At 69.0% G+C, this 115,343-nt stretch carries 85 protein-coding genes and 3 pseudogenes (1 of these 88 only partly in view); 32 read left to right on the top strand and 56 right to left on the bottom strand.

The features are described 5' to 3' along the window. From CP981_RS02030 to CP981_RS02015, 4 genes are all read right to left on the bottom strand, one after another. Positions 1 to 415: the 5' portion of a class II glutamine amidotransferase gene (locus CP981_RS02030; protein WP_085923111.1), read on the bottom strand. Its footprint begins 356 nt before the window's first position; only the first 415 of its 771 coding nucleotides appear in the window; it begins with the start codon at positions 413 to 415; its stop codon lies off the left edge, out of view. A gap of 6 nt (positions 416 to 421) precedes the next feature. Then, complete coding sequence (locus tag CP981_RS02025; RefSeq protein ID WP_085923112.1) at positions 422 to 1,732, bottom strand: ATP-grasp domain-containing protein; 1,311 nt, start codon at positions 1,730 to 1,732, stop codon at positions 422 to 424. After that, complete coding sequence (locus CP981_RS02020) at positions 1,729 to 3,255, bottom strand: PqqD family protein (protein WP_244329497.1); 1,527 nt, start codon at positions 3,253 to 3,255, stop codon at positions 1,729 to 1,731. Before CP981_RS02020 ends, CP981_RS02025 begins: the two co-directional genes overlap by 4 nt. A gap of 442 nt (positions 3,256 to 3,697) precedes the next feature. Further along, positions 3,698 to 4,627, bottom strand: a complete 930-nt coding sequence (locus CP981_RS02015; RefSeq protein ID WP_085923113.1) for a LysR family transcriptional regulator — start codon at positions 4,625 to 4,627, stop codon at positions 3,698 to 3,700. Positions 4,628 to 4,732: 105 nt separating this feature from the next. On the opposite strand from CP981_RS02015, the gene CP981_RS02010 reads away from it, so the two are divergent. Beyond that, the gene (locus CP981_RS02010) at positions 4,733 to 5,638 is read left to right on the top strand and encodes an EamA family transporter (RefSeq protein WP_085923114.1); all 906 of its coding nucleotides are present in this window, start codon (positions 4,733 to 4,735) and stop codon (positions 5,636 to 5,638) included. A gap of 83 nt (positions 5,639 to 5,721) precedes the next feature. Here the strand turns inward: CP981_RS02010 and CP981_RS02005 are convergent, their stop codons facing one another. The 9 genes from CP981_RS02005 to CP981_RS01965 all read right to left on the bottom strand — a co-directional run bounded on the left by CP981_RS02005 (position 5,722) and on the right by CP981_RS01965 (position 18,581). Next, entirely contained in the window at positions 5,722 to 6,693 is a 972-nt protein-coding gene (locus CP981_RS02005) for a LacI family DNA-binding transcriptional regulator (protein ID WP_085923115.1), read from the bottom strand. Beyond that, complete coding sequence (locus CP981_RS02000; protein ID WP_085923116.1) at positions 6,690 to 9,146, bottom strand: ATP-binding SpoIIE family protein phosphatase; 2,457 nt, start codon at positions 9,144 to 9,146, stop codon at positions 6,690 to 6,692. Before CP981_RS02000 ends, CP981_RS02005 begins: the two co-directional genes overlap by 4 nt. Positions 9,147 to 9,309: 163 nt before the next feature. Beyond that, a complete protein-coding gene (locus tag CP981_RS01995) occupies positions 9,310 to 11,376 on the bottom strand; it encodes a glycoside hydrolase family 31 protein (protein WP_085923117.1) in 2,067 nt (688 codons plus the stop codon). Between the two features lie 77 nt (positions 11,377 to 11,453). Beyond that, a complete protein-coding gene (locus tag CP981_RS01990) occupies positions 11,454 to 12,338 on the bottom strand; it encodes a carbohydrate ABC transporter permease (RefSeq protein WP_085923118.1) in 885 nt (294 codons plus the stop codon). Next, on the bottom strand, positions 12,335 to 13,303 hold the full coding sequence (locus CP981_RS01985) for a carbohydrate ABC transporter permease (RefSeq protein WP_244329495.1): 969 nt from the start codon (positions 13,301 to 13,303) through the stop codon (positions 12,335 to 12,337). Before CP981_RS01985 ends, CP981_RS01990 begins: the two co-directional genes overlap by 4 nt. Before the next feature lie 61 nt (positions 13,304 to 13,364). Next, a complete protein-coding gene (locus tag CP981_RS01980; protein WP_085923119.1) occupies positions 13,365 to 14,612 on the bottom strand; it encodes a sugar ABC transporter substrate-binding protein in 1,248 nt (415 codons plus the stop codon). A gap of 179 nt (positions 14,613 to 14,791) precedes the next feature. After that, positions 14,792 to 15,577 (bottom strand): SDR family NAD(P)-dependent oxidoreductase, encoded by a 786-nt coding sequence (locus tag CP981_RS01975; RefSeq protein ID WP_425282106.1) that lies wholly within the window; start codon positions 15,575 to 15,577, stop codon positions 14,792 to 14,794. Positions 15,578 to 15,628: 51 nt separating this feature from the next. Further along, positions 15,629 to 17,047, bottom strand: coding sequence for a cytochrome P450 (locus CP981_RS01970; RefSeq protein WP_244329494.1), 1,419 nt, complete (start codon positions 17,045 to 17,047; stop codon positions 15,629 to 15,631). A gap of 1 nt (position 17,048) precedes the next feature. After that, on the bottom strand, positions 17,049 to 18,581 hold the full coding sequence (locus tag CP981_RS01965) for a prenyltransferase/squalene oxidase repeat-containing protein (protein ID WP_085923121.1): 1,533 nt from the start codon (positions 18,579 to 18,581) through the stop codon (positions 17,049 to 17,051). A gap of 329 nt (positions 18,582 to 18,910) precedes the next feature. Between CP981_RS01965 and CP981_RS01960 the strand changes: the two genes are divergently transcribed. Then, positions 18,911 to 20,404 (top strand): DUF4334 domain-containing protein, encoded by a 1,494-nt coding sequence (locus CP981_RS01960; RefSeq protein WP_244329493.1) that lies wholly within the window; start codon positions 18,911 to 18,913, stop codon positions 20,402 to 20,404. Between the two features lie 496 nt (positions 20,405 to 20,900). Further along, positions 20,901 to 21,209 (top strand): hypothetical protein, encoded by a 309-nt coding sequence (locus CP981_RS01955; RefSeq protein WP_085923123.1) that lies wholly within the window; start codon positions 20,901 to 20,903, stop codon positions 21,207 to 21,209. 44 nt (positions 21,210 to 21,253) lie between these two features. Here CP981_RS01955 and CP981_RS01950 read toward each other — a convergent pair whose 3' ends face one another. After that, positions 21,254 to 22,159 carry an aminoglycoside phosphotransferase family protein gene (locus CP981_RS01950; RefSeq protein ID WP_085923124.1) on the bottom strand — a complete coding sequence of 302 codons (906 nt, stop codon included), beginning with the start codon at positions 22,157 to 22,159 and terminating at the stop codon, positions 21,254 to 21,256. Between the two features lie 125 nt (positions 22,160 to 22,284). Between CP981_RS01950 and CP981_RS01945 the strand changes: the two genes are divergently transcribed. The 15 genes from CP981_RS01945 (at position 22,285) to CP981_RS01875 (ending at position 37,540) form a co-directional block, all read left to right on the top strand. Next, positions 22,285 to 23,244 (top strand): phosphotransferase family protein, encoded by a 960-nt coding sequence (locus tag CP981_RS01945; protein WP_085923125.1) that lies wholly within the window; start codon positions 22,285 to 22,287, stop codon positions 23,242 to 23,244. A gap of 271 nt (positions 23,245 to 23,515) precedes the next feature. Continuing rightward, the gene (locus tag CP981_RS01940) at positions 23,516 to 23,854 is read left to right on the top strand and encodes a PadR family transcriptional regulator (protein WP_244329492.1); all 339 of its coding nucleotides are present in this window, start codon (positions 23,516 to 23,518) and stop codon (positions 23,852 to 23,854) included. Positions 23,855 to 23,913: 59 nt separating this feature from the next. Then, entirely contained in the window at positions 23,914 to 24,270 is a 357-nt protein-coding gene (locus CP981_RS01935; RefSeq protein WP_158092621.1) for a hypothetical protein, read from the top strand. Then, entirely contained in the window at positions 24,270 to 24,398 is a 129-nt protein-coding gene (locus CP981_RS39110) for a hypothetical protein (protein ID WP_280116687.1), read from the top strand. The genes CP981_RS01935 and CP981_RS39110 overlap by 1 nt, the downstream gene beginning before the upstream one ends. 746 nt (positions 24,399 to 25,144) lie before the next feature. Beyond that, positions 25,145 to 25,891 carry a response regulator transcription factor gene (locus CP981_RS01925; RefSeq protein WP_085923129.1) on the top strand — a complete coding sequence of 249 codons (747 nt, stop codon included), beginning with the start codon at positions 25,145 to 25,147 and terminating at the stop codon, positions 25,889 to 25,891. Positions 25,892 to 26,050: 159 nt separating this feature from the next. Continuing rightward, on the top strand, positions 26,051 to 27,310 hold the full coding sequence (locus CP981_RS01920; RefSeq protein WP_085923130.1) for a hydroxymethylcytosylglucuronate/cytosylglucuronate synthase: 1,260 nt from the start codon (positions 26,051 to 26,053) through the stop codon (positions 27,308 to 27,310). Positions 27,311 to 27,355: 45 nt separating this feature from the next. Beyond that, positions 27,356 to 28,372 carry a cytosylglucuronate decarboxylase gene (gene blsE / locus CP981_RS01915; RefSeq protein WP_085923131.1) on the top strand — a complete coding sequence of 339 codons (1,017 nt, stop codon included), beginning with the start codon at positions 27,356 to 27,358 and terminating at the stop codon, positions 28,370 to 28,372. Further along, complete coding sequence (gene blsF / locus CP981_RS01910; RefSeq protein WP_158092622.1) at positions 28,360 to 29,274, top strand: CGA synthase-related protein; 915 nt, start codon at positions 28,360 to 28,362, stop codon at positions 29,272 to 29,274. Before blsE ends, blsF begins: the two co-directional genes overlap by 13 nt. A 60-nt stretch (positions 29,275 to 29,334) precedes the next feature. Then, positions 29,335 to 30,519, top strand: coding sequence for an arginine 2,3-aminomutase (blsG, locus tag CP981_RS01905; RefSeq protein ID WP_085923133.1), 1,185 nt, complete (start codon positions 29,335 to 29,337; stop codon positions 30,517 to 30,519). Beyond that, positions 30,516 to 31,694: a DegT/DnrJ/EryC1/StrS family aminotransferase gene (locus CP981_RS01900; RefSeq protein WP_085923134.1), complete on the top strand. Its 1,179-nt coding sequence runs from the start codon at positions 30,516 to 30,518 to the stop codon at positions 31,692 to 31,694. The genes blsG and CP981_RS01900 overlap by 4 nt, the downstream gene beginning before the upstream one ends. Continuing rightward, entirely contained in the window at positions 31,691 to 32,923 is a 1,233-nt protein-coding gene (locus CP981_RS01895) for an ATP-grasp domain-containing protein (protein ID WP_085923135.1), read from the top strand. Before CP981_RS01900 ends, CP981_RS01895 begins: the two co-directional genes overlap by 4 nt. Before the next feature lie 144 nt (positions 32,924 to 33,067). After that, on the top strand, positions 33,068 to 34,261 hold the full coding sequence (locus tag CP981_RS01890; RefSeq protein ID WP_244329491.1) for an MFS transporter: 1,194 nt from the start codon (positions 33,068 to 33,070) through the stop codon (positions 34,259 to 34,261). A gap of 78 nt (positions 34,262 to 34,339) precedes the next feature. After that, positions 34,340 to 36,220 carry a hypothetical protein gene (locus CP981_RS01885; protein WP_085923137.1) on the top strand — a complete coding sequence of 627 codons (1,881 nt, stop codon included), beginning with the start codon at positions 34,340 to 34,342 and terminating at the stop codon, positions 36,218 to 36,220. A gap of 35 nt (positions 36,221 to 36,255) precedes the next feature. Then, positions 36,256 to 36,927, top strand: a complete 672-nt coding sequence (locus tag CP981_RS01880; RefSeq protein ID WP_085923138.1) for a class I SAM-dependent methyltransferase — start codon at positions 36,256 to 36,258, stop codon at positions 36,925 to 36,927. Between the two features lie 88 nt (positions 36,928 to 37,015). Then, positions 37,016 to 37,540, top strand: a complete 525-nt coding sequence (locus tag CP981_RS01875) for a nucleoside 2-deoxyribosyltransferase (protein ID WP_085923139.1) — start codon at positions 37,016 to 37,018, stop codon at positions 37,538 to 37,540. A gap of 59 nt (positions 37,541 to 37,599) precedes the next feature. Here the strand turns inward: CP981_RS01875 and CP981_RS01870 are convergent, their stop codons facing one another. Together CP981_RS01870 and CP981_RS01865 are read right to left on the bottom strand one after the other, a co-directional pair. Further along, positions 37,600 to 38,136, bottom strand: coding sequence for a hypothetical protein (locus tag CP981_RS01870; protein ID WP_085923140.1), 537 nt, complete (start codon positions 38,134 to 38,136; stop codon positions 37,600 to 37,602). Positions 38,137 to 38,288: 152 nt separating this feature from the next. Then, a complete protein-coding gene (locus CP981_RS01865; RefSeq protein ID WP_085923204.1) occupies positions 38,289 to 39,452 on the bottom strand; it encodes a Dyp-type peroxidase in 1,164 nt (387 codons plus the stop codon). A gap of 252 nt (positions 39,453 to 39,704) precedes the next feature. Here CP981_RS01865 and CP981_RS01860 point away from each other — a divergent pair, with 252 nt between their 5' ends. Beyond that, positions 39,705 to 40,916: a right-handed parallel beta-helix repeat-containing protein gene (locus CP981_RS01860; RefSeq protein ID WP_085923205.1), complete on the top strand. Its 1,212-nt coding sequence runs from the start codon at positions 39,705 to 39,707 to the stop codon at positions 40,914 to 40,916. Positions 40,917 to 40,923: 7 nt separating this feature from the next. Here the strand turns inward: CP981_RS01860 and CP981_RS01855 are convergent, their stop codons facing one another. The 10 genes from CP981_RS01855 to CP981_RS01810 form a co-directional block, all read right to left on the bottom strand. Continuing rightward, positions 40,924 to 41,604 carry a hypothetical protein gene (locus CP981_RS01855; protein WP_085923141.1) on the bottom strand — a complete coding sequence of 227 codons (681 nt, stop codon included), beginning with the start codon at positions 41,602 to 41,604 and terminating at the stop codon, positions 40,924 to 40,926. Positions 41,605 to 41,906: 302 nt separating this feature from the next. Further along, positions 41,907 to 44,369: an SdrD B-like domain-containing protein gene (locus CP981_RS01850; RefSeq protein WP_085923206.1), complete on the bottom strand. Its 2,463-nt coding sequence runs from the start codon at positions 44,367 to 44,369 to the stop codon at positions 41,907 to 41,909. Between the two features lie 584 nt (positions 44,370 to 44,953). Next, the gene (gene metC / locus CP981_RS01845; protein ID WP_085923142.1) at positions 44,954 to 46,144 is read right to left on the bottom strand and encodes a cystathionine beta-lyase; all 1,191 of its coding nucleotides are present in this window, start codon (positions 46,142 to 46,144) and stop codon (positions 44,954 to 44,956) included. After that, the gene (locus tag CP981_RS01840; protein WP_158092623.1) at positions 46,141 to 47,397 is read right to left on the bottom strand and encodes an MFS transporter; all 1,257 of its coding nucleotides are present in this window, start codon (positions 47,395 to 47,397) and stop codon (positions 46,141 to 46,143) included. The genes metC and CP981_RS01840 overlap by 4 nt, the downstream gene beginning before the upstream one ends. Further along, entirely contained in the window at positions 47,397 to 48,266 is an 870-nt protein-coding gene (locus CP981_RS01835) for a sulfurtransferase (RefSeq protein ID WP_085923207.1), read from the bottom strand. Before CP981_RS01835 ends, CP981_RS01840 begins: the two co-directional genes overlap by 1 nt. Next, on the bottom strand, positions 48,263 to 49,474 hold the full coding sequence (locus CP981_RS01830) for an ATP-grasp domain-containing protein (RefSeq protein WP_085923144.1): 1,212 nt from the start codon (positions 49,472 to 49,474) through the stop codon (positions 48,263 to 48,265). Before CP981_RS01830 ends, CP981_RS01835 begins: the two co-directional genes overlap by 4 nt. Before the next feature lie 14 nt (positions 49,475 to 49,488). Then, entirely contained in the window at positions 49,489 to 50,757 is a 1,269-nt protein-coding gene (locus CP981_RS01825) for a radical SAM protein (RefSeq protein WP_085923145.1), read from the bottom strand. A 120-nt stretch (positions 50,758 to 50,877) separates the two neighbouring features. Further along, a complete protein-coding gene (locus CP981_RS01820) occupies positions 50,878 to 52,155 on the bottom strand; it encodes an ATP-grasp domain-containing protein (protein WP_085923146.1) in 1,278 nt (425 codons plus the stop codon). Positions 52,156 to 52,809: 654 nt separating this feature from the next. Further along, complete coding sequence (locus tag CP981_RS01815) at positions 52,810 to 53,589, bottom strand: SDR family NAD(P)-dependent oxidoreductase (RefSeq protein WP_085923147.1); 780 nt, start codon at positions 53,587 to 53,589, stop codon at positions 52,810 to 52,812. Positions 53,590 to 53,677: 88 nt separating this feature from the next. Beyond that, entirely contained in the window at positions 53,678 to 55,096 is a 1,419-nt protein-coding gene (locus tag CP981_RS01810) for a DEAD/DEAH box helicase (protein ID WP_085923148.1), read from the bottom strand. Positions 55,097 to 55,482: 386 nt separating this feature from the next. On the opposite strand from CP981_RS01810, the gene CP981_RS01805 reads away from it, so the two are divergent. The 3 genes from CP981_RS01805 (at position 55,483) to CP981_RS01795 (ending at position 60,624) form a co-directional block, all read left to right on the top strand. Further along, positions 55,483 to 57,879, top strand: a complete 2,397-nt coding sequence (locus CP981_RS01805; protein ID WP_085923149.1) for an Orn/Lys/Arg family decarboxylase — start codon at positions 55,483 to 55,485, stop codon at positions 57,877 to 57,879. 441 nt (positions 57,880 to 58,320) lie between these two features. Beyond that, a complete protein-coding gene (locus CP981_RS01800) occupies positions 58,321 to 59,472 on the top strand; it encodes an ABC transporter substrate-binding protein (RefSeq protein WP_085923150.1) in 1,152 nt (383 codons plus the stop codon). A 243-nt stretch (positions 59,473 to 59,715) separates the two neighbouring features. Continuing rightward, positions 59,716 to 60,624 carry an IPT/TIG domain-containing protein gene (locus CP981_RS01795; RefSeq protein ID WP_244329490.1) on the top strand — a complete coding sequence of 303 codons (909 nt, stop codon included), beginning with the start codon at positions 59,716 to 59,718 and terminating at the stop codon, positions 60,622 to 60,624. Between the two features lie 277 nt (positions 60,625 to 60,901). Here CP981_RS01795 and CP981_RS01790 read toward each other — a convergent pair whose 3' ends face one another. Next, positions 60,902 to 62,626 (bottom strand): flavin reductase, encoded by a 1,725-nt coding sequence (locus CP981_RS01790; protein ID WP_085923151.1) that lies wholly within the window; start codon positions 62,624 to 62,626, stop codon positions 60,902 to 60,904. A 76-nt stretch (positions 62,627 to 62,702) separates the two neighbouring features. Next, complete coding sequence (locus tag CP981_RS01785; protein WP_085923152.1) at positions 62,703 to 63,923, bottom strand: styrene monooxygenase/indole monooxygenase family protein; 1,221 nt, start codon at positions 63,921 to 63,923, stop codon at positions 62,703 to 62,705. Between the two features lie 390 nt (positions 63,924 to 64,313). Between CP981_RS01785 and CP981_RS01780 the strand changes: the two genes are divergently transcribed. Further along, positions 64,314 to 65,294, top strand: coding sequence for an AraC family transcriptional regulator (locus CP981_RS01780; RefSeq protein WP_085923153.1), 981 nt, complete (start codon positions 64,314 to 64,316; stop codon positions 65,292 to 65,294). A gap of 128 nt (positions 65,295 to 65,422) precedes the next feature. On the opposite strand, the gene CP981_RS01775 is transcribed toward CP981_RS01780, so the two are convergent. Further along, positions 65,423 to 66,604, bottom strand: coding sequence for an acyl-CoA dehydrogenase family protein (locus tag CP981_RS01775; RefSeq protein WP_208852879.1), 1,182 nt, complete (start codon positions 66,602 to 66,604; stop codon positions 65,423 to 65,425). Between the two features lie 214 nt (positions 66,605 to 66,818). On the opposite strand from CP981_RS01775, the gene CP981_RS01770 reads away from it, so the two are divergent. Then, positions 66,819 to 68,141 (top strand): cytochrome P450, encoded by a 1,323-nt coding sequence (locus CP981_RS01770; RefSeq protein WP_085923154.1) that lies wholly within the window; start codon positions 66,819 to 66,821, stop codon positions 68,139 to 68,141. Positions 68,142 to 68,157: 16 nt separating this feature from the next. Here CP981_RS01770 and CP981_RS01765 read toward each other — a convergent pair whose 3' ends face one another. From CP981_RS01765 to CP981_RS01715, 11 genes are all read right to left on the bottom strand, one after another. Continuing rightward, a complete protein-coding gene (locus tag CP981_RS01765) occupies positions 68,158 to 68,943 on the bottom strand; it encodes an alpha/beta hydrolase family protein (RefSeq protein WP_085923155.1) in 786 nt (261 codons plus the stop codon). 123 nt (positions 68,944 to 69,066) lie between these two features. Beyond that, complete coding sequence (locus CP981_RS01760) at positions 69,067 to 70,623, bottom strand: FMN-binding glutamate synthase family protein (RefSeq protein WP_085923156.1); 1,557 nt, start codon at positions 70,621 to 70,623, stop codon at positions 69,067 to 69,069. Positions 70,624 to 70,999: 376 nt separating this feature from the next. Then, positions 71,000 to 71,989: a class I SAM-dependent methyltransferase gene (locus tag CP981_RS01755; RefSeq protein WP_085923157.1), complete on the bottom strand. Its 990-nt coding sequence runs from the start codon at positions 71,987 to 71,989 to the stop codon at positions 71,000 to 71,002. Next, positions 71,986 to 72,204, bottom strand: coding sequence for an MbtH family protein (locus tag CP981_RS01750; RefSeq protein WP_085923158.1), 219 nt, complete (start codon positions 72,202 to 72,204; stop codon positions 71,986 to 71,988). Before CP981_RS01750 ends, CP981_RS01755 begins: the two co-directional genes overlap by 4 nt. Before the next feature lie 52 nt (positions 72,205 to 72,256). Beyond that, positions 72,257 to 73,021, bottom strand: a complete 765-nt coding sequence (locus CP981_RS01745) for a thioesterase II family protein (RefSeq protein ID WP_085923159.1) — start codon at positions 73,019 to 73,021, stop codon at positions 72,257 to 72,259. Positions 73,022 to 73,106: 85 nt separating this feature from the next. Continuing rightward, positions 73,107 to 76,295 (bottom strand): non-ribosomal peptide synthetase, encoded by a 3,189-nt coding sequence (locus tag CP981_RS01740; protein WP_085923160.1) that lies wholly within the window; start codon positions 76,293 to 76,295, stop codon positions 73,107 to 73,109. After that, positions 76,292 to 81,850 carry a type I polyketide synthase gene (locus CP981_RS01735; protein WP_085923161.1) on the bottom strand — a complete coding sequence of 1,853 codons (5,559 nt, stop codon included), beginning with the start codon at positions 81,848 to 81,850 and terminating at the stop codon, positions 76,292 to 76,294. Before CP981_RS01735 ends, CP981_RS01740 begins: the two co-directional genes overlap by 4 nt. Continuing rightward, positions 81,847 to 88,134, bottom strand: a complete 6,288-nt coding sequence (locus CP981_RS01730; RefSeq protein ID WP_085923162.1) for a type I polyketide synthase — start codon at positions 88,132 to 88,134, stop codon at positions 81,847 to 81,849. Before CP981_RS01730 ends, CP981_RS01735 begins: the two co-directional genes overlap by 4 nt. A gap of 1,159 nt (positions 88,135 to 89,293) precedes the next feature. Beyond that, positions 89,294 to 89,611 carry a hypothetical protein gene (locus CP981_RS01725; RefSeq protein ID WP_085923209.1) on the bottom strand — a complete coding sequence of 106 codons (318 nt, stop codon included), beginning with the start codon at positions 89,609 to 89,611 and terminating at the stop codon, positions 89,294 to 89,296. Positions 89,612 to 89,724: 113 nt separating this feature from the next. Then, positions 89,725 to 90,381, bottom strand: coding sequence for an ATP-dependent Clp protease proteolytic subunit (locus CP981_RS01720; RefSeq protein WP_190145266.1), 657 nt, complete (start codon positions 90,379 to 90,381; stop codon positions 89,725 to 89,727). Positions 90,382 to 90,496: 115 nt separating this feature from the next. Further along, on the bottom strand, positions 90,497 to 91,357 hold the full coding sequence (locus CP981_RS01715; RefSeq protein ID WP_158092624.1) for a thioesterase domain-containing protein: 861 nt from the start codon (positions 91,355 to 91,357) through the stop codon (positions 90,497 to 90,499). Positions 91,358 to 91,481: 124 nt separating this feature from the next. Here CP981_RS01715 and CP981_RS01710 point away from each other — a divergent pair, with 124 nt between their 5' ends. From CP981_RS01710 to CP981_RS01700, 3 genes and pseudogenes are all read left to right on the top strand, one after another. After that, positions 91,482 to 91,760, top strand: a complete 279-nt coding sequence (locus CP981_RS01710; protein WP_085923165.1) for a type II toxin-antitoxin system Phd/YefM family antitoxin — start codon at positions 91,482 to 91,484, stop codon at positions 91,758 to 91,760. Between the two features lie 388 nt (positions 91,761 to 92,148). Continuing rightward, positions 92,149 to 93,594 carry an oxygenase MpaB family protein gene (locus CP981_RS01705; RefSeq protein ID WP_085923166.1) on the top strand — a complete coding sequence of 482 codons (1,446 nt, stop codon included), beginning with the start codon at positions 92,149 to 92,151 and terminating at the stop codon, positions 93,592 to 93,594. 117 nt (positions 93,595 to 93,711) lie between these two features. Further along, positions 93,712 to 93,939 (top strand): annotated as a pseudogene (locus tag CP981_RS01700) (transposase family protein); the annotation flags it as partial. Positions 93,940 to 93,959: 20 nt separating this feature from the next. On the opposite strand, the gene CP981_RS01695 reads toward CP981_RS01700, so the two are convergent. Further along, a complete protein-coding gene (locus tag CP981_RS01695; protein WP_085923167.1) occupies positions 93,960 to 94,388 on the bottom strand; it encodes a VOC family protein in 429 nt (142 codons plus the stop codon). Between the two features lie 429 nt (positions 94,389 to 94,817). Here CP981_RS01695 and CP981_RS01690 point away from each other — a divergent pair, with 429 nt between their 5' ends. Beyond that, complete coding sequence (locus CP981_RS01690) at positions 94,818 to 95,720, top strand: FG-GAP repeat domain-containing protein (protein ID WP_244329489.1); 903 nt, start codon at positions 94,818 to 94,820, stop codon at positions 95,718 to 95,720. A 321-nt stretch (positions 95,721 to 96,041) separates the two neighbouring features. Here the strand turns inward: CP981_RS01690 and CP981_RS01685 are convergent, their stop codons facing one another. The 7 genes from CP981_RS01685 to CP981_RS01655 all read right to left on the bottom strand — a co-directional run bounded on the left by CP981_RS01685 (position 96,042) and on the right by CP981_RS01655 (position 103,053). Continuing rightward, a complete protein-coding gene (locus CP981_RS01685) occupies positions 96,042 to 96,953 on the bottom strand; it encodes a 2OG-Fe(II) oxygenase family protein (protein WP_085923169.1) in 912 nt (303 codons plus the stop codon). A 6-nt stretch (positions 96,954 to 96,959) separates the two neighbouring features. Continuing rightward, entirely contained in the window at positions 96,960 to 97,853 is an 894-nt protein-coding gene (locus CP981_RS01680; RefSeq protein WP_085923170.1) for a 2OG-Fe(II) oxygenase family protein, read from the bottom strand. A gap of 65 nt (positions 97,854 to 97,918) precedes the next feature. Continuing rightward, the gene (locus tag CP981_RS01675) at positions 97,919 to 98,872 is read right to left on the bottom strand and encodes a 2OG-Fe(II) oxygenase family protein (protein WP_208852878.1); all 954 of its coding nucleotides are present in this window, start codon (positions 98,870 to 98,872) and stop codon (positions 97,919 to 97,921) included. Beyond that, positions 98,869 to 100,452 (bottom strand): cytochrome P450, encoded by a 1,584-nt coding sequence (locus tag CP981_RS01670; RefSeq protein ID WP_107429505.1) that lies wholly within the window; start codon positions 100,450 to 100,452, stop codon positions 98,869 to 98,871. The genes CP981_RS01675 and CP981_RS01670 overlap by 4 nt, the downstream gene beginning before the upstream one ends. Beyond that, positions 100,449 to 101,318, bottom strand: a complete 870-nt coding sequence (locus tag CP981_RS01665; RefSeq protein ID WP_085923171.1) for a 2OG-Fe(II) oxygenase family protein — start codon at positions 101,316 to 101,318, stop codon at positions 100,449 to 100,451. The genes CP981_RS01670 and CP981_RS01665 overlap by 4 nt, the downstream gene beginning before the upstream one ends. A gap of 11 nt (positions 101,319 to 101,329) precedes the next feature. Continuing rightward, positions 101,330 to 102,301, bottom strand: coding sequence for a 2OG-Fe(II) oxygenase family protein (locus CP981_RS01660; RefSeq protein ID WP_085923172.1), 972 nt, complete (start codon positions 102,299 to 102,301; stop codon positions 101,330 to 101,332). Positions 102,302 to 102,303: 2 nt separating this feature from the next. Next, positions 102,304 to 103,053, bottom strand: coding sequence for a tRNA-dependent cyclodipeptide synthase (locus CP981_RS01655; protein ID WP_085923173.1), 750 nt, complete (start codon positions 103,051 to 103,053; stop codon positions 102,304 to 102,306). A gap of 622 nt (positions 103,054 to 103,675) precedes the next feature. On the opposite strand from CP981_RS01655, the gene CP981_RS01650 reads away from it, so the two are divergent. Together CP981_RS01650 and CP981_RS01645 are read left to right on the top strand one after the other, a co-directional pair. Next, entirely contained in the window at positions 103,676 to 105,088 is a 1,413-nt protein-coding gene (locus CP981_RS01650) for an MFS transporter (RefSeq protein ID WP_244329488.1), read from the top strand. Positions 105,089 to 105,544: 456 nt separating this feature from the next. Then, on the top strand, positions 105,545 to 107,533 hold the full coding sequence (locus tag CP981_RS01645; RefSeq protein WP_143658827.1) for a Kelch repeat-containing protein: 1,989 nt from the start codon (positions 105,545 to 105,547) through the stop codon (positions 107,531 to 107,533). An 11-nt stretch (positions 107,534 to 107,544) separates the two neighbouring features. Here the strand turns inward: CP981_RS01645 and CP981_RS01640 are convergent, their stop codons facing one another. Next, on the bottom strand, positions 107,545 to 107,997 hold the full coding sequence (locus tag CP981_RS01640) for a Rossmann-fold NAD(P)-binding domain-containing protein (protein WP_244329487.1): 453 nt from the start codon (positions 107,995 to 107,997) through the stop codon (positions 107,545 to 107,547). Between the two features lie 63 nt (positions 107,998 to 108,060). Between CP981_RS01640 and CP981_RS01635 the strand changes: the two are divergent. After that, a pseudogene (locus CP981_RS01635) lies at positions 108,061 to 108,363 on the top strand (TetR family transcriptional regulator); the annotation flags it as partial. 382 nt (positions 108,364 to 108,745) lie between these two features. Here the strand turns inward: CP981_RS01635 and CP981_RS01625 are convergent. Further along, positions 108,746 to 109,051, bottom strand: coding sequence for a helix-turn-helix domain-containing protein (locus tag CP981_RS01625; RefSeq protein WP_085923177.1), 306 nt, complete (start codon positions 109,049 to 109,051; stop codon positions 108,746 to 108,748). A gap of 65 nt (positions 109,052 to 109,116) precedes the next feature. Here CP981_RS01625 and map point away from each other — a divergent pair, with 65 nt between their 5' ends. After that, the gene (map, locus tag CP981_RS01620; protein WP_085923178.1) at positions 109,117 to 109,902 is read left to right on the top strand and encodes a type I methionyl aminopeptidase; all 786 of its coding nucleotides are present in this window, start codon (positions 109,117 to 109,119) and stop codon (positions 109,900 to 109,902) included. Positions 109,903 to 109,940: 38 nt separating this feature from the next. Here the strand turns inward: map and CP981_RS01615 are convergent, their stop codons facing one another. From CP981_RS01615 to CP981_RS38400, 6 genes and pseudogenes are all read right to left on the bottom strand, one after another. Continuing rightward, positions 109,941 to 110,795, bottom strand: a complete 855-nt coding sequence (locus CP981_RS01615) for an urease accessory protein UreD (protein WP_085923211.1) — start codon at positions 110,793 to 110,795, stop codon at positions 109,941 to 109,943. Further along, complete coding sequence (ureG, locus tag CP981_RS01610) at positions 110,792 to 111,487, bottom strand: urease accessory protein UreG (protein WP_085923179.1); 696 nt, start codon at positions 111,485 to 111,487, stop codon at positions 110,792 to 110,794. The genes CP981_RS01615 and ureG overlap by 4 nt, the downstream gene beginning before the upstream one ends. 33 nt (positions 111,488 to 111,520) lie before the next feature. Continuing rightward, entirely contained in the window at positions 111,521 to 112,195 is a 675-nt protein-coding gene (locus CP981_RS01605) for an urease accessory protein UreF (RefSeq protein WP_085923180.1), read from the bottom strand. Between the two features lie 116 nt (positions 112,196 to 112,311). Continuing rightward, complete coding sequence (gene ureC, locus CP981_RS01600) at positions 112,312 to 114,303, bottom strand: urease subunit alpha (protein ID WP_085923181.1); 1,992 nt, start codon at positions 114,301 to 114,303, stop codon at positions 112,312 to 112,314. After that, positions 114,300 to 114,629 carry an urease subunit beta gene (locus CP981_RS38405; protein WP_280117065.1) on the bottom strand — a complete coding sequence of 110 codons (330 nt, stop codon included), beginning with the start codon at positions 114,627 to 114,629 and terminating at the stop codon, positions 114,300 to 114,302. Before CP981_RS38405 ends, ureC begins: the two co-directional genes overlap by 4 nt. Positions 114,630 to 114,779: 150 nt before the next feature. Next, positions 114,780 to 115,076, bottom strand: a pseudogene (locus tag CP981_RS38400) (urease subunit gamma); the annotation flags it as partial. Between the last annotated feature and the right edge of the window lie 267 nt (positions 115,077 to 115,343).

The following is a 115,343-nucleotide window of genomic DNA, read 5'->3' as shown; positions in this document are numbered from 1 at the left end:
AGTACTCGCGGGAGTCGAACTCCGATTCCGCCATGCCGAGCAGCTGGTGGACGGTCGGCTGGAAGCCGTTGTGCATGAACAGCCAGGGGACGGAGCCGCCGGAGCGTTCCAGGGGGTGGGTGAAGCGCGGGCCGTGGTTCTTGGCCAGGGTGGCGTGGCGGGCGTGCACGGCCAGGAAATCGGTGGAGAGGCCCGGTACGGGCGACTCGCGGAAGCTCTCGGTGAGCGGGCGTACGTCCCGATGGCGCCCCAGACCGAACGGCGCGTCCGATTGGCGCCAAACCGCGCCCCAGCCATTGGGGTGCACATCGGTGGGGCCGTCGTGGTCGGCGGTACGGCCACAGCTCATCGCCTCGGCGGCGGCCAGGATGTCCGTGGCCCGGAAGTCCCCTGCGGCCACGATGAGTCGGCACATGGCAGGTCAGCCTCGCAATCGGTCGGCAACGAGTGAATGCAGCAGTGCGGGTATCCGGTCGCCGGGGCCGCCGCTGAGGACGACCCGGCCGGCCGCGCCGGTGTGCCGGGCGAGGTCGGAGGCGAGTACGGGCAGGTCGTCGGCGGGAAGCGCGGCGGGGTCCGGCGGGGGAGCGGCGAGCTGGATCTGGACGGTCATGCCCGGCTCCTGGAGGGCCTCGGCGGCCGCCAGCTCCTGTTCCGACACGGCCGAGATCTGGCCGGCGATGCCGCTGCCGCCCGCACCGTCCGGTCGTACCGGCGCGTCGCCGAGGTGGGTACGGAAGGCGAGTTCCGCCCAGTCGGCACCGGTCGCCTTCTCGACGAGCGCCACCAGTCCGCCCCCGGAGAGCCGGAACCCCATCTCGACGAAGACCGGGCCGTCCGGGCCCTGGATGACGTCGACGTGGAAGGGGCCCGCGCGGTAGCCGGTGGCGTCCAGGCATGCCTGCGCCAGTTCCTGAAGCGCGGGCGGGGCACCGTCGCCGGGCCGGGCCACATGGCCCACCTCGCGGAAGCCCGACAGGCCGGGCTCGTCGGGTACCTCTTCGAGGCAGGTGAGCTTCTCGCATACGCTCAGCAGCACGGCGCTGCCCTCGTGGGCGACGCCCTGGAGCGAGAACTCGGGACCCTTGACGAACTCCTCCGCCACGATGCCGGAGAACGCGCCGCCGCCGTAGTTGACCAGGGCGCTGACGCGGTCCAGGGCGCGGTGGCGCTCCGCGGCGCCGTCCACCAGCAGCACGCCGAGCCCACCGCCACCGTCCGCCGGCTTGATGACCTGCGGGAAGCCGAGCCGGTCCGCGGCGTCCCCGCCGTCGAGCCGGCCCGCGGCGTCCGCGCCGTCGGGGCCCAGCGGGACGAAGCGGGGCTGGGCCACCTGCGGAGCGCCGGCCAGCAGGGCCTCGCGCTGCTCGCGCTTGTCCAGCGGCCGGAAGGTGTCGCCCGCGTCCGGCCACGGTGCCACGCGCAACGCGCGGGCCAGGGCGAATCCGGCGTACACATAGCGCTCGAAGCCGGTCAGGACGAGGGCGGGTGCGACGCCGGCGGCGGCGAGCGCCGTACGGACGGCGTCCGGGTCCTGCGGCCGCTCAACGGCCACCTCGACCTCGAACTCCCGCCGTCCGAGCAGCCTGCGCCAGCGCAGATAGGCGGGCGTCTCCACCAGCACCGTCCGCATGCCGCGGCGGTGGGCGGCATCCAGATACGGTTCCAGACCGTCGCGGGTGGCGCCTACCTGTACGAAATCCCCCGGGGGGTTGCCCGCGGTCACGGTCACCGGCCGGAGAGCAGCTCGGGCACGACGGGGCCCTCGGCGCTGTGCCGGGTGTGGACGACCTGCTTGTGCGGGTCACCTTCGAGGATGGCGTCGATCAGCTCGCCGCCGGCGGGAGTCAGGCTCGGCAGGCGGAGGGAGCTGCCGTAGAGCACCCTTAACTGATCCAGCGTCAGGCCGGTGAGGTGCTCCAGGCGTCCGGTGATGCGGAGGGTCTCCTCGTCCGTCGTCGGGGCCGAACCGCCCAGAAGCTGGTGTATGAGCGGGGCGTGGGGGAGGAGGTCCGGCTGCTCGGCGGCCAGGTACGTCTCCAGGTTCGTGCCCTTCTCGGTGAACGGCGCGTGGACCATGGCGACGAGCTGCTCCTCGGTGAAGCCGTATGCCTGGGCGGCGTAGGCGTCCATAGCCGCCCGCATCTGGTCGGCCCGGCCCTCGTAGCGCTCCCGCATGATCTCCATGAGCTGCGGCGGGAACTCCTTCTTCTGCATGAGGGAGAGCGCGAACTCGACGTATCCGGCGAGTCCTTCGGCGTAGGACTGGCCGTAGCGGTGCTCGCACTTGAGGGCGCGCAGATGCGCCATCAGCGCGGGGTTGCCGCAGTCGGACTCGGTGAAACTGAAGGCGATGTCGTCGAAGCGGAAGCCCAGGTATTCGGTGAGCAGCTCCCAGTGGTCGCCGGAGGCGTACGCCGTGTCGTCGTAGATCGAGAAGAACTCCAGACCGGTGCGGACATCGGTGGTGATCGCATGCTCGGCGATGATGTCCGGCGCGTCGGTGCCGTGGATGTCGGCGAAGTACGCCTGCGAGATGTTGTTGAGCGAGGCGAGGAATCCCTGGAAGCCGGCGCGCATGTCGCGCGGGGGCTGGAGTCCGAACTTCCGGGCGAGCCGGGTGACCCACAGGTAGTAGTCCCGCTGCTCCTGCTGGGAGTCGCCGGTGATGATCAGGTCGACACCGCCGTTGTGCCCCGCGGCCAGGCCGAAGGAGTTGACCATGCTCAGGTTGCAGGCGTTGCAGAACGTGGGGCGGGCGTCGGCGGCCGTGCGGTGGCCGGTCATCAGAATGTCGAGTCGGTTGCGTCCCACGACGTCGTCGGTCTGCGGCAGCGCGGCGTCGAAGGTCCGCACCTGCTGCCCGTCGATCAGCAGCAGTTCGCAGTCGGGGTCGTCCAGCAGGTGCAGGGAGCGGTAGGCCCGGTCGATGTTGTCCATCACGGCCTGCGGCATGCCCGCGTGCCGGTTGGTGGCCACCCGCATCCGGAACGTCGCGCCGTGCTCCTGGGAGAGGATGAGCTGCATCGTCCGGACGAAGGCGAGCGTGTACGAGCTGTCCTTGCCGCCGCCGTAGGCCACCAGGACGACGTTGCGGGCGAGTTGATCCTTGTCGGGGAGGGCGTCGTAGAGCCGGCCCGCGCAGCGGACGGCGCCTTCGTAATTTTCCGCGGACAGGACGGTGCGCAGCTCCCGGAGGGCCGAGGCATGGTCGGGTGCCGCTGAGGACGTGGGCGTGGACGCGTCAATTGTCATGAGGACAAGAACCTCTTTCAACCGAACGAGGGGGTGAGCCCGCACCGATGTCAGGCGCGTGGCATGAAGAAACTGGTCTGGTGGGCCGGCAATACGCCAAAGGGAAGTAAAGAAAAGGGACCCGGACAATCGGGATCCGGCTGTCGGCACGCTAAAAGAAGGGAGTTCAGCTCAGTGTGCCGGATATTTGTACCTGAAATACCCGTTGGTGAGCCATCCGCTTTAGTGGTGTCCTTTGGCGATATCTCCATCAGCTGGGCGGGAGAAATAAGAAGCCATCCGGAACTGCTCCGGTCCGGAATCGACAGCGCTAACTCACTTCGCCGTCCGGGCCTACTCTTGATCATCATTCCCGGACTTGTCAATGACCCCGCCGCAGGATGATGCGGCCGTCCCACTATTCGCTAAGACCCGCACATGCGGCGCGGAACTTACCGTGTGTTCACGCGCCTTCTCGGGTCGGCTGGCCGGAATTCGCGCCCGCCCAGTGCCGGCGCAGTGCCGCCAATGCGACGTGAATAGCCGGTCGACGGTCGGCCTGCGAGCGCCAAATGGCCGAAAGTCGACGGGAGGGAGGGGGCTGCATCGGGACGACACGGACGGTGGGCGGCAGGGTGCCGCGACCGAGCCGGGGCAGCATCGCGACGCCCAAACCCGCTGCCAGCAGGGCCACTTGGGATTCGTATTCCTCGATCTGGTAGGCAATGTCCGGTTCGACGCCGAGGCTGGAGAAGGAACGCACCAGCCACTCATGGCACATGGCCCCGGAGCCCTGCCCGATCCACCGCTCTGCCCGCAGGTCGTGCGGGTTCACCACGTCCCGGTCGGCGAGTGGGTGCCCCGCGGGCAGGGCGACATCGGCGATGTCCTCGCCCAGCGCGGCGACCGACAGTGAAGTGGGCAGCGTCAGCGGGGTGTTGTGCCAGTCGTGCACGACCGCGAGATCCGCCTCCCCCCGTACGACAAGGCTGATGGCGCGGTTGGGGTCGGATTCCACCAGCCTGCAATCCAGGGCGTGGTGGCGGGTGGCGACGTCGGCGAGGGCGGCTGTGGCGAAGCCGCGGCAGGCCGTGGGGAACGCGGCGAGCATCAGCCGTCCGGTGGGCTGGTCGCGCTGTTCCTCCAGGCGTGAACGAGTCCGCTCCAGCACCGCCACGACCTCGTCCGTCGCCTCGGCGAGCAGCCAGGCCGCGGGCGTGAGCTCCACCTTGCCGCCCTGCCGGTCGAGCAGTTGCGAGCCGGTCTCGCGCTCCAGCTTGGCGATCTGCTGAGAGACGGCGGACGGCGTATAGCCCAGTGCGGCGGCCGCGCCCGTCACCGAGCCGTGGGTGGCCACGGCACGCAGGGCGCGCAGGCGGTTGAGGTCGAACATGAAGCGATGCTAATACCCCACCTTCAGAAACATTCGCTGGCCCTTACAGGCAGCGGCTGTTGTGATGGAGCATCCCGAAGTAGTGCGTTCCCAGGAGTCATTGGCATGAAGCCCGTACACGTTGCCTTGGCGGTGGTCGTCGCCGCCGTATGGGGCGTGAACTTCGTTGTGATCGACGTCGGGCTGCGCGACTTTCCACCGCTTCTCTTCTCCGCGGTGCGTTTTCTTCTGGCAGCGCTCCCCGCGGTCTTCTTCGTCGGGCGGCCAAGGGTCGCCTGGCGCTGGGTGATTGCGGTCGGCGTCTCGCTCGGCATCATGAAATTCGGGATGCTGTTCATCGGTATGCACGCGGGACTTCCCCCGGGACTGGCCTCCCTGGTGCTCCAGGGCCAGGCGGTGTTCACCGTACTCTTCGCCGCGGTACTGCTGAAGGAACGCGCCAGGCGGGCGCAGATCGTCGGCATGGCCATCGCCTCGGTGGGCATCGTGCTGGCCGGGCTGGACTCGACGGCCGGCACGCTGGCCGGATTCCTGCTGGTCGTGGGCGCGGCGGCATGCTGGGGCCTCTCCAACATCGCGATGCGGAAGGCCGGTCCGCCGGATACCTTCCGCTTCATGGTCTGGGTGAGCGTCGTGCCACCGATCCCGCTGGCGCTCCTCTCCGTGCCCTTCGAAGGCTGGGACGCGGACCTGCGAGCGCTGCAACATCTGAACCTCAGCGGGGTGGGCGCCGCACTCTACGTGGCATGGGGCGCGACGCTGTTCGGCTTCGCCGCCTGGGGATATCTCCTGCGGACGTACAACGCACCGACCGTTGCCCCGTTCTCGCTCCTCGTCCCCATATTCGGCCTCACCGCCGCCTGGATTTTCCAGGGCGAGCGCATGACCGTACTGACCTTCTGTGCCACGGCACTTGTCATTGCTGGTATCGCGGTGGGAATGGTGCGCCGCTCGAAGAAGCCGGTGGCGCCTGAACCCGAGCCGGCGGCCGTAACGGCTGCTGCACCCTGAGGCTGTGAGCCGACGGAACGTCAACAGTCCGGAAAGGCCGCGCTTTTGCGGGTCACATGGTCACAGCCGGGGCGGCGGGCGGGTCAGAAGTCCAGGTCAGGGAATTCGTCCTCCAGGGCAGGCTCCGAATCGAGAACCGGCCGGCAGGGGCCGGTGCTGGCGCGTAGCGTGATCAGCGGTTTCAGCAGGATGTGCCGGGGTGGCGAGGCAGGCGAGGTGAGCCGCTCCACCATCAGGTCGACGCCGATCCGGCTCATCTCCTTGGCCGGTATCTCGGCCGCGGTCAGCGGCGGGCTCACCTCTTCCGCCCAGCGGCTGGCCGCCACGCCGACGACCGAGAAGTCGCGCGGTACGCTGCGGCCGTGCCGGGTCAGCCCGCGGTAAATGCCTTCCAGGGCGGCTTCGTTCATGACGACCAGGGACGTGGTGGCCGGATCGTCCTGCAAGATCCGTTCCACGACGTCCTCCCCGGCGCCGACATCGTCGCCGCTGGGGTACGCCCGCGCGGGCAGGTCCATCTCCGTCATCGCTTCGGTGTAGCCCTCGTTCCCGAGCAGCGCGTATCCGTACCCGCTGTTGACGATCTGCTCCGACTTGTTGACGAAGGCGATGCTGCGGTGGCCCAGTTCGGTCAGGTGCCGAACGCATCCGCTTGCCAGGCCGGCGAAGTCGAGATCGACCCAGCCGACGCCGTCGGTTCCGCTGTTCCGGCCGATGGTGACGAAGGGGAAGGCCGCTTCCGTCAGATGCTGGATACGGTCGTCCTCCCGGCGGACCTCCATCACGATGACGCCGTCCACGCGCCGTTCGCTGACCATCCGCCGGAACGCGGGGTCCTTCCCCGACTTGCAGGGCGTGAGCAGCAGGTCATAGCCGTATGTGGTGGCGGTTTCCGCCACCCCGCCGACGAAGGCGAGTTGCACCGGCGGGTAGTCCCGGTTGGCGCCGGACGGCGGGTAGAGCAGGGCGAGCGTATGTGTCAGGTCGCGGGCCGCAGCACCACTATGGGTCTGGGCGCCGTGTCCTGTTGCCAGGTTGACTGTGCGCTCCGTCATGGTCCGTGGGCCGGGAGACGTTGTTCGGCCCAGATGGTCTTGCCGGTGGGGGTGTGGCGGGTGCCCCAGCCTTGGGTCAGCTGGGTCACCATGTGCAGTCCTCGTCCCCCTTCGTCGTAGGTACGGGCCCGGCGCAGATGGGGGGAGGTACTGCTGGCGTCGGAGACCTCGCAGATCAGGGTCCGGTCCCGGATCAGCCGTAGCCCGATGGGGGCGTCGCCGTAGCGGATGGCGTTGGTGACCAGCTCGCTCACCACCAGTTCGGTGATGGACGCTGCGTCGGTGAGCCCCCAGGTCGCCAGCTGGCGGGAGGCCTGTGCACGGGCATCGGCCACGATGGCGGGATCTGACGGCAGCGACCAGGCGGCGACCTGATCGGTGTGCAGGGCACGGGTGCGCGCCAGGAGCAGCGCCACGTCGTCGGCGGGGCTCTCGGGGAGCAGGGCTCTGAGGATGATGTCGCAGGTGACGTCCAGCGAGGGTTCGGCGGAAGCCAGGGCTCCGCAGAGTCGTTCAAGGCCGACACCGAGATCGTGGCCGCGGGCTTCTATCAGGCCGTCGGTGTAGAGGGAGAGCAGGCTTCCCTCGGGGAGTTCCAGCTCGGTGGGCTCGAAAGGCAGGCCGCCGACTCCCAGAATCGGCCCCGGGGTGAGCTGGACGACTCTGACCGTGCCGTCGGGGAACAGCACGACGGGTGGGACATGGCCGGCGCTGGCCATGGTGCAGAGGCGGGAGACCGGGTCGTAGACCGCGTAGAGGCAGGTCGCGCCGATCTGACCGGGGTCGGGCGCGTTCCGGACGTCATTGTCCGAGGTCAGGTGGGTGACCAGTTCGTCGAGGTGGGTGAGCAGCTCGTCCGGAGGCAGGTCGACTCCGGCCAGCGTGCGCACCGCTGTACGCAGTCGGCCCATGGCGGCCGAGGCATGGATGCCGTGGCCGACCACGTCGCCGACGACCAGAGCGACGCGAGTGCCCGACAGCGGGACCACATCAAACCAGTCACCGCCCACTTCGGCCCCCCTGCCGATCGGCAGATAGCGGTGTGCCACCTCGACGGCCGCCTGCTTGGGGAAGCGACGGGGCAGCAGACTGCGCTGGAGGGTCAGGGCATTGGCGCGTTCCCGGGAGAAACGGCCCGCGTTGTCCACACTGCCGGCCGCCCGGCTTGCGAGCTCCTCGGCGACGAGCAGATCATCCTGCTCGTAGGGCTGCGAGCCTGCTGCGCGGGCGAAGACCACGACTCCGAGGGTCAGGTCCCGCGCTCGCAGCGGGGCAGCCATGATCGAGTGGAATCCGTGCTCCGCCACGGGAGCGGATCCCCCCATGCCGGCGGCGACCCATCGGGTGAAGTCGGGGTCGTCTCTTCCGCACAGCACCGTTCGACCGCTTGTCAGGGCACGTGCGGGGGGTGAGCGCGGAGGAAAGGTGTCGGCCTCGCCGATCTCGGTGTCGGCGTCGGGCACCCCGTCGGCGGTCTGGTGCGCGACCCGGCGCAACACCACGGCGGCGTCGGCCGGACCGGGCGGCGGTTCCTTCCCGCGGGTCACGGAGTCGAGCAGGTCCACAGTGACGGAGTCGGCGAACCGCGGGACGACCAGGTGAGCGAGCTCCTGAACCGTGCGCCGCACACTCAGGGTGGTTCCGATACGGCTGCCCGCTTCGTTCAGCAGGGCCAGGCGCTGCCGTGCTGCGACCTGCTCGGTACTGTCGAACGCCGCAGCGCCGACACCGGCCACCTGACCGGTGTCGGGGCTGCGGACGGGCCATATCTCGATGGTCCAGGCACGACGGTGAGCGGACGGCGCAGCCGGTGCGAGGTGCTGATAGCGGCCGGGCTTGGCCTCCTCGGCGACCCGGCGGACGCAGCGCAAGAACCCCTCGTCGGAGCGGCCTGTGCCCAGCAGGTCCGAGTAGGGCCAGGTGCCTGCTTCAGCCGCCTGCCCCTGCCTGGATTCGACACCTCCGGCGTGCCCTGCGGCGGTCTGCGCCCCGTCGCCGTCAGCGGGCCTGCCCGTCATGCGCCCGGTCGGCGAGGGCTGCTCGCCCCCGTGTGCGACCGCGTTCCACTGCCATGAGCGTGACGTGGTGCTGTAGGTGGAGAGCGCGACGGAGGACTGGGTGAACGCCCACTCCACCATCCGCCGGTCGGGCTCCGCCTCGCCCGCACCCGCGGTGGCGGTCACGACGAACGCCTGGGGCGTGTCGTCGTCACTGAATGTCGGATGAAGGTGCAGGGGAAGATCGACGCGGTGGCCGTCCCGGTGGCGGACTGCCGCTGTGCCACTCCACTCCCGGGCTTCGGTCAGGCAGGCCCCGGCCACCTCGGGGTACTCCCCGTTGATCAGGAAGTCCGAGACGGGGTGTCCGACAACCTCCGGGGGGCGATAGCCCAGCAGTTTCCGAGCCCCTTCACTCCACCCCGTGACCGTGCCCCCCACGCTGATGATGGCCATGGGGACATGGTTCAACCACCCAGAGTGACCAGTTTCCCCCACGGAAGTGGCCATTCCTGCTCATTTCGCCCGAGCGCCATTACTCACAGTCCCATAGTGCCTGCGCGAAAAGAATCGAACAAGCTGCACTGATACGCAGGGATCGAGGCAGAAGCCCCCTGGTTCAGCCCGGAAACCTCACATCCAGGGTGGACCCGCGACGTACGAAGACGGGGAGGCATTCCAGTGGAGCGTCAGCTGTGGTGGTCCGGCCGCCGTCATGGTCATTTCCTGTGGCGGCGGCCCTCCATTCGGCACCGGCCGGCAGGTAGACCTGGCGGCGACGTTCACCGAGTCGGGTCACCGGGGAGATCAGCAGGTCCGGGCCGCACAGGAACTGGTCCTCGACCGTCCACGCGGCCGGATCGTCGGGAAAGTCGAAGAACAGCGGCCGGATGACCGGTGCACCGCAGTCGGCTGCGGAGACCATCTGACGGTGGAGATACGCACGAAGGTCCTGGCGTAGCCGCAGCTGCCGGGTCAGGATCCGGTAGGCCTCCTGCCCGTAGGACCACAGTTCGTTGGGTCCCCCGCTTCGGCCGGCAGGGAAGGCGTCTCGCGGTTCGCGGTGGCCGTGCATCCGCAGCAGCGGGCAGAAGACGGCGAACTGGAACCAGCGGATGAGCAACTCCCGGTAATCGGGGTCGTCCGGGTCGCCACCGTGGAAACCTCCGATGTCGGTGGTCCACCACGGAATGCCACTCAGGCCCGCGCTCAGCCCGGCGCGCACCTGCGCCGCGAGTGCCTCGAAGGTGGCCGGGATGTCACCCGACCACAGAGCCGCCCCGTAGGCCTGGCTGCCGGACCAGGCGGAACGCACCAGACTGACGGGAACGTCTTCGCCCTCGGCCCGCATGTGCTCGAAAAATCCGCGCACATGTTCGCGCGGATACAAGTTGGCCACCGCCCGGCCAGGCCCCGCCGCGTAACGCAGGTTGCCGAATTGCTCGGGATACATCTCTGGTTCGCAGGCGTCCAGCCACCACAGCCGGAAGCCGAGATCGTAGTAATTGCGCTTGATACGGCTCCAGATGTAGTCACGAGCCCGCTCGTCGGTGGGGTCGTAGAACACCACGGGCAGGGGCTTGTCGCCGACCTGGCTGTCGGGGAAGACATGCTGGAAGGGCTGGCCGTGCTCCGTTCCCAGCAGCAGCCGCTCATCCCGCATGGGGCAGTAGTTCTCGCTCACGACGCTGACGGACGGCCACACGGACACCAGCGGCCGTACGCCCATGCTCGCCAATTCCGCCACCATGCCGGCCGGGTCGGGCCAGTCGGCAGCATCGAAGCGCCAGTCGCCCAGATGCGGCCAGTGGAAGAAGTCCACGGCGATGACCGACAGCGGAAGTCCCCGGCGCCGGTGTTCGCGAGCGACGCCCAGCAGTTCCTCCTGTGTCCGGTAACGCAGGCGGGACTGCCACAAGCCCAGGGCCCATTCCGGCAGCACGGGAGCGTGTCCGGTGGCATCGGCGTAGTTGGCCATGATGCCGGCGGGAGTCGGAGCGGTGGTGATCCAGTAGTCGATCTGATCGGCGGCGTCGGCGACCCACCGGGTCTGATTGGCGGCCAGCTCCACACGTCCGACGGCGGGCAGGTTCCACAGCAGACCGTAGCCCCGGGAGGAGAGGGTGAAGGGGATGGTGACCTCCCCATTGCGCTGCACCAGGTCGATCACCATGTGCTTGTGGTCGAGGCGCCCGTGGGAGTGCTGGCCCAGCCCGAAGAACTGCTCCCCGTCATAGGCGGCGAAGCGCTGGTCCAGCTGATAGCGGCCCTCGCCGGCCGGTGTGAACGTGCGGGGACCGGGCCAGGCGAAATGACCGACGGACTCCCGCAGCAGCTCGGTTCCGTCCTGCGTGCGTGCGAAACGCAGGTGGCCCTGGGGAGACAGCTCCACCCGCAGCCGCCCGACGGTGAGGATCCGGCTGCCGTGGGGGCCCACGCCCAACTCCGCGGCCACGGCGGCAGGGGGCGCACTCAAAGCTCCCGGCAGGTCGTCGCGCACCCGATGACGGGCCGAGCGCACCCGGACACTGTCGGCTCCCCAGGGCTCCACCCGCAGTACGTGCTCGGCGTCACCGAACTCAAGGCCGACGGCCGGATCGGAGGAGGCGGGAGGCCGGGAGCCGGTCCCGGCTGCGTCGGACGTGGCGGCGGAGGGTGCGGGACTTGTGCCGTCGGGCGGAGACATGCTGCTCCTTTCTACAGGGCGGGCTGTCGTACGGGTCAGTGGCGGTGCAGGGGCACGAGTGGCGCTTTACGGCGCGGTCAGTCCGTGACCGCTTCATTGATGACTCCGGCGGCGATATGCCGCTGGGCAATGGTCAGAAGCAGCGCGGCGGGCAGGGAAGAGATGACGGCGGTGGCCATCACCGAGTCCCAGGTGGTGATGTTGGTGCCGCCACCGATGTAGTCGTACAGACCCAGCGTGATCGGCTTCCACGTGGTGGTGTTGAGATTGAGCGTGGTGGCGAACAGGAAGTCACCCCATGCGAAGAGGAACGCGAAAAGGCCTGCTGTGATCAGCGCGTTGCGGGATATGGGGAGCACGATCCGCCAAAAGGTGCGTACCGCACCCGCACCGTCCAACGCCGCTGCCTCCAGCAGAGATCGGGGGATGGCCGTCATAAAGGCCCGCAGGATGAGTACGGCAAAGGGGACGGCAAGCGTGGCGTCGGCCAGGATCAACGCCAGGGCCGAGTTGAGGATCTGGACCGAGGCGAAGATTTGGTACAGCGCGTTGGCCATGACGATGCCGGGCACGAGTTGGACGACCAGCAGCACGCTCAGGAGCGTCCTGCCGCCCGGGGAGCGCAGCTGCGCCAGCGCGTAGGCCGCCGGCGCAGCCAGGGTCAGCGTCAGGACCGTGGCGCCCGTGGCGATGATCAGGGATGCCAGTAGATGGCCCCCTTGCTGGGACAGCGCGTCCCGGTAGCCGGTGAGCGTGCCGCCGAGGGGCAGCCAGTGCGGTGACGGCCGGGCCAACTGCTGATTGGTCTGGAAGGATGCGTTCACCATCCAGTACAGCGGGAACAGCATGATGGCGACGACGGCGACACCGAACGCGGATTTCGCCCAGGTGGCGACGGCCGAACGGCTCCGTCCGCCACGGACCGTGGCGGGCCGGCCCCGGGCAGCGCGGGCGGCGGTCATGCACGGGCTCCAGGATCAGCGCGCAGCGCGCGCAGGTACAGCAGGGCGAAGACGGCGGCCACGACGATGAGCAGATCACCCGCGGCTGCGCCGAGCCCGAACTCCGACAGTCCGCCGAAGGACAGCTGGTAGGCGTAGGTGGTGATCGTGTGGGTGGCGTTTGCCGGGCCACCCTTGGTCATCACCCAGATCACGTCGAAGACCTTGAGCGTGTAGATCAGGCCGAGCGTCACGACGATGCCGACCACGGGGCCGATCTGGGGCAGGGTGACATAGCGGAACTGCTGCCAGCGGCCGGCGCCGTCCAGGGAAGCCGCTTCATACAGCTCCGCCGGGATGGCCTGCATTCCGCTGTGGAGGATCACCATGTTGAACGGCACACCGATCCAGATGTTGCAGATCAGCACTGCCGCCATCGCGGTGTGGGGGGTGTTGAGCCACGGCACCGGGTCCTGGACCAGATGGAGGGTGAGCAGGATTTGATTGACGACGCCGTTGCTGGTGTCGAGCAGCCACCGGAACAGCGTGCCGGAGACGACCAGGGGCAAGAGCCAGGGGATCAGCAGGAGCGACCGCAACAGCGGGCTGAGCGGGAACGAGCGGTGAAAGAACTCCGCGAGCCCCAGGCCGATCGTGAACTGGAAGAAGAGCGATCCCGCAACAAAAACCACGGTGTTGACGACGGCAGTGGCAAAGGCGGGAGTGCTCAGCAGCCGGCGGTAGTTGCCGAGGCCGATGAACGGGGCGTTGCCGCTGTAAAGGGAATTGATGTCGTAGTCCTGGAAGGACAGCACCACATTGCGGGCCAGAGGGTAGAGGTAGAAGACCGCGACGAACACGACGACCGGCACGATGAACCCGATCCCGAGCCGTCTGTTGCGAGCCGCCGGAGCCACGGAGCGGTCCGGCGGCGGCCTTCTGCCGCCGACGACCGCCGCCGAGTTCTTGGGCACTTCCGGAACCACGGCTACCTTTCCGGGAGGGTGACCGTCAGCGTGTACCAGACACGGGTCGGCGGCTCGGTGCTCATTGCGTCGCCTGCTTCTGTGCGTCGGCCAGCGCCGCGCTGGGCGACTTACTCCCTGACAATGCTGCCTGCACCGCGGTCCACAGCGCCTGCGAGTACTTCGGATAATCCGGCCCGACTTCCGCCGTGCGGCTCTTGGCGCTTCCGATGGTCTCCACGAAGGTCTTCATCGTGGGAACAGCGGCACTGAATTCCGCGGTCACCTTCGGGTCGGACGGCACGTAATTGGTGAGCTTGGCCCACTCCAGACTGTTTCCCTTCGACACCATGCACTTGATGACCTCGACCGCCTTGCGAGACTTGTCCCCACTGCTGCCGGCCGCCCACACCTCACCGCCGAGCGCACCGGAGGAGGTTCTCCCGGCAGGGGCGGGTACCGGCACGATGCCGAAATCCTTCATGCCTGCCTTTCGTAGCAGGGGAAGCTCCCAGGGGCCATTGATCATCATAGCCAGCGAACCGTTGGTGAATTGCTCCCCGACATTCATCTGATTCCAGCTGAGCACGTCCTTGGGTGCCGAACCGGACGAGACCAGGTCCTTCAGGAGGCGCAGCGCCGACACGGCCTCCGGCGAATCGAGCTTCTTCAGGGAAGCCCCGGCGCTGAAGAAGAAGGACTCGAACTGGAAACTGCCTTCTTCGCTGGCCGGCACGGCAAAGCCGATTCCGTGCACCTTGTCGCCCTGAGTCAGCTTCTTGGCCGCGATGCGCAACTCATCCCACGTCGCAGGCGGCTTGACGCCCGCCTTCGCAAGCATCGAGGTGTTGTAGTAGAGCGCCAACTGGTTCACACCGGGCGCCACACCGTACTGCTTACCCCGGTATTTACCCGCGGCGACGATGTTCGGATACAGTCCGTCGGTCTTCACACCGGCCGCGCCGAGGTCGACAAGCGCTCCCGTGGCGGCGAGCTGCTGGAGGTCAGGATTATCCAGGAGAATCAGGTCCGGTAGCGCCCGACTGTTCGCCAACTGGAGCACTTTTGTGCGCAGGTCCGGCACAATCTGCCGCTTGATGACAACCCCCGCCAGCTTGCCGCACCGGGTGAGCTGCTTGGTCAGCGCACTCCGCCCGGGTTCCGAAATATAATAGTCCATTTCGGTCAGGGTGATCTTGCCGCTGCCTTTTGCAGGCCTGGGCGGCGAGCTGTCGCCACCGCAGGAAGTCAGCAGCAGGCCAGCTGCGGTGACCGTCGCCGTGAAAGCCCCGACTGGCCGGGTGCGACGGCATTTAACGGAGGTGCGCATGGCGGCTCCAACGAGAAATCGGTGCGCAGACACTGCTCCTGGGTATGCCGGGATTGTGACGCAGAGCTCGTGGAGCCATCGGGCAGCGCGCGGGGTGACACCCGGACGGCAGCCCGACTTTTATTACGGGACAGCCAGCCCGAAAGCGACACCGTGGCGGTCGGGAAGCGCGAGGCCGCCTACTTGGCCAGGTAACCACCGTCGACCACATGGTCGCTGCCCGTCACGTACGAGGCGTCGTCGGACACCAGGAACGCGATGAGTGCGGCGACTTCGGCCGGCTGCGCGGTGCGCCTCAGGGGGACGGCGGTGAGGAGACGGTCGGTGGCTCCGGGCGGCAGCGAGGTGACCATGGGGGTGTCGACGACGCCTGGTGACACCGACACGACCCGGATGCCCTGGTCGGCGTATTCGCGCGCCGCGGTCCGGGTCAGGGCGAGGACGCCCTGCTTGGCGGCGGTGTAGGCGGCGTGCCCTCGGAAGGTCGCATGTGCGGCGATGGAGGCGAGGTTGACGATGACGCCGCCCGTGGTGGCCATCGCGGGGAGCTGGCAGCGCATCGCGTGGAAGACGCCGTACAGGTTCACCCTCATGACGGTGTCGAAGTCGGCGGGCGGGAGTTCGGCCAGTGGGCTCAGGGGCCCGTTGATCCCGGCGCTGTTGACCGCGATCCGCAGGCCGTCGCGCAAGGTGGCGGCTTCCGTGACGACGCGGGTGACGCTGTCAGGGTCGGTGACATCGATGCGGCGGGCCAGGGCGGTGCCACCGTCCGCGGTGATCTGCCGGGCCACACGGGTCGCCCCGTCCTCGTCGAGGTCCGCGACCACCACCACAGCACCGTCCGCGGCCAGCCGCCGGGCACACGAGTCGCCGATCCCGGAAGCGCCACCGGTCACCAGGGCGACCCGGTCCCGCAGCCGGCCGGGCTGCGGTCCGCCGTGTGACATCTGTGCGGGCACTGGCATGTGTGACTCCTGGCAAGGGAAGGGCAGGCGGGAGAGGCCGAGCCGTGCGGATCAGGACGGGCGGGCATGCGCCGTGAGCGGCAGCCGGTCCGGGCGCAGGACGGTGCCGACCAGCGCCCGCACGGGGGTGGAGCCGGCAGGTGTCAGGCGCCGGTGAGCGGTGAACGCGACCAGTGCCAGCATCAGTTCGGTCCAGGCGAAGTCTTCCCCGATGCACAGTCGGCTGCCGGCCCCGAAGGGCAGATAGGTGTGACGCGAAGACTTTGCGGCGTCGGCGTGCGACCAGCGCTCAGGCTCGAAGTCGTCCGGGTTCTCGTACAGCTGCGGATCGTGGTGCAGGGCGTACGGGCTGAAGAACACCTCGGCGCCGGGGGAGAGCGACACGCCGCCGAGGGTGACCGGCCGCACCGCACGGCGCATCAGCAGCCACGACGGTGGATGCAGCCGCAGCACTTCGGTCAGCACCCTTCGTGTGTGGACCAGTGCGGGAAGATCCTCGATGCCGGGAGGCCGTCCGGCGAGGACGGTGTCGAGTTCGTCGTGGATCCGCCGCTGCACGTCGGGCCGGCGGGAGATCTCGTACAGCGCCCAGGCCAGGGACGCACTGACGGTGCCGGTACCGGCCAGGAACAGGGTGATCAGTTCGTCGGTCACTTCGGCGTCGGTCAGGGAACCGTCCGGGCCGCCCGTGGCCAGGAGCATCGAGAGCAGATCGCCGCGGTCCCGGCCATCGGCGCGGTAGGTCTCGACGATGCGGTGCTGGACGGCCACCAGCCGGCGCAGCGGGCCGGGCTGCGGCGGCCGCCAGCCGACCGGCAGCGGGAGACGTTCCGCCCAGGCGTGCAGCGGTGAGAGGGCAAGGCGCATCGCGTGGTACTTGACGGACAGCCAGTCCCGGACGGCGGTGCGCAGTTCAGGGTCCTGGGGATCCGCGAAGAGGGTGCGCAGCAGGATGTCGAGCGTCAGGCGGTGGATCTCCGGTACCAGGTCGAGAGTGGTACCGGGCTCCCAGACAGCGGCCCGTGCCAGCGACCTTTCGGACATGATGCGGGCGTAGCCGGCGATCCGTTCGTGGTGGAAGGCGGGTTGCATCAGCCGGCGGTGGTGGAGGTGGCGGTCGCCGGCGGCGGTGATCAGCCCGTCGCCGAGCGGCTCGCGCAGGGCGTCGAACATCGCGCCCTTGTCGAAGGCGCGCGCCTGCACGGTCAGCAACTCCCGGACGATCTCGGGCGAGTTGACGGTGTGTACCTGCCGTGGGCCGATGTAGATCCTCGTCACCGGCCCGTGGCGCCGCAGCTCCCGGACGAAGCGCAGCGCATCACGGTGGATCCAGGGGGCGTGCCCGGCCAGCGGCACGCGGCCGGGGGCGACGGGGGCTCCGGTGGGGGCATCGGCGACGGTGTCTCCCGGGCCGCCGGTGAGCCGTGCACCGCTTCTGCTCCTGCCGGTCCTTGTCGTTCCCGGCCACATGTCAGTCCTCCCTGTGAGCGGAGGCGGTGGGTCCCGCCGCGTGGTGGAGGCGGCGCTGCCCGGCAAGGAGGCCGCCGACGGCAAACGCCTGGGTGTGGGTGGGGTAGTGCGTGAGGAGCGGTCGCGGGCCGTACATCAGAGGTACGCCCGGCCAGGTGCCGTCGTCGCGCTGGTTCTCCACGAGGTAGCCGAGTCCCGGCGCCCAGTGTTCCTCGTGGAGCAGACCGCCGTGTTCCAGGGCCGTGAGCGCCAGTCCCGTTGCGGCGGGAGCGCTCGGGCCGGTCGCTTCGACGGGCCAGCCACCATCGGGGTTACGGCATGCGGCCAGCGTCCGGGCGGCGGGGTGGCCTCCCTCAGGTACGGCCGCAGCGAGGGCGGGAAGGACCTCGGCGGTGGCGTACGGCAGTCCCCGGTACCACCCGGGGTGCCAGCATCCCTGCTCGCGGAGGCGCTCGGTGAGCCAGCCACGCGCCGCGGCCAGTTGCACGCGATGGCGGTCGGAGTGGCGGTCCAGTGCGGTGACGACATGGGCCACCACGTCGTCCACCGGAGGGTCCCCGGCGGACTGCCAGGTCCGCCAGAGACCGTCGGCCGTCTGCTGCCGGGCCAGGTGACGCAGCCCGGCCCGGAGCGTCGTTTCGGGCGCGCCGCTCGCGCCGCCCAGAGCGATCAGGACGGCCGCGGTGGTGTCGTTGTCGGACTCGACACCCAGGCGGTACGGCCAGCCGCCGTCCGGGTTCTGTGCCGCGACCAGGAACGCGACGGCGGACGGCAGCCCGTGGCGGTCGAAGGCCGCCGCGCCGTGAAAGGCACGCATGGTCAGCGCGGTGTCCCAGACGTCGCTGGTGGAAAAGCGCCAGGTTCCGTCGGGGAGTTGGCTGGTGAGAAGGTACTCCGCACAGCGGCGGGCGGCAGCCGTGCCGGGGGCGGCGGCCTGGAGCGCGAGTCCCGCGAGAGCGGTGGTGACCGGATTGGCGAAGAAGTCACCCGACAGGGATTGCTGTTCGGCGACCATACGGGCGGCGTGCCGGGCGGATATCCGGTCGCCGAAGTGGGCCTCCACCAGGGCGTGCGCGGACCAGAGTTCCACCTGGGTCCAGCGTTTGAGCCGCCCCTGGGCCGCGACCGCGGTGGCCAGCTGGGTGCGCAGCGCGGCGGGACCGGTACCGCCGCTGGTCGCTCGGCCGGTGTAGAGGGCGATGGCCTGGAGGAGCCGGGCGCGGGCCGACAGCGCCCGGTCCGCGAAGGAGGGGTGGCTCACGTCGATGGGGCCGCCGGTGTCCAGGGCCAGGGACAGCAGTGCGGTCTCCACGGCATGGGCCACCGGATGGTGGTTCTGCGGGGCGGCGCCGTGGGCGAGCCAGGCCCGGCCCCGCTCGGCGGCTCGGACGGCGCCGGGGTGCGGAGAGCGTGCCAGGGCCAGCGTGCACAGTGCGGTCTCCGTGATGCGAGGGGCGGGGGTGGCCAGCCATGAGCCGTTGTCCCGCTGGGTGGAGAGCGTATGCCGGGTGGCCAGGGCAAGCGCACGGCTCACACGTGTGGCGAGGGTGGGCGAGAGCTGCGCGTCCGGAATGGACGGTAACGCAGGTCCTGTTGACATCTGACCCCTGTCTTCCCTGGTTCCGCTGCCGCTTCGTGGACGTGACTGATGCGTTGGCGTGACTCATGCGTGGACGTGATTTATGCGTGGGCGTGACGCATGCGGCGATCTGACGCACCGCGTGGAGACGGCCCGAGGTGCTATCGACTGGCCGGGCCGGGGAGGCGACGCGGCCGCGGGCAGACGCACCGGACCGGCTGCGGGCGGGCCGAAAAGGCTCGGAGCGCAGGAACCCGCACGAGCGCGGGACGTAGCCTGACGCCGTGAACACTGCGCGGCCGCTCGGCCACCCTCCCCGGGAGATCGTCTCCATAGCGGAGACATGCTCCGCCGCATTGCAGAGCATGCCGCGACTGGAGATCTGGCTTAAAGAGCTCGGGCTGCCCGTGGACCCCGCGCTGGTTCCCCTGATGTGCCTTCAGACGGCGTTCTTCACCCCTTGGCTGCCTCCGGAGACCTGCTACCGGATGGCCCGGCTCACGGTCTGGCTGATGGCGATCGACAACGTCCTGGACGCACCGGACGCACCGGACGCGGCGACTTGCGGCCCGGACGGGACCCCGACCCGCGTCCGGGCCTGGCACCGGGTCCTCGCGGGGCACGACAACGACGGCGACAGCGACGGCGACCGCGCGGGCGTCAGCGACGACCCCATCGCGCGCGCTCTGGCGGAGATCGCCCGGGACCTGGACCGCGAGGGCCGACCCGAACTTACCGCCGTCTGGCGGAAAAGCATGCATCAGACGCTCATCGGCATGCAGTGGGAACGGGAGGCGGCCCGGACAGCGGCCGCCGGTGGTGGCGTCACCGGGCTGACGGACTATCTACGGCACGGCGCCTGGACCATCGGCGTCGAACAACAGGTCACCGCGCTGTGGGCCCTCATGGACGAGCCGGGGCTGTCCCGGCGTCTTCCCCTGCTGCTCGACGCGCTGCGCCAGGCCGCGACCGCCATCCGCCTGCTCAACGATCTGCGCGGCCACCAACGGGAACAGTCCGAGGGGAAGTCCGACGCGCTCGCGTTCGGCCTGACCGAGCAGGAGGTGTACCGGCGCGCCGAGGCAGGGCTCGAAAACTGCCGGCGGGCTCTGGCTCCGCTCACCGCGGCCGGGTACGGTTCCGCGGTGGCACTGGAGCGGGTGGCGCTCTGGCATGCGCGGATGTACCACCACTTCGATCCCGTACGGCCCGGCCAGGAGGTCACCGCACCCCTGCCGGGCGGATCGGGCAGCGCCGCCCCCGTCCGGCACTCACCATTCGTCCCCCAACCGAGGGAGGCCCCGGCCATGAGCATTGAGCAGGAGGTTCTGGACGTCATCGCGTCCGGAGGGCAGTGCGACAACGCGAAGCTGACGGAGCTGTTCGACCGGCTCGAACCGGTCGACACCGATCTCCTCATCGGTACCTGGCAGGGCGGCGCGTTCGAGCACACCAGTGAGAACGCCGCGCTGCTGACGAAGATGCGGTGGTACGGGAAGCGGTTCGTCGACGCCGAGCACGTGGAGCCGCTGCTGTGCCGCGACGAGGACGGGACGGTCTTCTCGTACGAGGAGATGGGCCTCGCCACGTTGCGTGAGGTCGTCCACCGCGGCAAGCAGTCCACGGCGATGGTCTACGACCAGCTGCCCATCATCGACCATTTCCGCCGGCTGACCGACAACGTCCTGCTGTGCGTGATGGACAAGAAGGAATCTCCCACGGATTTCTTCTTCCACCTCACCCGGGTACCCGCATCGCCGCCCCGGCCATCCAGGTAGGTCAGCGTCGCGCGGGCGGCGGCTTCGGCGTCGGCGGCATGCTGACCGGCCGCCACCGGCACAGGTTTGCCGGTGCCGGAGACGAAGGCCTCGGCGAGCAGGAGGCGGGCCTGCCCGGCGGCGAACCGCTCAGGCCGGGTGGTCGCGCTCGCTTCCGGGGCGAGGATATGCAGACGGGAGAGCATCCATGCGGTCTGGGCGACCCCGGTGGCCAGCGCTCCGGCACCCGCAGCGGCCGACCACGGCCGGTTGCCCTCCCCGCTGCGGGCACGGCCCAGCACACGCCACGCGTCGCCGTGCGGAGCGGGGACAGCGATGGCCATGGGTGCTTCCACGGCCAGGACTGCGCGTCCCTCGTGGGCGCAGCTCACCGGCCGGCCGGGCGACAGCCAGTGGCCGGGGTGACGCGGTTCTTACCGTGTCCTTCGTTTAGTGATCGTTTATTGCGGCTCGGCAGGATGTGAAGTGTCGAGAAGGATCCTTCACAGGGGACGGTATGGCCAAGCTTTATCTGGAGAAGCTCAAGTGCGTCACGACTGAGGGCTGGAGCGGCTTCGACGAGCCGAGGCTTGTGGTCCAGAACCGTGGCACCGTGTGGAATGGGACGGTGCTGGGAGACCGGATGTACACCGTCAAGTACGACTGCGACTTCACGGGAACGATCGCCGTCTCTCTCGGGGAGGCCGGCGGAACAGCCGGGGATGGCAGGCTCGGGGAGCAGTGGATCACGGATACGCCTGGTGAGCGCAGTCTGCGCTTCAGGGCGGATGGCGCTGAGTACAACCTGCTGTATGCGGTGGAGTAAGGATTTCGCTCGTAGCTGCTGGTCACCGATGAGACGATCTTGTGTCATTCGAAGCCTTCGTCGTGCAGAACACGATCAAGCGCTGCCCGGCCCGCGGGTCCCCATGTCGGCTTGCCGCCAGGAAGGCCCCGGTCTCCGTTCTGGCCCATCAGCATGAGGAACAGGCTTTTCAGCGCAGCCAGCCCGCGGGCGCGCCGGATCGTCGCCTCGTCCGCACGCGCGTACACGTCGAAGAACCGTGCGGCGCCGCCGGCGGGAAGGATCACCCACGCGGCCGCGAGGTCCCACGCGGGATCGCCGGCGCACATGTCACCGAAGTCGATCACGCCCGAGAGTGTCCCGTCCGAGACGACGACGTTGGCGGGATGAAGGTCACCGTGCACCCATACCGGCGGGCCGTCCCACTCGGGGGCCGCAACGGCGTCATCCCAGACGGCCCGGACCTCGTCGGCGATGCCGTCGGGTGCAACGGATTGAAGGAAGTGGTCGAAGCCGTCCGTGTACTTTTTGGGGTGGGCGCCGCGGTCCGAACTGATCGGCGCGTCAGCGGGCGCCTCCACGTGGAGCGCGGTAAGGAAGCCCGCCAGGGTATCGGCCGCGTGGTCACTGCGGCTGATCGAGGTGAAGTCCAGTGGTTCGCCGGGAACCCACGTCATGATGGTCCAGGGCTTGGGGAAGCGCGCGGACGGTTCACCGATCCGTACAGGGTTCGGGACCGGGAGCGGCAGGCGCGGGGCCAGGACGGGCAGCCACCGGCACTCCTTGCGCTGGAGGTCCGGGGCACGTTCTGAACGCGGCATGCGCACAGCCAACTCGTCCCCAAGACGCCACTGCTGGTTGTCCCAACCGCCCGCTACTTCACGGATGGCCAGCCCTGCAAGGTCCGGATGCTGCTCCCGCAGCAGGTTATGGACCAGGTCTGCGGTGATCTCGCTCTCGGAGTCGGTCATGCGAAGCCACAATACTGGGGCAGGCGGTAACTCCGGCTTCGCTCGTGATCCGCGACTGGCCAGCTGCCTGAGCCGGTAGCCGACGGCGGTACCTCGTGCCGCTGTCCGGATGATGAGGTGGCACGGTGACCAACCACGATGAGGCGGCGGCTGTCCGACCGCTGACACTGGCATGGGTGAGCCGGCACCTGGAGGTCGGCGAACGGATCGTCAGGACCGAGGCGCTGCACGGCGGCATCACTGCCGAAATGTGGCGACTGACCATCGGCACGCGGGACGGAGGCACCCGTGATCTGGTGCTGCGGAGCTTCGTCGACCCGTTCTCCGTGGGGCACGCCGAGGACTGGCTGACCAGGGAGGCCGGAGCCCTGGCCCTGCTCACGGGGACCGGCGTGCCGGCTCCTGGACTGGTCGCGGTTGATCCGACCGCCGCGCATTGCGCGTATCCATCGCTCCTGATGACACATCTGGCGGGTCGGACGGTCCTCGACGATGAGGGTTTGGAGACGCGCGTTCCTCTGCTGGCCCGTCAACTCGTGGCGATCCACGCGTTGCGACCCGCCGAGCGGCCCCGGGAGTATGTGGCGTTGACGACCGCCGACACCGTCGTGGTTCCGAAGGGGGCCGACGCGACGGCGTGGGCTGCGGCGATCGACGTGATCCGCAGGCCCGCGCCGCCCTATGAAGGGCGATTCCTGCACCGGGACTTCCAGCCCGGCAACGTGCTGTTCGACGTGCCCCCAAGGCCGGCAGGTGCCCGGATCACCGGCGTCGTCGACTGGGCGGCGGCCTCCTGGGGTCCGGCGGATCTCGATGTGGCGCACTGCTCCACCAATCTCGCGCTGCTGCACGGCCCGGCGTGGGGTCTGCGGTTCGCTGAGGCGTATGAGGAGGCCGGCGGGGTGCTGGCCGCGGCCGCGAGCGAGCGGCTGTACTGGCAGGTGCGGGACGGGCTGGCGTGCTCAGAAGAAGTGCAGCGGGTGGCGCAGCCATGGCGTGAGGCAGGGAGAACAGAGCTGACGACGCGAGCCGTGGAGGCGCGGCTGGATGCCTATGTCACCGCCCTGATGGACGCGCTGGGCTGAGCCAAGGCGGCCCGGGGCGCGGCCCCGGCGGGCGGTGCCAGGAGTGACCACCCAGGAAGCGCCGACCGCAGCTCTGCCCGCAGTCGTCCCCGCACTCCAACACGCAGAGCAGCACGCTCAGTTATCTGCAGGTTGGATCGCTGTGCGTTGACGGCGCCCCCACCCGCACCGACTGAAGTGGCCGGTACTGGACGCAGGGCTGGAAGGTCACTACTCTGAAATCGAACTAGTCGAGATTTGAGTAGAGGGTTGGCGTGACTACGGGATGCCTGTGAAGGAACCCTCATCGGGCTGGCTGCGGGGTGTGCTGCCGCTGGCGCTCGCCGCTGTGCTGGCGCAGGGGGATCAGCACGGCTATGCGCTGGTGCAGCAGTTGGCCGCCCACGGATTCGGCACCATCCGCGGGGGAGCGCTGTACCCGGTGCTCGGTCGGATGGAGATCGAAGGGCTGGTGGAAGCCCGCTGGGAGCCCGGGGAAGGCGGGCCGGGTCGCAAGGTGTACCGGCTCAGCGATGCCGGACGGGCTCGACTGCTCGAGGAGGCCGCGACGTGGCAGCGGTTCTCCGACTTGATGGACCGGCTGCTGGAGCAGGTAACGAAGGAGGAGTAGTGACGGACTTGACTTCCCGGTGGGAAGCTCGGGCGAGGCTGGCGCCGGCGGGGCAGTCGGTGGACAGGGCCACCGCCGGCATGGTGCTCGATGAGGTGGACCTGCGCTGCGCGCAGAGCGGTGAGACGCCCGAGGACGCCTTCGGTGCGCCGGAGTGGTACGCGGCCGTCGTGGCTCGCGACCGCATACCGCTGCTTGAGGAACGGCACGGACTGTCCCGCTCCCGGGCCGCCGAACTCACCAGGGAGGCCACCCATCACCTCACCGCCACGGGGTGTTCTCCCCAGGAGGAGTTCGGCCCCGTCGAGCTGTATGCGTTACAGCTCGACGAGCGGCAGAGCGTCCCCGCACGCGGTGGTGGATGCGTCATGACGTTCAGGCGGCGGCACTCGCTGTCATCCTCGTGGGCTACCTGATGACCAACCTGGCCTCAGCCGTTCCGGTCTGGCAGACCGTGCCGACCGTGGTCGCCCTGGCAACGGAGCTGGCGCTTCTCACCGTCAGTCTGCTGCGCAAGCGGCCCGCCGCGTCCACCCCACGGTAGCCAGAAAAGCCGGTGCGTTGACCTCCGAGCCGTCGCTGACCGCCTGGCGATCCAGCACAACTCCGTGCGGTGGCACGTCGGCAACAAGCAGGGACTTCTTGCGCGGCTCGCCGAGCGCATCATCGGCCCCTTGGCCGGTGCCGGCGCGCACCTGCCGACCGAGCCCTATGCGCGGCTGACCGTGCTCCGGGGCGCCTGCCGCCAGGCCCTGCCCGGCGCATCGCGATGGCGCCCGCCTCGTCAAACGGTCTCGTCACCACGGGGCCGCATACGCCGGCCTTCGCCGACACCTCCATCGGCGCCGTGAAAGAACGTGGCAGGGACCCGAAGAAGGCTGTCTGGCTGTACCACTGGTCCATCTTTCGCTTTCGTTCTCGGTCTGACTATTGAGCAGCAGGCTCACGAGCCCGTCCGGGCAGACTTCTTACGGGCTGCCGTCACCTCAGGCCGAGCGACCGGTTGCGGACCCGCCTCACGGCGGCCCTGACCGCACTCGGAGTCGACCACATCCACCACCTCATCGCGGACCGGCACCACGCGGCCGTGGTGGGCACTGCTTGTACACGGCACCCAGCGTTCGCCGTGGAATTCACCGATGTTCTCTCCCGGTTCAGCGACGCACTCATCCTGCGGCGCTAGCGGCGCGTCAAGGAACACAGCATCACCTCATGGAGAGAAACAGGCCGATGAGCCACCGGCTCCCGGACCCCCCAATGAAGAACCCACGCAGAAGGAAGCAGAACTCCATGCACCTGACTTCCCGTGAGAAGTTCCCTCCGGCCGGCGGCGATCGGCAAGCGTCCTTACTCGTCCTCGGCCCGGCGGCAACATCCGAAAAGGTCCTGGAGAGTCTGGAGCTGGCGGGGTATCAGGTCGCCGGGGCCGGCACCAGGGCCGGGGCGCTGGTGCTGCTGGCCGCCCAGCGGTTCGACCTGCTGATCATCGACACCCTGATGCCTGACGCGCACGAACTGGCGGGGTATCAGCGCCTGGCCGACGGCAGCGCCCCGGTGCTGTTCCTGACCGAGTCCACGTCACTGGACGGTCTGTGTCCATGGCTCAGTCTCGGCGTCGCCGACTATGTCCTCAAGCCGCTGCGCATGCCGGAAATTTTGGCCAGAGTGCAGGTGCTGCTGCACGACCGGGGTGCCGGACGGCCGGAACGCGCGCCGCGCCATGCCGGCCTCATCCTGGGCGACCTCGTCCTGAACGACGCAACGTGCCAGGTGTGGCGCGGACCGCGAGAGCTCAGTCTGTCACCCACGGAGTACCGGCTGCTGCGCTGCCTCTTGCTCCACTCGGGGCAGGTCCTGTCCAAGGAGCAGATCAGTCGGAATGTGTGGGGTGAGGACGGGGCCCGCACCGAGAACACCATCGAGTCGCTCATCTCCCGCCTCCGGCGCAAGGTCGACCGGGAGGCTCCCCCCTTGATCCACACCCGTAAGGGATTCGGCTACTGGCTCGGCCCGGGGGAGGGGGTCGGGAGCCAGTAGGGCACGGGAGCCGCCTCGCTCTGTGACCTACGCCACATCAGGTCGTTGGCAGGTGCCTGCCAGGGAGATGCCAGGTTCGCGTGATGAGTTGTGCTCGTCGAGATCTTCAGCCCCGTCCCGGATCTCCTTCGGGACGGGACCCCACACCTGAGGAGACCCATGGCCGATGTACTCGCAGCGGTGAACTCTTCCCTCGGCCTACGGAATTCAGGACTGACGATCGCCGTCGCCGGGGCCGAATTCGGGTGGGGAAGCACCGGAAAACTGTGTGCGGTGATAGCCGAGCTCCATCGATCCGCGCCCGTGCCCCTGCGTTTCGTCGGGCTTGCTTCCCGGCTCAGCCGTACCTTGCTCGCCGCACACGGGGTCGACCAGTGGTACGACGTGGCAACCGACGACCGCGAGGCCGTCGCGGAGGTCGTGCGTCAGGAGAATGTCTGCGCCGGGCTCGTGGTCCTGGAGGGTCCCGCGGCGTCGTCGCTGGAGGCGGCCGGCGTCCCGACGGTGTTCGTGGACAGCCTGCCGTTCCTGTGGACCCGAAGCGATCTCCCGTCGCTTCCGCTCGATGTCTCCGTCTACTGCGCGCAGCGTTGTATCGAACTGGAGCCGCACAGCCGGGACCTCCTCGCCGCCGTCAGCAATCTGCAATGGGTGGAAGCCGTCGTCCTGGAGAACACCGGAACGCAGGGCGCGAACACCGGCAATGCGTCGCCCACCGCAGTCCCTTTCCAGCGGGCACTGGTCAGCTTCGGCGGACTGCGGTCTCCGACGCTCACGGACTGGACCAGCTATCCACGCGTCGTCCTGCCCGCGGCGCTGACCGCTCTGGAAAAGGCAGGATTCAGCGAGGTCCATGTGGCCGGCAATCTTCCGCAGGAATTCCCCCGGGATTCGGTGCGTGCATCGCATCCGATCGACGGGGCGTCGATGAAAGTCACCTACGGGGCACTGCCCCACGCGGAATTCCTCCGCCAGGTGTCGGACGCGGACGTGTTGCTCGCCTCGCCCGGTCTCACCACACTCCTGGAGGCGGGCGCACGGTCCACACCGGTGGTGTGTCTGCCGCCGCAGAACCTGAGCCAGATCTTCAACGGCCGCTTCCACAGCACAGCCGTCGGGGCCGACACCAGGGTCCGCTGGCCGGACGACGTCTTCTGTGAGGAGGCGGTGCTGCGGGACCGAACCTCCTCCGAGGAGGCGGTGCTACGCCAGATCTACGGCGGTATCTCCGCCGCGGCCAAGAGTCCGGACCGAGCGGAGACCGCGGTGGGGGCCGGTGTGCTGGCGGCCCTGGAGCGGGCGCGGGCCGGCGCCGACTGGTCGGGCCTGGCCCGCCGCGTCGGCAGCGGCGGAGCCCGCCAGGTCGCCGGCCATGTGCTGGCGCTCGCACGGCCGACATCTGGTGCGGTCTCCGGCTGATCACACACCGCACTGCCCAACTACTCGTCACAGGAAGGCTTGCGCATGGCTGGACCGACAGGTGCGGGGCACCGCACGCGCGCACGTCAGAGGTATCTGTTCGTCCGCATTCTCGAAGCCTGCAACGCCGACTGCTTCATGTGTGAGTTCGCGCTGTCCCGCGACACCTACCGGTTCTCGCTGGACGACTTCGACGAGCTGCTGCCGCGGGCAGCCGAGGCAGGAGTGGGCTATGTCCGCTTCACCGGCGGCGAACCGCTGATGCACCCGGACGTCGCCGAGTTGGTGCGCCGGGGCACCGCCGCCGGGATGCGGATGTCGCTCATCACCAACGGGATGATGCTGCCCCGGCGCATCGAGGAGCTCGCCGACGCGGGGCTCGCCCAGGTCATCGTGAGTCTCGACGGCGGCTCGGCGACGACACACGATGTCTACCGCCGCTCGCCCGGCATGTTCGACAACGGGCTGACCGGCCTGCGCACAGCTGCCGAACTCGGTGTGCTCCCACGGGTGAACACCGTGGTGGGACCGCACAACTACGCCGAGATGCCGCAGCTCCAGAAGACCCTCACGGAAGCGGGCGTGCGCCAGTGGGAGCTGTCCGCCATCAAGCTGGACCGCAGCATCCGCTACCCGGACCCGGAGCATGTACGGTCCGTCTGCGATCCGGTCTACGAGGCCGACCCGCACACCCACCTGGTCCCGCTCGGCAAACGCTTCTACGGCGACACCCCCGAGGAGCGGGACCGCTACTTCGCCGACTCGACCACACCGCGGGCGAGCGAGCCGCTGTGCCATGTCGTGGACGACGTGATCTACCTGGACGGCAAGTACGAGCGGGCCTATGCGTGCAGTTGCCTGCCGCACCGCGAAGGTTCGGACCCCCACGCCGCGTCCTGGCGCCAGGACGGGGTGATCCAGCTCGACACACCGGCCTTCCGGTCCCAGGCGGACTTCTTCCGTGAGCAGGGACCACGGATCTGCAACGGCTGTTCCACCACGGCCGCTGGGTACAGCGACGATGTGGCCCGACTGGGGAGCGTACCGCCGTGGCAGTACTGAGCCGGTGTACCGAGGACCCGGGCGCCCCGGCCCGGGGCCAGGTCCTGCTGGTGGACGAGCCGCGACTGCTCGACGCCTCGACCGCACGGCGGCGCATCGCCGGCCATCTGACGGAACTGGACGTGTCGTACCCGACGGCCCCGTCCACTCCTGATGTGGCGCTCGTCTGTGACGCGCCCGAGGCCGCGGCGCGGCTCTCCGGACAAGGCGTACCGGTGGTGTATCTGCACTGCCGCCACCGGGCGACGGAGTTACCGGCCGTACCCGCCGTCACCCGCCTTGTGCAACGGCCCGATTGGCTCTCCGCACTGCCGACGAGGAGTCAGAAAGCCCTGAACGCAGTGCAGTTGCTCGCGCCTCGTCGACTGACGCGCAACCGGTCGCGGTCCGGGTGTCTGGTGCTCGTCTCGGCGTACGAGGCCGACGACGCGGAACGTGCTGATTTCACCGATACCTTTCTGCGGCCGGCCGCAGCGGAGGCGGTGCGCCGCACCGGCCATTGCGACGTGGTGTGCGACACCGGGTTCACGGCCGTCCGGAAGGCACTCGGCCCGGTCGCCGGTGTCCGCGTGCACCGGGCCGCGGACGTGGATTTCGACGCACTGCACGCCGCCGCGGAGACCTTCCTCGCCTCCCCGACGCTGACCGCCGTATCACTGGCGTGGGCACGCAACGCCCCCTTGACCCTGTTGCCCCCGCTCGGCCCGGACCAGCGCGATCTGGCCGACCGGCTGCGACGGCTGGTGCCGATCGAGGTGGCGGAGGACGCCCGGCGACCCGCCGTGTGGACTCCGCACCCAGGCCCCTGGGCGCCCCTGAAACCCGATGACGACGCCCGACGCGAAGCACAGCGCATTGCCCGCCGCGTCCGCCAACTCGCGCTCATACCCACCGCGTTCTGACGTAGCAAGGCCCTTCCCTGTCGGCACGACCCCGGCTATCCGCCGGATGGGAGATTTCTGATGCCCCCCATACCCTCAGAGACCCACCCCGCCGCCCTTCCCCTCACCACTGCCGCCGATGTCCCCGAGGATCAGTGGAACGACTGGCGGTGGCACATGCGCAAGCGCATCAACACCGTCGAGAAGGCCCAGAAGTGGATTCGCACGACTCCCGCCGAGGAGAAGGCGATAGCCGAATCGGCCGGCAAGTACCGCTGGTCACTGACGCCTTACTACGCCTCGCTGATGGATCCCGACGATCCGCTGTGCCCGGTACGGCAGCAGGCCGTGCCGTCGCTCGGTGAGCTGATGGAGTACCACGGTACGGACGTCGATCCGGTGGGCGACATGTTCTACCGGAAGACCAACCGCGTCGTGCACAAGTACCCGGACCGGGTGATCATGCTGATCACCGAGGCATGTCCGGTCTACTGCCGGCACTGCACCCGCAAGTTCCACACCACCGACGTGGACGGCACGTACTTCGAGAAGAACGAGGGCGAGGACTTCACCGCAGATCTCCAGTACATCGCCGACCACCCCGAGATCCGCGATGTACTGCTGACCGGCGGCGACCCGCTCTCCTACATGGACGGCAAACTGGAAGAGATCATCTCCGGCCTGCGCGCCATCCCGAGCGTGGAGATCATCCGTATCGGCAGCCGGTTCCCGGTGCTGCTGCCACAGCGCATCACCACGGAGCTGTGCGAGATGCTCGCCCGCTACCACCCGGTGTGGCTGAACACCCACTTCAACCACCCCAAGGAAATCACCCCGGAGTCCGAGCAGGCCATCGACCGCCTGCTGCGCCACGGTATCCCGGTGGGCAACCAGACGGTGCTGCTGCGCGGCGTCAACGACGAGGTGGACACCATGCGCAAGCTCATGACGGAGCTGCTGCGCATTCGCGTACGCCCCTACTACCTCTACCACTGCGACAACGTGACCGGCGTCGCGCACTTCATGACCTCCGTCGAAAAGGGCTGGGAGATCATGGAGGGCCTCCAGGGACACATCACCGGCTTCGGCGTACCGCAGTACGTGCTCACCACCCGGCTCGGCAAGATCCCCATGGCCCAGCCCTCCTACAAGCAGGTCCCCGAAGGGCTGCTGCTGCGTAACTACAAGGGCCAGGAAATGGTCGTGAGCCAGGATGTGTATCCGGTCACGGAGCCGTCGGCCGACCACGGGGACGGCGGCCGATGACCCTCCAGAAACGACAGGGCCAGCGCTTTCTGCCCTACGGCGCCAACTACCTCAACTGGTCCGACATGCACGAGTTGCAGCAGGTCATCGAGCAGAGCGTGCTGTTCCGCTATCAGACCGAGTCGGAGAGCATGGCGAGCCGGCTGGAGCGCACGGTGGGTGAGCGACTGGGCGCCGAGCACGTGCTGGCGGTCCACAACTGCACCGAGGCGCTGCGGCTCGCCCTGGTCTCCACCCGGCCGGCAGTGGGTGACGTCGTCTACATTCCCGCGGTCACCTTCGTCGCGGTGGCCGGGGCCGTGCTGTCCACGGGACTGATCCCGGTGCCGGTCGACGTCGACGAGACGCTGGCCCTGGACACCTCGCTGCTGCCCGCCGACGCGCGCCGGGTGATCGTCGCCCACATGGAGGGCGCCGTCGCACCTCTGCCGGCCACGGTGCCCTTCGTCATCGAGGACGCCGCCCAGGCGCTGGGAGCGCGCTTCCCGGACGGCAGGCACGTCGGCACCCGTGGGTACGCGGGCGCCTTCAGCTTCCACCACAACAAGGTCCTCACCTCCGGCGAGGGCGGGCTGCTGGTCACCAACGACCGGGCGGCGTGGGAGGAGATGCGCTGCTACCACGATCACGGCTCGGCCCGTAAGCCCGGCCGCTACCCCACCTGGAACGAGGACGCCTACTACGGCGAGAACCTGGTCACCAGCGAAGAGGTCGCCGCCATCCAGCTCCAGCAGTTCCGCCACCTCGACGAGGTCCTCGCCGGGCTGGAGCGGCACTACCGGATCGCGTCGCAGGAGCTGCCCGACCGGTCCGACATCGCGCTGGTTCCGCGGTCGCCCGGCGACGTCAAGATCAGCCTGCGGCTGCGCCTCGCGAACCGGGAACTGCGCGACACCGCGGTCGAGCGGCTCACCGCGCAGGGCATCGCCAACTGGACGCTCGGCAAGTACTTCCTGCCCGAACACCCGGTCCTCGCGGGGCGGCGCTCGCTGTACGCGGACGGCTTCCCCTGGAACCTCGCCGGCGCCGTGCCCCGCGCCCTCACCCGCGACGGCTTCGCCCGCACCCGCTCCCTCCTGGACCGCACCCTCTGCGTTCCGCTGTCTCCGGAGCTGAGCGAGCAGCAGCAGGCCACGGCGGCCAAGCTGCTGCGCCGGACGCTGGAGACGATGTGAGCGGCTTGCTGCTGGTGGACGACAGGCCCAACTCGTTCACCCGGTACGCGCTGCGGCACCGGCCCGAGGAGCTGGTCCTGCTGCGCTTCGAGGAGGCGCGCGACGACCTGCCGGCCGGGTACCTGCGCGACACGGCTCAGCTGCCCGCATTCTGGGTCCGCAGCGATGTGCCGCTCACCGAGGAGGCGCGCCGCTACCACGACTGGATCGCACGACAGCCGGTGCGCCCGGTGCACTTCTGCAACCCCTCCGAGCCTCGTCAGCACATCGCCCAGCGCTTCGCGGGCCTGGTGGGACTGCCGCATCTGACGAGCGAGCAGGTGCAGTGGGTGCGGGACAAGGCCGCGATGAAGGACAAGTTCCGCGCACTGGGCCTGCGTACGGCCGCGTACCAGCGGGTCTCCGCCGCCGAGGACGTCACGGGCTTCGCCGCGGAACACGGCTGGCCGGTCGTCCTCAAACCGGTCGACTCCTTCGCCTGCCTCGACACCCATCTGCTGCGCGGACCCGCGGATCTGCGGCAGGTGGATCTCGCCGCGCGCCGCTTCATGGTGGAGGAGCATCTGGGCGGCACGGAGTGGGAGGCCTGCGCCCTGATCCACCGGGGCGAGGTGCTGGACGTGTGGCCGAGCGCCATGCCCTGCCGGCCGCTGGACATCGTCGAGGGCGCGATGAACGCCAACATCAGCCTCGGCTCGGGGCCGGGACCGCGCTGTGATGTGGCCGACCTGGTGCGGCGGGTGGTGACCGGGATGGCCATCGACCACGGCTATCTGCACATGGAGTTCTTCGAGACCGACGACACCGTCCATATGGGTGAGGCCGGTGTCCGGCTGGCGGGCTGCGAGATCACCGCGAACCACGGGCACGCCTACGGCTTCGACGTCTTCGGCGCCACCCTCGATGTCTACACCGGCCGCCGGCCCCGGCTGGACTACGGCGTCCGGCGGTGCGTGGGCGATCTGCTGCTGCCGCTGCCGGACTCCGGCCGGGTGCTCGCGGTCACCTCGCCCGAGGAACTGCTGCGCCTGCCCGGCGTCATCGAAGCCGTCGTACGGATGGCGCCCGGCGACCTGGTCACCGCCCGGCGCGCCTCGCACAACGCGTCCGGATTCGTACACGTCGAAGGCGCCACGGCGGCGGAGGTCGAGAAACGTATGGCGAACGTACTGGAGCACTTCCGCATCGACATCGCAGCGGCGCCCGTGCCCTCGACGGCGTCCCCGTGACCATGCCGATCGTGCGGTATGCCAGACGAGTTGCAGAGCAAGCGTGGGACGAACGGAGAGCCGGATTCGATGGTCGCTACGGTCAGCAAGTTCCTCCGCCTTCTCCAACGGCCTTACGTGGCCGGGGCCGCCGGATGGAGCGTGGTGTGCCGACTGCCCGTCTACCTGATGTCGCTGGCCCTGGTGCTGGTGGTGCGGGAGCAGGGCGGCAGCTACGCCCAGGCGGGGCTGGTCTCGGCGCTCTACGCCGTGGGCATGGCGGTGGGCGGTCCGTTCGTCGCCCGCCGGATGGACCGCACCAACCCCCGCAACGCACTGCTGCTCACGGGTCTGGTGTATCCGTCGTCGCTCACCGCGCTGGTGTGGTGGACGGAGCCGGCCACACCCGGGCAGCTCGTGCTGGCACTGGCGGCGGGAGTCGCCCTGCCCCCGGGCAATGCGTGCATGCGCTCCCTGTGGGCCCGGATCCCGCTGGCGGAGGAGGAGCGGGAGACGGCCTACCTGTGGGAGGCCCTGCTCGCTGAACTGCTCATCACCAGCGCGCCGTTGCTCTTCGCCGTGCTGATGGTCACCGGGTCGGCGCGTACGGCGCTCACCACGGTGGCGGTCGTGGGCGGCGTCGGAGCCGTGGGCCTGGGAACGACGCGGCTGCTGCGGACCCGGACAGCGGGGGAGGACGCAACCCCGCCGGGCACGACGGAGGACAGTACCCCGCCGGAGAGCACCGGGAAGCAGGCCGCACGCGGCGTCCTGGGGCCGATCCGCAACACCGGAATGCCGGCCCTCCTCCTGGTGATGGCCGCCGCTTCGGTACCGGTCGGGCTGATGACGCTGGCCATTCCGGCCTTCGTCGACGAGCAGGGCTCTCTCGGACACACCGGAGTGGTGTACGCCTGCTGGGGCATCGGCAGCGCCGTAGGTGCCCTCCTGCTGGGGCGATCCCAGTCGGAGCGGCCGGTGCACCGTCGCTTCCCCTGGCTTCTGCTCGCCTACGCGGGCGGAACCGCGCTGCCGCTGCTGGCCACCTCCGAGCTCACCCTCGCTCTGGCGCTGGCCGTGGGGAGCGCTCCGATCGCACTCGTGTCGGCCAGTGAGATGTCCCTGGTGAGCAGGCTGGCCGACAGCGACAAGGCGGCGGAGGCGTTCACCTGGGCGTCCCTGGCCACGGTCATCGGCGACGCCCTGGGCCAGCAGATCGGCGGCCTGCTGGTCGAACCGCTGGCGGCGCGCGGGGTGTTCGCGGTCGCGGCGATCGTGTCGCTGGCCGCCTCGGCGGGGGCGTTCGCCTTCCGCGGACTGTTCGCCGGTGAGCCCAGGCCGGCACCTGCTCCCGCCTGACCCGCTCTCCGCGCATCCCACGGCTCGCGCAACAACTGCTCCAGGCACAGCACTGAAGAAGGAACACGAGGTCATCTCATGCAGTCCACCCCATCCACCGCTGCGCAAGGGCGCGTCGGGCACCCTCCACGCCCCACGCCACCCTTCCACCCGGTCGCAGAAGAGGAACTCCCCGCGGCTGTCGCGGACTTCCTGGGCAGCCCCGGGGCAGGCGGAATTCCCGTGGTCGTGGAGGGCCGCTCCGACCTGTCCGACAGCGTCGAACTGGCCTCCACGCTGTATTCCGGCACGGCACTGCCCACACCGTTGGATCACGGCGTACTGCTCGACGATATCGACGAACTTCCCTCCGGACTCATGGAGTTGACCCGGCCCCTGGCCAGGAGCTGGCTGACCGCGGACTCCCTCGACCGGCTGCGCCAAGAGGCAGACGGCACCCTGCTCGTCCTGGGCACCTACGACCGCCTCCGGCTCGATCCGGTCAGGGAGCTGCTGAACAGCACCTACCGGGCCCAGGGCTTCCGTGTCACGTTCCTCAGCGGTCGCGACTCCCGGTCACTGCTGTGGAACGTGGCCAAGCAGTACGCCCGGCCGGACGACTCCCTGACCGAGCTCGGACTGTTCACCGACACCGACCGGCCGACGCCCCTCGACACCGTCCGGGTCTATGACGACCGTGACTTCGAACGCGTCGACATCCAGGCCGAGATCCTCGGCGAACGCTGGCGGCAGGTCGTCTTCCAGGGGCACGGCAAGGACGACAGCATCAACCTGGGCGAGTTCACCATCTGCGGACTCAACCCGGTGGTCCCGCGCGACGAGGAACTCCTCGGCCCGCGCTGCGCCTATGGCTTTGCCTGCTACAAGCCCGAGGACAAACTCGTCCCGCTGAACCGGGTCGCGGCAGCCGAAGTGGTCCTCAGCGCCTGCAACAGCGGACCCCTCGCCGACCTGGTCCTCTACGACCCCCGCTACCAGATCCTGCTCAACGCGCTCGACGGACCGGCCCGTACCGTCGTGTCGGCGGTCTCCGTGCACGACTCGGACCGGCCGGAGAACGCCGCCTGGATGCGCGCGGCGACCACCGGCGAGGATTCGGTGGACGTACTCAACGCGAGCCTGGCGGGGTCACACCCCTACCCCGCCTTCATGCGGTTCGGTCTGCCCGCCGGCCCCGCCGACGCGGTACCCGAACCGTCCGACCACTGCCCCGACGACCTCCTCCTGACGGTCGGCACCCGCCTCACCGCGCTCCTCACCGGTGAACTGCTGCCCCACAACCATTCCTTGCGGCCCCGGCTGGCCAAGCTCGCCCGCAAGGTGGACCAGTGGGTGGCACGCCCCACGCACCTGGCCGAGCAGTCCCCCGAGGCACTCCGCACCTCGCTCACGGCGGACCTCCAGTCACTCGACCACGTCCTGGCCCAGGAGATCGGCAAGAACCCCGAAACCGAGGTGATGAACTACCCCGCCCACTTCGGCGACCGCAGCCGGCTGGACCCGCACGTCAAGGAAGTGATCTGCCACTGCGGCCGCCCGGCCCAGCGATTCGTCCGCCGCGGCCTGCTGCCCCATGTCCTGGACACCGTCTGCGTGGTGTGTCTGCGCTGCGGTGACGTCACCTTCCAGGTGCCGGACGCACCGCAGCTGCTGGCGTTCGCACCGGACGAGGTGCCGGCGGGCGGGGTCCTGGAGATCCGGGCACGCCTGAACGCCGCCCGGCCCGGACCGGTGCGTCTGGGGCTGTTCGTGCCCGCGTATCTGCGCGAGGACACCGTCGTGGAGCCGGCCACCACCAAGGTCAGGGGTTCCGGCACACACGCTCAGGACGTGTCCTTCCGCGTACGCGTCGCCGACAACACCCCACCACAGGCTTACTACTTCACCGTTTTCGCGGTCCAGGACCTCGCGGTGTCCACCGCCAGACGGCACTTCGGAGTAGTACCCCGTCGGGGCTGACCCCACGTCGGCCCCACCCCCCAGAAAGGATGACCATGACCGGTTCCCTGCACCCCGGCAAGGACAGCGCCGGCGGCGAGCGCACGGCCGAAGAACGAGCGAAGACCCCCGAGATCGAGCTGATCGAGACCGACGGCGAGGTCACGCTGAGCATCGGCGGTGAACAGGCCATGCAGGCCTGGGAGCGCGACCTGATGTGGGCCAGCGCCGACCTGCTGTGCCAACACGGTAAGGACTTCTACGAGGTCGGCCTGGGACTCGGCCTCTCCGCACTGCGGATCGCCGCCAACCCGGCGACCCGCAGCCACACCGTCCTCGAACTCTTCGACGAGGTGGAGGAGTTGTTCCGGGACCGGCACCCCGAGCTGCCGCCCACGCTCTCCATCGAGCGAGGGGACTTCTTCCAGCGGATCCGCGAACTTCCCTCCGAGAGCATCGATGGCATGTTCTTCGACCCGGCCCTGGACATGGAGATCTGGAAGGACGCCGATCTGTGGTCCGCGTCCATGACCGAGGTGGTACGGGTACTGCGGCCCGGGGGCGTGTTCATCCCCTTCTTCAGCACCAGGCCGGAGCTGCGCTGGCAGTACGTCGACCACTTCCGCAGGGTCCATGTCGAGCGGCACACCTACCAGGCGTACGACACCACCGAGTACGCCTACGGCACCACCGGCAACGCCTACATCCAGTGCTTCTTCAAGGACTGAGGGCCCGGCGCCGGAACGCCGCACCCTTCCCCGACCGCAGTTCACCGCTCCTGTCCCGCTCGTCCCGCTCCCTCCAGGAGGTCATGCCATGACAACAACTGCTCCGCGCGGCGGCACCCCCGACTCCGCCTTCCAGGGCGTGTCGAGTGTGTTCCTCGGCGGGCCCTTCATGGGGCTCGTCGACGCCGAGTCCGGCCGGATGCCGGACCGCGACTGTCAGCCGTTCACCGTGCTCATCGAGCACTTCGAGCGACAGGGTCTGCACGTCTACAACGCCCACCGCCGGGAGGCCTGGGGCGCGGAGGTGATGCCGCCGGACCAGTGCACGGCGCTCGACCAGGAGGAGATCGAGAAAGCGGATGTGTTCGTCGCGATTCCCGGTATCCCACCGTCACCCGGAACCCACATCGAAATGGGCTGGGCAAGCGCGTTCGGCAAACCGATAGTCCTGCTGCTGGAAGAGGGCAGGGACGAGGATTACGGGTTCCTCGTACGGGGCCTGCGCGCGGTCGCCACCGTCGAATACGTCCGCTGCACGGACATCGCCACCGCGCTGCCGCAGGTCGACGCGGCCATTCGCCGAGCGCTGGAACGGCTGCATACAGCCGCCTGACGGGCACGGCCGCCTGACGGGCACGGCCGGTTGCGGGACCATCCGCAGCCGGCCGCACGTCAGCCTTGGTCCGTGCTGGACAGGGCGTCGGTGATCAAGCGGGTGGCGAAGTCGTGGTCGTCGGCGATCCGGTTGATGTGCTCCGCGAGCAGGACGGCCGTAGCTTCCAGGGGATTCATCTCTGCCTCGGTCCAGCGTCCGTACTGCGCACGCCACAAGTTGGGGCTCAGTCCGGTGCCTGCGGCGACGAGCAGGCCGGCCATGGTGGGGATGACCTCGGGACGGAAGGTCCTGGGCATCATGCGCATCGTGGCCACAAGGGCGGGCACCGAGTACTCGATGACGTCCTTGTCGTGATCCTCGCAGGCCGTCCGCAGCCACTTCATGAGCATGTAGATGAGCGTGCACACGCCGTCCAGCAGCGCATCGACCCCCGTAGGCCCCAGGGACGCGGCGAACTGGTCGATCATTTGCTGCTGTTCGGGGTCGGTATCGGTCTTGTGGTCGTAGACGGCTTTGAGCCGAGAGTCGATGACCATGAGCGCTGTGCCCACATCGCCGGCGGGAGCGTACTTGGGGTCACAGGGCGATGACACAGGACTCCTCCTCAGGTACCCACAGCAAAAAGCGAAGTATGTCCGTACGGTAGCCCTCCGAGCGGCCCGGGGCCGGCGAATCCCGATAAAGGGCTTTGGCGGCTGCACCACTCATGGGGAGTCGGACGGCGTGGCACCGCTCGTGAGGTCGGTCAACGGCTTCGGGGGAACATCTTGGCGCCGAGCGGGTGCTGCTGGTCGAAGCCGGGGAGGATGAGGAATGTTGCGCCGGCGGTGGTGGTGGTGAAGCGCAGCAGTGCGTCGGAATCATCCATTCGGGCAAGGGTGTTGGTGAAGGTGCGTAGGTCGTTCTGGAAGCTGATGAAGAGCAGGCCGGGGGTGGGCTCGTCGGTGCTGTAGGAGCGGCGGAGCATGAGGCCGACGCCGACCACGTTGGGGTTGGCCCGGCGGACGTGGGCGTCGGCCGGGACGAGGTAGCGCCCGTCCGGTGTTTTGGCGCCGAGGTTCGGGTCCCAGGCTGCGGTCCCGCCGGAGAGGGGCGCGCCGGTGGCTCGGCGTCGGCCGAAGACCGCCTCCTGCTCGGCGACGGAGAGCGCGGTGAACCGCGGCAGGTCGAGTTCCATGCGCCGGACCACGGCGATGGTGCCGCCGGCGACGGGAGCCGGCCCGGTCAGCCACAGATGGCGTTGGTGTTCGGCCGCCGTGTGCGGGCCCACGATGCCGTCGATGAAGCCGAGCAGGTTGCGTGGCGCGGAGATGTCCTTGGCCACGGGGATGTTCGGACCGCGGCGTCCGGACTGCCGCCAGCGTTCACGTATCCGCTGGCCGGCCTGCTCCAGAAGCGCGGCGGCGACGACCGGTAACAGCAAGGGGTCGCTGGCGCAGATCTGTAGCAACAGGTCCCCGCCGCGCGCCTGCGGGGCGATCCGCTCGCGGGAGAACCGGGGGAGGTCTGCCGCGCCGGGCAGGGAGGGATCAGCCCTACGCACCAGCCGTGGGCCGACCCCGATCGTCACGGTGAGATCGCCCGGCGGCAGGCCCAGCAGTCGTGGATCGGTCCCCGCGGTGCACGTGTGAACGGCCTGGCCGAGTTCGGCCAACAGCGGGCCGACGGCCACGGCGTCCCCGAGGTCGGCCACCACCGCCAGGAGGTTCGGCTGGGCCGGTTGCGGGAGCGTGACGCCTGCCTGATGGCGGCCGGTTGCCGACACCTGTTGTGGAGTTGAGGCGGGGGAAGGGGGCCGGTTCGGCTTTGGTGCCGGCGATTCGCATCCGGCGGTGAGCCCGGTGGCCGCCACGGCCCCGGTGGCACCGAGGAACGCGCGGCGTGATGGGTGGGAGTCAGCTCGGCTCACGGTCTGGAGGATGCCATATCCCTTCCGACGGAGGGCGAGTTCGCCGAATGCCATATCCGTTCTGGCGAAGGCGAGTTGGTTGGCCTCCGCGCAGGAGGACTTCATGCCAGGATGCGGGCCATGCCTCGTCTCCGTCTCCGCGTGATGGCCGCGTTACTGAGCACACTGACCTGCGTACTGGCGGGCTGCGGGCCCGGCGATGACGGGTCGAACCACGGCCGGCGGCCACCCGGGGCGCATGTGACGATCAGAGTGCCGGCTGATGCCCCGACGATCTCGGCTGCGGTGTCTCTCGCGCACGCCGGTGACCTGGTGCTGGTCGCGTCGGGCGAGTACCACGAGTCGGTGCAGGTCTCCACGCCTCGTGTCACTCTTCGTGGTGAGTCCCGGGACAAGGTCGTCATCGACGGGCGGTTGCAGCAACCGAACGGCATCGTCGTCACCGCGCCCGGGGTGGCCGTGGAGAACCTGACCGTAAAGAACAACACGCAGAACGGGGTCCTGGTCACCGGTTCGGCGAAAGCGGCCGCCGGCCTACCGGGGCAATCCGGGGGCTACGACACCGGCGATGAGCCTGTCACCTTCCTGAAGTCGTTCCTGGTCTCCCACGTGACCGCGACCCGCAACGGTCTGTACGGCATCTACGCGTTCTCCGCGCAGAACGGCGTCATCGAGGATTCGTACACCTCGGGCGCTTCCGACTCGGGGATCTACGTCGGACAGTGCAAGCCCTGTCACATCGTGGTGCGGGACAACATCGCCGAACTCAACGCGATCGGTTACGAAGGCACCAACGCCAGTGGCGCCATATACGTGGTCGGCAACCGCCTGGTCGGCAACCGGGTCGGCCTGACCACCAACTCCGACCACCAGGAGAAGCTGCTCCCGCAGCAGGGCGCCACCATCGCGGGCAATCTGATCGCTGCCAACCAGCAGACGGCCACCCCGGAGCAGGCCGACGGCGGGTGGGGCACCGGAATCGGCATCGACGGCGGCAGCGACAACCAGTTCCTTCGCAACCGCATCGCCGACAACCGCAACGCCGGGCTGGTGATCAGCGCAACCGCCGACGTACCTCCGGTCGGCAACCGGATCGTGGACAACACGTTCACCGGCAACGGCATCGACGTCGGCTGGACGTTCCCCACCGCCACGCGGGGACGGGGAAACTGCCTCCGTGACAACGAGCTGCGGACCACGGTGCCCGCCCGGCTCGCGACAACAGCGTCCTGCCCGCTTCCGGACCGGTCGCCCTCCCCGGCCGGCAGGTGGGCGACGCCGAAGGCGCCCGGCGGCATCCCGTTCACCGAGGTCGCGGCGCCGGGTCCACAGCCGCAGTTCCCCCACGCCACCACTACGGGCGCCACCGCTGTCCCGGCCGTTCCGGCCCTGCCGAAGACGGCAGATGTACCGCTGCCGTCAGCGTCCCTGCTCGCCGCGAGGGCGCGGGTGCAGACGTCCTGAACAGCGGCTACCGGGTCGGGGTGACTCCGGGTACCGGCTTGACCGGAACGTACTTCTGGGTGTCGAAACGGATGACCACCGGCTGCGACTCGGAACCCACGCTGACGCGCACCCGGTACATGCTGCCGTCCGAGCCGACCCAGTAGCGCACATTGCCCGCCGTACCGGAGCGGCCGGGGGAGGACGGCCCGGTCATGACATCTACCCGATGTCCGTCCACCTGGTCTTTTCCCCACCAGGCGGCGCCGTTCTGCGGCAGCAGTTCGGCGTTGTCCGGCCGGTCGCTGCCGAGCTTGAGCGCGATGGCCAGCGAACTGTCCAGCGCGCTGCCGGACGACTTCAGCGGACGGCTGTACCAGGCCGAGCGGGGCGGCGACGCGGGCGCGTGCGCCGGGGCGTTCGCCATCGGGTGGACGAGCACCGAGGTGGCTGTCCACTCGATCAGCCCATCGCTGGATGTGTCGCGCCCGGTGCCGTGCACCACGCCGTAGCCGAGCTTGCCGTGGTAGTCGACGGACCCGGTGACGACCAGCCCGCCGGCGGTGCCCGGCACACTGATCGTCACGGCGCGGCCGTGCGCCTCGTAGTTACGGAACCGCGTGATCGCCAGTCGGTTCGCCTCATCCGAAGTCAGTGCGCGCGGACCGCTGGGGCCAGAACCGCCGCCGACTACCAGGAGTGCGGCCATCGCAACGGCCGCTGTGCCGATGACGGCCGCCGCCCAGCGGGGCCGCAGCCATCGGCGCCGGGCAGCCGCACGGCCCGGTAGAGCTTGCCGGCTTCTCACGGTCCGCACGCGGCTCGACGCTGACATTCTTCTGATTCACCCTCTCAACCACCACACTGCTCGGCCGCCGTGCGGTCACGACGACACTCGGCAGTCCAGTGGCAGACGACGCCAAGGCCGGCCCTCTTGGACCGGCCGAGACGTGATCTGCCTGCCCGCGCCCTCCGGACCGCGGGCAGGCAGATCACTGTTCTCCGGTTCGTTCAGTGTTTCCGGGCGCGGAGCTTCCGGCTCAGGAACGTGATGACCAGGCCCGCACCCACCAGCAGGCCGACCAGAGCGATCCTCCCTGGCAGCCCGGACATACCGGTGTGTGCCAGTGAGCCCGTGCCCCCACCGGGCGGGGCCGGGTTGGCAGGCGGCGCGGGTGGCGTCGGCGGAGAGGCCGGCGGCGAGGCCGGGTTCGGCGGCGAGGTCGGACTCGGCGTCGTGCTCGGGGTCGTGCTAGGCGTTGGCGTCGGCGTCTGGGACGACGTCGGGCTCGGCGTCGGGGTCGGTGTTGCCTTGGGGATGTACACCCCGGCGTCGATCGTGTGGTTGACCCCGCCCGGCTTGTCCGGGGCCGTGACAGGCGCGTAACCGTTGCACAACCTCCCAGTGGTCGGCGGGGTCACATTGGAGTCATGGGCACGGTGGGCACCGGCGCGCGGGAGCGTGAACCGCAGCTCGCTTGCCGGGGGCTGTTCAGGCACCTTGCCGGTGTCCGCGGTACACACGTCGAACTGCACTGTGTACTTCGCACCCGGCGTGAGCTCGTACTCGGCGCCGACACCGCCGAAGTAGTACTCGCCGGCGGGATCGGTCCTGGTCGTGGCGACCTGCTTGCCGTCCGCGTCCAGCAGGTTGACCGTGGCTCCCGGCAGCAGCACGTCCGCCGGGTCCTGGATCCCGTTGTGGTCGCCGTCGAACCACACGAGGTTGCCGATCTGGATCGGCGCGTTCGCCGCCGCGTACGCGATGTCACCGAGCCCGCCGGCCTTGCCGAACCCGCCTTGCGCCCCGCTGACGAACTGGAACCCGTTGGCGGTCGGGTTGTTGCCCGGGCCCTGACCGGTCGTGATGTCGTGGTACCCGGTCCCTGAGGTCGCGACGTTGACGACCGGGTCGAACTCCGTGCTGACGACCCACTGCTGCTGCGGGATATAGGCCACCGACCCCAGCGCGGTCTCCTGGTGCGCGTTGGCGTAGAAGTCGCCCGGGAAGTATTCGACGACATCGGCGGCCTGGCCGCCACTGTTCGCGGGGGTGGCGTGGTTGGGGCAGCTCCCGGTGCCTTCCCACTGGTATTCACCGGTGGGAGTGGCGCACACCATGGTGATGTCACCACCGGACATGCCGCTTTCCGCCGTGTCGTTCCCCGGGCGGGGGTCCAGTCCTCCCCAACTGAGCACGTCCATGAACCGGTCGCGGAAGCCCAGGATCATCGAGCCGTCGCGGGCGAAGGCAAGTGAGGACAGCTCCGGCTGCGGATCGATGAAGACGCCGCCCGCCTTCCGGTCGTCCCACGTGTCCAGGCTGGTGTTCCACGGGTTCCAGTGGGTGGCCTTGTCGCCGGAACCGAAGACGCTGCCGCGTTTGTCCGTCAGCGGGTGACTCAGCACCGTGCTGAACCGCTTGCCGTCGTAGGCGTAGACGACGGCTTTCAGGTCAGCGCGCTGCTGTGTGCTCTCCGCGCTGCACACGCCGCCGACGTACAGCGTGTTGTTGTGGACCTGGAGACCGAACGGCCGCCAGTCGTCGGGGCTCGCGCACCCCGGGTCCGGGATCGGGACCGTCGGCTCGGGCGCCGCGGCGGTGGCCCCTGTCGCGTCGAAGCTCACCAGGCTGCGGGTCCGCAGGTTCACCGCGTACAGCGTGGAGCCGTCCTCCGACAGGGCCAGGCCACCGATGCTCTCCTTGCCCGGCGCGTCGGTGAACCCGGGATCCTTGATCACGTTGGTGGTGTCGTGCGGCGTCACCGCGGCGTCCGGTACCCGCGCGAACAGCTCCGGCGCACCCGAGCCGTTGACCGGAACCGTGTAGATCGCGCCCCCGCCCTGCGGCCCGTACGGGGTGTACCGGCGGGCGAACGCGCTCTGGAACAGCCGGCCGCGGTACTTGTCGTACGCCAACCCGAACGTCGTGCCCACCTGAGCCTGCGTGGCCAGCGTGTCCGGGCACGACACATCGGCAGGACACGTGCCTCGGATCTTCGTTCCGAACGCCACCAATGCCCGGGTGTCGGTTCCGTTGGCGCCATTGTGGACCGGTACGAAATACCGCGAGTCCGGGAGCGTGTAGTCGGCCGGATCCCACACCCCCGTCACCACCGAGGCGTTCTTTCCGTCCGACACATCCACGAACGACGTGAAGCTGTCGAAGTGGTTCTCAGCCGTCGACGCAGGCGCCGCGCGCAGATAGTCGCTGTACGGTGCCGGGACGCTGACGTCGACGCGGTATTGGCCGCCGCTCAGCGCGGGCGACTCCGACACCACGACCTTTCCGGTGGCATCCGTGACGCCGGTGACATCGTGCCCGGCGGGGTCGGAGATTTTCACCTTCATGCCACGCTGTGGGACGTCCATCGTCGCGTTGATCACGCCGGTGCCGAAGAAGTCGCGCAGCACCTCGACCGTCAGCGTGCCGTCGGCGGTCGAAGCGGCGGCCGGTCCAGCCGTCACTCCCACGGCACCGCCTGCCAGCAAAAGAACGGATAACCCCACGCGCGCCAGCGGCTCCACAAGCCTCGGAGCCGACCGGCGAGACTCTCTGCCGACTCGGTTCATGGCATCACACTCCACACTTCTCTTGTCAGGAAAGCGAAGCACCCGCTTCTCGCTGCACGTCAACTTCGTGGCCCCGGACGCGGACGCCAGTGCGAATGCCGCGAAATCGAAAAACGGCCCACGCTGTTGCGTGGACCGCTTTGTGGTGATCGCTGGAGGATATTCCGGACGAGGGGTAAGCGCCGCAGGCCAGGAAAAACGAACGTGCGTTCAGGGCCTGGGGTAAGTCGACCGTGGGTTGTGTGTTCTCGTAACTCCACCACGATGCCCTCGCCCCCCATCGCCGACCGCCATCGCGAGCAGCGCGCGATATTCTAGCCGCTGAATTCTCACCGTCACCAGCAGAATCCTGGAATCCATCGGGATCCGCGATAATCCCCAAGTACCCAGAGAATGGTGACCGGAAGAATGTGCGACAGCGGCGTGATATCCGAATCCGAGGCCGGCGATGGTGCCCGCAGGAGGGTCAGGCCCGGGTAGGAGCGTCAGGACCGGGTGTGGGCGGACAGGGTGGCCAGGCCGCGGGCCAGGTCCTCCTTGAGATCGTTGAGGGCTTCGAAGCCGGCGTGCACGCGCAGCAGGGGGCCGCGGCCCGTCCAGGTGCCCGGGAGCCGGTGGGTGACCGGATCGGCCGGCACGATCAGGCTCTCGTAGCCGCCGTAGCTGTGGCCGAGGCCGAACAGCCGCAGCTCTCCGAGCAGCGCGTCCACGGCGGGCTTGCCGGGCCCGGGTTCGAGTTCGAGGCCGAACAGGCCCGCGGCGCCGGTGAAGTCCCGGCACCACAGTTCGTGCCCCGGGTCGCCCGGCAGCGCCGGGTGCAGCACGCCGCGCACCCCCTCCTGTTCGCGCAACCAGGAGGCGAGGCCGACAGCTTGGTGATGGTGCTCACGCATCCGGACGCCCAGCGTGCGGAGCCCGCGCAGCCCCAGATAGACATCGTCCGCGCCGGCGCACTGGCCGAGCCGGATCGCCGTGGCGCGCACCGCGGGGTAGGTGTCCTCGGAGCACACGATGGCCCCGAGGATGCTGTCGGCGTGACCGGTGAGGTACTTCGTCGCCGAGTGCACGACGACATCGGCGCCCAGCTCCAGGGGGCGGTGAAAGGCGGGGGTGGCCCAGGTGTTGTCGATGAGGGTGACCACGTCGTGGGTACGGCACACGCTCGTGACGGCAGGGACGTCCTGTACCTCGAAGGTCGTGGAGCCGGGTGACTCCAGGCAGACGAGGCGCGTGGTGGGGCGGATCAGTTCCTCGATGGACTTGTCCGCACAGGGATCGTAGTACTCCGTCTCCACGCCCAGATCGGCCAGCGAGTTGCAGAACTTGCGGGTGGGCAGATAGACGGAGTCGCTCACGAGGATGTGGTCGCCGGCCCGGACGAACGACAGGATCGCCGTGGTGATCGCCGCGAGACCCGAGCAGGTGGCGACGGCGGCGTGCCCGCCCTCCAGTTCGGTCAGTGCCGTTTCGAAGGCGCGTCCGGTGGGTGTGCCGAAGCGGCCGTAGACCGGCATCCGGCGTTTGAGGGGGTCGGCCTGCGAGGCGTCCATCGCGGCCACGTTCTCGTAGAGCACCGTCGAGGCGCGGTGGATGGGCGGGTTGACGTAGCCGTGCTGTTGCCGCGGGTCGGAGCCGGCGTGCACGAACCGGGTGTCCATCGAAGGTTCGCCGGTCATGACACCACTTCCAGATCCGCCTGCTCGTCGTGTGGTGCGACCGCCGCCCTCCGGCTGCGGCCGCCGAGTACCAGGGCGATGGCCGCCGCGACGGCGCACTGCACGGCGACGGCGGTCCAGAACATGCCCAGGTCGTGTGCGCTTTCGTAGTGGGCGAAGAGAAAGCCGCCCACGACGCCGGCGAGGAGGCCGCCGACACCCGCCGTCAGCCGCTGGACGCCGAAGGCGAAGGTCGGATTGCTCGGTATGCGGTCGACCATTTCCAGGTCACAGCGCAGGAAGAGGAAGACCTCGCCGAGACTGAAGAGCACGGTGCCGCCCAGCAGGGCAGCGGTGTGCCCTAGCGACATCACGCCCGTCCCGGCAGCCATCAAGGCGAATGATCCGGCCACCAGGCGGCGGTAGTCGGCCCGCGCGATCCAGCCCGACAGCGGCGGCTGGAGCGCCACCATCATGGCGCAGTTGACGAGCATGGCCCAGCCGAGCACCTGGATGTTGTGCACGCCCGCGGCATACAGACCGAGGAAGCTCTGGAAGAAGAAATAGAGGTAGAAAGCTAGGGCCGTGAAGAGCACCGGCCGCAGCGCGCCGCGCAGGGTCCGGAGCTTCCCGGCGGGGGCGGGCCCGTCGACGGTGACGCCGCCCCGCGCGGCGTCCCGGCGGCGGGCGAGGGGCTGCATGGTGAGCTGGTGGGCCAGGGTGATCAGACCGAACAGCGCCGCGGCGCCGAGCAGCAGCACCACCGGATCGGCGTCGATCAGGACGGCGGCCAGCAGCGGCCCGAGCCCCATCCCGGCGTTGAGGGCCGCGCTGCTGACCCCGAGGAACAGCGGCCGCAGCTCGTCGGAGACGCAGGTGACGATGTACGCCTTGTTCGCCGGGAGATAGAGGGCCGGCCCGGCGGCGACGAGAACCACCGCCGGGTAGGCGACCCAGGGGACCTTCACGGCCAGCCCCAGCAGGAGCAGACCCGTGGTCCGTACGGCGAGGGAGCCGACCATCGTCCGCTTGAGGCCGAGCCGGTCCACGACCAGGCCCCCGAGGATGCTGCCGCCGAACTGGATGAACGTGGCAACGGCCACCAGTACACCGGCCAGGCGGACGTCCAGGCCCACCGCCTGGACCATCAGAACGCCGATGAACGGGGTGACCATGTAGCTGCCGAGGGCGACCACGAAGGACAGCACGATCAGCGACTTGAGGCTCGACGACAGCCCCCTGAACGTGTGCCACTTGGCCGAGAGTGCGGACATCACGCTTGCGGACCTCCGCTCTGCGGACCGGTGACGACCGGCCGGTCCGCGCGCGGCAGACCCCATTCGCTCCAGGACCCGTCGTACACGGCCAGGTCGTCGTATCCGGCCAGCTCGGCCCCCAGCGCCAGGATGCAGGCGGTGACGCCGGATCCGCAGCTGAAGACCAGGCGCCGGCGCTCTCCGGCGAGCGGGGCGAACGCGTCGCGCAGCTGCGACGCGGGACGCATCCGGCCGTCCCGCTGGAGCTCGCCGAACGGCAGGTTGAGCGCTCCGGGCATATGGCCGGGACGCAGCCCCGGGCGGGGCTCGGCCACCGCGCCGGCGAAGCGGTCGCGGCTGCGGGCGTCGAGGACCGCCGAGGCCGGATCGGCCAGGGCCGCGGCGACCTCGTCGCTGCCGACGATCAGGCCGGGGCGCGGCCGTGCGGTGAAGTCGCCGGGGCGCGCGGCGGCCACGGGTGCGCCGGCTTCGCAGGGCAGCCCGGCGGCGCGCCAGGCGGGCAGGCCGCCGTCGAGCACGGCCACCCGCTCCAGGCCCATGGCCCGCAGCATCCACCATGCGCGGGCACTGGAGTAGAGGCCCGCGCCGTCGTAGACAACGACGGTGTCGCCGTCGTTCACGCCGAGCGCCCGCAGTTCCCGGGTGAAGCGGTCGGCACCGGGCATGGTGTGCGGCAGCGGACCGGAGTGGTCCGAGAGCGCGCCGTCGATGTCGAAGGGTCGTGCCGCCGGGATCCGTTCGCCGGCGTCGCGGTGCTCGCCGATCGAGGCATCGAGCACCACCAGCCCGGGGGCGCCCAGCCGCGGCGCCACCCAGTCCGTACCGACCAGCGGGCCCGGCAGGGCGCCGAGCGCCCGCCCGCTCATCGCGTGCCTCTCGCGGGCGCGGGGGACCACTGGGCGTGGTCGGCGAACCAGGTCGCCACGTTCTCCAGGTTGGCCGCCACGTCCTCCTCGGTGTCGCCGCCGACGACGTAACCGGCCAGGAAGAGACCGGACTTGACCCCGCCGTGGAACTCCTGACCGACCGTGCCGGTGAGCGCGACCTCCTTGACGCACGCCGGCTCGTGACCGGAGGGCAGATGGGTCAGCACGCCGTCCGAGGGCGGGATGCACAGGGCGCCGGTGGGCCGGTAGGCGGGGGTGCCCAGGGTGCTGGGGAGGCCGCATTCGGCATACAGCCACTCCTTGTCGAGATCGATGCCGAAGGCGTGCCGGACCATGGCGCTGATCATCCCGCCGCCGGTCCGGCTGGCGATCTCGCAGAACACCGTCCGGTCGTCGGGGGTGATCCACAGCTCCGCGTGGAAGGCGGTGTGCGGTGGTGTGGGCAGCTCCGCCAGCACCGCCCTGGCGGCCTTGAGCAGCCGGTCGTGGACGGGGTCCTGGGGTGTCAGCGGGAGGTTGGCCACCCAGTCGTTCGCCCGGAAGGACAGGCAGTCGTTGAGGTAGCGGAAAGGGTGTGCGAACACCACCTCGCCGTTCACGACCAGCCCGTCCACGTGGTACATCTGCCCGGGTACGAACACCTCGATCTCGCTCGCGCCACGCCACGGGCAGGCGAGGTAGGCGTCCAGCTCCGCCTCGTCACGGATGATGGCCGCGCCCAGAGAGCCGGACTCCGAGAGCGGTTTGATGACCACGGGATAGCCGTGCTCGGCGACGAATTCCAGGGCGGTGTAGGCCGAATCCAGCGGCCGGTAAGCGGGAATCTCCACCGGGCCGCCGACGAGGTGGTCCTTCATGACCACCTTGTCGCGGAAGGCCAGGGCGCTCGCGGTCCGCTGTCCCGGCAGGTCCAGCAGGTCGCGCAGCTGGGCGGCGCGTACCACGTCCGCCTCGGCGCGGGCGAAGACGGCCGTGACGGCGTGCTCGCGGGCCAGGCGCAGTGCCGTCTTCTCGACGAGCTGATTGGTGTCGTAGTCGTCGAAGGCGTGTACATGAGGCAAGTGGCCGTATCCGGCGGCGAATTCGGTGGTGGTGAGGATGACCGGCACGACGCCGGAGCCGGCCAGCCAGCGGTCGTACGGGGTCTTGGCGTAGGGCGTCTTGGCGAAGACGAGGACGTGCGGCATGTGCGTGTTCTCCTTCAGCCCGTCGTCTCGACGAGAGGGAGCCGGCGGCGCGCGGGGACCCGGGAGACCAGCTGCTGCTCCTGGGCGAGTTCGCGGGCGAAGCAGCCGTCCTTGTAGGCGCCGGAGAGGCGCTTGTCGGTGAACGCCTGGATGGCCGCGTGGTCGAACTCCAGGTCGTAGCGGACGTCTTCGCCCCCACCGGCGACCGTGCGGACGAGGATGCCCAGGTGCGGTTCGAAGGTGTTGACGCAGCCGACGATGTCACCGATCTTCTCGCGGCGCCCGTCGGCGGACTCCGACAGCACGCTCTCCTGAGTGGGGATGGCGGCGAACAGCTGGCGGCCGGCCCGGCACCAGCCGACATGCCCGGGGAACCCCATCGCCTTGATCCCGAAGGTCCCGAAGTCCTCACTCACGCCGAGCTGGAAGCCCAGCTCGATGTTCTCGTGCAGCCACTTGAAGTCGCGGTAGGCCTGCTCGATCTCCTCGTAGCTGAGCTGGAGTTCGGGGTGCCGGCCGCCGTGGTCGGAGAAGTTGTTGAAGCGGACCGTGTCGACGCCCAGCTTGTTGAAGTAGTGGGCGTAGCGCTCCAGGGACCGGCGGCCGTGGTTGTGCCGGCCGATGGTGACACCGATGTTGACCCGGAAGGCGTCCGACCGGTCGGCGTCCGCGGGAAGCGTGCTGCGGTAGTGGTCGTTGTAGTGGTCGATCCGGCGCAGCACCTCCTCGGTGTTCGCCCCGCTGAAGACGCCCTTGATCGGGTAGCTGCCGTCGTCGATGACGGCCAGGTTCTCGTCGATGACGCCGTGGTAGGTGATGGAGATGGTGCCGTAGCCGTTGACCCGGGCGAGGTCGAGCAGCTCCAGGTAGTTGTCGGCGAGCAGCGGGCGGCCGCTGGTCCAGGCGTCGCCCTTCTCCATGGTCTCGGTGGGCTTGTGGTCGGATTCCTGTCTGAACTCACGGTTGTTGGCGGGTCCGTAGATGCGCATGAACTCACCGTCGTACGCGAAGCTGTCCACGTACCGCGGGTAGACGTGGTAGCCGTGCGACTGGAGGCCGGAGAGGATCCGGGGGCCTTCCTCCATGGCGAACGACTTGTCGTAGACCTTCTCGTAGTTGACGAACCAACAGTGCGTACATTTCTGTCCGCAGGTGTTCTTTCCGACCTTGGTGTCCAGGTCGAGGTAGATGTGGATCTCCTCGGGCTTGATCTCCTGGAACGGCGTGGTGAACGGCGCATCTCCATGGAAATCGTAGGAAATCGGCGCGTTGTCGACAGGCATGGTCCCCCCAGGGTGTGGTCGAGTCGTGTGACGAGCGATGAGAGAGGTACGGCTGTGATCGGCCCGGGGTGCCCTGTGGCAGGGCGCCGCCGGGCCGAAGTGCGTGAGTGGTGGTGCGTGTTACGCGACGGGCGCGGGCTGTGTGACGGTGCTCGGCGGGGCCGTGCTGTCAGGCGAAGCGGCGTCGGGCTGTGCGGTGGAGCGGGCGTCCGTGAGGGTGCGCACGGGGACGTCGGGTTGCGTGGTGACGATGGGCAACGCCGTCAGCTCGGCCACCGCCGCTACGCACGCCGCCGCGTCCGCGGCGGTGACGACGGCCGTGCCCAGGCGGTCGGTGGAGGACCTGAGCGGGCGGACCGGGTCGCCGGGCTCCACGGTGACCTCCCACTCCACAATCGTTCCGTGGGCCAGTGACGGTGGTGGGGCGACGGCGGTGACGGTGCCGGGCGGTGCGGTGAAGAAGACGGTCGCGGCCGTGGCGGCCGCGGCCTGCCCGCGCGGCACTCCCGCGCCGACCGCCCATCCGAGGGCGGCGACCCGCCAGTCGATGCCCGTGGTGAGCCGCACCAGGTCGGCGATGCCGTCGCCACCGAGGCGGTTGTGCGTCTCGATCACGATGATCCGGTCGCCGTCCACCTTGACCTCGGTGTGGCTCGGACCGTCCGCCAGCCCGAGGGCGTCGAGCAGCTGTCCGACCGCCTCCTCGACCCGGGCCCGCCCGCGGGCGTCCAGGGCCGGCGGCGGCATCATATGGCTGACCTCGACGAAGCTGCCCGTCGTCCCCTTCTGGGCGATGCCGACGACGGTGTGCCGGCCGCCGGCGGACAGCGTCTCCACGCTGAACTCCAGCCCGCCGACGAAGGCTTCCAGCAGGGTTCCGGCGGTCCGGCGGTCCGGCGTCAGGTCCGCCGCACGGTCCAGCAGGGCCACGGCATTGCTGCCGACGCCGTTGACGGGCTTGGCCACGACGGGGGTGTGCCCGGCGAACAGCCGGGCCACCGCGTCCGGGTCGCCGCCGGAGGCGAAGGCCGGGTTCAGATGTGGCGCTTTCCGTTCGAGGACCCGCCGCATCTCCAGTTTGTCGCGGGTGTGCCGGACGACTGCGGGGGTGACCCCCCGTACGCCGAGCCGCTCCGCCGCCGCGGCCGCCGGCTCCAGACCGAGCTCGGTGAGCGAGACAACGGCACTGGGCGACAACGGCTTGAGCACCTCGTCGACGAACGCGAGGAAGGCCGGGCCGTCGTGGAAGTCGACGGTGTGCACCTGCTGTGTGCCCGGCGTCCCGCTGCTCCGGTCCAGGGCCGGGGCCCCGGGCAGCTGTACATGAAGGAGATCACCGGGGAGAGCCTCGGCCGCTCGCGCGACCGTCGGATTGGCACCGATGACCACCAGGGTCACGACAAAGTCTTTCTGGTTTGCATGCTGCGATACACGTCTTGCCCCCCGTTTTCTTCAGGTCCGGGAACACGTCCGCCGACGGCACCGGGACCACATGAACCGAGCCAACGCCAAACGGGGGCCGCAGCGCGACGACCGAACCGTTCGAGTGGCGAGGCGATGACAAGGTCGCAGCGGTACTCCGCCCCTGTCAACAGACTTGCGCAAAGCTTGACTTGCCGGGAATTCTGCTCTGACCTGCATCAAGTCCCAGAGGTCACAGAATTGACGGAAACTATGCGATGCCCGTCCTATATCCGCCCCTGACGACTTCCAGTCGATTCCACCCCCACTCCACACCGCCCGGAATCGAACGGCAGCATCTGGCACAAGGCCCGTTGCACCAGGTCAGCACGCTGGGTGTAAGCGGTGCCCAGGGCCCCTTCCAAGCGGCTGCTTTCAGACAGGGCACGACAGTCTTCCTTGACGGTAGCCATCCGTCTCCTCCCTGTAGGGGCACGGCCTCAGGAACCGGAGAAGCTACGCACAAGCGCATGCCTCCGGTTCGCGAGGAGACGCAGTTTCCGTACGGCGAACGAGTGGCGGCGCCCCCGTTGTGGACGGCGGGTGCGTGGACCTTCGCGAGCCGGGGACGGAGTTCGTGCGGTGCTGGGCTCAGTGAACGGAGAGCCCGCCGTCGACGAAGATCGCTTGCCCGGTGACGTAGCCGGAGCCGCGGCCGGCCAGGAACACCGCTGCTCCGGCGAAGTCCTCGGCCAGGCCGTTGCGACCGACCATCGTGCGCGCGGCCAGCGCCGCCACCTTCTCCGGGGCGGAGGAGAACCGCGCATTGAGCGGGGTCATGACGAAGCCGGGCACCAGCGTGTTGCAGGTGACGCCGTGTGGCGACCACGCCTCGGCCTGAGAGCGGGCCAGCGACTCCAGCGCCCCTTTGGAGACCCCGTAGGCGCCGCTCTGGACGAACGCCCGGTGCGCCTGCTGGGAGGAGACGTGGATGATCCGCCCGAAGCCCCGCTCGGCCATGCCGGGCCCGAACCGCTGGCCCAGCAAGTAGGGCGCCTCCAGGTTCACCGCCATGGTGGCGTCCCACACCTCCTCGCCCAGCTCGCCCATCGGCGGTCGCAGGTTGATGCCGGCACTGTTGACGAGGATGTCGGGCTCGCCGAACACCTCAGCCGCCTGCTCAGCCGCCGCGCGCACCCGGTCGCGACTGCTCAGGTCGGCGCTCACCCAGGCCGCCCGACAGCCGTCCGTCGCCAACTCGTCGACCGTGGCGGTCAGTTCCGGCTCCTTGCGCGCCACGATCACCACACGTGCCCCCGCTCGCGCGAGAGCCCCGGCGATGGCCCGGCCGATGCCGGAACTGCCGCCGGTCACCACAGCGACCCGGTCGTCCAGGGAGAACAGTTCGGAGAGGTAGCTATGAGACGTCATGCCCGCACCCTAGACGGCGCTTCCACGGCGACAGCGGCCGAGACGGCATGGGTCACCTGGAGGTGGGGGCGAGGTGCGGGTCCAAGCCTCAGTTGCCGCGGCGCACCCGGGCCGCCTTGCGGGCCTCGGCGAGCTTACGGGCCTCGTTGGCCTTGCGGGACTTGCCGCCGGCGCCGCGGGAGGCGTCCTTGCTGGTGCCCAGGCCGCGGAACGGGGCGTTGGTGTTCTTGGCCCGGGGCGCGGCGGGCCCACCATCGAGCGGGGTGCCGGAGGGGGCCTTGGCCCCGGTGATCCGGCTGAGCTCCGCCTCACCCGAGCGCACCTTGGTGATCGTCGGCTCGATGCCGGCCCCGGCTATCAGCCGGCTCATCTCGCGGCGCTGGCCCGACAGCACCAGCGTGACGACGCTGCCGGACTCACCGGCCCGGGCAGTGCGGCCCGCGCGGTGCAGATAGTCCTTGGGGTCGGTGGGCGGGTCGACGTTGACCACGAGATCGAGGTCGTCGACGTGCAGACCACGGGCTGCGACATTGGTCGCCACCAGGACGGTGAGCTGGCCGGTCTTGAACTGGGCGAGGGTCCGTGTGCGCTGCGGCTGGGATTTGCCGCTGTGCAGGGCCGCGGCGTGCACTCCGCTGGCCCGCAGATGCCGGGTGAGCTGGTCGACCGCGTGCTTGGTGTCCAGGAACAGCAGTACGCGGCCGTCGCGGGCGGCGATCTCCGTCGTGACGGCGTACCGGTCGGGGCCGTGGACGACCAGCACATGGTGGTCCATCGTCGTGACCGCGCCCGCGGACGGGTCGACCGAGTGGACGACGGGGTCGTGGAGGTAGCGGCGGACCAGCTGATCCACGTCGTGGTCCAGGGTGGCCGAGAACAGCATCCGCTGGCCGTCGCGGTGCACCTGGTCGAGCGCCTCGGTGACCTGCGGCAAGAAGCCCATGTCACACATCTGATCGGCCTCGTCGAGGACGGTGATCCGTACCCGTCCCAGGTGGCAGGCCCTGCGCTCGATCAGGTCGTGCAGGCGGCCAGGGGTGGCGACGACGACCTCGGCCCCGTCGCGCAGCGCAGCGGTCTGCCGGCCGATCGACGTGCCGCCGACGACCGTGGCCATCCGCAGCCGGAGTGCGTCGGCATACGGGGCGAGCGCCTCGGCTACCTGTTGAGCCAGCTCCCGGGTAGGCACCAGGATCAGGGCGAGGGGCTGCTTCGGCTCCGCGCGCCGCCCGGCCGTCCGTGCGAGCAGCGGCAGGCCGAAGGCGAGCGTCTTGCCCGATCCCGTGCGCCCGCGCCCCAGGACGTCGCGTCCCGCGAGGGCGTTGGGCAGCGTGGCCGCCTGGATCGGGAAGGGCTCGCGCACGCCGAGCTCGGTGAGCGTTCGCAGCACCTCGGCCGGCAGTTCCAGGTCGGCGAAGGAGGCGACGGGGGACACCGTCGGGGTGAGGGCAGCCTCTGGCCGGGCGAGGTTGCCGTGCGAGGTGCCGAGGCGGTCCGGGTGGTTCATGAAGAGCCTTCCGCATGGGGAACGTACCGAGGAAGGCCCGGCAGGAATAGGCAGCCGACGAAATGATGGGATCCGCACGGACGGAATCGCCGACCGTCACGGCCGCCCGAACATGTGAGGGTAACACGAAGTGACTGCTCGGCCCGGCGCTGTGGTGCTGATCTCGGCGAGGAAGCCGGGCACCCAGCCGCGCGGGGAGAGTGCGCCGTGCCCGTAACGATGCCAGGAGCGTGCCTACAGCACGGTCGGATGCGGCGTTTCCCTCATCGGAGTGGTTTCGCCCGGTCGCCGGACCGCTGCCGGTGATCTTCCGGTTGCCTCTCGGACAGCACGCATGGCGCGCACAGCAGACCATGCACCGATACGCGCGGAGCAGAGGGGCCACTATGACCGACGGGACGGTACTGTTCGCGGTACGCGAGTCCTCACAGAGCGGAGGCATCGCCGACGAGCAACTGCGCAGAATCCGCAATGAGTTGGAGACCCGAGGTCTCGACGTGCGTTGGGCCAGCACAGCTGACGACGCCCAGGCGGTGTTGCGCACCGAGGCAGGCCTGGCCGCCGCCGTGGTCGACTGGGACCTTCCTCAGGCCGCCACAGACGGCGGCGAAACAGGCGGCGCCGCGGTACTGCGCCACGCCGGCCGGCGCTTCCAGAACCTCCCCGTCTTCCTGGTCACGGCCGGCGAAGACCTGGAACACCTGCCCCTGTGGGTGGCCGAAACCGTGATCGGCTATATCTGGCCGCTGGAGGACACCGCACCGTTCATCGCCGGACGCATCGCCGGCGCCGCCCGCGGCTACCAGGGCGATCTGCTGCCGCCCTTCTTCAAGGCACTGCGCCGCTTCGACCACGCGCACGAGTACTCCTGGCACACCCCTGCGCACTCCGGCGGTGTCGCCTTCCTCAAGTCCCCCGTCGGCCGGGCCTTCCACGACTACTTCGGAGAACGGCTGCTGCGCAGCGACCTGTCGATCTCCGTCGAGGAACTCGGTTCCCTCTTCGAACACACCGGCCCGGTCGGAGCGGCGGAACGCAACGCCGCCCGCGTCTTCGGTGCCGACCGCACCTACTTCGTGCTCCACGGCGACTCCACCTGCGACCGGATGGTCGGTCACTTCAGCGTCACCCAGGACGAGATCGCACTGGTGGACCGCAACTGCCACAAGTCGGTGCTGCATGGCCTGGTCCTCTCCGGAGCCCGGCCGGTCTACCTGGTCCCCACCCGCAACGGCTACGGACTGGCAGGACCCCTGGCGCCTGCCGAAATCCAGGCACAGTCGGTCGCCGCCAGGACCAGCCGCAACCTACTGACTCAGGGCGCCGTCTCGCCCGAGGCCCAGTACGCGGTGCTGACCAACTCCACGTATGACGGCCTGTGTTACGACACCCTCCAGGTCGCAAAGGCACTCGCCCCCAGCACTCCCCGGCTCCACTTCGACGAAGCCTGGTTCGCCTACGCCCGCTTCCACCCCCTCTACGCCGGCCGTTACGGCATGGCGGTGGGCCCCGACACCTTCCCCGGCCCCGAACGCCCCACTGTCTTCTCCACCCAATCCACCCACAAGATGCTGGCCGCCCTGTCTCAGAGCGCCATGGTGCACATCAAACCCGCACCCCGGGCGCCGGTGGAGCACGAACGGTTCAACGAGGCGTTCATGATGCACGGCACCACCTCACCGCTGTATCCGATGATCGCCTCCCTCGACGTGGCCACCGCGATGATGGACGGCCCCCAGGGCCGCTGCCTCATCGACGAAGCGGTGACCGAAGCCATCCGCTTCCGCCAGACCGTCGTACGCGTCGGCCGGCGCATCGCAGCCGCCGACGACCGGCCCGACTGGTTCTTCGGCGTCTGGCAACCCGAGACCGTGACCGACCCCGCCACCGGTGAACGTCTGCCCTTCGCCGACGCACCGGCCGAACTGCTGCGCAGCGAACCGTCCTGCTGGCAGCTGGAGCCCGACGCGGGCTGGCACGGCTTCACCGGCCTGACCGAGGGCTACTGCCTGCTCGACCCCATCAAGGTCACCCTCACCTGCCCCGGCATCGACGCCACCGGGCAGATGTCCGAGTGGGGCATCCCCGCCCGCGTCCTCACCGCCTACCTGGCCACCAGGAACATCGTGGTGGAGAAGACCGACAGCTACACCACACTCCTCCTCTTCTCCATGGGGATCACCAAGGGCAAGTGGGGAACCCTGATGGACGCCCTGATGGACTTCAAAACGCTCTACGACCGCAACGCACCCCTGGACAGCCTGCTGCCCGAGTTGGTCGCCGCCCACCCCCACCGCTACACCGGCCAGACCCTGCGCGAACTGTGCCAGGAGATGCACCACCACCTGCGCGACGCCCGCCTGGTCGAGCTGCTCGACACCGCCTTCCAGGACCTGCCCGAGCCCGTCACCCCGCCCCAGCACTGCTACCAGCGCCTCATCCGGGGCGGCACCGAGCGCGTAAGACTGACCGACGCGGCCGACCGGGTGGCCGCCGCCATGGTCACCGTCACCCCGCCGGGCATCCCCGTCCTGATGCCCGGCGAAAATACCGGCGCGCTCGACGGCCCGCTGCTGCGCTACCTGACCGCCCTGGAATCCTTCGACCGGCGCTTCCCCGGCTTCCGCAGCGAGACCCACGGCGTCACCCTCGCCCCGGAGACCGGCGACTACCTCATCGAGTGCGTACGCCAGATCCCCGCCCAGCAGACCGGCTGCACAGCCAGCGAGCATCACAAGACACCGACGCCGAACCCGCTCAGCTCTCAACTACCCCCAGGCTGAACTCAAGGCACCAGGTACGCCCCCTGCCGACCCGGCCGGACGGGGGGCCAGCCGGAAAACGGGGACGGCGCAGGCCCGGCTCCGGGATGAGGGCGGGCGGCGAGGGGAAACTCCCGCCGACCGCCGCAGCTTCTCAGTGAGCTTCCCCGTGCCGTTTCTCGGCGAGCTTCCCGTGCCGTGCCGACACCCCTCGCTCGCTCAGAGTGGTGCGCTGTGTGCACATCGTGACCAGCGTGGAGGAAGCGCCGTGGCGCATCCATCCTTGCGTGTCACAGATGTGCAGGAATGGTAGCTAAGAGTTTTGAAGATGTTACGGACCAGGCATCGGCAGCGTGCCTACTATGGCCAACTTGTTCAGACAGGCTATTCGCGCAAGTTGTCACCCCCCACGCGAAGGCCCGTCTGTCCCCTGTGCCCCCTGTGTACCCCTCTGGAGAGACCGTGCCCGAGTTCCTGCCGAGATCCGTCGTCATTGCCGGCGGCCTCGTCGCCACCACACTCGTCCTCAGCGCCTGTGGCGCGGGCCCCGACGCGTCGACCAACGCTGACGGAGAGAGCGCGGCCACCGCGATCACGGCCGAGGACTTCGGGGGCATGGATGCGCTCGTCAAGGCAGCCAAAGCGGAAGGCACGCTGAACGCCATCGCGCTTCCCCGCGACTGGGCCAATTACGGCGCGCTGATCGACGGCTTCGAGAAGAAGTACGGCATCAAGGTCAAGGTGGAGAACCCGGACGGCGCCAGCCAGGACGAGCTCAACGCCGTCACCTCCCGTAAGGGCAAGGACACGGCGCCCGACGTCCTCGACCTCGGCAGCTCCTTCGCGTACACCGCCGCCCAGAAGAATCTGCTCGCGCAGTACATGGTCACCGATTTCATTGACATCCCCGATGGCCAGAAGGACACGATGAGCCGCTGGTACCACGGCTACGGCGGCTACATCTCGATCGGCTGCGATGCCCATCGCGTGAAGACCTGTCCGACCACCTTCAAGGATCTGCTCAAGCCGGAGTACAAGGGGCAGGTCGCGCTCAACGGCGACCCCAACAAGTCGGGTTCGGCCTTCGGGAGTGTGTACGCGGCCGCCCTCGCCAACGGTGGCTCCTTCGACTACATCCAGCCCGGCATCGACTTCTTCACCAAGCTCAGAAAGAACGGTAACTACACGCCCGTCCAGTCCACCGGGGCCACCATCGTGAAGGGTCGGACGCCGATCGTCCTCGACTGGGACTACCTCAACGCCAGGTACACCGACAAGCTCAAGAGCAGGGGAGTCGACTGGCAGGTCGCGGTCCCGGAGGACGGCAAGTTCTCGGAGTTCTACTCGCAGGCCATCAATGAGAACGCCCCGCACCCGGCGGCCGCCCGACTGTGGCAGGAGTACCTCTACAGCGCCGAGGGCCAGAACCTCTGGCTCAAGGGGTACGCCCGCCCGGCTCTGATGGCCGCCATGGAGAAGGACGGCACGATCGACAAGACCGCGGCCGCCAAGCTGCCGAAGGTCTCCGGCACGCCGAGCTTCCCGAGCGAGGCGCAGCTGGGCCATGCCAAGGATGACATCGCCCAGGGCTGGGGCAAGCCCGTCTCCAGGTAGCCGCGACTCTCACCAGGGCCAAGGCGGTGCCCGCCGTTTCTTCGGAACGGCGGGCACCGCGCGTTCGGCTGGTGCTCGTGCATCTCGGCGGCGCGGAAAGCCTCAGCATCACGTGGCTCGGCTCACCACACACAGGGATGGCGAAGGGCCAACAAGGTGAACCTGGTCCACCTGAAGGCAGGAAAGACACCGGACACCGCAGAGGGGAGGTCTGATGGTGCGCGATCCCATCGGACGGTCGCGGTGATCACCTATGCCGCTCCCACCGCCGGCGGACAGAGCTTCGTCGACTACGTCAACTCCGTGCCGTGGGTCATCGACGAGCGCCAGAACAACGCCTACGACCTGGTACCGCACGCGTGGGCCGATCTCGACACCACCACCGGCTGGTACCCGAGCCCGGGACCGCAGGCGACCGACGAAGTGAAGGTGCTCATCGGGACCATCTCCAAGCGCACCAAGGGCAACGTCTACGTCCAGCCCGGCACGCTCTGCCTGATGAACACCGGATACACGAGCCTTGCCAAGAACCTGGTCAACAAGACCACCCAGGACTTCCTCGGCCAGGTCGCCTTCCAGCACGCCAACTCCACCTACCTGGACCTGGTGGGGGCGCCTCCCGTCCCTTCGCCGCCGGTGGTGACCGACATGACCCCCACCTTCGGCGCACCAGGCGCCACGGTGACCATCAACGGCACCGGTTTCAGTCCGGACAGCATGGTCGACTTCGGTCACTTCGCCTGCACCAAGCCCACCGTGGACCCTTCCGGCAGAAAGATCACCGTCCGGGCCCCCGACGGAACCGGCGTCGTCCACGTCCGCGTCACCAACACCCTCGGCACCTCCCCGGCCGTCGCGATGTCGCAGTTCGCCTATGGCGGACCCGCACCTGTGGTGGTCAGTGCGGTCAGCCCGACCAGCGGAAAGGTCGGAACCCCGGTCACCATCAACGGCTCGGGCTTCGCCAATGGCGCCACCGTGCACTTCAAGGACAAGGCATCCGGCTCGGTCAAGTTCATCTCCACCGGCCAGCTCACCGCAACAGCGCCCGATCTGTTCGACGTCCAGCAGACGGTGAACATCACCGTGACGATCGGCAAGGCCACCTCTCCCACCAGCCCGGACGACGAGTTCACCTACACCGGACGGTAGCGTCCGCACGCCCCGTTCCAGGGTGGCCCTTCGAGCAGCCCGGGCCCTGGCCGCCGACCGGTGGAAGCGTGCCCGGGCGAGGGATCGCTACAGGGCGGTCATGGCCCTGTAGCCCGGCAACTCATGCTAACTGCCCATATACCACAGGAAAGTTACTGACGGGCGGCACCTGGCAAGTCGTCGTTCAGCTCCTCTGCCGGCCGACCCTGCCCGCCCAGAGAGGTCCGACCCGCCCTCTCCGGTGGGAAGGTAAGTGGTGTCGGCCCGGAGGACGTTTTCACATATCCGGATGCTTCGTCGCCACCTGGTAGTACCCCGAGTGGAACACCAGAGGGGTGCCGCCGTCGGCCTCGTACTGTTCGACCTCGCCGAGGAAGATGATGTGGTCGCCGGCGTCGAGGCGTTGGACGGTGCGGCATTGGAAGCGGGCGACCGCGCCGTCCAGGAGGGGTGTGCCGGCGATGCCGGGGGTGGTGGGGGTCCCGCGGAACTTGTCGTCGGCCGGGGTGGCGAACTGGCGGGAGAGGTGGTGCTGGTCGGCGGCCAGTATGTGGACGGCGAAGTGCGAGGCGTCGGTGAAGTCCGGGAGGCTCGGGCTGTTTTTGCCCGGGCACCACAGCACGAGGGGCGGGTTCAACGAGACGGAGGTGAAGGAGTTCGCGGTCATGCCGACGTTGCGGCCGTCGGGGGCGCGGGCCGTCACCACCGTCACGCCGGTGGCGTACTGGCCCAGCGCGCGGCGAAGTTCGCGGCCGTCGAAGCGGGCGGCGTGCTGGGCGCGCTTCTCGGCGAGGAAGCGGTGTGCTTCGGCTTCCTCGAACCACCAGCGGTAGAGGGTGCGCGGGTCGTCGAATCCGGCGGCGAGGGCGTCGGCGACAGAGGGGGTTTCGGCCGCCGCTGTCAGAAGGTCACGGTGGTGGGGACTCAGGTCGGTCAGGAGGGAGTTGGTCCAGCCGACGGCCCATTGGGCCCAGCCGCGCCAGAAGTGGTCGAAGGTGCGCTGCATCCACTGCGGGGTGAATTCGGCGGTGCCGTGGCGGAGGATGCTGTCGAGGTAGTGGGTCGCGGCCTGGGCCGCGTTGTTCGCGCCCTGGCCGGTGATCGGATCGTTGAGGACGACGGCGTCGGCCATGCCGAGGACATGCCGGCCGGAGGCCAGGCGGGCGACGGGGTGCCGGACGGTCGGAGTGAGCCTGCCGCGCAACACGCCGCCGCTGTCGGTGAGCCGGGCGTGCCGATGGCGCTCGTATTCGTCGGGGAAGAACCGGTGCAGGATCTCCAGTGAGCGGGTGAGGTGGCCTTCAGGCGTGCGGATGTCGTCCCAGCAGTCCATCGGGCCGCCGGGGACGCCTTCGAAGACCATGATGTCGCAGGGTCCGGTGGTGGTGAGGGCCGGGAAGGAGAAGTATTCGCCGACGCCGGGGACCATGCGGTAGTGGAGGGCGCCCGCCTCCTCCCGCGGTGCCGCTCCCGTGACATACGTCAGAGCCAGCGCACGGCGCGGCCGGTCGTACGGGGAGAGTTCGGAGTTGCATGGGAAGAGTTGGCTCAGCTCGCCCTTGCCCGTGGAGACCACGACGAGATCGTGCGTACGGGCGTACCATTCGAGGTCGTTGACACCCGCCTCGTGCAGCACGACCTCGCCGCGACCGCCATCCGCGAACTGCTCGATCCAGGCGGCACACTTGACCCGCTGGTCGACGGAGTGGGCAGGGCCCTCCAACGTCGCGCGCCAGGAGACGTCCGGAGTGCCGTGCGGACCGATGAGAGAGAACGCGATGCCGGAGATGTCCGGGGCCTGGTCCTCCCAGTGGTGCAGGCCGAGTTCGCGCTCGCTCTGGAGCGCGGTGTCGAACATGCACTGACTGGACATGACCGGCCCGCGACGTATCTCGTCGGGTTCACGGTCGGCGACCAAGGTGACGTCATAGCCGTGCGCCTGGAGTCCCAGGGCGAGTTGGGCACCCGCCTGCCCGGCTCCGACCACCGCGATCCTTCTCATGTCCTGCTGTCCTGCTCTCGATTCGTATCTATCACTGACGTCATATCAGTAGTGGTGAGCCCGCCTTGCCGGTCGTTCAGGCGCCGACCTCGGTCAGATAGTTCTTCGCGGCGACCGGGTCCATGAACCAGCGGAACAAGTCGCGCGGGTCATCGAAGCCGTTGACGAAGCGGGCGGCGATACGGGAGTTGGCGCTCGCCGCGCCGAAGAGCTCCAGGACGTGCTGGGGCGGGGCGCCGAGCATCGCGTTGGTCCAGGTCGTGGCAGCCTCCGCGGTGTCCCAGAAGCGGCCGAAGGCCAGCTCCATGAACGCGGCGTCGTACGGGCGCTCGCCGTGGTCCAGGATGGTGGAGAGGTAGGAGGCCGCGCACTTCGAGGCGTTGTTGGACCCCTGGCCGGTGATCGGGTCGTTGAGGACGACGACGTCGGCGAGGCCGAGCACCTGCGCGCCGGAGGGCAGCGTGGCGACGGGCTTGCGGACGGTCGGCGCGAAGCGGCCCGCGAGGGTGCCGTTCCCGTCGGTGAGCGTGACATCGGTGCAGCGCTCGGCCTCCCACGGAACGTACGTCCGCAGCAGCTCCTGGAACTTCGCCAGCTGCTCGTGGGGGGTGAGCCCGTCGAAGCAGTCGAGCGGGCCACCCGGGATGCCCTCGAAGAACATGATGTCGCAGGGGCCGCTGGTGGTGAGGCTGGGCATGGTGAAGTACTCACCCACACCGGGGATGACGTTGAAGCTGACGCCGGGGCGGTCGGGCAGCGCTGCCATGCCGGTGACGTACGCCAGGGCCAGCGCGCGCTGCGGAGCGTCGTACGGGGAACGCATGGCGTCCCGCTCGAACAGCCCCGCGATCTCGCCCTTGCCGGCCGCGACGATCACCAGGTCGGACTCGGCGGCGTAGCGCTCCAGGTCCTCGATGCCGGCCTCGCAGAGTTCCAGACGGCCGCCGCGGCGCGCGAACTCACCCATCCAGAGTGGCATTTTGACGCGCTGGTCGATGGAGCGGGCGGTGGCATCGAGGCGGGCGTCGAAGGAGAGCGCCCGGCCGCCCTGGCCGTCGGCGATGCTCGCGCCGAGACCGGCAATCGACGGGCAGGCGTCGCCCCAGAAGTCGAGGCCGAGGTTGCGCTCGTGGGCGAGCGCGGTGCCGAACATGGCCTGGCTCGACATGACCCGCCCCTCGCGGATCTGGTCTCCGGTGCGGTTGGACACGATGGTGACGTCAAAACCGTGGTCGATCAGGCCGATGCCGAGCTGGAGACCTGCCTGGCCGGCTCCGACGATGGTGATCTTGCGCATGAGGGGGTTCTCCGGGGGTTGGGGTGTGCGTTTTTGAGCGGTGCCGTGCAGTGCCGTGCGGTGTCGTGCTCTGTGGAAGCGTTTCGGCACGTGGCGGCGCTAACGGATGGGTGTGGCGGTTGTGTGGAATGCGGCTGCCCGCCGGAGGGGGGTCTGGCGGGCAGCCGCGGGAGGCCGGGTCACCCGTAGGGCCGGGGGATGGGCCCGGGGTAACCCGGCCGGCTAGAGGGGCCCGGCCGAATCGGCCCGGCACTCCCTGCATTGTTGATTCCCAGGATTCTCTCGGGTCCGCGGCGGTCAGGGGGCAATCTTGGTATGGCAAGATCACCTTCGCTATCCGGATCACGCGGATTGCTGTCCCGATCGCGCATCTCGGCGGTGGAGGTTTACATGCCCGCTGAAAAGTCCCCCCTCGCAAATCACCAGCTGTTCCATACAGCGGACATTTGGGAGGCGCGGGCCGAGGTCGGCCGTGCCTTCTGTCCGCATGACCTGCGCATCACGCGGCGCTCGGCGACGCTCGACGCCCGGCTGCACGGCGCACCCTTCGATCGGACAGGTCTCTATTACCTCGATTACGGAACGGAAGTCCGGATTACACCGGGCGATCTGGAGAGCTTTTTCCTCGTCCAGATACCGCTCGCCGGTTACGCCGAAATCGCCTGCGGCCGCGAGGAGATCATTTCCTCCCCGGAACTTGCTTCTGTCCCCTCGCCGACCGGAAAGTTGGACATGCGCTGGGGTGACGGCAATCCGCAGCTGATCGTGTGGTTCGACCGATCATCGCTGGAATCGCACCTGGGCAGTCTGCTCGGCCGCACCGTGCGCCGCCCGATCTTCTTCTCGCTCGGCATGAACCTCACGACACCGGGCTCCCGCTCCTGGCTCAACATCGTCGACCTCATGCGCCGGGAGGCGGAGGGACCTGGTGGGATGACAAGCCAGCCCCTGGTGACAAAACAGCTTGAATCACTCCTCATGACCCAGCTGTTGATGGCCCAGCCCAACAACTACACGTCGGCCCTGCTCGGCGAGCAGCCGCGCGTCGCACCGCCCGCGGTCCGCCGCGCCATGGAGGTCATCGAGGGACACGCCGCCGAGCCGCTCACGGTCGCGGAGATCGCGGAATGCGTGGGCGTCGGCGTACGGGCCCTTCAGGAGGGATTCCGCCGGCACCTCGACACCACACCGCTCGCGTACCTGCGCGAGGTCCGCCTGGACCGCGTACGCAAGGAACTCCTGGCCTCCGACCCGGGTGCCGCGACCGTCACCGCCGTCGCCTCCCGCTGGGGCTTCCTGCACCCGGGCCGTTTCTCCGTCGCGTACCGCCAACAGTTCGGGGAATCGCCTTCGGAGACGTTGCGGTCATAGGAGAAAATCGGGCTTTCGACCGTCCTGTCGATCAGCGGGGGCGGCGGGCAGGACCCCAGGCAGCATGAAATCCGGGAGCCGGGCGAACGCCGACTCCTTTCGTTCCGGCGCACTCGCTGACCTGGTGGTCACGGCGTCAAGTCGAGAAATTCCCAATGCGCTCGGGGTTGTGCGCCGCTGAGCCATTTCCCGCAGTTCTGCAGGACCGTGGGGCTTGAGGTGATGTGCTGGGTACCTGTGCCGAGATCACGCAGAAACCGGTCGATCGGCCCACGCCGGATCGCCGCCGTCCCCGCCCACCGGTGCACCGTCTGACCCACGTCCTGCACCGTCCACGTCGCGTGGTTGAGCGCCAGCCTGAGCAGAGTGTTCTGCTCGGTACTCGTCAACTCGCCCGCATTGAGGGTGCCTTCGATACCTCGCCATACCTCCATCGCCCACGCCCGTGCCGAACGAAGCTTGGCTTCGGCGGTCGCGTACTCCGCGTGGAACTGCGCGGTGTCGACGGCGGCGTTACGTGTGCCGGATTTTGCCGCGGCGACCAACTTCAGCTCATCGAGCAGCCGCCGCCCGACACCGAATGCCCAACCGGTGTGTCCGATAGCGGACATGTTGACCAATCCGAGGTGGTAGATCGCGCCGCCGTTGGCGGGGTGCGTCGTCGTGGCGACATACGTGTGCGTCGCGGGGACAAACTCATGGGCGCAGTGGTAATCAATACTGTGCGTCGCACGCAGCCCGAGCACATCCCAGTTGTCGACGAGTTCCACCTGCGACTTCGGCATCGCCAGCACCCTGAGCTCCCCGGTGCCCTCGACCTGGATCGCACTGTGGATATGGGTGGCGTGCGCCATGCCGGAGGCGAACTGCCAACTGCCGCTCACCAGATAGCCACCCTCCACCGGGACGGCCCGACCGGGACGGGTGCCGTGACCGGCCAGCAACGCGTGGTCCCCACCCGCGACATCCGGGAACAAGTCGGCCGCCGCAACGGCATCGAGATAGGCCGCAGTGGTGCCGGTCATCAATTGCAGCGCCATCATCGTCCAACCGGCCGCGGAATCGTGGTAACTGATCCGCTCGACTGTCTCTATCAGTTGGCGTGGGGAGAACTCGTAGCCGCCGAGGCTCTGCGGCAGTGCGGCCCCCACGACCCCAGCACCCAGCAATGCCCGCGCGACGTCCTCGGTGAGTCTGCCGAGCTCCTCGGCCGCGTCCGCGTCCGCCTCAAGCACCCCGCCAAGTGCGTCAATCCGCTCCAGCATCGCGGGAAATTCCGGGCTGACATGCAATCCGATCGAGACCGCCATGAATGGTTGCTCCTCGCTGTCAGTATTGAGCCAGCGTCACCATAAGGGAGGAACCGCACCGTTCCTCGACCTGGCCAAGGGAACGGAACGGGCACCGGACCCGCCGTGGGATAGGGAAGCAGGAACGGGTGGAAACTGGTTGATGCAAGGGCGAGTTGACGGGCGGCCCCTCGGAACGGACTCGAGGCCAGGGCGTGGCACAGGAGGCACCGTTATGCGTATCCCCGGCCCCGAGCACCAGGAGGACGGCGGGCTGAGCGCCGTTGCGGCCGCGGGTGGGCTGCACCGGTACCAGTTACGCCTGCACGAGGCGTACGGGCCCGTCGTGCGCTTCCAACTGCCAGGCGCGGCAACGGCCGTGTCGGTCGCCGATCCCGTGCTTCTGGAGGCCACGGCGCACCTCGACACGCGGCCCGAGAAGCTGTTCGCGTTCCTGGACCCGCTGTGTGAGGCAGGAAACCTGCAAGTGCTACCCGCCGACGAGCACACCCCCTGGCGCCGACTACTGCTCTCGGTGCTCGCCGGGCGGCCGGCTCACGAGCGGCACTTCGCGCGCTTCACCGAGCTGGCGCGGGAGCTCGCGGACCGCTGGGCGGGGCAGACCGACGGCGAACCCGTTGAGCTGCAACAGGAGTTGACCGCGCTGTCGCTCCGTATGATCTGCGGGTTCGCGCTCGGCGGCGCGGAAACCGACACGGACCGTGTCGTCGCCGCGTTCGAGGAGGTGCTCACCGAGCACCTCGGGCGGCTCTACCAGGTGCCGCGGGCCGACCCGCGCTCGGCGGAGCGGGCCGAGGTGGCTCTTGCCTATCTGCGCGGGACGGTCGACCGCGTGGTGGCGGCGCACCGCTCGGGCGGCCGCACCGACCGCAGCGACCTGATCGGGGCGCTCGTCGAGGCCGGTCAGAGCCCGGCGCGGGTCCGGGACACCGTGATGGTGACGCTGCTCGCCGCCCACCACACCACCGGCGTCGCCATCTCGTGGACGCTGCACGTGCTGGGCCGCCATCCCGACGCGGCCGATCGCGTCGCCGCCGAACTGGACCAGGTGCTGGGCGAGCGCGCCGCGCCCGATTACGGTGATCTGCGGCGGCTCACATATTTGGACATGGTGCTCAAGGAGTCGATGCGCCTGTTCCCGCCCGGCCCGTACGGCGCACGCGAGACGACCGAGGACCTGGTTCTGGGCCCGTACGAGATCCCGGCCGGGACGACGGTGTTCTATCCGTTCTGGGCGGTGCACCTGAACCCGGAACACTGGCCCGAGCCGGAGCGGTTCGACCCCGAACGGTTCACGCCGCAGGAGGTGGCCAAGCGGCCGAGGCTCGCGTACGTCCCCTTCGGGATCGGGCCACGCAACTGCGAGGGCGCCGCTCTGGCCACGGTCGAGGCCCAGCTCGTCCTGGCCGTCCTCCTCAAGCGCCTGCGCTTTCGGCCCGCGCCGGGGCATGAAGTGACGCCGGTGGAACGGTTCGTGCTCTGGGCACGGGACGGGATCCGGATGATGGTGCGGCCACGGGACCTCTCTGGCGCCTGAGGCACCTGCCCGGTCATCACCGGACATCCTTCCTGCGGGCCCCTGCCCCGTGGATGTACTGGTCGGCCCAGGCGCTGATGATGCGGGCGGCTCGCTGTGCTTGTCCTCGGGCGGTCAGAAAATGGTCCGCTCCTTCGAGTGAGACGAAGCTTCGCGGGTGTCGTGCCTCGCGGAAGATCTCTCCGGCGTTGTCGATGTCGACGGTGTTGTCGGTCGGCGAATGCAGGACGAGCAGCGGCAGGTCCAACTCGCCGATCCGGTCCCGCAGATGAGCACGGCGGACGTCCTCGACGAAGGCACGCTTGAGGACCAGGGTCCTCCCGCCGACGAACCACTCGTGCGACCCGTCACTGAGCACGCGGTCCACGACCGCGTCGTACTGTCGCTCGACGTGGCTGGGATCGACCGGCGCCCCGATCGTGGCGACCGCGCGGACACCGGTGGCCTCGGCCGCCGCGGCGAGGACGGCGGCGCCTCCCCATGAGTGCCCCACCAGCAGGTCTGCCGGAGTTCCTCGCTCCGCCATCATGGCTGCGGCACGGATCGTGTCCTGCACCTTGACGGTGAAGGAACCGTCCCCCCAGTCGCCGTCGGAGTCCCCGATCCCGAGGTTGTCGAAGCGCAGCATGCCGATCCCCTCGCGTGCCAGCTGCTTGCTGACACGCGACGCGGCCGGCGAGCCCTTGCCGAGGGTGAATCCGTGCACGAAGATCCCCCAGCCGCGGATCTCGCCCTCCGGCAGGTCGATCGCACCGGCCAGCTCGGGGCCGACGACGCTGGGGAATCTCACTTTTTCGCTCATGCTGTGATCACCTAGGCAGGGGGCTGTTCGTGGAGCAGGGAAGACAAGAGTGCCACCGGCCGGCGCCACGCGCGCGCTCCGGGCAGGGGAGCGGCGAGCGTGGTGCCGGCCGTGATCGGCACGTCAGGCGGTCGGCTTGTGGTCGGAGGACTGCTCGGAGGACCGATCGGCGGTGAGCAGTGCGGTGATCTCCTCGGCGAGGTGCGGGCCCAGCTCGCCCCAGCCGTCCTTGTAGCCGTAGACGCCGGCCAGGGTGCGGGCCTCGTAGTCGCCGTTCATGATCTCGATGTCCGTGGCCGTGATGAGCGCCGGGTGGGCGACACCGACGGCCGCCGAGACCTTCAGCAGCTCCTTGCGGAGGGTGCGCAGGTAGACGGCGGCCCGGGTGGCCTTCGAGGCCGGGTCGAGGCCGCGGGCCAGCCACGGGCTCTGGGTGGCGATGCCGGTGGGGCACTTGTCGGTGTGGCACTTCTGCGCCTGGATGCAGCCGATCGACAGCATCGCCTCACGGGCCACGTTGATCATGTCGGCACCCAGAGCGAAGGCGACCGCGGCGTTCTCGGGCAGGCCGAGCTTGCCGGAGGCGATGAAGGTCAGGTCGTCGGTCAGCCCCCGCTCGGCGAAGACGCCGTAGACCCGGGAGAAGCCCATCCGGAAGGGCAGCGACACCGAGTCGGAGAAGGTGAGCGGCGCCGCCCCGGTGCCGCCCTCGCCGCCGTCGATGGTCACGAAGTCGACACCACGGTCACCACGCGCCATCAGCGTGGCCAGCTCCTGCCAGAATTCCATCTCTCCCACCGCGCTCTTGATCCCGACCGGCAGGCCGGTCTCGGCGGCGAGCAGTTCGACGAAGTCGAGCATCGAGTCGACGTCGCCGAACGCGGTGTGCCGCGACGGGGAAGCGCAGTCCTCGCCGCGCGGGATGCCGCGGATCTCGGCGATTTCCGGGGTCACCTTCGCGCCCGGCAGCATTCCGCCCAGCCCGGGCTTGGCGCCCTGGGAGAGCTTGATCTCTATCGCCTTGACCGGGGCACCGGCGACCACGTCCTTGAGCTTGTCGATGTTGAAGCTGCCGTCCTCGTTGCGGCAGCCGAAGTAGGACGTACCGATCTGAAGGACGAGATCGCCGCCGTTGCGGTGGTACGGCGAGAGACCGCCCTCGCCCGTGTTGTGCAGGGTGCCCGCCAGCGCCGCGCCCTTGTTGAGCGCCGTGATCGCCGCGCCGGAGAGCGATCCGAAGCTCATCGCCGAGATGTTCACCACGCTCGCCGGCCGGAAGGCCTTGGCGCGCCCGCGCGGCCCGCCCAGCACCTTGGCTGACGGCAGTGGGGCCTGCGGGTCGTGCACGTCGGGCAGCGTGCCGGCGAACGTGCGCTGCTTCAGGTAGGCGTGCCCCTGCGTGTGCTCGACGTCGTTGTCGGTTCCGAACCCGAAGTAGTTGTTCTCCCCCTTCGACGACGCGTAGATCCAGGTGCGCTGGTCGCGGCTGAACGGGCGCTCCTCGTCGTTGGAGGTGACTATGTACTGCCGCAGCTCCGGCCCGATCGTCTCCAGCAGGTACCGGGCGTGCCCGAGCACGGGGAAGTTCCGGAGCAGTGCGTGTTTCTTCTGGACAAGGTCACGAGCGGCCACCAGTGCCAATGCTGTTGCGGTGGCCGTGGCGATGCTCCGGGCGCGCATGAACGTTCCTCTCCTCGATACTCGACTCCATTGCCGTGCAGTGGAGTCGTCGTGCCGGGCGTCGGGCGGCAGGCACGACCCAGCGGGCGTCAGCGTCCGTCAGAGAACGCCAGATGATATTAGGGCCTCGCCCGGCCAGAGGGGCGCGGGTGGGGTGGTCTTCCCAGCGGCGGGTGGTTCAGGCGCGTCGGAACAGGCTGTGCACGGTGACGCTCGCGTACGAACGGGACGGACGAAAGGTGCCCGCCAGGCAAAAGCCCAGCGCAGGCCGGGTCGCAGAAGTAGCCCGGGTCGTCGATGGCGGCGCTGAGCAACCGTTGCGGGAGTGCGGGCGCCCCCGTGCCTCGGGGTGAGGCACGGGGGCGGCCGCTGTCTGTCAGCTGGCGGGGACCAGGTGGAACATCACGCTGTCCGCCGGTACGGAGATGGGGTGCTGGCCCGCAAGGCGCCAGCCGGCCTCTTCGAAGACCGGTCCCCACTCCTCCAGCGTGGGGAGGTAGTCGCCCATCACGGCATGGGCGAATTCGAAGGCCATGCTGAAGACGGGCATCTCGCTGTCCGCGTACGTCGTGGTCCGCGTCGCGTCCGCGAGCAGGAAGTGCTTCAGGTCGGGGAAGACCTCGCGGATGCGCCGCAGGGAGGCGACGGCTTCGGCCCGCGGCCAGAAGTCGTGTCCCATCATGAACGAGGTCAGCAGGTCGACTCCCGCGTACTCGGCGCGCGGTTCGAGCTTTGTGGCGTCGCCCTGGGTGATGCTGATGCGGTCCGAAAGGCCCTCTTCCGCCACCGCGTGGGTGGCGACCTTGATGGCCCCGTCGGCGGCGTCGATGCCGAGCCCGCGCACGCCCGGCCTGGACTTGGCCAGCCGGATCAGCCGCTCGCCGCTGCCGCAGCCCAGGTCGGCGACGTAGGTGAAGTCCAGCCCGTTCACCACCGGCCGGAAGACGGGGTCCCACCACTCGGCGTTGATCTCGCGGCAGGCGACGCTGATCGCCGCCGCGTCACGCCGGTAGAAGGAACCCTCGCGGTTCTCCACCCGGATCAGGTCCGGAAGAGTGTTGAACAGCTCGCCGCAGCCTCGTGTCATCCAGTGAAACAGCGACTTGGACCGGTCCGCCTCGTCGAAGTTCGGGCCGGGGCGGACCTTGACGCCCTCCCGGGTGACGACATCCGCCGCGGCCAGAGCGCGGAACAGCTCGTGCATCGAGGCGACGTCCAGGCCCCGTTCGGCTGCGAACTCCTCGGCGTCCAGGGGACCGGACTCCCGCAGCGCGTCGAAGGCGCCGACCTCCCATGCCGCACTGATCGCCGAAGCTGCCAGGGCGTGGTTGTACACCTCGGATATCGTCGCACCAACCTTGTTCATGCCGCACCCCTTGTCATGTCGTTCACCAAGCTCTTCGGACGCATATCCGTCCATTGCTGTTCGATGTAATCCAGGCAGGTCTGCCGGTCGCTCTTCGGAAGTGCGACCGTCCACCCGTCGGGAATCTCTGCGAATTCCGGCCACAGTGAGTACTGTGCCTCGTGATTCATCAACACCAGGAATGAGCCGTCCGGCTCGTCCAAGGAATTGCTCATATTCGGTTTCCGGTTTCCTGTGTGGGCAGTGGGAGCGGGTGAATTCCTCGCATCACGTGAGTTCCTCGTGCAGCGCATCGGTGATATGCGTGAATACGGCCTGCTCGTGACGGTGGATGAAGAAGTGGTCGTCGTCGACGAGGTGCAGCCGGAAGTCGCCGGTCGTGTGCGCGCGCCAGGTCTCCACCGACCACGTGGGCACCTGCGGATCACGGGTTCCGCACAGCGCCGTGACGGGAACGGCCAGCGGTGTGCGCTGCCGGTTCCGGTAGCTCGCCAGTACGGAGAAGTCGGCGCGGATGCGCGGCAGGCACAGGTCGAGGAGGTCCTCGTCCTCGAACACCTCCTGCGGGGTGCCGTTGAGCCGCCGCACTTCCGCGACGAATTCCTCTCTCGGCAGGTCGTGGATGCGCCAGGCGGGGCGTTCCACATCAGGGGCCGCACAGGCGGACACGGCGAGCAGGTCGGCGGGCCGCCCGGTCAGCTCGTGCAGCCGGTGAGCGAGTTCGTGGGCGAGCAGGCCGCCCATGCTGTGTCCGAAGAGGGCGTAGCGCCCGCCCGTCCACGGAGCCATCGCACGCGCCAGGCGCTCGACGAGGGTGTCGAAGTCGCGCTCCGGCGGCTCGTGGAGCCGGTTCTCCCGCCCCGGCAGCTGCACCGGGACGAACTCCACGCCCGGTACGGCACGCCGACTCCAGGCACGGTAGAGGCCGGCGCCACCGCCCGCGTACGGCAGGCAGAAGACTCGGACGGGCGCTTCGGGATCGGGGACACCGAAGGGGAACAGCACACCCGGTTCATCAACCGTGATGCTCATGTGGTCCTTTCAAGAGTGAACGGCGCTCATTTTCGGCGCGCTCGCCGGGAATACGATCGGCGGTTTTCGAGGGAGGCGGACGGGCTCAGGTCGCCGGCGGCTCGTGCACAGAATGCGCCGGGGGTTCGCCAAGTGCGGCTGCGCAGCCGGCGACGGTTCCGCTCTCCAGCACCGTGCGCACGGAGAACTCCACCTGCCATTCCTGGCGTATGCGGGAGGCGATCCGGGTGGCCTTGATGGAGTTGCCGCCCAGGGCGAAGAAGTCCTCGTGCGCGCCGACGCTGTCCAGCCCGAGCGTCTGGGCCCACAGCTCGGCCATCCGGCTCTCCAAGGGGGTGAGCGGCGCCGTCTGTCCGTCGGTCGGCACGCTCCGTCCGGGCTCCGGCAGGGCCGCGTAGTCCAGCTTGCCGTTGGACGTCAGGGGAAGGGAGTCCAGCGTGACGAAGGAGTTGGGCACCATGTAGTCCGGAAGTGTCGTGCGCAGGAAGAGGCGCCAGTCCTCTGCCGGGCGCTCGTCACCGGGCCGGAGCAACAGGTAGGCCACCAGCCTCTGGTCGGTGCCCTCTCCGCCGAGCCCGGCGCGCACCATGACGGCGGCGTCCTTCACGGTCGGGTGCTCGCGCAGGGCGCTCTCGATCTCGCCCGTCTCGATGCGCAGGCCCCGGATCTTGGCCTGTCCGTCCACCCTGCCCACGAAGTCGAGCCGGCCGTCGGCACGCCTCCGCAGCAGGTCACCGCTCCGGTAGAGACGGGAGCCGGGGACGTCGGAGAAAGGATTCGCCGGAAAGCGCTCGGCAGTGAGCCGGGGCCGGTTCAGGTAGCCACGGCCGACTCCGACACCACCGAGGTAGAGCTCACCCGCGACTCCGTCCGGGACCGGCTGCCCACTGCTGTCGAGCAGGTGCACCTGGATGCCCCGGACCGGCCGGCCGACCGACGGGGGACGCCCGTCCGCCGCGCACTCCTCCACCGTGGCCCAGATGCTGGTCTCCGTGTGCCCGTAGACGTTGAAGATCCGTCGGCCGGTACACCAGCGGTCGAGCAGCGTGGTGGACACCGATTCGCCTCCGAGCACGATGGTGCGCAGCCCGGGCAGCCGTGCGGGCGCCTCCAGCGGGAGGGCGGCGAGCGCGGAGGGGGCCATCACCAGGCAGCTGATGCTCTCGCGGGCCAGCAGGTCGACCAGCCCGGGGCCGGGAATGACCTCCTCCTGGGGGGCCAGACACAGGGCCGCGCCCGCGCCCAGCGCCAGGAAGACCTCGAAGACCGAGGCGTCGAAACTCGGGGAGGCCCACTGCAACACCCGGTCCTCGGGGCCGGTGCCGAACGCGTCCTGCTGTGCGAGGCAGCTGTTCACCAGGCCGTCGTGGGTGATGAGCGCTCCCTTGGGACGCCCGGTGGACCCTGAGGTGTAGATGACGTACGCGAGGTTGTCCGGCCGGACGCCGCTGGAGACGGGTTCGGTGCTGTGCCGGTCGAGCGCCTCGGTCTGTTCGTCCAGCAGGATGCTGCGGACGGCGAGCCGGGGCAGTTGCCGCTGTGCCGTGCTGCTGGTCAGCAGCAGGGACAGCTCGGCATCCCGGCTCATGAAGTCGAGGCGGTCCGCGGGGTAGGCGGGGTCCAGCGGTACGAACGCGCCGCCGGCCTTGAGGACGCCCAGCATCGCGACCACGAGGTCGACCGAGCGGTCCAGGCAGAGCCCGACCCGCGACTCCGGCCCGATGCCGTGCTCCGCCAGAAGATGTGCCAACTGGTTCGCCCGCGCATCGAGTTGACCGTATGCCAGGGACGTGCCCCGGAAGGTCACCGCCGTCGCGTCCGGTGTGCGTTCCGCACGCTCCTCGAACAGCTGCTGGGCGCACAGGCCGGGTGGCGCCACCGCCTCGCCGGCGCCCGACGCATCGATCATCCGCCGCTCCTCGCGGGTCAGCAGGGAGATCCGGCCGGCCGGGAGCGTGAAATCGGTGGCCACTGTTTCCAGGATCGTGGCGAAATGACCCAGCATGCGCTCGACGGCAGCCGCGTCGAAGCGGCTCCTGTCGTAGCCGATGCGCAGGGTGATCTCTTCGTCCGGGATGACGAGAACGGCCAGCGGATAGTTGGTGTGGTAACGGTATTCGCCACCCCGGACGTCGAGTTCGCCGGTACGGCGTCCCAGGTTGCCGATCCGCGGCACGTTGAGGATGGTCATGATGCTGTCGAACAGCGGCTCACCCGGTTCGGCGTCGCTCCACTGCTGCACCTCCGCCAGGGGGCTGGACAGGAATCCCCTCATCCTCGTCTGCGCGGCCTGGACCTGGGCGCACGACGCGGCGAACGGGCGGTGCGGGGCAGGCTGCACCCGCAACGGCAGCGTGTTGATGAACAGCCCGAGGGTGTCCTCGATCCCGTCCAGCTCGGCCGGCCGGTGCGTCATGGTCATCCCGAACACGACGTCCTGCTGGTCGGTGTACCGGCTGAGCAGCAGGCCCCACGCGGTCTGTAGCACCGTGCCGAGAGTGAGCCGGTGCTCGCGGGCGAGCCGGCGCAGGGCCTCCCCGGTCTCCCGCGCGAGCACCAGCGACACCTCGGGGTTCTCCCGGCCGGTGTCCGCGCCGGTCTCCGCCCGTGCGCCGTCGTCGCCCTCCGTGCCGGTCACGGCCAGCGGGGCCGGCCGGAAGCCCGCCAGTTCGGTGCGCCAGAACTCCTCGGCCCGGCTCATGTCCTGGCGGCGTATCCAATCGACGTAGTCGTGGTACGGCCGCACCGGCCGGGAGGGCAGCTGCCGGCCCCGCACCAAGTCGTCGTAGGAGGACAGCACCTCCTCCAGCAGCATCAGGGCCGACCAGGCGTCGAGCAGGATGTGGTGATAGCGGAAGACGAAGAGGTGCCGCTGCTCGGCGACGCGGAGGAGGTGCAGCCGGAACAGGGGCGGGCGGTCCAGCTGGAACCCCCGGCGCCGGTCGGTGCGCAGGAAGTCCTCCAGCCGCTCCTGGACGGCGTCGTCAGAGCCGGTGTCCCGCCAGTCGTGCCGCTCGATGTGCGCGGTGCCGGAGGCACGCACGACCTGCGCGGGCTCGTCGATCTCTTCCCAGTGGTACGAGGACCGCAGAATGGTGTGCCGGTCGACGGCCCGCTGCCACGCCTGTTCCAGGGCTTCGGGGTCCAGATCGCCGTCGAGCGTCTGGATCACCTGGTCGACGTAGAAGGACGTCCCCGGGTCGAGAATGGTGTGGTACAGGAGGCCCTGTTGCAGGGGGGAGAGGGGATGTACACCCTCAATGCGCGTGGTCATCGGCTCCGCCTTTCTGTGTTGCTGTCGTGGGCCGCATCGACGTGTCGTGTCACGGCGTCGGGTGCCTCGGCCTCGACGGACCCGATGCGGGACAGCAGCCGCGCCAGGTCGCCCTCGGCCAGGTGCGTGGTGCGAGCGGCGCCGCCTTGCGGCCCGTTCGTGGCCGGATCGCTCTGGCCCGGTCCGCTGTCGTCCGGTGTGGGTACGGTCTGCACCGTGGCCGCCAGCTCCGCCACCGTCGGGTGGGCGAAGAGGTCGGCCTCGGTGAGCCGGATGCCCGCCTGCTTGGCCCGGCTGATGATCCGCAGGCTCGTGATGGAGTCGCCTCCCAGGTGGAAGTAGTCGTCCTCGACACCGATGGGGTGGATGCCGAGCAGCGCTTCCCAGATGGCCACGAGCCTGGCCTCGGTCTCGTTCCTCGGCGCGAGCGCGGGCCCGAAGCCGGCGGGGCGCTCGTAGACGGACTGCCCGGCCGGGGACGAGCTCTCCCCACGCGGACCGCCGCTGCGTCCCGTACCTGCCGCTCGGGCACCGGCCGACTCACCGGCGTAGACATACGCGTGCGGGACACCGGCCCGCAGCACGTCCTCCAGCGCCCGGAGCGCGGGGCCCGGTTCCAGCATGCCGAAACCGCTCTCCCGCACCCGGCGTTCGGCGTGTGCGTCAAGGGTCGCGACCATTCCGTCGCCGCTCCACGGCCCCCATGCGACGCTGGTCCCGGGCAGCCCGAGGGACTGCCGGTGGTGGGCGAGGGCATCGACGAAGGCGTTGCCGGCGGCGTAGCCGCTCTGGCCACGGGAGCCCATGAGGGCGGCCACGGAGGAGTAGAGGACGAAGAAGTCCAGCTTCGCGTCCTGTGTCAGCAGGTGCAGGTTCCACGCACCGCGTGTCTTGGGAGCCATCACCGAGCGCAGCCGCTGAGCGTTCTGCCTCGGGATGCTGCCGTCGTCCAGCACACCGGCCGCGTGGACCACTCCGCGCAGCGGTGGCATGGCGCGGGCCACTTCGGCCAGCACCTGCTGCACGGCCTCGAAGTCCGTGACATCGGCCTGGTGCACGGCGACCTGGACCCCGGCCCGTTCCCATTGGCCGATGGTGCGGCCGGCGGCCTCCGAGGGAGCCCGGCGCCCCATCAGTACGAGATGCCGGGCACCGCCTCGCACCAGCCAGTCGGCCGTGTGCAGACCGAGCGCGCCGAGCCCGCCGGTGACCAGATAGGTGCCGTCCGACCGCACCAGTTCCTCGGCTGCGGTGGGGCGTTCCGGGAGTGCCGTTCCCGTTGCCCCGGCGACATGCCGTCGGCCGCTGCGGAAGGCGATCCGGTCGTCGCCGTCGGCCGCGAGCGCTTCGGCGCAGAGCGCTTCGGCCTCGTTCCGCACTGCCGGTCTGTCCGGGTCGAGGTCGACGAGTACGCAGCGTACGTCGGGGTTCTCGGCGCCGGCGATGGCCGCCAGGCCCCACAGCGGGGCGTGCACGACGCGGACGGGATGTGCGGAGAGCGACTGCGTTCCGCGGGTCACCACAAGGACCCGTGCGGCACGCCCGGCGCTGTTGAGCTCTTGGAGGACGGTCAGCAGGGCGGCGGAGGCCGTTCCCTGGGCCCGCTCAAGGGACTTGGCGGTCGGTTCGTCGTCGGGCTCGTCGAGGCCCGGGAGGAAGGCCACGTTCAACGGGCTGCCGCCGGCCGTGCGTTCCCGTACCAACGTCCGCAGGTCCGCGTCCTCATGGGCACCGGCCTCGACGACGGTGGCCTCATGCCCGCTCGCCCGGAGCTGTGCGGCCAGCGCGGAGCCGACGCCGCGACGGTCGGCCAGCACCAGCCACGGGACGTCGAGCGCGGTTTTGCCGCCGGGGGCCGGCGCGTCCGTGGCTTCCCAGGAGGGACGCCGGATGACGGCGGTGTCCCGGCGCAGCAGTGCGTCGGCCGGTACGCGGCGCAGCCAGAGACCGTCCATCTCCAGAATTGCGGTGCCCTCTTCGTCGCACAGCAGCAGGTCCGCCACGACCGTGTCGCCGTCCGGGCTCTGGTCCGGGCGCTCTTGAACGTGGCACCACAGGGGCGCGGTGGGCGGCGCCGTGTGGAACCTCAGGGCGTCCAGCCGGATGGGGACCCGTACGCCGAGCTCCTCGTCCGGCCGGGTGGCCCAGACCAGGGCGACCACGGCCTGGACGCATGAGTCGACCAGCCCGGGGGGCAGCAGGAACCGACCGTCCCGGTCGTCCTGCTCCGGCGGGAGCATCCGGATCAGGACCTCGCCGGGGTGGCGCGTGACCTCGCTTATGTAGCGGAAGCCGGGCCCGAGGTCGGCGCCGTTCTCCCGCATCGCGGCGTAGAAACCGGCACCGTCGAGGCGCTCGCCCGGCCGCCCCAGCAGCTCGTGGTGCGTGGGTGTCCGGACTGCCGTCCCCGGCGCCGGCGAGACACGCAGCGTTCCCGTGGCATGGGTCGTCCACGCCCGCTGATCCGTCGTGCCCGCAGGGGCGCTGACCACGCGGAAGGCCCGGGGGTCCGCACCGTCGTCACCCTCGATGAGCAGCTGTACGTCCCGCTCGGCGTCGTCCACGGTCAAGGCCTGGGGGAAGGAGACCCCGTCCAGCAGCGCGCCGGAGCCCGCCCGCCCCTGCACGGCGGCGGAGAGCGTCATGGCCAGGTGGGACGCCGCGGGAACCACCACTGCGCCGAAGAGCACGTGATCGGCCAGGAAGGCCGGGGAGTCGGCCGTGAACCGGGTCTGGAACACTGTGTCGCGCAGCGCCGGTGAGCTCAGCCGGGTGCCCGGGAAGACGGACGTGCCCGCCGGACGGGTGCCGCGAGTGGCCCGGGTGTCCTTCCAGTAACGCTTCCGTTCGAACGGGTAGCTGGGCAGCGGTACCCGGCTTCTGGTGAACCCGGCGTCCACGGCGTGCCAGTTGACGTCGGCGCCGGCCGAGTACAGGCTCCCCAGGGTCTGGAGGATCTGCTGCCAGTCGCCGGTGTGCCGGGACAGGGAGGGCAGCCAGAGCCGGTCCGCCCGGGGGTCCAGGCCCTGCTTGGCGACCAGGCGGGTCAGGACGGGGTCCGGGCCGATCTCGATGGCCGCGTCGAACCGCCGCTCCAGCAGCGTCCGGACGGCGGGGAGGAAGCGGACCGTCTCGCGGGCGTTGCGGTTCCAGTACCCGCCGCGGGCCATGTCGTCGCCGTGGACCTGCTCACCGGTGACGGTGGAGATGACCGGAACGGTGCCCTTCCGGTGCGCCACGCCGTCCGCCAGGGCGCCGAACGGCTCCAGCATCGGGTCCATGAGCGCGCAGTGGAAGGCGTGCGAGGTGTTGAGCAGACGGGCTCCGACACCGTCCTTGCCCAGCCCATCGAGCAGTTCGGCCACGCTGTCGGCGGGCCCCGACACCACGGTCTGCACCGGGCCGTTCACCGCCGCGACGCTCAGCCTCGCGTGGGGCTTGATCAGCGCCGACACGGTCGGCTCGTCCGCGGTGACGACGGCCATCGCGCCGTCGCCCGGCAGCTTCGCCATGAGCAGACCGCGTTCGGCGACCAGCGGCAGCGCGTCCTCCAGCCGCAGGATGCCGGCGGCGCAGGCGGCTGCGAGCTCGCCGACGCTGTGGCCCAGGACGACGGAGGGGGTGATGCCCCACGCCTTCCACAGGGACACCAGCGCATAGGCCACGGCGAAGAGGGCCGGCTGCGCGTACTCGGTGCGGTCGATGAGCGACCGGTCGCCGTCCTGTGCGTAGAGGACCTCGGTCAGCGACCAGTTGTACCGGTCCCGCAGCAGCTCGGCGCAGGTGTCGATCGCCTGCCGGAACACCGGCTGACCGGCGTACAGCCCGGCGCCCATACCGAAGTACTGCGACGCCTGCCCGGTGAAGAGGAAGGCGGTACGGAAGTCGCGGCCCGGGGTGCGGGACGCGGCGGGCGCTCCCGGCGCTTGCCAGGAGGAGAGCTGCGCGGTCAGATCCGCGGTGTCCGATGCGACGAAGAAGGCACGGTGGGCGAAGTGGGCGCGCCCCGTGTTCGCCGAGTGCGCCACGTCCGCGCAGACCGCGTCCGGGTGCCCTTCGAGGTGGAGCCGGTAGCGCTCGACCATGTGCCGCAGGGCGGGCGCGGTCCGGGCCGAAAGCGCGACGGGGTGATGTGACCGCTCCTGAGGAGCGGCCGGCGGCGCGGCGACGGCCGGAGCCTCCTCCACGATCACATGCGCGTTGGTGCCGCCGATCCCGAAGGAGCTGACGCCGGCTGCCCGGGGCCGGTCACGCCGAGGCCACGGCGTGGCCTCGGTGGGGACGTCGAGCAGGAGATCGTCCCAGGCGATCTGCGGATTGCGGTCCCGCAGGTGGAGATGGGCCGGGATCTCCTCGTGGCGCAGCGACAGCACCACCTTCATCAGTCCGGCGATGCCCGCCGCGGCCTCCAGGTGGCCGACGTTCGTCTTCACCGTGCCCATCAGAAGCGGACGGTCGGTGGTCCGTCCTCGCTTGTAGACGGCGCCGAGCGCGTTCGCCTCGATGGGGTCGCCGATCGGCGTGCCGGTGCCGTGGGTTTCGACGTAGTCGACGTCGGCCGGCTCCATCCGCCCCGCCTTCAGGGCGCTGCTGATCAGGTCCTGCTGGGCGCTGCCGTTGGGAACCGTCAGCCCGCTGCCGCGTCCCCCGTGGTTGACGGCGGATCCCCGGAGCACCGCGAGCACCGTGTCCCCGGCGGCCCGGGCATCGGCGAGCCGCTTGAGGACGACGATCCCGGCCCCTTCGCCGCGGGCGTAGCCGTCGGCCGAGGCGTCGAAGGCGCGGCTGCGGCCCTCCGGCGACAGTACTCCGGCCTGGGAGAGGTAGACCGTCATGTCCGGGGCGACCATGAGGTGGACGCCCCCGGCGAGCGCGAGATCGCATTCGCCCGAGCGCAGGCTCTGCATCGCCAGATGGACCGTCACCAGGGACGAGGAGCATCCGGTGTCGACGGCGAGGGACGGTCCGCGCACGCCCAGCAGATAGGACAGGCGCCCGGCGGCCGCGCAGAAGAGGTTCCCGGTCCCCATGTGCCCGTCGATCCGTGACAGGTCGGCCGTCTGCAGGAGCTTGTAGTCATCGATCCCGATGCCGACGAACACGCCCGTCTGCGTGCCCTGAAGCGCCGTGGGCGCCTGCCCCATGTGTTCGAGGGCTTCCCAGGCGACCTCCAGCAGCAGCCGGTGCTGGGGGTCGAGGGTCTCCGCCTCCCGAGGGGGGATGCCGAAGAACTCGGCGTCGAAGGTGTCGATGCGGTCGAGGAAACCGCCGCGCTTGGACCGTACGGTGCCCGGCCGGGCAGCTTCGGGGTCGTGCAGCCGCTCGGCGTCCCACCGGCCGGCGGGCACGGTGGACGTGGCGTCCGTCCGGGATGTGAGCAGGTTCCAGAAGGTCTCGGGATCGCTTGCCCCGCCGGGGAAACGGCATCCCATGCCCACTACGGCGATCGGTTCGGGAGCCGGGGTGGTGGGGCGTTGCTGCTGTCGCAACCGCTCTTCCAGCAGGGCCCGTTGGGATGCGGGAAGTGCCGCGATCCGGTCGGCGATGCTACTCATGCGTTCTGGCCCCCTTCGGGCTGGTTCTCCGTGGTGAGCTGGTCCAGATAGCGGGCCGCCTCGTCGGCGGTGAGCCGTTCCACCTCGGCCATCAGGTCTTCGACACCGTCCTCGTCGGGCTGTGCCGCGTGGCCCGGGGCGAGCGCCAGCGCGTCGAGCAGGTGGGCGGCGAGCGACGCGCAGGTGGGGTGGTCGAAGGGCAGCGTTCCGGGCAGGGTCAGCCGGTCACCCAGCTCCTCCCGCAGACGCGTCACCAGCTTCAGCTTCATGAGCGAGTCCATGCCGAGCTGGAAGAAGCCGGTTTCGGGGTCCACGGCGTGGTCCGCGGCGAAGCCCGCGATGTCGGCCACCTTGGCGGCCAGGTGAGCGACCAGGTGCTCCATCCGGTCACCCGGGTCGAGCGCGGCCAGCCGGTCGGGCAGGGAGGAAACGGCGTCCTCGTCGTCCCCGGCGCTCTGCGCCCCGGCGGCCGCGGTGTGGACCAGAGCGAGCAGGTCGCGGTTGGCCGTGGGGTGCAGCCAGTCGTGGTAGACGCCCCAGTCGACCGAGAACACACCTACCTGGGGCGTGGACCGGTCCAGCACCCGGTCGAGCAGGCGGGGGCCCTCGTCACGGCGGATGGTCCGGGCTCCGCGCTCGCTCCAGCGGTACCGTGCGGCGGCCGCCGAGTCGGTCATGCCGACGCCTTCCCACGGCCCCCAGTTGACGCTCGTCGCGGGGAGCCCCAGCGCACTGCGGTGGTGGGCCAGGCTGTCCAGGGCGGCGTTCGCCGCCGCGTAGTTGGCCTGCCCCGGGGAGCCGAGGACAGCGACGAACGAGGAGAACAGCACGAAGAGGTCGAGCGGCAGACCCCGGGTGCAGCGGTCCAGGTGGTGCGCACCGATCACCTTGGGAGCCAGGACGGCCCGGTAACGGTCCCAGTCCTGCTGGAGCAGGGTCCCGTCGTCGAGCACGCCGGCGACGTGGAAGACACCACGCAGCGGGGGCCGTTGCCGCCCGAACCCGGCGATCACGCGCTCCACGTCTTCGGCCCGGGTGACGTCGGCCTGCACTACGTCCACGGTGGCACCGAGGGAGGTCAGTTCGGCGACGGTGGCGGCAGCGTCCGCGTCCGGTGCGCGACGGCCCAGCAGCACCAGGTGCCGGGCTCCCTCCGCGACAAGCCACCGGGCGACCACAAGACCCAGCCCCCCGAGCCCGCCGGTGACCAGATAGCCGCCGTCCGGGCGGATCGCGGTCCGCTGCGCGGCCCCGGAGTCCTTCGGGGCGGGTGCCACCCGCGCCACATGGCGGCTGCCGTCGCGGAACGCCACCTGGTCCTCACCGTCACCGGCGAGGAGCTCCTTCACCAGCGCGTCGGCCGCTGCCGCCGAGCCGGCCTGCTCGGGGGCGAGGTCCACCAGGCCGCCCCACAGCTCGGGGTGCTCCAGCGCGACGACCCGGCCGAAGCCCCACAGCGCGCCGTGGGCCACGTCCGCCCCGGTGGGCCCCTCGCCCACGGGCTGCGCGCCCGAGGTGACGAGCCACATTTTCGGTACGGACCGCCCTTGCCAGGCAGCCAGCCCCTGGACGGTGGCCAGGGCCGGACGGAGGCCGTGTGTCACGGCTTCCTCCGGGCCCGCCTCCGCATCCCGGCCGGCGAGCAGGAGCACTCCGCGGCACGGAGCGGCCGCTTCCGCAGCGGCCCGCCGCAGTGCCGCCGACAGCTCCTCGGGCTCCGACACGGTGCGGATGAGCGCACACTCCTGCCCGGCCGAGCGAAGGGCCCGCGACACGGAGGCGGCGAGCGGTCCCTCCGGGTCGTCGGCCAGCACGATCCAACTGCCGGAGCCGGCGGACTTCGCCGGGGTCCCGAGCGGCTTCGCGCGCCAGACGACGTGGTGCAGCCACTCGTGCGGGGTCCCGGTGCCGGCCGGCGCGAGCCGTTGGAGGAGCTTGGGCAGCAAACCGAGTTCCCCGTCCGTCAGGTCGCCCTGACGGGTGATCTCGTCGGTGACCTGGGACACGTCGCCGCGCGCCAGCAGCTCCAGCAGGCTTCCGGTGGCGGCGTCGCGCCGGGTCAGCGGCGCCGGCGTGAGCCAGTGTCGCTCGCGCTGCCATGGATAGTCCGGGGTGGTCACCAGCCGGCCGGGGCGGGAATGCACCGCCTTCCAGTCGGTGGCATACCCGTGGGCCCACAGGGTGCCGGCCGCCTCACGAACGGCCTGCTGTTCGCCGGCTTCCCGGCGCATGGTGGGAACGACGAGGCCCTCTTGGCCGGTCTGCTCCAGGCACTGGGACGCCGGCGCCACGAGAACGGGGTGCGGCCCGAGCTCCACGAACGACCGGTGTCCTTCGGCGGCGAGCGTCTCGACAGCCGCCGAGAACCGCACGGGCTCGGCGATGGTCCGGACCCAGTAGGCGGCGTCGAAGTGCGTCCCCGGGCGGAAATCGGCGTCGATGGTGGAGAACAGCGGGATGTCGCCCGCCGTTGGCCGGATGTCAGCCAACAGGCGGCCCAGCTCCTCCTGGTACACGCGCATTTGGGGGCTGTGTGAGGGGTAGCCGACGCGGAGCATCCGCCGGAAGACGGCGGGGTCGAGGTCGTCGAGCAGTTCCTGGAGGGCATGGGTCTCGCCGCTGAGCAGCGTGGTGCGGGGGCCGTTGACGGCGGCGATGGACACCGTGCCCGCCCGACTGGCCAGCAGGCCCGCGACGTCCCGTTCGCCCAGGCCCACCGCGGCCATCCGGCCCCTGCCGGTGGCCCGCTGGAGTATGCGGCCCCGGTGGAGCGCGACGAGGAGCGCGTCCTCGAATGTGAGAGCCCCGGAGCAGTAGGCGGCCGCGATCTCGCCGGCGCTGTGCCCGATGACCGCGGCGGGCGTGATGCCCCAGGACCGCAGCAGTGCGGCCAGTCCGGCCTGGAGGGCGAACAGGGCGGGCTGAGTGATCTCCGTCTCGTCGATCCGGGACGAGCCCTCCGGCTCCTGGAGCTCGGCGATCAGCGACCAGCCCGCCTTCTCGGCCAGCCAGCGGTCGCACCGTTCGATGACGTCACGGAACACCGGCTCGTGGGTGAACAGCTCACAGCCCATACGGGCGGTGTGCCCGCCCTGGCCCGAGAAGAGGAACACCGGACCGTTCGTCCTGCGCAGGGCGCTGCCGGCCACCAATCCTTCCGCCGCACGGTTCGCGGCGAACTCCCTCAGCTGCGCGGCGAGTTGCCCGGACGAGGTGAACGATGCTGCCGCACGGTGTTCATGGTGGTCGCGCCGGAGTGCCGCGGTGTGGCACAGGTCGTCGAGGTCGATATGCGCCGGCCCGGCGAGGCGGGTCTCCGTATCGCGGGCCAGCTGACGCAGCGCCGGGAGGGAGTGGGCGCTCAGCGGGAGGGTACGGACCCGCCGGTCCTCAGCCATAGGGACGGCGAGCCGGTCCGCCGCCGCGGGGAGCTCGACGAGACGTAGGTCCGCCGAGTAGACGGGGCGCCAGTTGATGTCGCGGCCGGCGCCGTACAGTTCGCCGAGAGTGCTCAGCAGGACCTCGCGGGGATCCCGTCCGCGAAGCTGTGAGGCCAGCGACCGGGCCGGCACGCCGCGCTCCTCGACGATGGCCTCCACCGAGCTGGTGAGCACGGCGTGCGGGCTGACCTCGAGGAAGTGGTCGTACCCCGCATCGAGCAGCCGCTCGACCGCCGGGGCGAACAGCACCGGTTCCCGCAGGTTGCGCACCCAGTAGGAGGCGTCGAGCGCGCGCCCGTCAACGAAGTCCGCCGACACCGAGGACATGACAGGAACCGCGGCCGGTGATGCCTGCACATCGGACAGCGCCGCACGCAGTTCGGGCAGGAGCGGGTCGCACTGCCCGCTGTGCGAGGCGACTCCCATGTTCACGCGCCGACACCGGACACCGCGCTCGCTCAGCTCCGCCAGGCACGCGTCGAGCGCGATGGCGTCTCCGGAAACGACGGAGCTCCGGGTGCTGTTGGCGCCGGCGGCGTAGAGGCCGGGGCGGTCGGCGAGCAGGCTGTCCACTTCGGCGAAGGGGAGGTCGACCACCGCCACGGCGCCCATACCCTCGATCCGGCTCATCAGCCGGCTGCGCTCGCAGACGACCCGTACCGCGTCCTCCAGGCACAGGGCGCCCGCCACATGGGCCGCGGCCACCTCACCCAGGCTGTGCCCCACCACGGCGTCCGGCTGTACGCCCCACGAGCGCCACAGCGCCGCGAGGGCGACCTGGACGGCGAACACGGTCGGCTGCATCACCGTCGTCCCGTCCAGTCGGGACTCGCCGGCATCGCGGCGCAGCTCTTCGACAGCGGAAATCCCGGTGCGGGCGTGTATCAGACGGTCACATTCCAGCAGTGCCTCGCGGAAGACGGGCTCGGTGTGCAGCAGGTCCCGCCCCATGCCGCACCACTGCGAGCCCTGCCCGGAGAACACGAAGGCGAGACGGGGCGGCTTCCCGGCTGCGGAGCCGACGCCGCCGGAGGCGATGCCGGCCAAGGCGTCCCGCAGTTCGTCCCTGGTGCGGACGGTCGCCGCCGCCCGGTACGGGTGTGAGCTCAGGCGCAGGGCGGCGGTCGCGCACCAGTCCGCGACGGAGTCCGACGGATCGTTCGCCACCGCGTCGAGCATCGCGCCCGCGGCCTCCCGCAGTGCTTCCGGCGTCCCGGCGGACAGCGGCAGAATCTGTGCGCTGCCGGTGGGTGGCCCTTCCACGATCACATGGCAGTTGGTGCCGCCGAACCCGAAGGAGCTGATCCCCGCCATGGGCCTGGCGTCGCCGGCCGGCCAGTCGGTGAGAGCGGTCGGGACGGCCAGCCGCAACTCGTCGAAGGCGATGTCGGGATTCGGCCGGTCGTGGTGGAGAGTCGGCGGGATGGCGCGGTGGCGCATCGACAGGGCAACCTTGATCAGGCCGGCGATGCCGGCCGCCGCTTCGAGATGACCGATGTTGGTCTTCAGCGATCCGACCAGCAGCGGCGCCCCGGCGGGCCGGCCCGCGCCCAGCACCTTGCCGAGCGCGTGCGCCTCGATCGGGTCGCCCAGCCGTGTTCCGGTCCCATGCGCTTCCACGTACTGGATGCCGTGCGGGTCGACGCCGGCCCGTGCACAGGCCGCGCGGAGCATGGCTTCCTGCGCCGACGGGTTGGGCGCGGTGAGGCCGTTGCTGGCACCGTCGTTGTTGACTGCGCTGCCACGGATCAGACAGTGGATCCGGTCCCCGTCGGCCAGCGCCGCGGAGAGCGGCTTGAGCACCACGATGCCGCCGCCCTCGCCCCGCACATATCCGTCGGCGGAGGCGTCGAACGCCGCAGACCGGCCGTGCGGGCTCATCGCGCCGAGCTTCGACATCGCCGCGCTGCTCTCCGGCGCGAGCACCAGGTTGACACCACCGGCGAGCGCCAGGGCGCTCTCACCGGAACGCAGGCTCTGACAGGCCAGGTGCACAGCGACGAGGGACGACGAACAGGCGGTGTTGACACCGATGCTGGGCCCCTGGAGGCCCAGGGTGTACGACACCCGGGCCGGCACGATGCTCGGCTCCTGGCCGGTGGCCGTGTGCTGCTGGATCTCCTCCAGATCGCGCCCGGCGAGCCGTGCGTAGTCGCTCCACAAGGTCCCCAGGAACACACCCGTGCTGCCGGCCCGCAGTGCCGCGGGCGGGATGCCGGCGTCCTGGAGGGAACTCCAGGCGAGCTCAAGGGCGATCCGCTGCTGGGGGTCCATCTGGGCGGCTTCGCGCGGAGAGATCCCGAAGAACTGCGGGTCAAAGGTGTCCACGCCGGACAGGAATCCGCCACGGCGGGTGCTCATCTTCCCCGGCATGGACGGGTCCGGGTCGTACAGCGCTTCGGAGTCCCAGCGCTCCGGCGGTACTTCGGTCACCGCGTCGGTCCCGGACCGCAGCAGATCCCAGTACGCCTCCGCATTCGGCGCGCCCGGGAACCGGCATGCGAGCCCCACCACGGCTATGGGCTCGTCGGACGGTACCGCGCCGCCCTCAGCAGGCCTTCCCGCAGTCGTCTGCACAGCCGTTCCCGCCGGCCGCCCCGACGCATCCTGCTCGCCGGCAAGGGCCTCAGCCAGGTCGGAGATGGTCGGGAAGTGCCAGGCGACAGTGGGCGAGAGCGGCTTGCCCAGCTGCACCGACAGCTGCGCGGTCAGGGCGGTCATACCGGCGGAGTCGATGCCCAGATCCCGGAACTGAGTGGCCGTGTCGACCTCACGGACCGCCACCCCCAGCTCTTCTCCGATTTTTTGCCGCAGCCAGCCCGCGATATCACCGGCGGTCTTCATTTCCGCATCCCCAATTTCATGAAGTGAGACAGCAGCTCTCGATGAATGCGACCCGAGATGAAACGGTCGCCCTGTCCTGAAGAACCCGAATTGCGGGCATACAAAGCCCGAATTGGAAAAAGATCACCTTCACGCCGGCGTATGCATCGAGGCCGCCAACGAAGATCGAATAATTTCTAACCCGTGGAGTGGAATTTAGTCAACCTTGGCTGGATGGCAATCCATCCGAAGGATCTGATTCCTGGTCAGAATTTTGGGCAGGCAAAAGCGCACGAAGCCCGAACGCCGCCGCAACAAAGGAACATGGACCGATCGTCGGCGTCATGGGCCATGAATGATGGAGTCTCTTGCGCACCACGTCGCGTCGCACCGCATTTCACTGCGGGACACGGGACTGCACGGCATGGCAGGGCGTGGCGACAGTGAGGAATGGATGACGATGATGAATGGAGGCGCCGGGCAAGCAAGGCCGACAGAAGCCGACTTGCTGCTTCATGCCACGTTCGGCAGTGGGCGCGTGCGTGAGTGCGAGCGCGGGCGGTCGTCAGCCTCAGCGCTACGTCATCAACCGGCGGGCTTCCCGCCCCTGGGCGGGCCGAGCGCCGCAGGGTCTTCCCGCAAAGCGCGCCTCGGCCGTTTCGTCATCACACCGACGGTGTTCATTCCTGTATCCCCCGTTCATGGCGACAGGTGGCACCCATCGCCGATTGCGACCGCACGCGAAGTCGGTCGCCCTCTCTCAAAGCACCCGTATTACGGGGCCCAAAGCACCCGCATTGCGGGAACGACAAAAAGTCGAACCACTAATGCCGGTGCTGGATCAGTTCGCCTGGTGCAGCCTCAGAGACTGCCAACGAAGATCATCTTCTTTCTAACCCGAAGAGCGAGAAGCAGTCAACCCTGAACGAGTCAAAACTCCGACACGCCCTGCGGTCGCGCCTCGGGCGGCTATGCGCACAGAGTAATCCCGTGAACTCCGTCCACGACGAATGCCGCGCACTACGTACCCCATAACGCCCTAACTCCCCACGCAGGACGAGCCCGGCACGGGACGAGCCCCGACGCAGGGCGAATCCGGCACATGCCGAGTACGGTGCAGGACGACTCCGACCGCCGCGTCGCGCACGCCGGCAGTCACGGCCCTCTCGCCCCACAGTCCTCACTCGCCGTCGGCCGACGCCTCTCCCGAGGACGGCCCGAGCCGGGGTTGGAAGCGGTCCCCATCGAGAGAGCGCAACGCCGTCTCCATGGTCCGCACGTGAATCTCCTTCTCCTGCCGCTCGAACATCAACGACAGGGCGTCCCGCAGCGCCCGTGACTCGGTCACGAGCGCCTGCGCTGCTCTGAGCGCCGTGTAAGTCCCCGTCGTCTGCGTGGGATTAACGCCGCTGAGCCGTTTCAGGACAGCCAGATAGGCATCAACGACCTGGCTCTCGGCTTCGGTGAGAGCTGGAATCTTGGGACCCTCGGGGAACATCACGGACGCAACCGCCTGCCTGCACTCGTCTTCTGACCATGCCGCCGCGCCGACCCCTCCGGCGCCGGGTGTCGCCGGTGCCGGAGGAGCCGGCCGATTAACCAGTGGGAGACTCAGCTCATGTGAATGTTGCGTGGCACCACAACCTGGTCCACGATCCCGTACTCAAGGGCTTGATCAGCCGTGAGAATCTTGTCGCGCTCGATGTCCTCACGAATCTTCTCGATCGGCGTGCTGGAGTGCTTGGCGAGCATTTCCTCCATCTGCGCCCGCATACGCAGGATTTCGTTCGCCTTGATCTCGAGGTCGGACACCTGGCCACGGCCGGTCTCGGTGTACGGCTGATGGATCAGCACACGAGCGCTCGGCAGCGCCATCCGCTTTCCGGGAGCTCCCGCCGCCAGCAGAACGGCCGCAGCCGAGGCCGCCTGCCCAAGACAGACTGTCTGGATGTCGGGCTTGATGTACTGCATGGTGTCGTAAATTGCGGTCAGCGCGGTGAAGGAGCCGCCAGGGCTGTTGATGTAGAGGGAGATGTCCCGGTCCGGGTCCATCGACTCCAGGCATACCAACTGCGCCATGATGTCGTTGGCCGAAGCGTCATCAATCTGCACGCCCAGGAAGATGATGCGTTCCTCGAAGAGCTTGGCGTACGGGTCGTACTCACGGACCCCCTGCGAGGTGCGCTCCACAAAACGCGGAATCACATATCGCGCCTCAGCCTCGGGCAGTCGCGCATAAGAGTCTGTAAAATTCCTCGTCGAGTTCACGATACCGTCCTGTTGATGAGAATGGATTCCACGGAATCAAGAATAAGAAACAGCGAATCGGGACGAGCGCTTCCGGCGCAGCACCCAAATCGGCGGTCGGTTGAAGGACCGGAGCTCACACCTTGCCGACAGGGGAAACCCCATCGTGTGGTGCATTGCGAGGTAGACCAGGGGCCACGTCGGGGGAGCCTGGTTCGGCACCCCACTCATCGCTGGCCTGCTCGATGATGCGTGCAATGTCCGCCAGCCTGCTGTCATCCATCATCGTGTAGTGCGTACCTCCGGCCCAGGCTACGGACACAGGGCAACCGACCACCTCGGACCACCCAAGGCATTCCGATGCCGAATTCCAGCCGGTCTCGTCACGCGCCCGGATGACCAGAAGCGGCGCTCGACACGGACTGGCCCGCCAGCCTTCGTCGAATATCCCTTGATGCCAGCTGTAGACGTCCCAGAAGGGGCGCAGATCCTGGCCCGTCAGCCCCGGCGTGTCACTCGCAACGGCGATCAGGGCCGCCGCGTGGTCAAGGAGTTCGTCGACTGTCGGAGCGTGAGCCTGGGACATGTCGACCCCGAAGAGTCCGCCAACCTCCGTGGCGAGATCAGTCGTTCGCTCTCCCAGGACCTCGTGCGTCGCGCTGTCCAGGAGGATGACGCCGGCCGGACTGATCCCCGCGTCCTCAGCAAGACGCGCCATCTCCACCGCGACCGGGCCGCTGAAGGACCATCCAACAAAAACGGGCGTGGAGCGGGAGTCCGCGCTCAGGAACTCCGCCAGGTAGGCCCGCGCAATACCTTCGATGGACCGAGGACGGTCAGGGTCGATGCCCGGCGAGTGGAAGGCATAGACGGAGCAGTCCGACCTCAAGTGCGGCAACAGCGCGCGGAACGATGCGGCCGACCCGCTCGCGGGATGGATGAAAACCAAAGCGCGCCGCCCACCAGACGCCCTCAAGCAGACCAGGCTACCGCCCACTTCACAAGCTCCTTGTCGATCACGTGCATAGCCGGCCGATGGGGAGCACGACGTGCCTGTGCGTCCCCCAGCGCGAGCGTTCAACATCAACTGTACAGGATGTACAGACTCTAAGATGACTTCCATGGCTTATGAGATTCCGGTGACGCAAGCCCGGGCCGAACTCGCAGAACTGATCAACCGCGTCGTCTACGGCGGCGAGCGAGTGGTCGTGACCCGCCACGGCAAGCCGCTCGTCGCCCTCGTGTCGGCCGCAGAGCTGGAACAGCTGGACTCCGCGGCACAAGAAGCATCGGAACGGGTTATCGGCACGGTGTCCTTCATGTCCGAGGTACCGGCCTCCAGCAGCGAACAGAGCCAGTTCGGCCTCATCGCCAGGTACGACAGTCCCTACGGGTCCTAGACGAGCCCTTCTCCGGCTGCGGGTTACTGCGCCTGGCCACGGCACCGGGGACGGGTACCGCCGGCCGGCGGCCTGAGGCCAGGTGCAGTCCATGTGCCCGACGACGGTGTGCTGAACGAACCCGCCTACGGCCATCAGGTCATCGAACTACCGGGCCGCCTGGCTGTCGCGCCGAGACGGAGCGTCCTTCGCCCGCGGTGGCGTCATGGAGGCCGTGGCGACAACCCGGCCTCTTCAGCTCCGTCTCCGGCGTGTCTCGGATGGGTGAATTCGGGAACCTGGCCGCTCCCGGATTCCGATAGGACCGTTGGGTTGGGCGGATAGCCGGATGATCGCTCTTCGGGCGTCCCTTGCTCATTCCTGTACACGTGCTTGAGGAGACGCCCCCTTGGTTACCGCTGATCTTCCTGGTCCTGATTCGCTGCTGCGCCGCACGCTGGGGGAGTGGCGGATCGGGTTGGTGGCGTGGCGGCTGCTGGTTCTGCAGACCGCGGATCCGGCGGTCGCCGCCGGCATGGCCAACTTCTCCACCTACCGCGCGCACCCGTGGCGGCGGATCGAGCACACCATGGACAGTGGGAAGCGGCTGTTCTTCTCCGACCGTGAAGGGCTACGCCGTGAGGTCGCCCGTCTGGAGCGTACGCACCGCCGTCTGGCCGGGACCGACGAGCAGGGCAGACCGTTCACCGCGTTGGACCCGGCGGTGCGGGTGTGGGTGCTGGTCACCTTGTACGAGTGCATGACGGCGATGCGGGAACTGTCCGGACGCCCTCTGGCACCGCCCGAACTGGATCAGATGTACGGAGAATTCCGTGCGGTGTGTACCGAGTTCGGTCTCTCCGACGACCTGCTCCCGGCCACGGCCGCGGACGTGCCCGCGTATATGGACCGCACGATCCGCGAGCGCCTCGAATACAGCGAACCCGTGCACTACCTGCTCTTCGACATGCTCCGTGAAGCACCCGCACCCCGCCGCCTCGGCCACCTGAAGCCGGCCTGGCCGCTTGTGCGCACGGTGGCCGCCCACGTGATCGGTGCGCTGACCATCGCGGACCTGCCGGAAGCCTTCCGTGAGCGCTTCAACTTGCCCCGCACCCGCCGCGCGGCCCTCCTGTCCTTCATCCTGCACCGCGGCATGCGCGTGCTGATGAATGCGCTGCCCGAGCACCGCCGCTACCGCACCCCACTGGCCGGCAACTCCTCAACTTCGCAGCCCTCCACCGCCCCCACCGACTGTCCTTCCCCGCCGGAGGCAAGCCCTGTCCGGCTTCCCGCACCACGCCGCCGCAAGAGTGCCGATTCCCGCCCGGCGCGTCTGCGGACCTTCTTCCGCCAGGTCCTCGACCAGACCGGCGACGGCCGCATCAGCTCGGTCGACTTGCAGGCCATGGCGCACAACGTGTGCTGGCCGCTCGAACTCACCCCTGAGCGCGAAGCCCGCGTCTATGCCGCCTTCGAGACCTGGTGGCAGCATCTGCGGACCGGCATGGATGCTGACGACGACGGACAGGTGACCTGCGAGGAGTTCGTCACCGCCATGCTCACCGGGATCGACGCCGGGCCGGGCTATCTCGAGCAGGGGTTGCATGTCGCGGTGCGGGCGATCTTCCACGCTGCGGACCGCGACGGCAGCGGACACCTGTGCGCCGATGAGTACCGCACGATCTTCGGCGGCTCCCGGGTCCACCCCGCCGAGCTCAACCACGGCTTCCGCCAGCTCGATCACGATGGCGACGGCCGCATCACCGAAGACGAATTCGTCCAGGCCTTCACCGACTACTTCACCGCCCGCACCGACAACACGGCCGGCAGCCAACTCCTCGGACGCCCGTAACGGCCGAGGCGGGCGAAGCGGCGGGAAGAGTGCGACGTCGCGCCCGCGGTCTCTGCCCCGATGGTGGCCGCCGAGGTGATACGCATCGCGTCGACAGTCCAGGCTGGGTGCTAACGGGGTACCGGCCTGCTCATCCCGCACCGCCGTCAACGCGGCCGGACCGAACTGCCGGCTTGGAACGAGAAGTGCAACTCGTCCCACCGCAAGGTCCGGGCCCGCGTCGAGCACGTCTTCGCGCGGATGAAGTCCTGGAAGATCCTTCGCGATTGCCGCCTGAAAGGCAACGGTGTTCACACCGTCATGCTCGGCATCGCCCGGCTGCACGACCTCGCCCTCACGGGATGACTCCCGCCCCCCCCATGAGCTCAGTCGATACAGAACTCGTTGCCCTCGATGTCCAGCATCGGGATGCACGAATCATTGCCGTCATACAGCGTTTGTACGTGTACTGCGCCGAGCGGGATCAGCCGTGCGCATTCGGCCTCAAGTACGGCGAGGCGTTCTTTACCCACGAGTCCGGTGCCGACCCGCACATCAAGATGCACCCGGTTCTTGACGGCCTTCCCTTCCGGGACGCGCTGGAAGTACAGTCGCGGGCCCACACCTGAGGGATCTATGCAGGCGAACCACGAATCCCGCTGCTCAGGCGGCTGCGAACGCTTGAAATCATCCCAAGTGGCAAACCCCTCCGGTGGCGGCGGTACGACGTACCCCAACACCTCGCACCAGAAACGAGCGAGACGCTCAGGTTCTGCGCAGTCAAAGGTGACTTGGACCTTCTTGATCGCTGCCATCGGTGCACCGTACCAAGGGACTTGAGACTCTGCCGCTCATTTTCCCAGGGGTCCGCCCGCGACCCCGTCGGGCCCTGAGCCACCTTGGACACCAAGTGATCAAACCGGACAGTCAAGGACTGGCGGTGCGCCTGCCGTCGGCCCTGCTGTGTAATCAAAGGGAATATCAGCGGGATCAGGTCGTCCGCTGCGGGTGTGGGTTGCCGGTGTGGTGAAGTGACAGTGATCCGGTCCGGGTCATCACCAAGGGCGGCTATCTCCAACGCGGTTGGCGTCCTTCTGCGTTGCTCTCCGGGCGGAATTCAGCATTCCACACCCCATCGCAAAAACCACTGGGACGGACGTGCAAAGATCCGGACAATGATGCGGGCGCTCCCCACACCCATGCGGAGCGCACCGCTTAATTCCGCATACCTGATGGAGTCATACGTGACCCAGTCTTCCCGGCGTGCACGCGCCCTGTCGCGTCTCGTCACCACGGCGATCACCGTCGTCCTGGTCGGGGCCACCACCGATGCCGCTCTGGCCGACGCTCCTGCGACCACCGGTCCGGCGAAGAATGTCGCCCGGAGTTCCGCCGCGGCCGGGCAGCACAAGCCCACCCCGGCCGCGCCGTCCTTCCTCCTCTCCGGGATCCTGCCGTCGGGCCAGATGTACGTCTACATGGCCGACGGGAAGGGCGGCTTCGACGACCGGTCGGGCGCCTACGTGTGGCCGCACTTCAGGTACGGGGTGTCGATCGACCCCGATCTGACGGGCTACCAGGACGGTGCGTACCACGTCATGGACGACGGCGCGCTGAATCTCTGGCGCAACGGGCGCCTGAAGAAGGTGGCCACCGGCTGGGGTCAGTACAACGTCGTCTTCTCTCCCGGGACCCTGGGCGGCGCCAAGCACCCCGACCTGCTGGCCCGCGACAAGCAGGGCGTCCTGTGGCGCTTTCAGACCAAGGCGGACGGCTCGCTGGCACCGCGCGTCAAGGTCGGCCCCGGCTGGAACCAGTTCACCCAGATCGCCGGTCAGGGCGACCTCACCGGCGACGGCAAGCCGGACATCGTCGCCCGCGACAAGCAAGGCGTCCTCTGGCTGTACAAGGGCACGGGCGATCTGCGGAAGCCGTTCGCGTCCCGCATGAAGGTGGGTACCGGCTGGAACCAGTTCAACAAGCTGGTGGCCACGGGTGACGTCGACGGCGACGGCCGCAGCGACCTCCTCGCCCGCGATCCCAAGGGCAACCTGTGGCTGTACAACGGCACGGGCAAGGCGTCGTCGCCGTTCAGGTCCCGGGTGAAGGTCGGATCTGGCTTCAACCAGTACCGCGATCTGTTCTAACCATCCTTACGGGGCGAGGTGTTCGTGCCAAGCGCAGTAGCGTGACACCGGACCTCTACGCGGCCCGTTCCCCGGCAAGTCGTCTCAGCCTTTTTTGCCGGTTGGCCAGGAGATGAGGAACCCCCGCCGGAGCCATCCGACGGGGGTTCTGCTTTCGGGGGTGGGCAGGGTGCGTGGCGTGCCACGCGGTCTGGCTGTGCTCCGGCTCGCCGTTCTCGACGGCGTTGGGAGGGCGGCGGTGGCGACGCGGGTGCGGTGGCCCCGGTGGGGGAGCGTGCGGGGCCACCGGTCGGGCCGGGAAGGCGGTGCGGGGATTCGGTTTCAGTACAGGCCGGTGGTGTGCTGCTGGTAGGTGTTATGGAGGATGTCGTTGAGGAAGGTGTCGAACTTCGCTTCCAGTTCCAGGCCGGTTCCCGGTTCGTAGCGGAAGAGGCCGGGAACCACGGTCTCGTCGAGGCTGCTGTCGACGAAGAGTGCGTACGAGAAGCGGTCGTGCTGGTCCGGCCTGGCTTTACGCTGTTCGACCACGCGGTGGGCCACGGCCGCAACCGGGGTGGCCGTGTTCCGCGTGAGGATTTCCATCGCGCAGCCGAAGTTGACGATGAACTCGCCTGGTGCCGGGTCGATCGGTCGCCACTCGCCGTTACTTTCAACCTCCAGGCCGGGCTCGATTGAGCGCAGGACGGTCACCCAGCCGGAGTCCTTGTGAATGTTCAGGCCGCGGGATTTCACCTCGGGCCGGAAGTGGTTGAAGGTCAGGGTGTGCGTGCCTTGTCGGGTGAGGGCGCGGCCGGTTGCCTGGTCCCAGAGCCCGGGGGGTAGGTCGAGGTAGTTGAGCACTCCGCGCAGGATGGCCAGGGCGAAGTCCCGCATGGCGGCGGCCTGTTGTGCAAGTTCCTTGGGGTAGACCGTGTCCCACCAGGTGCTTTCCAGGAAGAACTGCTCGGTCTGGTCGGCCTGGCGTCGGAAATAGCCCTGGTGTGGGCCCAGTTGTTCGGCCGTCCAGAGGGTGAAGCCGCGGTAGGGGTCGTTGTCACCGCCGGGTGTGGTGGGCAGGTAGAAGCTGCGGGCGAAGCGGTCGCCGGCCGTCATTTCCATGTCTGGAGGCTGCTGGACGTAGAAGAATCCGTCCTTCAGCGCCCGTTCGATTCCGTTCTCCTGGTCGAAGACGAGTGTTCCGTCCCGTGGCCTCAGGTGTGCCTTCTGCCATGCGTGTCCGTTTGTATTCGTCATGGCGGATCAGATCCGGGAGTGGAATTCGTATCCGAGCTTCTTTGACTTCTCCACGGAGTAGTCCCGGAAGCCCTGGTACTCGCCGAGTACGCCGTTGGTCCCGTACTGGTACAGCATCATGTCCATGCGTGGGCCCATATAGACCGTGAACGAGGAGCGGTCGCCGTTCGCCACCGGGGCTGGGCGGGGCGGGACCCGGTGAATGACCGCGCCCGCTGCACGGGGCAAGTGTTTGGTGAGGATCTCGGCGGCGTCGCCGAGGTTCACCACGAAGTGCCGCGGTGGCACTTCCACCGGCCGCCAGCGCTCGCCGTCCAGGATTTCGTAGCCCTGCTGGTCGGCGTAGATCACAGTGATGAAGCCGCTGTCGGTGTGCTCGACGATGCCGTGGTCGCGGCTGAGGCCGGCCCGGTAGTGGTTGACGGTGGTGTAGCACCAGCCGGTGTCCTGGCGCGCGCCGCCAGTGACCCTGTCCCAGTCCCGCTCCGGTACGCCTGAGGCCGCAAGGCAGCTGTTAAGGGCGTTGAGGGTGAGTTCACGCATCCGCTGGAGCAGGCCGGTCACGTCCTCGGGGAAGTACTTGTCCCAGTGGATGCTTTCGATCTGGAGCTGTTCGACCTGGTCGGGCCTGTCTTCGTAGCCGAGCTTGGACGCGGCGTGTCCCCGGGTCCGGTGCCCTCGGTAGCGGTCGTCGGGGCCCCCGTCGGGGTCCAGGTAGAAGTTGCGGCAGAGGCGGAGCCCCGGCTCGACGTCGAGGTCGGCGGGGACGGGGAGGAGGAAAGCGCCCAGGCGGAGGGCCTGCTCCCAGCCGTCGGGAGCTGCGAAGTCCACGGCGCTATCGGTGAGCTGGGCGATGGGAAGGGTCAGGGGTGGGCCCTGGACGGCAGTGGTGGTCGTCATGCGGGACCTTTCGTATGCCTAATTCGTATGGCCAAGGGGTGTACCGGGGTGGGACGGTGGCCGGATCAGAGGTGGGAATCGTCGTCGTAGGTGCGGTTGACCTCCTGCATCGCGAACTCGGAGTGCGGCTGGAGGGGGCGCGGCACACCGTTCTCGTAGCGGTACACGGTGCTGTCGAGGCTGGAGTCGAGGAACGTCACGTAGGAGGTGCGGTGGGCCTGCCCGGGTGCGCGTTCGGTGGATGCCACGCCGTGGACATTGGCTCGTACAGGGTGTGGCAGGCGCTCGGTGAGCACTTCGAGCGAGCTGCCGAAGTTGACGATGAAGTGGCCCGGCTCCGGATTGACCGCCCAGAGTGTGCCGTCGATGAGGGCGAGCAGTCCCGGGTCGGTCGAGCGCAGTACCGTCACCCATCCCGAGTCACGGTGGAACTTCGAGCCGCGCACCGCCTTCTCGGGCCGGAAGTGGTTGAAGGCGAGCAGGTGGTGGCCGCGGTAGTCGCTCAGTCCGCCGGTCACCTCCGCCCAGTCGCGCTCGGGAAGGTCCAGGTGGGCGAGCAGGCTGTGCAGCACCGTGATGCCCAGGTCGGTCATCTGGTGGCCCAGCTGAGCGACGGCGTCCGGGAGGAGCCCCCAGTTGGCCTGTTCGATGTAGAAGTTTTCCCACTGGTCGTGTTCGCGGTCGAAGTGGCCCTGATACGTGCCGGGTACGTCGGTGTCGCGGTAGCCGCGGAAGGGGTCCAGGGGGTCGCCGTCGCCTTGGCGGCGTTCGTGGAAGTGGGCCGCGAAGAGGTCCCCCGCGGTGGTGTCGAGCTCCTCGGGGATGGCCACGAGGAAGAAGCCTTGGGCCAGTGCTCGGTCGAAGCCGTCGGGCCGGTCGAAGACCAGGCGTTCGCTGGCGACTCGGGCGCGTTCCAGCTCGACCGGTGGGTAGGTCGTCGAGGCTTCGTGCTCGGTGGGCATGGCCGGGAGGACGACCGGCGCCCGGAGCGTCGCGGAGTCGGGACGTGGTGCGGTCACGGGGTCTTCTCCTTCGGTGTCTCGTGCGCCGTACGCGCCGGGCCGGCGGGCGAGGTCGGGGTGAGCAGGACCGTCCCGGGGTGCGCGGGGCGTGGCATGGACGAGTGGTCCTTCAGCCTCAGGTCGATGCCGTCCGCCGTGACCTCGTACTGTGCGTACAGCTCGGCCAGGAGCATGGACTGCATCCGCACGGAGAAGAGGCGCCCGGGGCACTTCCGGGGGTTGCGCCGGGAGTTGACCATGCTGAAGGAGTTGATCTCGTAACGGTTGCGGGAGAGCACCGACGACACCGTTTCGCGTCCGGACTTGAAGATCGCGCGGATGTTGTCGGGGTCGAAGCGGCCGGGAGCCGGGAAGATCCGCGGGTCCTGGTTCGCCTGCCGGCGGTCGAGCCAGAGCATGGTGCTCGCCGGTATGGTCACCGACCGGCCGCGGTGCTCCAGTGTGAACGGCCGGGTCGTACGCCGCCACAGTGCGGCCGGGTTGCTGCCGCCCAGCCGTACGGCCTCCAGGACCGCCAGGTCGATCACCGAGGGCCCGGGGCCTCCGCCGTCGCGTGCCGCGGCGATGACGCTGTGCCTGTGCTCCGGTGAGGTCTCCAGGTACGCCAGTGCCCATTGGAGGCTGAGGGCGGTGGTGTCGTAGGTCGCCACGATGATGGTGCCCAGTTCCTTGAGCTGGGCGGTGGTCAGGCGGGCGAAGCCTGCGGGCGAGACGGGAAGCTCCCAGACCGCGAAGTGCCGGCGGATCATGTTGGTTTCGGGGGCGTGGGCCAGGGCCTCGGCGTTACTGTCGAGCAGGTCGCGAACGAAGGGGGCGACCATGTCGACCTCCCGCATCGCCTCCCGGTTGATCTTGCTGATCACGTCGGAGGCCAGCTCGAAGAGGTCGCGCATCACTCGCCCGTAGCGCGTCGAGGAGAGATACTCCGACAGCGGTTTCTGCGTGAGGTCGAGGACCCCGGGCAGAAAGCTGTCCACGTGGGTCACCAGCCCCAGGGCGAAGTCGTCGAGAGGCAATTCCCGCCCGGCCACGCTGCGGAAGTACTCCGCCGCGTACTTCCTTACCGCGGGCTCCAGTTGACCGATGAATGTCGCATTCCCCAGGGTGCGTTCCACCGCCGCACGCTTGACCGGGCGGCAGGGGTGGTCGTTGGGCTGGGAGCCGATGAAGTCGCCGAACAGCTCACGGTTGGCGTCGGTGGAGGGCGCCAGCGCGTCGTCGTCCGTCAGCGGGGAATTGGTGATCTGGTAGAGGGCGGTGCGCCGCCCCATACGGAATGTGCAGATTCCGCCGTTGGTTTCGGCGCAGGCGCTGATGCCCGAGGCGCGGAAGTAGGCCGAGGCGCTCTGGCCGTGGACGACCGTCGCCCGGTGGAAGGCTTTGGCGTGCCCGGCGAACAGGTTCGGGCCGCGGTGGTGCGCGAGAACTCCGGGAAACGGTGCCGCGATGTGGCGTGGCAGCCAGTAGCGGCCGAGCGTGCGCAGACCCCAGGCATGGAATCGTGCGGGGAATGACTGGCGGCGGGTGGTGGGCGGTGCGTCGCTCCCGGCGCGCGGTGGGACGGGGCAGCGGGTCATGCGGTCGCTCCCGAGATACCGAAGTCCTCGTACTGGTCCGACCAGGTCTTCTCGTTGAATTCGCGCAGGAATTCCTCGGAGCTGCGGGCTGCGGCCGCCGTGCCGTCAGCGTGCACTTGGTAGAGCAATCCGTCGGCGGGCGGGTTGACGAAGGCGGCGAAGGAGAACCGGTCGGCGTCGCCGGAGGGAGCGCAGTGCTGCACCCGGTGCAGGATTGCCTGGACTGGGGTGGCCAGTGGCCGGGTGAGCAGTTCGAAGGCCGCGCCGAAGTTCACGACGAAGTAGCCAGGGACCGGCTCGATCGGGGCCCAGCCGCCGTCCACACGCACCTCAAGCCCCTCCTGTTCGATGTAGAGGACGGTGACGAAGCCGGTGTCCCTGTGCGGGGCGCAGCCGAGTTGGGCGCGCTCGGGGCGGTAGTGGTTGGCGGCGAACCACTGGATTCCGCCGCCTTCGACAGCGTTGCCGGTGATGGTGGGCCACAGGTGGCCGGGGACGCCGAGGTGGGTGAGGACGGTGCGCAGGACGTGGACGGCCAGGCCGTGCATGCGCTCGGTCATGGCCATGACGTCGGGAGGAAAATGCTGCCGGCGGGCCGGGCCGTCGATGAGAAGGTGTTCGGTCTGGAAGTGCTCCCGGTCGAAATAGATACCCTCCAGGTCGCGGAACCCTCGGTAGGGCCGGGTTTCCTCAGGGCCGTCCTGCAACGGCCGGTAGAATTGCCGGCAGAGTTCGATTCCCGGGGTGAGGTCGATGCCCGGGGGAATCTCCAGCAGAAAGCACCCATCGCGTAGTGCCCGCGGAAGGCCGTAGGCCCTTTCGAAGGCAATCCCCTCCGCGGTTGCCTGGGCGCGCTCAAGAGCCATGGGTCGTTGAGTCACGGGGTGCGCCCTTCCGGGTTCACGGTGCCTTCGTATATTTCGGAGTCGTTCTCGTCGATGAGTTCACGGGAGCCACAGACGCGGTCCAGGCCGATACCCGGAAGATAGCGGTAGATTCCCTCATCCGATCCAGGTGCGCAGTTGCTGGAGCTGAAGTGCCCGAACGTGGAGCGGTCCGTGGTCTGTCGCGTCACCCGGTGCATGATCGCCCTCACCGGAGCAGCGCAGTGCGCGGTCAGGATCTCCATCGAGAGACCGAAGTTGATGATGAAGTAACCGGGTTCGGGCACCACCGCTTCCCACCGGTCGGCGCGGCTGACTTCCAGCCCGGGAGCAGTGGCCCGCAGGAGGGTGATGAATCCGTCGTCCTTGTGGGAGTTGAGGCCGGTGGCGTCGTGGGCGGGCCGGTAATGGTTGAAGGTGAGGTGATACGAGCCGGCCGCCTCGGTGCAGCCGCCCGTAGCCTGTTCCCAGTCCTTCTCAGGGATGCCGGCATAGCAGAGAACCGAGCGGATAACCTTGCGCGACAGATAGGTGAGTCCCTCGCCGAGTTCGGCGATCTCGGGGGGATAGTAACGATCCCAGAATCGCCGCTCCAGCAGGAACTGTTCGATCTGATTGGTCCGTTGATGGAACCCCAGTAATGCGTCACCGAAATGTTCCGAGGTCAGCTCACGGTAACGCCCGTAGGGTGGGGCGGAAGCACCCTGGTAGAACTGGGCGGAGAATGCGTCGCCGACCCGGACATCCAGCTCCGGTGGAATGGCCAGGAGGAACAGCCCATCACCCAGGGCCCGTTTCCATGCCTGGTCGTCCCCCTCGAAGATGAGGGAGTCGCCCTCGATACGGGCGCGCTCCAGCGCAGCCGTGGAAGTCACCAGCTGGGTGTCGACGCGCTTGCGGTAGACGTCCTGGTAGATCCGGCCGCGCCGGATCTCGGGCACGTCGGCAGAGCGTGCTGCGGACACGGTCACCGTCCTTGGAGTTTAAGGGACACCACGATCAGGTCGCGTAGTTCTTTTGGTGCTCCCTCGTGCTCGCCCGCGGCGATTTCGGAGAGCGTGCTGAACGATCCTGGATAGAGCATGACTGGCAGGCCGCGTTCTTTGAGGCAGCAGAATATGGCGAACTCTTCGAGGAAGTAGTCCGAGGACATCTGGATACGCCGTTCCAGTTCCGCTTCCGAGGCGCCGTTGGAGTGCTTGCTGTGGTAGCGGCGACCGAACGCCTCTACGGAGGTGTAAAAATTGGCATCCTGGCTGAAGTAATCCCGCAGGGCCCGGTGATAGCTCTGGTAAGCGTCCGAGGTCTGGACCTCGCTACAGTTGATGAAGGTGAAGTCCGTCCGGTCCCGGAAATCATCGAAAATATGGGCCTGTTCGTCGATGAATTCACGCCCCAGGCGCAGCGCCTCGGTCAGGGCTTCCGGAGGACATAGGCCGCGGGTGGACTCCAGGGTGATGCGATGAATGCTGTCACCGACGAGTACGGTACACCGTGAGAATCTTCGGGATATCCACTCGACCATGCTGCGTACCTTGATCGGGCGGAAGTTGCTGTTCTCCAGGCTGATACCCAGGAAACAGTTGCTGTGCTCTTCGAAGGTATGGCGGTCGGAGACCGGCGAGACAAACGCTATCTCGGTTTTGTAACGCCTTCTGCGCGAAGGCGGTGAAGTCGTCTTCGGAATGGTGAGAGAGGATGTCACTTCGGACGGCATGGCACCAACCAGGTATGGGGTGGGCAGGCGGCGGAAGCTGCATCGTGGTCACGCTGTAGCGAGTCCCACGATGTCCGCACAGACGTTCCTTTGGCGACTTGCAGAACCACCGTACGGATTGCCGAGCAGCTCGATAAAGCAGGTTTTGAGTCAGTCGATCACATGGCGATTAACGGTTCGCCCCGGAGCCCTGCCCGACCGCGGGAGCCCCGCCGAATCACCGGTTCCGAACGGAACGCTAAGTGCCGGAATCGGGCCGTATTCGCTCTTCCGCCGCCAGTCGTTGGTGGCTGAATCCTTCCGGACGGCGGTGGGTCGTGACACCGCACAGGGTCTGGTGTACGGTGAAATCACCTCGCTGAGCCGGGAGGTTGGCGACTGGGGCATTCACTGCCCGAGGCCACCCCCGCTTTCGTGTTCTGGCGTCTTGAGCGTCTTCGGCGCCCCGAGCTTCGGTGAGTTTCCGCGCAGGCTCCGCGCACGGCTTGCAGCCCTTGTTCCTTCTTGGGCCGGCCCTCCTGAGCGCAGCCCCTTCCGGCGCAAGCAATCCCCCAACCCCCTGCAACCAGAGACGTTCGTGAGATGACGCCGCCGCCAGGCGAGGCGGCGGAGAGGGAGTGCTGTGACTGTGTTGGAAGTCGAGGGGCGAAGCGGAGCCCGCTGGGCGCTGGTCTCGGTCGCGTTGGGTGTCTTCTGTATCCAGCTCGACTCGTTCGCCTTGAACCTGGCCCTGCCGCACATCAAGGATGAACTCGACGTATCCACCGGCCAGTTGCAGTGGGCCGTCAGCGCATACCTCCTGTCGTGCGGCACACTCATGTTGGGCGCGGGCCGGATGAGCGACCTGTTCGGCCGGCGCCGCCTGCTGATCGCGGGACTGGCGCTGTTCGGACTGGCGTCGCTGTGGTGCGCACTGGCGCCCTCGCTGCCGGTGTTGGTGGCGGCCCGCGTGGTCCAGGGTGCTGGCGGCGCGTTGATCATGCCGGCCGGACTGGCGCTCCTGACGAACGTCTTTCCGCCCGCCGTGCGCGGCCGGGCCACAGGGTGGGCGCTGGGCATCGGCGGACTGGCCACCGCCTGCGGCCCCTTCGTCGGGGGCGCCCTGACCCAAATGGTGTCGTGGCGGGCAGTGTTCTGGCTCAACGTGCCGCTGGGTGTGGTGGCTGCGATCTGCGCCCGCCGGGCCCAGGAGTCGCGGGACACCACGGTCTCCGGGCGCGTCGACTGGCCGGGGCTGGCCACCGGGACCACCACCATCGCGGCCCTGGCCCTCTTCATCGACCGTGGCCCGGTATGGGGCTGGACCTCCCCGGCCGACCTCGGTGCGCTGTGCCTGGTGGCGCTGGCGCTGGCGGCCTTCGTACGGATCGAACTCCGCACGGCCGATCCGCTGATCGCCCCCGCGCTGTTCCGCAACGGCGCCTTCGTGGCGTTGACCGCGGCGGGCGCGGTGGCCAACGCCGCGACAGTGGTGTTCCTGTTCGTCGTACCGCTCTCGCTCCAAGAGGGGCAGCAGCTGACGCCGTTGATGGCCGGGGTGGCCTTCGTCGCCCCTGCTGCGGCCATGGCCGCCGCAGGGCCCTTCGCGGGCCGGGTGACCAGCGTACGCGCAGTGCCGGTGATGGCGACGAGCCTGGGAGCCGGCGGGGTGGTCCTGCTGGGCGGCACGTTCGTCTCCGCACTGCCGCTGTATCTCGCTGCGGTCACCGCCAGCGGGGCGGCGCTGGGCGTCGGCAACGCCCTGACGCTGACCGCTACCCAGGGTGTCATCCGGCCCGAACGCGCCGGTGAGGCATCCGGCTTGACCAAGACGGTCATCACCGTCGCGGCCGGGCTGGGCGTGGTCGCCGCGGGCCCCGCCGCCGACCCCGGCAGCACCGCGGCGACGGGAGACATTTTGCCCCTGGCCGCGGCGGGAGCCGGCTGCCTGGCGGCTTGCCTCCTGCTGGCCCTGTGGATGTGGATCCGGCGCTGCCCGAGCGCTCGGCGGCCGCAAGAGGAGGTGCCATCGGCGACGGACAGCGTGGTGCGTTGACCGACGGCAAACACCGTTGCAGTACGAGGGCGTGTCCGGCCGATCAGGTGACTGCTCCGTGCCCAGGTCGTTGATGTGGGCACGGGGCGGGGTGATCCGAGTGATGCTGATGGGGAACGGCTGCAGCGTGCGGCCGTTCCTGCCGGTCAGCAATAGGCGTTGTGGCCGGTGGCGGGACCACCGGCCGGGGGCCGAAGTCCCGGAACACCAGGGCGAAACGTCGTGGCATAGCCTCGTCGCCCGCCTGGTGGAGGTCGTACTGGATCACCGTCTCCGTGATGCGGCCCGAGGCGATGTCGGGGAACTTCCAGCTCATCTCAGGCTTTGCGTAGATGGCGCGACATCTGGCCAATCACGTGACATGTCGCATGTATTCGCACACGCTGCGTATTGATCTTCCGGAAGGGGCGATGGCCGCATCTGGTCGTTACCGATGGCCGTGGGCGAGGAGTGGGTATGACAGTTGAGGAAGTTACGCCGGCGGAAGGCGCTGTGCGGCTGAGGGAGATGCTGCGCGGCCCGGCGACCGCGAGCGAGAACCGGTTCATGCGGGGCCTGCGGCAGGGGCGACATCAGGGCGTGCTGGTCGGAGCGGCGCTGCACGCCGCCGAACGGTCCCGGCTGGGGAAGGCCCCGACCGATTTGGAGCGGGTGCTGCTCAAGGCCTTGGGCGATCTGATGCCGCAGGCGGATGTGCACGCGTCCGGGCAGGAGTACCGGGCGGCGGTGGCGGATCTGGGGGCGCTGGACATCGTGCCTGCCTCCGTCACCTCCCGGCCCCTGACGTCGGGGTACACGCTCGCCGATTTCAAGGCGGGCCTGCCGGCCACCGGGCGTGAGGCGGTCACGCTGCCCAACGCGGCGATCGTGGATCCCGCTGCGCTCGCAGACGGGCGGCCGATCGACACCGCGGAGTTCACGGAGGGTCTGACCGAGTTCGGTTACGGGGCGACCGTGTTCAACCGCCCACCGGTGCCCCCGGAGGAGCGGGGCAAGCCCGTGCCCGGCTACCGGGCCAAGGTGGAGTTCGACAGCTTCTACGTCCGGCGGGCGGTGGGCGACCAGTGGGGCGGCAAGGACGAGATCTACTGGACCGTCGCGGCCGCCTCCGACAAGCACAAGGCTCCCACCTACAAGTCCGGGCAGTTCGGCTCGATCAGGAAGGGCAACACCCGCTTGTTCAGCGGAGCCGACCGGGTGGTCTTCGACGGGCAGGCCGGCACGCACCTGGGCCTGCACATCGCCGCCTGGGAGGCCGACCAGAGCAGCTCCGCGTGGTACGAAAAGCTCTTCGACGTCCTGCAAGAGGTGGTCGACGGGCTGCACATCACCGATGTCCTCAACAACTTCAACCCCACCTTCGCAGGCGATCTCCTGGGCTATGCGCTGGAAATCACGAAGCTGTTCATCTTCCTCAAGGAGTACCTGCGCAACAAGGACGACCTGTCCTGCGAGCGGCTGTTCTTCTTCGACCGCCACACCCTGATCACCCTGCACAACCGCAGCCGTGACACCTGGGAATTCAACGGTGAAGGTCACCACTCCCTGCGCATCCGCTACACCGGCGAACGGCCGGTCTTCCCTGCCGGGGCCCTGGAGTACGTCACCCTCTCCGGCTCCGGCAACGCCACCACATCGAGCGCACCCGTCGCTCTGGGCTGGACCAGCGCCTCACCCCCGGCACTCGCCTCCTACGCCGGCAAACTCCACGCCGCGTACATCCGCCCCAGCGACCGCGCCGTCATGTGGAGTGTGCTGGCCAACGGCACCTGGTCCGAACCCGCACAGATCGTCTACTACGCCAGCGACTATGCCCCGGCCCTGGCCGTGTTCAAGGACAAGCTGTACATGGCGCACACCGGGCGGGACGGAGCCGTGTACGTGTGCAGCCACACGGACGGCGGACCGTGGAGCGAGGTCACCCAAGTGCCCGACGTGCATACCGAACGTGCCCCAAGCCTGACCGCCGACGGTCCCAACGTCCCCGTCATTCGCGAGCGGCTGGTGGTCGTCCACCGCACCGGCAGCGGCAAGGCCCGCACCCATTACTCTCGCTACGGCAACGACTGGTCGGTCCTGGGCAACCCAGGTGACCGGTGGTCAACGGCGCATGGGCCGTTCTCCATCGCCGGGTACAAAGACAAGATCTGGTACGCCAGCCGCACGGCCGACAGCCACAACCACACCGGCTGGTACATCCCCGCGGGTCACCACTCCGGTGAACTCGCCCCGCCCTCGAACTGGGTGACGCGTGACTCGCCGACGATCGCCGTCCACGACGGCAAACTGTGGCTGGCCGCCCGCGGAACCGACAGCAACCTGTGGCTCCTGCACACCACCGGTGACACCTGGCAGAGCGCATCTTCCATCCCCGTCGGCGCCATGGAAGGCGAAACGGCCCTCGCCTCCCACAACGGCAAGCTCCATATGATGTACCGCCGCTGACACCCACCCACTCACGTCGGGGCGGGGGCGCCGTGCGCCAGGACCTGCTCGTGGAAGGCGCCGCCGGGGACGACGGTGCGGGTGAAGGGCCGCCCGGTGACCTGGGCTGCTATCTCGGCGACGGCGTCGAAGTCGAGCGCCGCTGGGCCGGTGAGCGGCGGGGTGGGCCCCTCGAAGCGGCCCTCGTGGGTGAGGATCGCCGCGGCGGCCTCGGCGAGATCGTCGTGGCCGGTCCAGGCGACGGGGCCGTCGGCGGGGAGGGCGATGTCGCCGGTGCGGCGGGCGGACTCCAGGAACCGCAGGGCGCTGGCGGCGTGGAAGCCGTTGCGCAGCGCGGTCCAGGGCAGGCCGGTGGCGCGCAGCAGGTCCTCGGTCCGGGCGTGGTCACGGCATGCCTGGAAACGGGAGTCGTGGGCGGCGCCCGTCTGGCTGGTGTACAGGATGCGGCCGACTCCGGCCTTCACGGCGGCGTCGATCGCGGCGTGGTGGCCGGTGACGCATTCCTCGCCCGTGCGGTCGAGGGAGACGAGCAGCAGCCGGCCGCCCAGATCATCCAGGCCACCGGCCAAGGCGGGGTCACCACCTGGCATTCCACCCCCGCAGAACGCCGCAATCCGGCGCTGCTGACCGTCCTTCGCGAGTCCATGGTCGCCGCCGTCACCCGCGCCGAACCGACGGTCCCCGCCGCGGAGTCCGGCCCCGCCCCAGCGGCCCGCGCGCTGCGTGCCGCCCTCCCCGACGACGCCGACGTCCTGAGCGACGCCGAGCAGCGCCTGCTGCGCGAGTGGCTCACCCGCCTGGCGGCGGACGGCGGCACGCCACAGGTCTGATGCCCCGTCAGTTGCCCTCGTGAGGGTCGAGGGTCGAGAGCAGAGACCATTCGCCAAGCGAGAGGCCCTCGTTCCAGGATTCTGGTACGCCGATGCCAGGGCCAGGGTGCCGCTCGATGCAGCCCTCACCGTGCCGACACCGGAGGTACAAGTACCGGCCCTCCGCCGTCCAGGCATCCCACTGGGACGGGTGGGCGGAACACGTCCAAGGGCCGGGTGCTCGCGCTCTTCGGGCAGGAAGCGACGGAGCCGACGGGGTCCAGGCGGTGTAGCCGCCGAGGTCCGCGAGGCGGTGCTCGGGCTGGTCGACGAGGTGATCAGCGTGTGCGCAGGTGTACCGGCACGGCACGGTCAGTGAAACGCTGACTTTCTGAGTTCGGCGTTACGAAACCAGCGATGGATGCCGCGTGACAGGCAGGGCCGACTCATCCTCGACGGTTCGCTCCGCCCGGCTGATCTCGGCCCAGACGGCGTCGAGAGACAGGCCGAGGGTGTCGGCGATCGCTGCGATGGTCGGAAAGGCGGGGGTGGCCACACGGCCGGATTCGATCTTCCGCAGGGTTTCCGGCGAGATGTGCGAAGCGAGCGCCACGTCCAGCATCGAGCGGCAGCCCCGGGCTCGGCGGAGCAGGGCGCCAAGGCGCTGTCCACGTTCTACCTCGGCGGGGGTGAGCGGCAACCTGACCATGACCCCATTCTAATACCGGTACAGTTAGACCGGGATAGTTATTGGACGCACATGAGAGGTCCCCCATGATTGAGATCCTGAACTCCGCGCAGCTTGAGCGGGCGAGGGACACCGGCGCCCTGGTCGGAGACATCCTGCACACGCTGAAGCAGCGCAGCACGGTCGGGACGAACCTGCTGGACATCGACCAGTGGGCCAAGGAGATGATCACCGAGGCGGGAGCCCAGTCCTGCTACGTCGACTACGCGCCTTCCTTCGGGCGCGGCCCGTTCGGGCACTACATCTGCACGGCCGTCAACGACGGAGTGCTCCATGGGCGGCCTCACAACTACACGCTGGCAGACGGAGATCTGCTGACTCTCGACCTCGCCATAGCCCGGGGCAGGGTGGCCGCGGACGCCGCGATCAGCTTTCTGGTGGGCAAGGCCAGGCCGGCGGAGAGCGTCGCGATGATCGAGACGACCGAACGTGCACTCGCCGCCGGCATCGCCGCCGCCAAACCTGGGGCGCGCATCGGCGACCTCTCCCACGCCATCGGCACGGTCCTCAGCCAGGCGGGCTACCCGATCAACACCGAGTTCGGAGGCCACGGCATCGGCTCGACCATGCACCAGGACCCACACGTCGCGAACACCGGACGGCCCGGCCGCGGATACAAGCTGCGCCCCGGACTGCTGCTCGCCCTGGAACCCTGGGTCATGGCCGACACTGCCACACTCGTCACCGACGCCGACGGTTGGACGCTGCGCAGCGCGACGGGCTGCCGGACCGCGCACAGCGAGCACACCATCGCCATCACCGACAACGGAGCCGAAATTCTCACCCTGCCCACGCATCTGCGTTTCGGCTGACCCCACAACCGCACCTTGTCGACACTCTTCAGCGCGCCCTAGCGGGCGAGGGCGCGTGCGTGCGCCTCGTCGAGCAGTTCCCGCAGTGTCGAGGTGGTTGGTGCGACGGCGGTGGCGAGCAGTGCCGGGCCGTTGGCCAGCGGTGCGAGGACGGCGCATCCGTCCTTGGTGCCTTCGCCGAGCAGTACGGCGTCTCGTCGGATGTCGAGGCTCGGGTCCACGACCAGGAGCTGGCCGACGGCGCGGTGCCTGTTCAGGACGGCCGGGCCGTCCCAGCCGGGTTCTGGGGACCCGTAGGCCGTGCGCTGGTCGAGTAGCGGGCGCCCGGCTCGGTGGACCAGGATCCGGCTGACGAGGTGGCCTGGTTCCTCGCCGGCCCGGCCCAGGAGCTGCTCTTCTCGCAGTACGAACCGTGAGGTGGCGGCGAGTTCGACGGTGTAGGTCTGCCGCAGGTTGCTGCCGGCGGCGCTGATCAGGGGCTGCGGCAGCCAGCGCATACGGGTGTGTTCTCCGGCGGTGAGCCGCACGTCGTAGGTGGCTGCTTCGGTGGTGGGGCCGCGCAGGGCGAGTGTGGCGGCAGCTGTGGTGATCTCCAGCTCGGCCCGGTCCTCGGCGGTGATGTCGAGGGAGAGCCGGTCGCCGCCGAGTGGGGCGCTCATCGCGCCGATGATCCCCACTGTGGCGGCGTTGCCGTCGGTGCGCATGCGCCGCAGGTGGAAGGGGCCGTCGCTGCGCAACTGGGGGAGGGTGGTGACGCGTCCGTTGTGTGCGGCACGGATCCGGGCCGTGGCGCGTACGCCGGCGGGGTGTCCGGCGGGTTCTCGGGCGCCGGCTGGGGGACCATCGCGGTCGGACGTGGGTCGGGCGGCGGCGAGTTGGGTGGATGGGCTCATACAGCTGCCCCGGCGCGCCACTGGGCGAGGTGGCCGGTGACCCAGTCGGCGACTTCGCGGATGCCGTCGTCGGAGGTGAGGTGGGTGAAGATGACGGGAAGGTCGCCGCGCTGTCGTTTCGCGTCGATGGCCATGGTGTCCAGATCGGCGCCGACGTGCGGGGCGAGGTCGGTCTTGTTGATGATGAGGAGGTCGGCGGTGGTGATGCCGGGGCCGCCCTTGCGGGGGATGTCGTCGCCGCTGGCCACGTCGATGACGAAGATCTGCACGTCGACGAGGCCCTTGGAGAAGGTGGCGGTCAGGTTGTCGCCACCGGACTCGACGAGCACGAGGTCGAGGGGGTGGAGCGTCTCTTCCAGGTGTTCGACGGCTTCCAGGTTTGCGGAGATGTCGTCGCGGATCGCGGTGTGCGGGCAGGCGCCGGTCTCGACGGCGGTGATGCGCTCGGGCGGCAGGACGGCTTCGCGCAGCAGGTACTCGGCGTCCTCACGGGTGTAGATGTCGTTGGTGACAGCGGCGATGCGCCAGCGGTCGCGCAGGGTGCGGCAGAGCGCGGCGACGGTGGCGGTCTTGCCGGAGCCGACGGGGCCACCCAGGCCGACGCGGAGGGCGCGGCGACTGCCGTCGGGGCGGAGCGGATCGGCGCTGTACGTGTGCCGCTCGGGAAAGGTCTCAGAGTGGTCGAGGTGCATGGCAACTCCGCTGTGCAGTGGTGGGTTCGGGGTTCAGGAGGCGAAGAGGCGGACGGTCCAGGCGGCGTGCTGCTCTCCGGTGATGTCCAGCAGGGGTGAGGAGGCCGACGGCAGGGCGTCGAGGCCCTCGGTCAGGGCGCGGGCCGCGGCTTCGGCCGCGGCTTGGGCGACGTCGTCGGTCTCGGGGCCGAGGCGGGCCAGCAGGCCGGAGGCGTCGAGCGGGTCGAGGCTCAGCAGGCGCACCGCTGCGGTGGCCGGGCCGCCGATGTTCTCGTACGCGGCGGCATAGGCGGCGTCCACCGGGGCGAGACCGGCGGCGCGGGCGGCGAGGCCCAGAACGATGGGCTGGTGGGCGCCCTGGGGACGCGCGGCGGCCAGGCGTTCGAGTTCAGCAGAAGGGAAGGTGGCACGGGCCGCGCGCATCATCTGCCGGCCGAGTCTGCGGGCGACGGCACGAAGCGCGGGGGCGGGGGTGCGTGCGTCGGCCGCGTCGTCGAGCAACAGCGGGTCATGTCCGGCGGCGGCTGCGGCGGCCAGCCCGGCCGCCGTCAGACCGGTGGTGTGCAGACGCCCGCGGCAGAACGCCTCCAGGCTGTCGGTGTTGTGTACGGTTCCGTGGGCGACGGCGGCCTCGACGCCGCCGGAGTGGGCGTGCCCACCGGCGGGGAAGCGGCCGTCGGCCAACAGGAGCAGGGCTGCGCGGCTCATGGGCGAGCGGCTGCCTTTCACAGGGGCGGATGGTGAGGCGGTGCCCTGGGCGGGCACACCGTGCCCGCCCATGGCCCGACCGTGGCGTCGGTGCCGATGACCGGGCAGATGTCGGCTCAGAAGAGGAAGTACCGCTGAGCCAAGGGGACTTCATTGACGTAGGAGCGCGGCACGGTCGCACCGTTGAGTTCGGTGCGGGCGTCCCCCGTCGTCGCACCGCCGATGGTGACCTCGAAGCTGTCGTGGTCGACTTCGAGGCTGTCCGGCACCTTGTCGTTCAGCTTCATGTCGGTCTTCTTGACGTTCCGGGTGTTCTCGATCGGGACGAACTTCTTGTTGAGACCGACCGTTTCCGTCCCCGTACCCTTGCTGTCGCTGTGCCGGCCGGGGTCGAATCGGGTGTTCAAACTGTCAGCCACGTCCTCGGCGGCGAAGTTCACCGAGTTGCTCCCCGGGGCACGTCCGGTGGACCCCCAGACCGGCCGCGGCAGGTAGGGCTGCGGCTTGGTGATCGAAGCATTGGCGTCGCCGACCTGCGCGTAGGCGAGCTGGCCGCCCTTGAGGACCATGTGCGTCTTGACGCCGAAGAACTTCGGCTCCCACAGCACCAGGTCTGCCAGCCTCCCCGGCTCCACGGAACCGACGTACTTTTTGATGCCGTGCGTGATGGCCGGGTTGACCGTGTACTTGGCGACGTACCGGCGCGCCCGGTAGTTGTCGTTCGGCGTCAGCCTGTCCTCATTGAACGGGTGAGTGGGGTCCGTGTCTTGTCGGACCGTTCGGACTTTCGCGCTCTGCAGGTCTTCGGGCAGCGCGCCGTAGCGGGACTTCATGACGTGCGCGGTCTGCCAGGTGCGCATGATCATCTCGCCGATGCGTCCCATCGCCTGGGCATCCGAGGACATCATCGAGATGGCGCCCATGTCGTGGAGGAGGTCCTCCGCGGCCATGGTGGACGGTCGGATGCGGGAATCCGCGAAGGCCATGTCCGCCGGAATATCCGGGTTGAGGTGGTGGCACGCGATCATCATGTCGATGTGCTCCTTGACGGTGTTCACCGTCAAGGGCCGGGTGGGGTTGGTCGAGGCGGGCAGCACGTTCGGCTCCTTGACCAGCTCGATCATGTCCGGGGCGTGGCCCCCTCCAGCGCCCTCGACATGGAAGATGTGGAGGGAACGCCCCTTGAAAGCATCCTTGGTGCTTTCCAGGAAACCGGACTCGTTGAGCGAGTCGGCGTGCAGGGCGAGCTGGATCTTGCGCTCCTCACAGACTGCCAGCGCCCGGTCGATCACCGCGGGCGTGGCACCCCAGTCTTCGTGCACCTTCAAGCCGATGACACCGGCATCCACCTGCTCGTTCAGAGCGTCTTCGTTCATCGTGCTGCCTTTGCCGAGCAGACCGATGTTGACCGGGTACTCGTCCAGGGCCTCGAAGATGCGGGTGATGTGCCACTCGCCGGGGGTCACGGTGGTGGCTGTGCTGCCTTCCGCGGGGCCGGTGCCGCCGCCGATGAGAGTGGTCACGCCCGAGGCCAGGGCCTCATGGATCTCTTCGGGGCAGATGAAGTGAACGTGGGTGTCCACACCGCCCGCGGTAAGGATCCGGCCGTTGCCGGAGATGGCCTCGGTGCTCGGGCCGACCACGAAGTTCGTCGCCGTCACCGGCAGCTGGTCGTCCGGCTGTTCACGGGCGGGCTGCTCGAAGTCCGAGATCGGGTCCATCGTCTCGGGGTTGTACGCCTTACCGATGGCATGAACCTTGCCATCCCTGATGCCGACATCGGCTTTGACCACACCCCACCAGTCGAGGATCAGCGCCCCCGTGATGACCGTGTCCATGGGAAGGCGATCCGGGTCGCCGCCCCCGTCCCTCGCGATGTGGGACATGCCCATCGACTCCCGGATCACCTTCCCGCCACCGAAGATCATCTCGTTGCCGCTGTATTTCGGCCCGCCGCTCCAGTCCGCTTCGATCTCGACGGTGAGATCGGTGTCGGCAAGGCGGACGCGGTCCTTGGTGGTGGGCCCGTACAGAGCGGTGTACTCCGCCCGCTTCACCAAGTTGCTCGGCCTCTTCTGCCGGCCCGTCTTCCCCGGCTGGCCACTCATCCGACGATCCCCTCGCGCAGTCCCTGAATCCTGCTGGTGTCGCTCTTGGCGTCGCCCTCGATGCTCACCAGCTCAACGCAGCACACGTCTCCTGGTTCGAACCGCACGGACGTGCCCGCGGCGATGTTGAGCCGTCGCCCCTTCGCCTCGGCACAGTCCCAGAGCGGTTCATCGTTCACGGGCGCGCCGAGGGGGTTCTCGACCACCTTGAGGCCGGGGTTGACCTCGGCGAAGTGGTAGTGGGAGCCGACCTGGATGGGACGGTCGGACGTGTTCTGGACCTTGATCGTTTTCTTGTCGCTCTGCAGGTGCTCGTTGAACGCGATCGCCTCGTGCCAGGACGCGGCGTCGTCGCACTCCTGGCAGCAGGGGGACGAGTCGGTGTCGTCACAGCCGACCGGGCACTCCGGCCTGCGTGCCGGCTGGGGGTGCTCGACCTTGCCCGGGTAGACCTCGGGGTCCTCAGTGGCCTCTGGGATGGGGTCGTGGATCGTGACCAGCTTGGTGCCGTCCGGGAAGGTCGCCTCCACCTGGACGTTCTTGATCATCTCTGGGACGCCGTCCATCACGTCGTCACGAGTGAGCACCCGTCGGCCCGAGTCCATGATGTCGCTCACCGTCTTACCGTCGCGCGCCGCCTCGAAGACGTACGCGGACAGCAGAGCCATGGTCTCGGGGTAGTTGAGAAGCAGCCCCCGGTCGCGGCGCTTCGCTGCCACGTCGGCCGCGACGTGGATCAGCAAGCGTTCCTGCTCATGCGGAGTCAAATGCACGACGCGCCATTTCTGTTGGTCGGATGGTGCCTGCGGCCGGGCATGCCAAGGTCACAGACAACGTTCCCCGGACGGCGACGGACGCTCCCCGATCATTGGCAGGGACGAACGGTGATATGGCCGAACGACGAATGATCTACACCATCCGGTGAATCCGCGAAGTACGCCGTTTGCACCCGCCGGGCGCAAGGAACCGGCTCCGAAACCATCGACGGATTCTGCGAGTTGGACAAATCCCTGGGACTTCGTCACCGTCGCATGTTCACG

The sequence above is a fragment of the Streptomyces platensis genome (assembly GCF_008704855.1).
GTDB classification, from domain to species: domain Bacteria; phylum Actinomycetota; class Actinomycetes; order Streptomycetales; family Streptomycetaceae; genus Streptomyces; species Streptomyces platensis.
The sequence above is the reverse complement of the archived record's forward strand: the minus strand, read 5'-3'. Positions and strand labels throughout refer to the sequence as shown.

Excerpts from the sequence above, each read along its gene's own strand:
- CP981_RS01615 (WP_085923211.1), bottom strand. The coding sequence starts at position 110,795 with ATGAGCCCATCCACCCAACTCGCCGCCGCCCGACCCACGTCCGACCGC.
- CP981_RS01665 (WP_085923171.1), bottom strand. The coding sequence starts at position 101,318 with ATGGCTCTTGAGCGCGCCCAGGCAACCGCGGAGGGGATTGCCTTCGAA.
- map (WP_085923178.1), top strand. The coding sequence starts at position 109,117 with ATGATTGAGATCCTGAACTCCGCGCAGCTTGAGCGGGCGAGGGACACC.
- blsG (WP_085923133.1), top strand. The coding sequence starts at position 29,335 with ATGCCCCCCATACCCTCAGAGACCCACCCCGCCGCCCTTCCCCTCACC.
- CP981_RS02010 (WP_085923114.1), top strand. The coding sequence starts at position 4,733 with ATGAAGCCCGTACACGTTGCCTTGGCGGTGGTCGTCGCCGCCGTATGG.
- CP981_RS01920 (WP_085923130.1), top strand. The coding sequence starts at position 26,051 with ATGGCCGATGTACTCGCAGCGGTGAACTCTTCCCTCGGCCTACGGAAT.
- CP981_RS01830 (WP_085923144.1), bottom strand. The coding sequence starts at position 49,474 with ATGCCGCACGTCCTCGTCTTCGCCAAGACGCCCTACGCCAAGACCCCG.
- CP981_RS01955 (WP_085923123.1), top strand. The coding sequence starts at position 20,901 with ATGGCCAAGCTTTATCTGGAGAAGCTCAAGTGCGTCACGACTGAGGGC.
- CP981_RS01645 (WP_143658827.1), top strand. The coding sequence starts at position 105,545 with ATGACAGTTGAGGAAGTTACGCCGGCGGAAGGCGCTGTGCGGCTGAGG.
- CP981_RS01815 (WP_085923147.1), bottom strand. The coding sequence starts at position 53,589 with ATGACGTCTCATAGCTACCTCTCCGAACTGTTCTCCCTGGACGACCGG.
- CP981_RS02020 (WP_244329497.1), bottom strand. The coding sequence starts at position 3,255 with ATGACAATTGACGCGTCCACGCCCACGTCCTCAGCGGCACCCGACCAT.
- CP981_RS01990 (WP_085923118.1), bottom strand. The coding sequence starts at position 12,338 with ATGACCGCCGCCCGCGCTGCCCGGGGCCGGCCCGCCACGGTCCGTGGC.
- CP981_RS01755 (WP_085923157.1), bottom strand. The coding sequence starts at position 71,989 with ATGAACAAGGTTGGTGCGACGATATCCGAGGTGTACAACCACGCCCTG.
- CP981_RS01760 (WP_085923156.1), bottom strand. The coding sequence starts at position 70,623 with ATGCGCGCCCGGAGCATCGCCACGGCCACCGCAACAGCATTGGCACTG.
- ureC (WP_085923181.1), bottom strand. The coding sequence starts at position 114,303 with ATGAGTGGCCAGCCGGGGAAGACGGGCCGGCAGAAGAGGCCGAGCAAC.
- CP981_RS01770 (WP_085923154.1), top strand. The coding sequence starts at position 66,819 with ATGCGTATCCCCGGCCCCGAGCACCAGGAGGACGGCGGGCTGAGCGCC.
- CP981_RS01750 (WP_085923158.1), bottom strand. The coding sequence starts at position 72,204 with ATGAGCAATTCCTTGGACGAGCCGGACGGCTCATTCCTGGTGTTGATG.
- CP981_RS01735 (WP_085923161.1), bottom strand. The coding sequence starts at position 81,850 with ATGAGTAGCATCGCCGACCGGATCGCGGCACTTCCCGCATCCCAACGG.
- CP981_RS01790 (WP_085923151.1), bottom strand. The coding sequence starts at position 62,626 with ATGAGAAGGATCGCGGTGGTCGGAGCCGGGCAGGCGGGTGCCCAACTC.
- CP981_RS01730 (WP_085923162.1), bottom strand. The coding sequence starts at position 88,134 with ATGAAGACCGCCGGTGATATCGCGGGCTGGCTGCGGCAAAAAATCGGA.
- CP981_RS01780 (WP_085923153.1), top strand. The coding sequence starts at position 64,314 with ATGCCCGCTGAAAAGTCCCCCCTCGCAAATCACCAGCTGTTCCATACA.
- CP981_RS01980 (WP_085923119.1), bottom strand. The coding sequence starts at position 14,612 with ATGCGCACCTCCGTTAAATGCCGTCGCACCCGGCCAGTCGGGGCTTTC.
- CP981_RS02000 (WP_085923116.1), bottom strand. The coding sequence starts at position 9,146 with ATGGCCATCATCAGCGTGGGGGGCACGGTCACGGGGTGGAGTGAAGGG.
- CP981_RS01695 (WP_085923167.1), bottom strand. The coding sequence starts at position 94,388 with ATGGCAGCGATCAAGAAGGTCCAAGTCACCTTTGACTGCGCAGAACCT.
- CP981_RS01680 (WP_085923170.1), bottom strand. The coding sequence starts at position 97,853 with ATGACGACCACCACTGCCGTCCAGGGCCCACCCCTGACCCTTCCCATC.
- CP981_RS01710 (WP_085923165.1), top strand. The coding sequence starts at position 91,482 with ATGGCTTATGAGATTCCGGTGACGCAAGCCCGGGCCGAACTCGCAGAA.
- CP981_RS01995 (WP_085923117.1), bottom strand. The coding sequence starts at position 11,376 with ATGTCTCCGCCCGACGGCACAAGTCCCGCACCCTCCGCCGCCACGTCC.
- CP981_RS01670 (WP_107429505.1), bottom strand. The coding sequence starts at position 100,452 with ATGACCCGCTGCCCCGTCCCACCGCGCGCCGGGAGCGACGCACCGCCC.
- CP981_RS01810 (WP_085923148.1), bottom strand. The coding sequence starts at position 55,096 with ATGAACCACCCGGACCGCCTCGGCACCTCGCACGGCAACCTCGCCCGG.
- CP981_RS01745 (WP_085923159.1), bottom strand. The coding sequence starts at position 73,021 with ATGAGCATCACGGTTGATGAACCGGGTGTGCTGTTCCCCTTCGGTGTC.
- CP981_RS01975 (WP_425282106.1), bottom strand. The coding sequence starts at position 15,577 with ATGCCAGTGCCCGCACAGATGTCACACGGCGGACCGCAGCCCGGCCGG.
- CP981_RS01835 (WP_085923207.1), bottom strand. The coding sequence starts at position 48,266 with ATGAGCGGGCGGGCGCTCGGCGCCCTGCCGGGCCCGCTGGTCGGTACG.
- CP981_RS01880 (WP_085923138.1), top strand. The coding sequence starts at position 36,256 with ATGACCGGTTCCCTGCACCCCGGCAAGGACAGCGCCGGCGGCGAGCGC.
- CP981_RS39110 (WP_280116687.1), top strand. The coding sequence starts at position 24,270 with ATGACCAACCTGGCCTCAGCCGTTCCGGTCTGGCAGACCGTGCCGACC.
- CP981_RS01655 (WP_085923173.1), bottom strand. The coding sequence starts at position 103,053 with ATGCCGTCCGAAGTGACATCCTCTCTCACCATTCCGAAGACGACTTCA.
- CP981_RS02005 (WP_085923115.1), bottom strand. The coding sequence starts at position 6,693 with ATGACGGAGCGCACAGTCAACCTGGCAACAGGACACGGCGCCCAGACC.
- CP981_RS01925 (WP_085923129.1), top strand. The coding sequence starts at position 25,145 with ATGCACCTGACTTCCCGTGAGAAGTTCCCTCCGGCCGGCGGCGATCGG.
- CP981_RS01805 (WP_085923149.1), top strand. The coding sequence starts at position 55,483 with ATGACCGACGGGACGGTACTGTTCGCGGTACGCGAGTCCTCACAGAGC.
- CP981_RS01970 (WP_244329494.1), bottom strand. The coding sequence starts at position 17,047 with ATGTGGCCGGGAACGACAAGGACCGGCAGGAGCAGAAGCGGTGCACGG.
- metC (WP_085923142.1), bottom strand. The coding sequence starts at position 46,144 with ATGACCGGCGAACCTTCGATGGACACCCGGTTCGTGCACGCCGGCTCC.
- CP981_RS01605 (WP_085923180.1), bottom strand. The coding sequence starts at position 112,195 with ATGAGCCGCGCAGCCCTGCTCCTGTTGGCCGACGGCCGCTTCCCCGCC.
- CP981_RS01625 (WP_085923177.1), bottom strand. The coding sequence starts at position 109,051 with ATGGTCAGGTTGCCGCTCACCCCCGCCGAGGTAGAACGTGGACAGCGC.
- CP981_RS01740 (WP_085923160.1), bottom strand. The coding sequence starts at position 76,295 with ATGACCACGCGCATTGAGGGTGTACATCCCCTCTCCCCCCTGCAACAG.
- CP981_RS01950 (WP_085923124.1), bottom strand. The coding sequence starts at position 22,159 with ATGACCGACTCCGAGAGCGAGATCACCGCAGACCTGGTCCATAACCTG.
- CP981_RS01765 (WP_085923155.1), bottom strand. The coding sequence starts at position 68,943 with ATGAGCGAAAAAGTGAGATTCCCCAGCGTCGTCGGCCCCGAGCTGGCC.
- CP981_RS01725 (WP_085923209.1), bottom strand. The coding sequence starts at position 89,611 with ATGTTCCCCGAGGGTCCCAAGATTCCAGCTCTCACCGAAGCCGAGAGC.
- CP981_RS01855 (WP_085923141.1), bottom strand. The coding sequence starts at position 41,604 with ATGGCCGCACTCCTGGTAGTCGGCGGCGGTTCTGGCCCCAGCGGTCCG.
- CP981_RS01775 (WP_208852879.1), bottom strand. The coding sequence starts at position 66,604 with ATGGCGGTCTCGATCGGATTGCATGTCAGCCCGGAATTTCCCGCGATG.
- CP981_RS01885 (WP_085923137.1), top strand. The coding sequence starts at position 34,340 with ATGCAGTCCACCCCATCCACCGCTGCGCAAGGGCGCGTCGGGCACCCT.
- blsE (WP_085923131.1), top strand. The coding sequence starts at position 27,356 with ATGGCTGGACCGACAGGTGCGGGGCACCGCACGCGCGCACGTCAGAGG.
- CP981_RS01785 (WP_085923152.1), bottom strand. The coding sequence starts at position 63,923 with ATGCGCAAGATCACCATCGTCGGAGCCGGCCAGGCAGGTCTCCAGCTC.
- CP981_RS01900 (WP_085923134.1), top strand. The coding sequence starts at position 30,516 with ATGACCCTCCAGAAACGACAGGGCCAGCGCTTTCTGCCCTACGGCGCC.
- ureG (WP_085923179.1), bottom strand. The coding sequence starts at position 111,487 with ATGCACCTCGACCACTCTGAGACCTTTCCCGAGCGGCACACGTACAGC.
- CP981_RS01825 (WP_085923145.1), bottom strand. The coding sequence starts at position 50,757 with ATGCCTGTCGACAACGCGCCGATTTCCTACGATTTCCATGGAGATGCG.
- CP981_RS02015 (WP_085923113.1), bottom strand. The coding sequence starts at position 4,627 with ATGTTCGACCTCAACCGCCTGCGCGCCCTGCGTGCCGTGGCCACCCAC.
- CP981_RS01875 (WP_085923139.1), top strand. The coding sequence starts at position 37,016 with ATGACAACAACTGCTCCGCGCGGCGGCACCCCCGACTCCGCCTTCCAG.
- CP981_RS01685 (WP_085923169.1), bottom strand. The coding sequence starts at position 96,953 with ATGACGAATACAAACGGACACGCATGGCAGAAGGCACACCTGAGGCCA.
- CP981_RS01840 (WP_158092623.1), bottom strand. The coding sequence starts at position 47,397 with ATGTCCGCACTCTCGGCCAAGTGGCACACGTTCAGGGGGCTGTCGTCG.